This window comes from Pseudomonas sp. Root562, assembly GCF_001427125.1.
GTDB lineage: Bacteria > Pseudomonadota > Gammaproteobacteria > Pseudomonadales > Pseudomonadaceae > Aquipseudomonas.
In genome coordinates this window covers 1-115,343 of the sequence record NZ_LMGK01000026.1, presented here as the reverse complement: position 1 = coordinate 115,343, position 115,343 = coordinate 1, and the positions used below count along the sequence as shown (strand labels likewise).

The following is a 115,343-nucleotide window of genomic DNA, read 5'->3' as shown; positions in this document are numbered from 1 at the left end:
AACACTTCGATACTGGGTGACAAGGCATACCCTTCGACGGCTTCACGGTTACCCAACGCATCCCGCTCTCCCTGCACGATCAACGTCCGCGTTTTCAGCGCCGCCAAATGCTCGACCCGCGGTTTCTCCGGTTTACCCACCGCGTAGAACGGATAACCCAGGCATACCAGTGCATCGGCAGCCAACTCGTCAGCCAGCAAACTGGCCATACGCCCGCCCATCGACTTGCCACCAATGGCCAGAGTCCCGGTGACATGGCGTCGCACTTCGGCATAGACCTCGCGCCAGCATTCCAGCAATTTCGGCGCCGGGTTGGGTGGACGCTTACCGCCATCGATACGCCGCTGCGCCATGTACGGAAACTCGAAACGCAGCACATTGACGCCTTGCGCCGCGAGCCGTGCAGCCATGTCGGTCATCCAGTCGCTGTCCATCGGCGCACCGGCGCCGTGGGCGAGAATCAAGGTCGCCGAAGAGGTGCCTGAAGCGACATCCCACAGCCATCCATGATCGCGCACACATTGCGCCCATTGATCCCCGTCAATACCGGCCTTGTGCCCTTTGGTCATGCTTGCCTCGCTTTTAGTCTGCCTATAACTCCGGCCGAAGGGTGCGCTGCGCGCTCACTTCGGCTGAACCGTGGATGGGGAACCATGAACACTTCTATCAGTACCGCCTACAACTACAAGGTGGTCCGCCAATTCGCCATTATGACGGTGGTGTGGGGCATCGTCGGCATGGGGCTCGGGGTTTTTCTCGCCGCCCAATTGGTCTGGCCCGAACTCAACTTCGATTTACCCTGGACCAGTTTCGGCCGCCTGCGCCCGCTGCACACTAACGCAGTGATCTTCGCTTTCGGCGGCTGCGCCCTGTTCGCCAGTTCGTTCTATTCGGTGCAACGCACCTGCCAGACCCAGCTGTTTGCGCCGAAAATCGCCGCGTTCTGTTTCTGGGGCTGGCAACTGGTGATCCTGTTGGCAGCCATCAGCTTGCCGTTGGGTTACACCAGCTCCAAGGAATACGCCGAGCTGGAATGGCCGATCGACATCCTCATCACCATCGTCTGGGTCGCCTACGCAATTGTGTTCTTCGGCACCGTGATGAAGCGCAAGACCAAACATATCTACGTCGGCAACTGGTTCTTCGGCGGGTTCATCATCACCGTGGCGATTTTGCACATCGTCAACAACCTTGAGTTGCCGGTGAGCTTCACCAAGTCCTACTCGGTGTACGCCGGTGCTACCGACGCGATGGTGCAATGGTGGTACGGACACAACGCCGTAGGCTTTTTCCTCACCGCCGGGTTCCTCGGCATGATGTATTACTTCGTGCCCAAACAGGCCGAGCGCCCGGTGTATTCCTATCGCCTGTCGATCGTGCACTTCTGGGCGCTGATCACCCTGTACATCTGGGCCGGCCCGCATCACCTGCATTACACCGCGCTGCCGGACTGGGCGCAGTCGTTGGGCATGGTGATGTCGCTGGTGCTGCTGGCACCGAGCTGGGGCGGGATGATCAACGGCATGATGACGTTGTCGGGCGCCTGGCATAAGTTGCGCAGCGACCCGATCCTGCGTTTCCTCGTGGTGTCCCTGGCGTTCTACGGCATGTCGACCTTCGAAGGGCCGATGATGGCGATCAAGACCGTCAACGCCCTCTCCCACTACACCGACTGGACCATTGGCCACGTACACGCCGGCGCGCTCGGCTGGGTGGCGATGATTTCCATCGGCGCGCTGTACCACATGATCCCGAAAGTCTTCGGCCGCGAGCAAATGCACAGCATCGGCCTGATCAACGCGCACTTCTGGCTCGCCACTATCGGCACCGTTTTGTACATCGCCTCGATGTGGGTCAACGGCATCGCCCAAGGCCTGATGTGGCGCGCGGTCAACGAGGACGGCACGCTGACTTACTCCTTCGTCGAGACCCTGGCGGCCAGCCATCCAGGCTTTGTCGTACGACTGGTGGGTGGCGCGATTTTCCTCAGCGGCATGTTCCTGATGGCTTACAACACCTGGCGCACCGTACGGGCTTCGCAGCCTGCCGACGTCGCCGCTGCCGCGCAGATGGCTTGAGGAGTCCACCATGAAACACGAAACAATCGAGAAAAACGTCGGCCTGCTGATGCTGTTGATGGTGCTCGCCGTGAGCATCGGTGGCCTGACCCAGATCGTCCCGCTGTTCTTCCAGGACGTGACCAATAAACCGGTGGAAGGCATGAAGCCCTACACCGCGCTGCAACTGGAAGGTCGCGACATCTACATCCGCGAAGGCTGCGTCGGCTGCCACTCGCAAATGATCCGCCCGTTCCGCGCCGAAACCGAACGCTACGGCCACTATTCAGTGGCCGGTGAAAGCGTTTGGGACCACCCGTTCCTCTGGGGCTCGAAACGTACCGGTCCGGATCTGGCGCGGGTCGGCGCGCGTTACTCGGATGACTGGCACCGCGCGCACTTGTACAACCCGCGCAACGTGGTGCCGGAATCGAAAATGCCCGCCTACCCGTGGCTGGTGGCCAATCAACTCGACAGCAACCACACCGAAACCAAGCTCAAGACCATGCGCACCCTGGGTGTGCCGTACACCGACGAGGACATCAGCGGCGCCGTTGCCTCGCTCAAAGGCAAGAGTGAAATGGATGCGCTGGTCGCCTACCTGCAAGTGCTCGGCACTGCGATCAAGAGCAAGAGGTGAGCCATGGTCGTTGAATTGAGTACTGGAATGATCCGCGGACTGGGCACGGTCGTGGTCTTCGTAGCCTTCCTCGGCCTGACCCTTTGGGTATTCAGCAGCAAGCGCAAAACGGAATTCGCCGAGGCGCGCCTGCTGCCGTTCGCCGACGAACCGCAACCCGACATCACCGACGAAATCGAAACAAGGAGTACCCGGCCATGACCACTTTCTGGAGTACGTGGATCTGCGTACTGACCATCGGCAGCCTGATCGGCCTGACCTGGTTGCTGATCGGCACCCGCAAGGGCGAAACCAAAGGCAGCGTCGACCAGACCATGGGCCACAGCTTCGACGGCATCGAGGAGTACGACAATCCGTTGCCGCAATGGTGGTTCATGCTGTTCGCCGGCACGCTGGTGTTTGCCGTCGGCTACCTGATCCTTTATCCGGGTCTGGGCAACTGGAAAGGCATCCTGCCCGGTTACGAAAACGGCTGGACCGGCGTGCACGAATGGGAAAAGGAGATGGACAAGGCGGACGCGAAGTTCGCGCCGATCTTCGCCAAATTCGCCGCGATGCCAGTGGAAGAAGTGGCCAACGATCCGCAAGCGCTGAAAATGGGCGGACGCTTGTTTGCCTCCAATTGCTCGGTGTGCCATGGCTCGGATGCCAAGGGCGCGTTCGGCTTCCCCAATCTGGCGGACAGTGATTGGCGCTGGGGCGGCAACGCCGACACCATCAAGACCACCATCATGGGCGGTCGCATGGCGGCCATGCCGGCCTGGGGGGAAATATTGGGTGAGGATGGCGTGAAAAACGTCGCTGCGTACGTTCGTCATGAACTGGCCAGCCTGCCATTGCCCGCCGACACCAAGGCAGACCTGCAGGCCGGACAGCAGGCGTTCAACACCACGTGCGTAGCCTGTCACGGAGCAAACGGGCAAGGCACCGAAGCCATGGGAGCGCCGAACCTGACACACCCGACCGGTTTCATCTACGGCACCAGCCTGACCCAGCTTGAACAAACGATTCGGCATGGCCGCCAGGGCCACATGCCAGCGCAAAATGAACTGCTCGGCAACGATAAAGTGCAACTGCTCGCGGCTTACGTGTACAGCCTTTCCAGAGGTGACAAGCAGTTGAGCGGCAAGCTTCAAGCTACAGGCGGCAAGTGAAGGCATAAGCAAAAACCGCAGGCACGGGCTCTAACCTGGAGCTTGTAGCTTGCGGCTTGTAGCTGCTTCTTTTTGTCGCACCCCCCTCCAGTCTTCCTTTCGGATCCCCGGATTCGGGTCTAAGCTCTCCCGATGCGGACTGGCCGGTGCCAGCTCCAGGTCGACCCTTAAACGATGTGTTCTACGAATCGGCTGACTGACAGGCCGCAAAGGCTGGTAGTTACCGGCTGTCGCGCCAATTGCCTGCGATCACTCAACGCTGTGTTTGAACACACCTCGTAACATCCGACCTGCCCCCCTCGCCTCTCGAGTCCGCCGAGACATTTTGCCCATGGGCAATTTTGTCCTTACGCGGCGCATGGAAAGGCCGCAGAATCAGCATTTGAAAGCATTGACCCAGGTCATGGCGCGTTGCAATGACCCCCTGCTTTCTACATACTTGCGGCCGATTTTTAATCCTAATAAAACACCCAAACCGTGGAACCTTAGAATGAGCACAGCAATCAGTCCGACTGCTTATAACTATAAGGTAGTCCGCCAGTTCGCCATCATGACGGTGGTCTGGGGGATCCTTGGCATGGGGCTCGGTGTCTTCATCGCCTCGCAACTGGTTTGGCCGGAGTTGAACTTCGGTCTGGCCTGGACGAGCTTTGGACGCCTGCGCCCGTTGCACACCAACCTGGTGATTTTCGCCTTCGGTGGATGTGCACTGTTTGCCACTTCCTATTACGTCGTGCAGCGAACCTGCCAAACGCGACTGATTTCCGACAGCCTCGCAGCCTTCACCTTCTGGGGATGGCAAGCGGTGATTGTCGGCGCGATCATTACCTTGCCGATGGGTTTGACCACCACCAAGGAATACGCGGAACTGGAATGGCCCCTGGCTATTCTGCTGGCCATTGTCTGGGTCACCTACGGCCTGGTGTTCTTCGGCACCATCGTCAAGCGCAAGACCAAGCACATCTATGTGGGTAACTGGTTCTACGGCGCGTTCATCGTCGTGACCGCGATGCTGCACATCGTCAACCACATGTCGCTGCCGGTCAGCCTGTTCAAGTCGTACTCGGCCTACTCGGGTGCGACCGACGCGATGATCCAGTGGTGGTACGGCCACAACGCCGTGGGCTTCTTCCTGACCACCGGTTTCCTGGGGATGATGTACTACTTCGTGCCAAAACAGGCCGAACGTCCGATCTACTCCTATCGTTTGTCCATCGTGCACTTCTGGGCGCTGATCACCCTGTACATCTGGGCCGGTCCGCACCACCTGCACTACACCGCCCTGCCGGACTGGGCGCAGTCCCTGGGCATGGCGATGTCGATCATCCTGCTGGCTCCGAGCTGGGGCGGCATGATCAACGGCATGATGACCCTGTCGGGCGCCTGGCATAAGCTGCGCACCGATCCGATCCTGCGTTTCCTGGTCGTTTCCCTGGCGTTCTACGGCATGTCGACCTTCGAAGGTCCGATGATGGCGATCAAGACCGTGAACTCGCTGTCGCACTACACCGACTGGACCATCGGCCACGTACATGCCGGCGCTTTGGGTTGGGTTGCGATGATCTCGATCGGCGCGATCTACCACATGATCCCGAAACTGTTCGGTCGTGCGCAGATGCACAGCACCGGCCTGATCAACACGCACTTCTGGCTCGCCACCATCGGTACCGTTCTGTACATCGCTTCGATGTGGGTCAACGGCATCACCCAGGGCCTGATGTGGCGTGCAATCAACGATGACGGCACCCTCACCTATTCGTTCGTCGAAGCGCTGCAAGCCAGCCACCCTGGCTTCATCGTTCGCGCATTGGGCGGTGCGTTCTTCGCCACCGGCATGCTGTTCATGGCCTACAACGTATTCCGTACCGTACGCGCCTCGAATCCGGCTGAAGCTGAAGCCGCCGAACAGATTGCTGTAGTTGGAGCTCACTGATGAAGCATGAAGCAGTCGAGAAGAATATTGGCCTGCTGGCCTTCTTCATGGTTATCGCCGTCAGTGTCGGCGGCCTGACCCAGATCGTTCCGCTGTTTTTCCAGGATGTCACCAACAAGCCGGTCGAGGGCATGAAGCCCCGCACTGCCCTTGAACTGGAAGGCCGGGACGTTTACATCGCCAACGGTTGTGTCGGCTGCCACTCGCAGATGATCCGCCCGTTCCGTGCTGAAACCGAACGCTACGGCCACTACTCGGTCGCCGGTGAAAGCGTTTGGGACCACCCGTTCCTGTGGGGTTCCAAGCGTACCGGTCCGGACCTGGCCCGCGTCGGCGGCCGTTACTCCGATGACTGGCAGCGTGCGCACCTGTACAACCCGCGCAACGTGGTGCCGGAATCGAAAATGCCGGCCTACCCGTTCCTCGTGGAAAACAAGCTCGACGGCAAAGACACCGCCAAGAAAATGGAAGTCTTGCGCACGCTCGGCGTCCCTTACACCGACGAAGACATCGCCGGCGCCAAGGATGCTGTGAAGGGCAAAACCGAAATGGACGCGCTGGTGGCCTATCTGCAAGGCCTGGGCACCATCATCAAAAGCAAACGGTGATCTAAATGGATATCGGGATGATTCGTGGCCTGGGCACCGTCGTTGTGATGGTGGCCTTCATCGGTCTGGCGTTGTGGGTATTCAGCCCCAAGCGCAAGTCAGAGTTTGAAGACGCGACCTTGCTGCCTTTTGCGGATGATCCCGAAGCCATCAAGCACGTCGAGCAAGCTTCTAGGAGTAACAAAGAATGACTACATTCTGGAGTCTGTACGTCACAGTCCTCAGTCTCGGTACGATCTTTTCCCTGACCTGGCTGCTGCTGTCGACCCGCAAGGGCCAGCGCACCGAGTCCACCGAAGAGACGGTTGGGCACTCCTTCGACGGTATCGAGGAGTACGACAACCCGTTGCCGAAATGGTGGTTCATGCTGTTCGTGGCCACCATCATTTTCGCCCTCGGCTACCTGGTACTGTACCCGGGCCTGGGCAACTGGAAAGGCCTGCTGCCGGGTTACAACTACCTGGACAACGAGAAGCAGACCGCTTTCGCCAACGGCCAGACCGGCTGGACCGGCGTTCACGAGTGGGAAAAGGAAATGGCCAAGTCGGATGCCAAGTTTGGCCCGATCTTCGCCAAGTTCGCTTCCATGCCAATCGAAGAAGTGGCCAAGGACCCACAAGCCCTGAAGATGGGTGGCCGCCTGTTTGCCTCCAACTGCTCGGTTTGCCACGGTTCCGACGCCAAGGGCGCCTACGGCTTCCCGAACCTGACCGACGCCGACTGGCGCTGGGGCGGCGAGCCGGAAACGATCAAGACCACCATCATGGGTGGCCGTCACGCAGTCATGCCGGCGTGGGCTGAAGTGATTGGCGAGCAAGGCGTTGCCGATGTGGCGGCGTTTGTCCTGACCAACCTCGATGGCCGCAAGCTGCCGGAAGGCGCCAAGGCTGACCCGGTTGCCGGCCAGAAGCTGTTCGCCGCCAACTGCGTGGCGTGCCACGGCCCGCAAGGCAAAGGCACTCCGGCCATGGGCGCGCCTGACCTGACTCACCCGGGCGCGTTCATCTACGGCTCGAGCTTCGCTCAATTGCAGCAGACCATCCGTTACGGCCGTCAGGGCCAGATGCCTGCGCAAGACGCGATGCAAGGCAACGACAAGGTTCATCTGCTGGCCGCTTACGTGTATAGCCTCTCTCATGGAGAGAAGGCTCCAGCGGCGGACGCCCAATAAGGGAAACGCTTGATGCAACGAAAAGGCCCTGTCATCTGACAGGGCCTTTTTTTTGAGTCGCCAACGTGTTTCCCACATCAAGGTTGCGTGGCACTCAGCATAGTAGTAACGTTTCTACATTAGTTTATTCAGGAGGGTCATACATGATGGCCATCACCACCATTTCCAGCCGCGAATTCAACCAGGACACAAGTGGTGCCAAAAAAGCCACCCGCCAGGGGCCGGTTTTCATCACTGACAGAGGCAAACCGGCGCATGTGCTGCTAAGCATTGAGGACTACCAAAAACTCACTGGCATCAACGCCGACATCGTCGAACTCCTGGTCATGCCTGAAGCGGCAGATATCGAGTTCGAAACCGAGCGTGCCGTGATCACTCATCGCCCTGTGGATTTGTCTTGATGTACCTGCTCGACACCAACGTGATTTCCGAACTTCGCAAACCCCAGGCTGACGCAAATGTCGTCGCCTGGGCCAAAGGCATTATCGCTTCACGCATGTTCATTTCAGCCATTACCCTCAAGGAGCTGGAGACCGGAGTGCTCCGCATGGAGCGTCGCGATGCCGTTCAGGGAAAGATATTGCGCACCTGGCTCAAGCGTCATGTCTTACCGGCATTCGATGCCCGCATTCTGCCGATCGATGCTGCCGTGGCCCTTCGATGTGCCAGTTTGGACGTTCCGGATCGCGCAAACGAAGCAGACTCGTTGATTGCAGCGACTGCGCTGATTCATGGTTTGACCGTGGTTACCCGCAATGTCGGTGATTTTCAGTTCAGTGGCGTGCAGTTGATAAACCCATGGGCCGATTGAGCGCCAACGGCCGCAAATCCGTCCATAATTCACAAGTCAATTGATTCAAGTCATTACACCATCGATTAATTTCTCCCAACGTGACCAAAGGTCGCACCCTTGGGCTAGAGCGACAGGCGTATCATTGCGCCACTGCAACACCTCTTTTTGACCGCGGTCGGCACGTACTGACCGAGGCATTTGTCCACTGCCGTGGGATGCAATGATGAGCAACCAGATTCCGGTACACGACGTCACTCCACCCGCGAAGAACGCGAACAACAGCGTCGATCTCTACGCCTCTCGAGAAAAGATCTACACCCGCGCCTTCACCGGACTGTTCCGCAATCTGCGCATGGCCGGCGGTGCCGTTTTGTTCCTGTTGTATTTCGGTACGGTCTGGCTCAATTGGGGTGGCCATCAGGCTGTCTGGTGGAACCTGCCCGAACGCAAATTCTTCATTTTCGGCGCGACCTTCTGGCCTCAGGATTTCATCCTGCTGTCTGGCATGTTGATCATTGCCGCGTTCGGCCTGTTCTTTATCACGGTGTATGCCGGCCGGGTCTGGTGTGGTTATACCTGTCCGCAAAGTGTGTGGACGTGGATCTTCATGTGGTGTGAAAAGGTCACCGAGGGTGACCGTAACCAGCGCATCAAGCTCGACAAGGCGCCGATGGGCGCCAACAAATTCCTGCGCAAATTCAGCAAGCACACCCTGTGGCTGCTCATCGGCTTTGTCACTGGCATGACCTTCGTCGGCTACTTCTCGCCGATCCGCGAACTGGTGATCGATTTCTTCACCGGCGAGGCCGATGGCTGGTCGTATTTCTGGGTAGCCTTCTTCACCCTTGCCACCTACGGCAATGCCGGTTGGCTGCGTGAGCAAGTGTGCATTTACATGTGTCCGTACGCGCGTTTCCAGAGCGTGATGTTCGACAAGGACACGCTGATCGTTTCCTACGACCCGCGCCGTGGCGAAAGCCGTGGCCCGCGCAAGAAAGGGATCGATTACAAGGCTCAGGGCCTGGGTGATTGCATCGACTGCACCATGTGCGTTCAGGTCTGCCCGACCGGCATCGACATCCGCGACGGCCTGCAAATCGAATGCATCGGTTGTGCCGCCTGCATCGATGCCTGCGACGCCATCATGGACAAAATGGAATACCCGCGCGGCTTGATCAGCTACACCACCGAACACAACCTGTCCGGGCAGAAAACCCATAAACTGCGTCCGCGCCTGATCGGCTATGCCGTGGTGTTGCTGGCGATGATCAGCTTGCTGGTGACCGCGTTCTTCATGCGCTCGCTGGTGGGCTTCGACGTCAGCAAGGACCGGGTTCTGTACCGCGAGAACGCCGAGGGCCGGATCGAAAACGTCTACAGCCTGAAAATCATGAACAAGGATCAGCGCGACCACACGTATGTGCTTGAAGCCACCGGCCTGCCGGATCTCAAGCTGCAAGGCCGACGCGAGATCAAAGTTGCGGCCGGTGACATCATCAGCCAGCCGGCCGAGTTGTCCGTGGCGCCGGAACACCTGCCATCGAGCACCAATGAGGTGAAATTCATCCTCAAGGATGCCGATGACGCCAGCATCCACGTTGAAGCCAAGAGCCGATTCATCGGCCCACAAATTCGTTGAGAGAAGTGATCATGTCCGCAGCAAACGCCGCAAGTCCCTGGTACAAGCACCTCTGGCCATGGATCATCATCGGGATCCTGGCCTGCTCGGTGGCCTTGACCTTGTCCATGGTGACCATTGCGGTGAACAACCCGGACAACCTGGTCAACGACAACTATTACGAAGCCGGCAAAGGCATCAACCGCTCTCTGGATCGCGAATTATTGGCGCAAACCCTGTTGATGCGCGCCAGCGTGCATCTGGATGACGTGACCGGCGAAGTCGACCTGCGCCTGAGCGGCAACAGCCAGCCCAAGACCCTGGAGCTGAACCTGATCTCGCCGACCCAGCCGGAAAAAGACCGCAAAATCACCCTCACCCGCAGCGAAACCGAACAGGGCCGTTACATCGGCCAGTTGAGCGACAAGATCGATGGTCGCCGCTTTGTCGAATTGCTGGGCAGCCAAGACGACCATATCTGGCGCATGTTCGAAGAAGAACTGGTCAGCCATGACAAGGACCTGCTGCTCGGGGACGAGCCCCTGCAGGGCGCGGAAGACCTGAAGAAGTAATAACCTGCGAATGCGATCAAATGTGGCGAGGGAGCTTGCTCCCGCTGGGGCGCGAAGCGCGCCCAAAACCTGCAGACCGGTCCTTTCAGTCTCAGCGAGTTCGCCGATTTGCGACTGCTACGCAGCCGAGCGGGAGCAAGCTCCCTCGCCACAATGGTTTTCATGGCAACACACATGACCACTCCACTTCCCTGCTACCACTGCGCCCTGCCCGTCCCGCCCGGCAGCCGCTTCACCGCCATCGTGCTCGGGGAGCCACGCGAGTTCTGCTGCCCGGGTTGCCAGGCGGTGGCCGAAGCCATCGTCGCCGGCGGATTGGAAAGCTATTACCAGCATCGCAGCGAAGCCTCGGCCAACCCCGAAGCCTTGCCGGTGCAGTTGGTGGACGAACTGGCGTTGTATGACCGCGCCGATGTGCAGCAACCGTTCGTGCGCCACCAAGGCGAACTCGCCGAAACCACACTGCTGATGGAAGGCATCAGCTGCGCGGCCTGCGGCTGGCTGATCGAGAAACACCTGCGCACATTGCCCGGCGTGGATGAAGCCCGTTTGAATCTGTCGAACCATCGGCTGCACGTGCGCTGGGCCGACGCTCAACTGCCGCTGAGCAAAATACTCAGCCAACTGCGCTACATCGGTTACGTCGCCCACCCTTATCAGGCCGACCGCGCCAGCGAACAACTGGCCAGTGAAAATCGCCTGGCTTTGCGCCAACTTGGCGTCGCCGGGCTGCTGTGGTTCCAGGCGATGATGGCAACCATGGCCACCTGGCCTGAATTCAACATCGACCTCAGCCCCGAACTGCACACCATCCTGCGCTGGGTCGCGCTGTTCCTCACCACCCCCATCGTGTTCTACAGCTGCGCGCCATTCTTCAAGGGCGCCATGCGTGACCTGCGCACCCGTCACCTGACCATGGACGTTTCAGTGTCGCTGGCAATTGGCAGCGCCTACATCGCCGGGATCTGGACCTCGATCACCGGCGTCGGAGAGCTGTATTTCGATGCGGTCGGCATGTTCGCGCTGTTCCTGCTGGCCGGGCGCTATCTTGAACGACGCGCCCGCGAACGCACGGCCGCCGCCACTGCACAACTGGTCAATTTGCTGCCCGCTTCGTGTTTGCGGCTAAGCGCTGACGGCCAGAGCGAACGGATCCTGTTGAGTGAACTGCAAGTGGGCGATCAGGTGCTGGTGCATCCAGGCGCTGTGCTGCCCGCCGATGGCAGGATCCTCGACGGCCAGTCGAGTGTCGATGAGTCGCTGTTGACCGGAGAATACCTGCCGCAGGCCCGCACCCCGGGCGATGCAGTCACCGCTGGCACCCTTAACGTTGAAGGCGCACTGACCGTCGAAGTCCAGGCGCTCGGCCAGGACACCCGGCTCTCTGCCATCGTGCGTTTGCTTGATCGGGCGCAAGCGGAAAAACCGCGCCTGGCGGAAATTGCCGACCGCGCCGCGCAATGGTTCCTGTTGCTGTCGCTGATCGCGGCAGCGGCCATCGGCCTGCTGTGGTGGGAACTGGATTCGTCGCGGGCGTTCTGGATCGTGCTGGCGATGCTGGTCGCGACCTGCCCTTGCGCGTTGTCCCTGGCCACGCCGACCGCCCTTACCGCAGCGACCGGCACCTTGCACAAACTCGGCTTGCTGCTGACCCGTGGTCACGTTCTGGAAGGCTTGAACCAGATCGATACGGTGATATTCGACAAGACCGGCACCCTCACCGAAGGACGTCTGACTCTGCGTTCGATTCGCCCGCTCGGCGACCTCGACAGCGACCAGTGCCTGGCGCTCGCCGCCGCACTGGAAAACCGCTCTGAACACCCGATCGCCCGTGCGTTTGGCCGCGCACCGTTGGCCGCTGAAGAAGTCCACAGCACGCCGGGGCTTGGCCTGGAAGGCGTGGTCGGCGATCAACGATTGCGGATCGGCCACCCCGGTTTTGTCTGCGAACTCAGCGGCGTTGGCGTGCCAGTGATGCCCGACGAAGCCGGCCAATGGTTGTTGCTCGGTAACCGTCACGGGCCGTTGGCCTGGTTTGTCCTCGACGACCGGCTGCGCGCCGATGCCGCTGCCCTGCTGACGGCATGCAAGGCCCGTGGCTGGCGCACCTTGCTGTTGTCCGGCGACAGCTCGCCGATGGTTGCCAGCGTGGCTGCCGAACTCGGCATCGATGAAGCCCGAGGCGGCTTGCGTCCGGACGACAAACTGCAAGTCCTGCAACAATTGCACAGGGACGGCCGCAAAGTGCTGATGCTCGGCGATGGCGTCAACGATGTACCCGTGCTGGCGGCGGCGGACATCAGCGTCGCCATGGGTTCGGCCACTGACCTGGCAAAAACCAGCGCCGATGCGGTGCTGCTGTCCAATCGCCTCGATGCCTTGGTGCAAGCCTTCAGCCTGGCACGGCGCACCCGACGGGTAATCATCGAGAACCTGTTGTGGGCCGGGTTGTACAATGGCCTCATGTTGCCGTTCGCCGCCCTCGGCTGGATTACGCCAGTGTGGGCTGCCGTCGGCATGTCGATCAGTTCGTTGACCGTGGTGCTCAATGCGCTGCGCCTCACTCGCCTGCCGGGTGTACAAGGTGCCGACGCCACGCCAGAAACCCGCCCGCTGCCGGCCTGAGCCGCGCGGGCATGGAGTCCAGATGCCAGCTCTCTACGTGATGATCCCGGCCGCACTGCTGATCGTGGCCATCGCTGTGTACATTTTCTTCTGGGCGGTCGACAGCGGTCAGTACGACGACCTCGACGGCCCGGCCCACAGCATCCTGTTCGATGACCAGGACCCGAATCACACCGCTGCGGTCGACGAGGCCAGCGGCCATCCGGCCAAACCCGACGACAAGGCTCCGCCCCATGCTTGAATTGGCGCCACTGTTGGTGTCTGCTCTGATTCTCGGTCTGCTCGGTGGTGGCCATTGCCTGGGCATGTGCGGCGGCCTGATGGGCGCGCTGACCCTGGCGATTCCCAAGGAACAACGCAGTCGTCGCTTTCGCCTGCTGCTGGCCTACAACCTTGGACGAATCCTCAGCTACGCCACCGCAGGACTGTTGATCGGCCTGGCCGGCTGGGCCGTGGCCAACAGCCCGGCGGCAATGTTCCTGCGACTCCTTGCCGGGTTGTTGCTGATTGCGATGGGTTTGTACCTGGCGGGCTGGTGGAGCGGCCTGACGCGCATTGAAAGTCTCGGTCGTGGCCTCTGGCGGCATATCCAGCCGATTGCCAACACACTGCTGCCGGTGTCGAGCCTTCCCCGTGCGCTGCTGCTGGGCGCGCTCTGGGGCTGGCTGCCGTGCGGCCTGGTTTACAGCACCTTGCTGTGGTCGGCCAGTCAGGGCAATGCCCTGGACAGTGCCTTATTGATGCTGGCATTCGGGCTGGGAACGTGGCCGGTGCTGCTGGCCACCGGGCTGGCGGCTGAACGGGTGACCGCGTTGTTGCGCAAGCGCAGCATACGCATGGCCGGTGGGCTGCTGGTCATGCTGTTTGGTATCTGGACCTTGCCGGGACCGCACCAGCATTGGCTCATGGGGCACTGATTGTGGCGAGGGAGCTTGCTCCCGCTGGGGCGCGAAGCGGCCCAAAAAATGGGACCGCTGCGCAGTCCAGCGGGAGCAAGCTCCCTCGCCACAAAAACGATCGGAGCCCGGATATCCTTGATGCAAATCAAGATGCATCAACACCACCGCCCCTAGACTGGCCGGCACTGCCAGACTATCCGGGGGAATGCCCGCATGATGCTCGACGCCATTCGTTGGGACACCGATCTGATCCGCCGTTATGACCTGGCGGGACCGCGCTATACCTCCTATCCGACTGCCGTGCAATTCCACAGCAAGATCGGCACTTTCGACCTGTTCCACGCCCTGCGCGACAGCCGCAAGGCGCTGCGCCCGTTGTCGCTGTATGTGCACGTACCGTTCTGCGCGAACATTTGCTACTACTGCGCCTGCAACAAGGTCATCACCAAGGATCGTGGCCGGGCACTGCCCTACTTGCAGCGCCTGGAGCAGGAAATCCAACTGATCGCCTGCCACCTCGACCCGGCGCAAAAAGTCGAGCAACTGCACTTCGGTGGCGGCACGCCAACCTTTCTCAGCCATGACGAGCTGCGTCAATTGATGGCGCACCTGCGCAAACACTTCAATCTGCTCGACGATGATACCGGCGACTACGGCATCGAAATCGATCCCCGCGAGGCAGATTGGTCGACCATGGGGTTGTTGCGCGAGCTGGGCTTCAATCGGGTCAGCATCGGCCTGCAAGATCTCGACCCCGCCGTGCAGCGCGCCGTCAATCGCCTGCAAAGCCTGGAGGAAACCCGCGCGGTGATCGACGCCGCCCGGACCCTGCAGTTTCGCTCGATCAACATCGACCTGATCTATGGTTTGCCGAAGCAGACACCGGAAAACTTCGCCCGCACCGTCGAGGAAGTCATCAGCCTGCAACCGGACCGGCTCTCGGTATTCAACTACGCGCACCTGCCGGAACGGTTCATGCCGCAACGGCGAATCAACGGTAATGAACTGCCGACGCCAGCCAAGAAACTGGAAATGCTCCAGCGCACCATCGAGCAATTGACCGCCGCCGGTTACCGTTACATCGGCATGGACCACTTTGCACTGCCCGACGATGAACTGGCGATCGCCCAGGAAGAATCGACCCTGCAACGCAATTTCCAGGGCTACACCACCCACGGCCATTGCGATTTGATCGGTCTCGGCGTCTCAGCGATCAGCCAGATCGGCGACTTGTACTGCCAGAACAGTAGCGACCTGAATCAATACCAGAACGCCCTGGCCTCTTCGCAACTGGCCACCAGCCGCGGCCTGTTGTGCAACGCCGACGACCGCTTGCGCCGTGCAGTGATACAACAATTGATCTGTAACTTCAGCCTGGAGTTTGCCCAGATCGAACAGGCCTTCAATATCGATTTTCAGGGCTATTTCGGCGAACTGTGGCCGCAGTTGCAGCGCATGGCCCAAGACGGCCTGATCGCGTTCGACAGCGACGCAATTACCGTGTTGCCAGCCGGGCGCTTGCTGGTTCGCTCGGTGTGCATGGTGTTCGATGCCTACCTGGAACAACACAGCCGCCAACGGTTTTCCAGAGTGATCTAATCGCTGCGACATAACCGCCACGTACTGGCCTCAATGTCCTTGGGTGAGTTACCCTTACGTCTTATGTGTGTTTTCCCACAAGGATTGAAGAAATGTCCGAGCCAGTTAAGTTGCGCGCTCATACCCAGGCCCACTGCAAGGATTGCAGCCTGGCCCCGCTGTGTTTGCCGCTATCGCTGAATCTGGAAGATATGGACGCGTTGGACGAAATCGTCAAACGTGGACGCCCACTGAAAAAAGGCGAGTTTCTGTTCCGTCAGGGCGACACTTTCGACTCCGTTTACGCGGTCCGCTCCGGAGCCCTCAAGACCTTCAACCTCAGTGATGCCGGCGAAGAACAGCTCACCGGTTTCCACCTGCCGAGCGAACTGGTCGGCCTGTCGGGCATGGACACCGAAAAACACCCGGTATCGGCGCAGGCACTGGAAACCACATCGGTGTGTGAAATCCCCTTCGAGCGCCTCGACGAACTGGCCCTGCAACTGCCGCAATTGCGTCGTCAATTGATGCGTGTGATGAGCCGCGAGATTCGTGACGATCAACAGATGATGTTGCTGTTGTCGAAAAAAACCGCCGACGAACGCATTGCCACGTTCCTGGTCAACCTGTCAGCACGTTTCCGCGCCCGGGGCTTCTCGGCCAACCAGTTCCGCCTGAGCATGTCGCGCAACGAAATCGGCAACTATCTGGGTCTGGCGGTGGAAACCGTGTCACGGGTGTTCACGCGTTTCCAGCAGAACGAACTGATTGCCGCCGAGGGCAAGGAAATCCGCATCCTCGACCCGATCCAGCTGTGCGCCCTGGCCGGCGGTTCACTGGAAAGCTGAAACAAGCGGTTGCGGCTGAGCGGAACGGTTCAGCCGCCGTTATACTGCGTCGTTTGCAGCCTGCCAGGACACCCGACGATGGTCTTCGACTCCTTCGACATCAAATCCCTCATCCGCCCCGTGATCGACTTTCCCAAGCCGGGCGTGATCTTTCGTGACATCACCCCGCTGTTCCAGTCGCCCACGGCGCTGCGCCTGGTGATGGACAGCTTCGCCCATCGTTACGTCGAGGCCGATTTCACCCACATTGGCGCGATGGATGCCCGGGGTTTCCTGATCGGTTCGGTGCTGGCCTACCAGCTGAACAAGCCGCTGGTGCTGTTCCGCAAGCAAGGCAAGCTGCCTGCCGACGTATTGGCCGAGGGCTACGCGACCGAATACGGCGAAGCGTTTCTCGAAGTACACGCCGACAGCCTGTGCGAAGGCGATTCGGTGGTGATGTTCGATGACCTGATTGCCACTGGCGGCACCCTGATCGCCGCTGCGAACCTGATTCGACGCATGGGTGCGCGGGTGCATGAAGCGGCGGCGATCATTGATCTGCCAGAGCTGGGTGGCTCGCAGCGATTGCAGGACATGGGCATCCCGACCTTCTGCCTGACGCAGTTTGCGCTGACGGATAAATAACCGGCGGCTGTCAGACCGCTATCGCTGGCAAGCCAGCTCCCACAGGTTTCACCGTCATGCACAGGATGTCTGTACGGCATAAACCACTGTGGGAGCTGGCTTGCCAGCGATGGCGTCATCGGCCACACGACCGCCTATAACCCCATCTGCTTGCTGATGATCTCGTTCATCACTTCGCGCGTCCCGCCGCCAATCGACAGAATCCGGTTATCCCGATACAGCCGCTCCACCAGGCTTTCGCGCATGTAGCCCAACCCGCCCAGAATCTGCACGGCATCGCTGACGATCCGGTCCGCCGTATCCGTCGCAAAGTTTTTGGCCATGGAAATCTCCTTGATCACACTCTGCCCCACCGCCATTTTCGCTGCTTGCCGGTAGGTGAACTCGCGTGAAACCTCAAGCTGTGTGGCCATCTCGGCGAGGCGGTGCTTGATCACCTGGAACTTGCCGATCGGTTTGCCGAAAGCCTCACGCGCCCGCGCCCACTTCAGACTTTCCTCGAGCGCCAGTTGCGCGGTCATGTTGGCCATCAGGGCCAGTGCCAGGCGTTCACTCTGAAAGTTGCCCATGATGCAGGCGAAGCCCATGTTCTCGGCGCCGATCAGATTGCCTACAGGTACACGGCAATCATCGAAGAACAGTTCGGCCGTGTCTGACGCCCACCAGCCCATTTTCTTCAACTGCCGCCCCACAGTGAAACCGGGAGTGCCCTTCTCGATCAGCAACAGGCTGATACCGGCGAAACCCGGCGCGCCGGTACGCACGGCCACGGTGTAGTAATCGGCACGGACGCCGCTGGTAATGAAGGTTTTGCTGCCGCTGACCCGGTAAACATCACCCTCACGCACGGCGCGGGTTTGCAGATTGGCGACGTCGGAACCGCCGCCGGGTTCGGTGACAGCCAAGGCGCTGATCTTTTCCCCGGCCAGTACCTGCGGCACCACTCGGTCACGGATTTCAGGTGTGGCCCACTTGAGTATGGGCGGCAGGCCGATGTCCAGAGAACCGAGCCCCGCCACCAGGCCACCGGAGCCGCAACGCATCAGTTCCTCGCTGGCGGCGACCTTGGCGAACAGGTCGCCCTCGTGACTGCCACCGTAACGCTCAGGGTATCCAATGCCGAGAATCCCGGCCGTGCCAGCCTTCAGATAAAGCTCACGGGGAAAGCTTTCGGCTTCTTCCCACTGGTCGATGTCCGGAAGAATCTCGCGCTCGACGAAACGTCTGACGCTGTCGCGGACCAATTGGTGGCTGGGGTCGAAGTATTCCTCAAAGGCAGACATCGGCGAACTCCACTGAAGGGTTCAGCGAAGTTAACCGAGCGCTTGCTTGGTTTTCAACAGGATTGTGTATATCAGGGAGATCTGGGCGCGGCTTTCGCGGGCAAGCCTCGCTCCTACCGGTTTTGTCCTGGAGGATCACGGCTAGCCCGCGAAGACGTCGCTTGAGCCGCTAAAAGACAATGGGCTTACGCCCCGCAAACGAATGCGCCAGCGTCCCGCCATCCACCAATTCCAGCTCGCCACCCAGCGGTACGCCATGGGCGATACGCGAGGCGATCAGGCCTTTGCTGCTGAGCAACTGTGCGATGTAGTGGGCCGTGGCTTCGCCTTCTACCGTCGGATTGGTCGCGAGAATGACTTCGGTAAAGCTGCCAGCCTCTTCGATCCGCGCCATCAACTGCGGAATGCCGATGGCTTCCGGCCCCAGGCCATCAAGGGGCGACAGATGCCCCTTGAGTACAAAGTAGCGGCCGCGGAAACCGGTCTGTTCCACGGCGTAGACATCCATCGGCCCTTCCACGACGCACAGCAGCGTATCGTCGCGGCGGGCATCGGCGCATTGCGGACAGAGGTCATCCTCGGTCAGTGTGCGGCACAAACGGCAATGACCGACCCCTTCCATGGCCTGACTCAAGGCCAGCGCCAATCGCGATCCGCCACTGCGATCACGTTCGAGCAACTGCAACGCCATGCGCTGGGCGGTTTTCTGACCTACGCCTGGCAAAATTCGCAGGGCGTCGATCAGTTGGCGAATCAAAGGGCTGAAGCTCATGAGGAAAAAGTCCGACAAAACAACGAGACGCGGTTTATACCCGCGCCTCTGATTAGCGTCAAATCACGTTGTCAATTACGCGCTCTGTGCAACGCGCACCACCAGTTTGCCGAAGTTGCGTCCTTCCAGCAGACCGATGAACGCTTGCGGTGCGTTCTCCAGGCCGTCGACTACGTCTTCACGGAATTTCACCTTGCCATCACGCACCCACGGCGCCATCGCACTGATGAATTCCGGCTGCCGATCGCCATAGTCGTCGAACACGATAAAACCCTGAATGCGTACGCGCTTGGTCAGCAGCGTACGTTGCAACAGCGGCAGACGATCCGGCCCGCTCGGCGCTTCGCTGGCATTGTACGAGGCAATCAGGCCACACAGCGGAATCCGCGCCTTGGGATTGAGCAACGGCACCACAGCATCGAACACCTTGCCACCGACATTTTCGTAGTAGATATCGATGCCATCGGGACACGCCTGGGCCAGTTCATCGGCGAAACTCGCGCTCTTGTGGTCGATGCAGGCATCGAAGCCCAACTCCTCGACCACATAGCGGCATTTGTCCGCCCCGCCAGCCACGCCGACCACGCGCAGGCCTTTGATCTTCGCCACCTGGCCAACCACCGACCCCACCGCGCCGGAAGCCGCCGCAACCACCAGGGTTTCACCGGCCTTGGGCTGCCCGATATCCATCAAGCCCATGTAAGCAGTCATGCCGGGCATACCCAACACCCCCAGGGCCATGGATGGGCTCGGCAAGCCGTTCGGGACTGGAATGATGCCGCGACCGTCATTGATGCTGTGACTTTGCCAACCCGTGGCGCCAACCACCAGATCGCCTTCCTGAAACTTGGGATTGAGCGAGCGCTCGACCCGGCTGACAGCGCCACCGGTCATCACGTCGCCGATTTCCACGGGGGCGGCGTAGGACGGAGCGTCGCTCATGCGTCCGCGCATGTAAGGGTCCAGCGAAAGGTAAAGGGTCTTGAGCAGTACCTGACCGTCGGCAAGCTCGGGCAGCGCGACACGCTCCAGACGGAAGTTTTCCGGCGTCGGTGCGCCTACCGGGCGTGAGGCCAGGACGATACGTTGGTTGAGCGTCATGGGATCGGACATGTCAGCGTCTCCTTTGATCAATGAGTTGGGGGATATAGGGAGCAGACCTTTGTGCGGGTATGGCGTTCGATGTATCTCAGTTCTGCCGCGATGAAGTCCTGCCAGACACCTCATGAAAACAAGCCGAAAACAAAAATGCCAGGCGTGATGCCTGGCATTTTTTGTAGCTCATCTATCGCCCAAAGGCGAATCAGAACGGCAGCTTCATGCCCGGCGGCAGTTGCATGCCTGCGGTCATGCCGGACATCTTGTCCTGGCTGTTGGCTTCGATCTTGCGCACCGCATCGTTGACGGCTGCGGCGAACACCGCCTCCAGCATCTCGCGATCGTCTTCGCTCAGGCCTTCGACCATGCTTGGGTCAATGGTCACGCGCTTGACGTCATGACGACCGGTCATCACCACGGTGACCATATCGCCACCGGCTTTACCGGTGACTTCGGCGTTGGCCAGCTCTTCCTGCATCTTGGCCATTTTTTCCTGCATCTGCTGTGCCTGCTTCATCAGGCCGGCCATGCCACCTTTCATCATGGGAATCACCTCAAAAGTACTTGGATAAAAACAGCGCCCGGCCCTGACGGCCGAACGCCCTCAGTTATTAGCCCTGACTGACCAGAGCTTCGACAGGTTCAATAGTATCGTTACGGATCACTGCACCGAACTGCTGCATCATTTGCTGGATGAACGGATCACCGTGGATCGACTCCTCGGCCTCGCGCTGACGGTCGGCACGACGACGGGACGCCGCCTGGGCCGGGGTTTCCTGCTCGGGCTTGATCAGTTCCATGGTCAGGGTCAGGGTGCGCCCGTGATACTGGTTCAGGGCATCGTTGAGCCGGCGCTGTTGCGTGGCATTGAACAAGGCACTGTGAGCCGGGTCCAGGTGCAACAGCCAGTTGTCGCCATCCACGGCGATCAGCGTGCAGTTAGCAGCGATGCTGCCGGTCATGCCGGAGATCGCCAGCTTCGGGAACAGCTCCAGCCACTGCAGGGCAAGGCCTGTGGCCGGTGCCGCTGCGGGCTCAGGTTCGGGTTCCGGTGCGGGCTCGGCGGCATGCTCGCTGGCCAGTTCGTCGAGATAACTGTAAGCCGAATCCATGTCCGGCTCGATGTAGTCCTCATCGAGCGGCGGCTCGTCGTCGATGTCCATGCCAGGCGTCGCGGCATCGACCTCTGCCACAGATGGTTCCGGAATTGGCGTAGCGGCCCATTCAGGCGCATCCGGCACCACACTGTCAGGCGTCGGCAACGGCATCGGTGGCAACTCGGGCTGTTCGCTGGTGGTTTCCAGTACAGGCTCGACCGCTGGCTGCTGAGCCGGAGCAGGCTCGACCGGATCGTTCCACGGCAGATCGACCACATCTTCGACCACGGCCGCATCGACCGCAGGCTCAGGCTCGACAACCGATGCAACCGGCTCAAGTTCGGGCTCTGGTGCTGGTGCCGGAGCCACAACCGCAGCCGCAGCTGGTGCGATGGGCGCAACGGGTGTCGGTGCCACTGCAGCAGCGACTACCGGCGCAACAACCGGCGCGGCAGCCACTGAATCTGCGGAATCAACTGTGGCCTGGCTGATCCCCACTGGCTTTAGCGGTTGCCTCGGGGCATCCGCAGTGTCTGCCGGTCGGAACGCGAGCATCCGCAGCAGCACCATTTCAAACCCGCCGCGGGGATCCGGCGCCAGCGGCAAATCGCGGCGGCCGATCAGGCCCATCTGATAGTAGAACTGCACATCCTCAGCCGGCAGCGCCTGCGCCAAAGCCAGTACCCGGTCACGGTCGCCGTGACCATTGTCGACGCCTTCGGGCAGGGCCTGGGCGATGGCGACACGGTGCAGCACATTGAGAATTTCCGACAGCACGCCACTCCAGTCCGGGCCTTGTTCGGCCAAGTGGCGGACCGCTTCGAGCAAGGCCTTGGCGTCACCTTCGATCAACGCATGCAGGACGTCGTAGACCTGACCATGATCGAGAGTTCCAAGCATCGCCCGCACATCGGCGGCCATGACCTTGCCCTCGCCGAAGGCAATCGCCTGGTCGGTCAGGCTCATGGCGTCGCGCATCGAACCATCGGCGGCACGCCCCAGCAACCACAACGCGTCGTCTTCGAACGGCACGTTTTCGACACTGAGCACGTGGGTCAAATGCTCGACCACCCGTTCCGGGGTCATGTTCTTCAGGGAGAACTGCAGGCACCGCGAAAGAATCGTTGCAGGAAGTTTCTGCGGGTCGGTGGTGGCCAGGATGAACTTGACGTAGGGTGGCGGCTCTTCAAGGGTTTTGAGCAGCGCATTGAAGGAATGGCTGGAGAGCATGTGCACTTCGTCGATCAGGTAGACCTTGAAGCGCCCGCGGCTTGGGGCGTACTGCACGTTGTCGAGCAGTTCGCGTGTATCCTCGACCTTGGTCCGGCTCGCGGCGTCGATCTCGATCAGGTCCACAAACCGGCCCTCATCGATCTCCCGGCACACCGAACACTCGCCACACGGCGATGAAGTAATACCTGTTTCACAGTTCAGGCATTTGGCGATGATCCGCGCGATGGTGGTCTTGCCGACCCCGCGCGTACCGGTGAACAAGTAGGCGTGGTGCAGCCGCTGGCTGTCCAAGGCATTGATCAGAGCCTTGAGCACATGGGTCTGGCCGACCATTTCGCGGAACGAGCGCGGACGCCATTTACGTGCAAGAACCTGATAACTCATCGAAAACCGTCGCAGCGAAGGAAGCAGAAGCGGCTAATGCTAGCGGAGCAAGGGCAAAAATGCATCCGGTGCGCTCGTCTAATCTGGTTAAGCTGCAATTTGCGGTGATTGTTGGAGCGTTTATGCGGTTGGCCTTGGGGGCACTGCTGTTGATCAGCCTGGACAGTGCGGCTGCGGACGCGCCGTTGCGCTTTGTGGTGCCCGACAGCTGGGCGATGCCGATGGTGCAGCTTGAGCACGGCCGGCCCACACAAGGCATTCTTTATGACGTGATGCTCAGCCTTGCGACCCAGGTCGGCGTACCGGCCAGGTTTGTTGTATTGCCCCGGGGCCGGGTGCAAAACGCCATGGAACACGGCGAGGTCGATGTCCGCTGCTATGCCGCACAATCGTGGTTACCCAATCAATCCGGCGACTACATCTGGAGCATTCCACTCTGGTCGCAACCTGACCTGCTGATCAGCCGCCCCGCCCAACCCGATCCGGTCATCGCGGCGAGTCTGTCGCCACAATCGATCGGTACGGTTCTGGGCTATAGCTACCCGACTTTGCAACCGCTGTTCGACGCAAAGCGCCTGCACCGCGATGACGCGCGCAATCAGGAACAGGTGCTGGAGAAACTCCAGGCCGGACGCAACCGCTACGCGGTCAGCAACCAATGGACGCTGGACTGGTTCAACCAGCGCCTGCTGCCACAGCAACAATTACTGAGTGTGGCGGTATTGCAGGAGCAGCGTGTCGGCTGCTACGTACGCAACGACCCGGACGTGCCGGTGCAGCGAATTCTGCGCACGTTGGTGCGGATGAAAATGTCCGGGGAAATCGATGACATCATTCGGCTTTATATCGGAGGCTAGCCTTAGCCGGCAGGCGCCAGCGCCCGCCATTGCGACGGTGCGACGTAGCCTGCCACCCAGCCCGGCACGTCGGTGGCCGGCATGGGGCGCGCAATGAAATACCCCTGCGCCACCTCGCACCCCAGCCGCAGCAGTAACTCACCGTGTTCGACACTTTCCAGCCCCTCGGCAATCACCTGTCGGCCAAATGCCTTCGCCAGGCTGATTACTGCAGTGGTCAGAGCCAGATCGTCACCGTCATGCAGGATATCCCTGACAAACGATTTATCGATCTTGATCGTTTGTGTGTGCAACCGTTTGAGGTAGCTGAAGGATGAGAAACCGGTGCCGAAATCACCCAACGAAAACTGCACGCCCAGCGCCTGACAGGCCTGCAAGCAGGCGCTGACGTGCTGAATATTCTCGATGGCCACCGACTCGACGATTTCCAGATCCAGTCTCTGCGCAGGCACTCGCCCATGCCGGGCCAACGCGCTTTCAAGCCGGCCGACAAAATCCGCGCGCTGGAAATGCCGCGCCGCGATGTTCACGCTGACCGGCCAGTCATACCCCTGCAGCTGCCAGACCTCCAGCTGCAACAGCACCTGATCCATCACCCACTCACCAATGTCGACGATCAGATCCGTTTCCTCGACCAAAGGCAAAAACTCCCTGGCAGTCATCATGCCGTTTTGCGGGTGCTGCCAGCGCAGCAATGCCTCGAAGCCGACAACCTCGCCGCGTCGCATGTTGACCTTGGGCTGGAAGTGCAGACGTAATTCATGATTGATCAGTGCCTGGCGCACCCGCTCGACGGTCTGGTGAGTAGCCTTGACCTCCCGATCCCGGGACACATCGAACAAATGAAAACGCTTGCGCCCGCTTTGCTTGGCCACGTACATGGCTTGATCGGCATGACGCAACAGGGTTTCGGCATCGGCATTGTCATGGGGATAGAGCGTGACGCCGATACTGGCATACACATTGATTTCCTTACCGCGCAATGTGTATGGCGCCGAGATCGTGCCCAGGACCCGATTCAATGCCGCATTCAACTCCGGCAGATCGCGCACGTAACGCAACACCAGGACAAACTCGTCACCCGCCAGCCGCGCCACGACATCTTCGGCACGGACGATACCGCGCAATCGTTTGGCCACTTCGACCAGCAAAAGATCGCCGCTGGCATGCCCGTAACCATCGTTGACAGCCTTGAAACCGTCGAGGTCGAGCATGCACACCGCCAGCGGAGTGTTTTCCTGTCGCGAAAACTCCAGCGCCTGATCAAGCAGGTCCGACAGAAACGCGCGATTGGGCAGTCCCGTCAACACATCGTGCCCGACCCGCCATTGCAGGGTATGCAGCAGTTGGCGCTTCTCGCTGATATCGAAGCGGATCGACAAATAACGCTCGACCCGACCGGTGTCTTCATCGAGGACCGGCACCATCGTGCTTTCTACCCAATACAGGCTGCCATTTTTGGCGCGATTGCAGATTTCGCCTTTCCACACATTGCCCATGGCGATGGTGCGCCACATGCCGGCGAAAAACTCGGTCGAATGGGTGCCGGAATTGAGCAGCCGATGATTTTGCCCCAGCAGTTCTTCCCGGCTATACCCGGAAATGGCGCAAAATTGGTCGTTGACGTGGGTTATCCGGCCGGTCAGATCGGTCTCGGAAAAAATCGCGGCGGCATCCACGGCCCTGCGGTACTTCTCATCCATGAGTCAGACTCGCTGTTGCTTACATTGGCGGCGGTGGAGCAGCAAATTAGCGCGGATCATTCGCGCAATATCAGCGCTGCTAAAGGACTCACGCAACCCTGTGAGTAGACGCCATGTCGGCTTTGTTGTCTTGATCGATCTTCCGGGAACCGGTCACCAAGTGCCGGTTTCCGGCGGCGATTCTACGAGATGCATCGCATATTGCAAGGCAAGGTGATCGATCATGGCGCAGTATGATGCAAATCATCTGATGTTTTTACAGCGTCAGCCAAATCGAAAACGACAAAAAACCGCTATGGACAAAATCCATGGCAGCACAGTGAAAGTATTTGAACATGATAACGCGACAGAGGATTCGCGCTGCGTTATGGAGGCAACCCCACCAGCCACACCCCGGCACACAATGTTCCCGCTGTGGCTGCTTCCTTCCGGATCTGACCAGGTTCACGGGTAATCGTTGCGGGGGGACCGATGGGGTCACCATAACGACGCTCACCTGACGGCGAGCCGCGCCATTGTACCTATCTCAGACGAAGTTACAACCGTTGCGGCGGATTAAAAATATGAGGCCGGTCAAAGACATGCGCGAATGGTGAAAATCGGCTTATGCAGGCGCGAGCCTGCTCGCTCTACAGGTCCTGCACCACTTCGTCCGCCCTGCCGCCCTCGCCCTGGATGACCAGATGAATGAAGTGCAGCTTGGCGATCACCGTCGGCGGCAGCACGAAAGGGTAAAAATCCGGCTGGCCCATGCTGCGCGACAGTTCATTGAGCATGCCGGCCAGTTCGATCCAGGCATTGACGAAAGAGAGAAACGCCGCCCCACCGGGATGCTGCGGATCGTAAAGGGTATCGATCGGAAACGGCTGATAATCGAGGTCCATTTCCCGCGCACTCATGCCGAACCCCAGTGCCGTATCGACTGCATCCATCATGTGCAGGTAATGCGCCCAGGTTTCAGCCCAGTCCTCCCAAGGATGCATGGTGGCATAGGCACTGACGCAGGATTGCTGCCAATCAAGCGGTGCGCCCTGCTGATAATGTCGTTCAAGGGCGTCGGTGTAGCTGGCACGCTCATCACCGAACAAGCCGCGGAACGCTTGCAGCCAATCACTATTGGCGATCAGACGGTCCCAGTAGTAATGCCCGACTTCGTGACGAAAATGCCCGAGCAATGTGCGATAGGGTTCGTGTAGCTGTACCCGCATCTGCTCGCGATGAGCATCGTCAGCTTCTTCGATGTCGAGGGTGATCAGGCCATTGGCGTGACCGGTGGTGGGCGACTTGCCTTCGAGGTCGACGCCAATGAAATCGAAGGCCAGACCGGTTTCTTCATCGACCGTCTTGGGTATCACCTGCAACCCCAGGCTGACCAATTGCGCGACCAGCCGCCGCTTGGCGGTTTCCATCTTGCGCCAGCGCTCATGGTTTTCGGCTATCGATAAATCGGGAATGGTGCGATTCAGGCTACACGCGATGCACAACACATCGTGGTCATTGGCAGGCAGCAGCCAATTGCACGCTGCCGGGGAATCAAGGTTGGCGCAACGACGAAACAAACCGGCTGCGGGATCGGCATCAAGCCACCAGCTATCCGGCTGATCGCCGGGCTGCAACGATGACAGACGGCTCTCCTGCGGCTGATAGCCCAGCGCCGCCGAACAGGCCAGGCACTGGCTATTGCGAAAGAACAGCGACTGCCCGCATCGACACGGCCAGATCTTGCTGTTGCGCGAACTCTCCCCCATGAAGGGCGCCGCGATGCGTGAGCTGAGCTGTTCGAAGAAGCGGTACATGGCGATCTCTCCCTGGGGCTTGCCAAGACTAGATCATTGCGGACACTGGATCGTTCCCGCGCTCTGCGTGGGAACTCAGGCCAGGACGCTCCGCGCCCCCTTCAGCGCCCGAACGCGGAGCGTCCGTTGGGGCATTCCCACGCGGAGCGTGGGAACGATCACAGCGCGGCGGCGGGACGGCCCCTACAGTTTATATTGCTGCTCAGTCCACCTTGCCGAACCCGCGCAATGTTTCAACAAACGCCTCTTCATCCAGCACCTTCAAGCCCAGCTCATTGGCCTTGGTCAACTTCGAACCGGCGCCCGGCCCCGCCACTACGCAATGGGTCTTGGCGGACACGGAACCCGCCACCTTGGCACCAAGGCTTTCGAGTTTGTCCTTGGCCACATCGCGACTCATCAGCTCCAGCGAGCCGGTGAGCACCCAGGTTTGCCCAGCCAATGGCAGGCCTTCGACGATTTTCTTTTCGCTGCGCCAGTGCATGCCGAAATCGGCCAGCTGTTTTTCAGCCGCTTCGGCGAGTCGACGATTTTCCTCGATGGTAAAAAACTCCCGAACCGAATTGGCCTGCTTCTCCGGCAACGCCTGACGCATATCCAGCCAATCGGCACCGATGACCGCTTGCAGCGAGCCGAATTTCTCGGCCAGTTTCTGCGCCCCGCCCGGCCCCACCGAAGGAATGTGCAGCTTGTCGAGGAAACCGCCCAGGGTGGTGCTGGCGGCGAACTCGGCGCCGAGTTCGCCCTGATCCTGGATCTGCAGCCCGTGCTTGAGCAAAGCTGTGATCACTTGCCGGTTATGGGCATCCTCGAAGAAGCTGTGGATCTCGTGGGCCACTTCCAGCCCGACATCCGGTAAATACGTGAGCACTTGTGGCAATGCCTGCTGCACCCGCTCCAACGAACCGAGGGAACGCGCCAGGACCTTGGCCGTCTCTTCGCCGACATCGGGAATCCCGAGGGCATAGATGAACCGCGCCAGCCCCGGCGTCTTGCTGTCGGTGATGGCACTGAGCAGTTTGTTGCTCGACACCTCGGCAAAGCCTTCCAGATCGACGATGTCGTCGAACTTCAGGGCATACAGATCGGCCGGTGAACTGACCAACCCTTCGTCCACCAGTTGCTCGACACTCTTGTCGCCCAAACCCTCGATGTCCATCGCCCGTCGCGAGACGAAGTGGATGATCGCCTGCTTGAGTTGCGCGCCACAGGCCAGTCGACCGACGCAGCGGTACACCGCGCCTTCGCTGACCGTCTCGCGGCCCTTGCTGCGCTTGACCAGTTGCGTACGCTCGACGTGGGAACCACAGACCGGGCATTGCTCGGGAATCTGCACCGGCCGGGCGTTATCCGGACGGCGTTCGAGCACTACCTGCACCACTTGCGGAATCACATCACCCGCTCGGCGGATGATCACCGTATCACCGATCATCAACCCCAGGCGCGCCACTTCATCCATGTTGTGCAGCGTCGCGTTGGCGACGGTGACGCCGGCAACCTTGACCGGTTTCAGTCGCGCCACCGGCGTCACGGCGCCGGTACGACCGACCTGGAATTCCACGTCGAGCAACTCGGTGAGTTCTTCCATGGCCGGGAATTTATGGGCGATGGCCCAGCGCGGTTCGCGGGCGCGGAAACCCAGTTCCCGCTGTGAAGCGATGCTATTGACCTTGAACACCACACCGTCGATTTCATAAGGCAACGCATTGCGACGCTCACCGATATCGCGGTAATACGCCAGGCACTCATCGATCCCGTTCGCCCGCTTCAGCTCATGACTGATCGGCAAGCCCCAGACCTTGAGCTGTTGCAGATTGCCGATGTGTGTATCAGCAATGTCCGCCGACACCTGGCCAATGCCGTAGCAGCAGAACTCCAGTGGCCGGTTGGCGGTGATTTTCGAATCCAGCTGTCGCAGACTGCCCGCCGCCGCGTTGCGCGGGTTGGCGAACGTCTTGCCGCCCACCTCCAGTTGCGTGGCGTTAAGCCGCTCGAACCCGGCCTTGGACATGAACACTTCACCACGCACTTCCAGCGTCGCCGGCCACCCAGTGCCGTGCAACTTCAGCGGAATGTTGCGCACAGTGCGCACGTTGACACTGATGTCTTCGCCAGTGGTGCCATCGCCGCGCGTGGCGCCACGCACCAGTACGCCGTCCTGATACAGGAGACTGACCGCCAGGCCATCGAGTTTGGGTTCGCAGCTGTACTCCACCGCCGCGCCGCCACCGAACAGATCGCCAACCGGCAGATCCAGACCCTCGGTGACCCGTCGATCGAACTCGCGCATGTCGGTTTCTTCGAACGCGTTGCCAAGGCTGAGCATCGGCACTTCATGGCGCACCTGAGTGAATGCCGACAACGCCGCGCTGCCCACTCGCTGGGTTGGCGAGTCACTGGTCACCAGCTCTGGATGAGCGGCTTCCAGGTCCTTGAGCTCGTGAAACAACCGATCGTACTCGGCGTCCGGAATGCTCGGCTCGTCCAGCACGTGATAGCGATAGTTGTGCTGATCCAGCTCGGTACGCAGCTCTAGAATGCGGTTTTTGGCGGCAGTCATGGGTGTTCTCTCATAAAGCAAAAGAGCAGCCGAGGCTGCTCAATTTTCTAAATACAGTAGCTCAAGGCTATGGACATTGTGACGAGGGAGCTTGCTCCCTCGCCACAACAAGCTCCTGTGTCACAGAAGCCTGCCCCGTCCATTCAATATCAGCGCTTCTGGGTCAGGGCGCGGCGCTCGAACTCGACGATACGCTGACGATAATGCTCGATCGTCTGGGCGGTCAGCACGCTGCGCTGATCGTCTTTCAATTCGCCGTTCAGCTCTTGCGACAGTTTGCGCGCTGCAGCCACCATCACGTCAAAGGCTTGCTTGGGATGACGCGGGCCTGGCAATCCGAGGAAGAAGCTTACCGCCGGAGTGCTGAAGTGGTCGATGTCGTCCAGATCGAAAACACCTGGCTTGACCGCGTTGGCCATGGAGAACAGCACCTCGCCGTTGCCCGCCATGCTTTCGTGACGATGGAAGATGTCCATCTCGCCAAAACGCAGGCCGCTTTCGAGGATGTTCTGCAACAACGCCGGTCCTTTGAAACCTGCTGCGTCGCGGCAAATGACACTGATCACCAGCACTTCTTCAGCCTGGGGCTGCTCTTTCTCGCTGACCGATGGAGAGGGTTTGGTGTCATCCGGAAAATCGTCGTCACGACTGCTGAAGCTCGGTCCGCCGTCCAGATCCAGGCTGAGGTTCATGTCGCCCTGAGCCGGCTCGCCATGACTACGCTTGCCGCGTTTGGAGCCCGACTCACGTGGTTCACGTGCCGGCATGCTCACCGAAGGCAAGTCGTGTTCGTCCAGTTGCGGTTCCTTGTGGGAATCCAGCACACGGGGCGGACCCAACAACTCGGCGCTGGTGTCTTCGTCCGGAAGATTGGACAGACTTCGATCAAGACGGAATTTCAATTTTCCCTTGCCGCCGCGCATCCGGCGCCAGCCATCAAAAAGAATACCGGCAATGACAATAATGCCGATGACGATCAGCCACTCGCGCAGACCGATTTCCATGTAATCCCGTGCCTCTATAAAAAATGCTGAAAAATAAGGGGTTTACAAGCTGCAAACCGCTTTAAAACGTGGCGCCAACTCTATGTTCTGACAGGCGTTTTGCCCACGTATACGAAAAATTGACATTAAACTAGCACGACCAAAGGCAACTTTACACCGTCTGTCACTGTGGCTTGCGCGAATATGTCGATTAGCCAGCAAGTCAACGCAAGCAAAAAAGTCCGATAACCCTGTAGTACCTGTCTTACAGATACAACTCAGGCATCCACCATTGCCATCGCCTCCTCGACATCCACGGCCACCAGACGCGAACAACCGGGCTCATGCATCGTCACCCCCATCAGTTGTTCGGCCATTTCCATGGCGATCTTGTTGTGGGTGATATAGATGAATTGCACCGTTTGCGACATCTCCTTGACCAGCCTTGCATAGCGTCCAACGTTAGCGTCATCCAATGGCGCGTCAACTTCATCGAGCATGCAGAACGGCGCCGGGTTCAACTTGAAGATCGCAAAAACCAGAGCCAATGCGGTCAGGGCCTTTTCGCCACCGGAGAGCAAATGGATGGTGCTGTTCTTCTTTCCTGGCGGCTGCGCCATGATCGTTACCCCTGTATCGAGTAGATCTTCGCCCGTCAGTTCCAAATACGCGCGACCGCCACCGAAAACTTTTGGGAAAAGCGCCTGTAAACCGCCATTGATCTGATCAAAGGTATCCTTGAAACGGTTTCGGGTTTCCTTGTCGATCTTGCGAATCACGTTTTCCAGGGTCTCCAGTGCTTCCACCAGATCGGCGTCCTGGGCATCCAGATAACGTTTACGCTCCGATTGTTGCTGGTATTCGTCGATGGCCGCCAGGTTGATCGCACCGAGGCGCGCAATCCGCGCCGCAATGCGTTCGAGCTCTTCCTCGGCAGCTTTCTCGCTGGCTTCGGCTGTCAGCGTGGCGAGTACGCCGTGCAGATCGTAGCCGTCCTCCAGCAACTGATCCTGCAAAGCCTTGCGGCGCACGGTCAACGCCTGCCATTCCATGCGTTGCTGTTCGAGTTGACCGCGGATCAGCTGTGATTGCTGCTCAGCCTGGTTGCGGCGTTTTTCCGCATCACGCAGTTCACGATCGGCATCTTCCAAGGCGATCTGTGCGGTCTTGAGCTCTTCGTCGACGGTCATGCGTTTGTCGAGCAATTCCTCAAGTTTCAAACGCAGCTCTTCCAGCGGTGCTTCGCCCTCCTCCAGATTGAGGCTCAATTGCTCGCGCTTTTCGGTCAGGCGTTCAGACTGCATTTCCAGGCGTTCGAGCGCCTGTCGCGTCGAATCGTGCTGAGCCTTCAGCGAGCCCAACCGCACCGCCAGTTGATGGGCGTGATCCTTGTGCTGCCGCGCTTCCTGGCGCACCCGGTCAAGGCGTTCGCGCAGACTGTCGCGCTGGGCCAGCAGTAATTCGCGCTGCTCGGTGTCCAGCGCCATGCTGTCCAGAGCTTCCTGCAACTGCAGACGCGCTTCGCCGATGTTTTCGTGTTCCAACGCACGCTGTTCGTCCAGCTCAATGAGCTCTTCATCGAGGCGAGTGCGGCGCAGGCTCAACTGTTCGGCCTTGGCCTTACCGGCCGACAATTGGGCTTTCAATTCACCCTGCTGACGGGCTTCGTCTTGCAGCAAACGGCGCAAATGTTCACGGCCGTTTTCCTGCTGGCGCTGTTGCGCGCGCAGGTTTTGCAACTGGCTTTCGAGGTTTTCGACGGCGGCTTCGCGCTCTTCACGCTCAAGGCCAAGCGCTTGGATTTCCTGGCCACGGGCCAACACACCGCTTTCTGCTTCGCTGGCCCGGCGTACCCGCAGGAAATGCCGGCCAACCCAGAAACCGTCGCGACTGATCAGGCTTTGGCCCACGCCCAACTGCCCGCGCAAGGTCAGCGCCTGCTCAAGATTTTCAACCGGTTTGACCTGCCCCAACCAAGGCGACAGATCAATCTGTGCCTCGACCTTGTCGAGCAGGCTGCCCGGCACCCGCACGCCGTCGCCAGCGGGGCTGAGCAAGCGCAAATCGCCCTGGGCAAACCCGGCCAGATCAAAATCATTGAAGTCGTCTACCAGCACGGCCTGCAAGTCGGCGCCCAGGACGGTTTCCACCGCAAGCTCCCAACCTGCTTCGACCTTCAGGCCTTCGGCCAGACGCGGGCGATCCGCGAGGTGCTGCTCACGCAGCCATTCGGCGGTGCCGGTGCCGGGATCGAGCGCGGCTTGTTGCAAGGCTTCCAGCGACGCCAGACGCCCATTGAGCCGCTGCAGGTCGCCCTGGGCCTGTTGCTGCGCCGTCAGCGTTTGTTGCAAGTGCTGACGCAGTTGCTCGAGTTTTTCGACCTGGGCTTCTTCGCTGGTCTGCAAATCCTCGAGGGTCGCCTCGGATTCAGCGAGCTGTTCGCTGAGCGCCATGATCGCTGCGTCTTCCGGGTCTGCCGAGAGCAACGCGCGTTCTTCGCCAAGACGTTTCTGACGATCTGCCAAGCGCTCCAGACTGGTTTCCAGTTGCTGAATCCGCGACTGCTGCACTTCAGCCTGACGGCGCGGTTCGGCAGCGCTGAGATTGAACGTGTCCCACTGCTCCTGCCAGCCGTGCATGGTCGTTTCGGATTCTTCCAGTGCAGCGGCGGCCTCTTCGGCGGCGGCGCTGGTGACTTCCTGTTCCGGCGTGAGCATGTCGAGCTCTTCGCCGAGGGTCAACAGCAACGTGCGGTCGTGCCCCAGGTGAGATTCGGTTTCCAGCCGCGCGCGCTCGGCTTCTTTCAAGTCGTCCTGCAACTGACGCAGGCGCTGTTGTCCATGCTGAATGCTCTGCTCGACCCGAGCGATGTCGCCGCCGACCGAATAGAAGCGTCCTTGCACCAGATTGAAGCGTTCAGAGAGCTCGTGATGACCATCGCGCAAGCGCTCGATGCTGGCATCGGCGTTGCGCTGCTCGGCCACCAAGGCTTCGAAACTGATTTCCTGGGTACCGATGATCGCTTCGCGCTGACCGACCTGATCGTTCAAGTCCTGCCAGCGCAGTGCCGACAACTGCGCCTTGAGCTGACGCTCCTCGCTTTTGCATTCCTGATATTTCTTGGCCGCCTCGGCCTGGCGGTGCAAGCGTTCCAGCTGACGCGTCAGCTCTTCACGCAGGTCAGTCAGGCGTTCGAGGTTTTCGTGGGTGCGGCGGATGCGGTTTTCGGTCTCGCGCCGGCGCTCCTTGTACTTGGAAATGCCCGCGGCTTCTTCGATGAAGTTTCGCAGGTCTTCGGGCTTGGACTCGATCAGCTTGGAGATCATCCCCTGCTCGATGATCGAGTAGCTGCGCGGGCCGAGGCCGGTGCCGAGGAAGATGTCAGTGATGTCGCGGCGACGGCATTTGGTGCCGTTGAGGTAATAGGTGGTCTGGCTGTCGCGGGTCACTTTGCGACGAATGGAAATTTCCGCATAAGCGGCGTATTCGCCGAGCAATGTACCGTCGGAGTTATCGAACACCAGCTCGATGCTCGCCTGGCTCACCGGCTTGCGGCTGGTGGAGCCGTTGAAGATGACGTCGGTCATCGACTCGCCACGCAGGTTCTTGGCCGAACTCTCGCCCATGACCCAACGCACGGCGTCGATGATGTTCGACTTGCCGCAACCATTGGGTCCGACCACCGCCGCCATGTTGCTGGGGAAGTTCACCGTGGTCGGATCGACGAAGGATTTGAACCCCGCCAGCTTGATGCACTTGAGCCGCAAGATCAGGCGTCCGTCAGGGCGGAGATCACCAGATCGCAGCTGCGCTGGCCGTAGGCGATCAGCACTTCGCGGATCTGCGCGTAGTCCCGGGCAATCACTGCCGCGAGCAGACGCTCGAACAGCTCCAGATATTCGCTCATCGAGGCCTTGCGCTGATCCAGGGCAAGGAAATAGGCACGGCTCATGGCCGGCTGCAGATTCTCGACGGTTTCCTGCAAATACGGATTGTTGGCGAACGAATACGTGGCGCGCATCACATTGAAGCTTTCATCGACGAAGGTATGGATGTCCTGGCGTTCGTAGCTGGCGGTAAGCCGCTGCTGAATCTGCACGAACGGCGCCAGGTCGGCCTGGACTTTCCAGCCGGTGGCCACGGCATTGGCGAGCAGGATGTACATCTCGCCCATCAGCGTGCACAGGCTCCGTACCTTGTGCGCGGTGAGCTCGGTCACGTGGGCGCCACGTCGCGGCAGGATCGCAATCAGGTGGCGACGCTCAAGGATCAGCAAGGCCTCACGGACCGAGCCGCGGCTGACATTGAGTGCCAGCGTGACCTTCTGTTCCTGGATGCGCTCTCCGGGCTTCATTTCGCCGCGAATGATGCGTTCGGCGAGGTGGTGAGCGATTTGCTCGGCGAGGCTGTCCGGCGCCTTGAACGTCATGGTTGTCCTTCAAACTGTTCGATCTGCACAAGCGGCGCAGTGTAGCGCAATTGATACGTCATGGCGCACAGCCCTGGCGGGGGTTTTGGCACGATTCAAGCAAAAAGCAGGCTGGCCTGCGAGGGTCAATAATGAAGAAACAGTTGTGAGTCGACAAAATGCATTTTCCTGACCTTTAAGTCAGAAAATCATTGACCGAAAAGTCAGACCTGCTAAATTCGGTCACATCGGTTAACAACAATAATGAGTCTGCGAGGCCTTCCGTGATCCAGTTTTTACTAAACCAGGAACTCCGTAGCGAGCACGCCCTGGACCCGAACCTGACCGTGCTCAACTATTTGCGCGACCATGTGGGCAAGCCCGGCACCAAAGAAGGCTGCGCCAGCGGTGACTGCGGCGCGTGCACCGTGGTGGTCGGCGAATTGCAGACGGATGACACCGGTCGCGAACACATCCGTTATCGCAGCCTCAACTCATGCCTGACTTTCGTTTCGTCACTGCATGGCAAACAACTCATCAGCGTTGAAGACCTCAAGCACAAAGGTGAACTGCACAGCGTGCAGAAAGCCATGGTCGAGTGCCACGGCTCACAGTGCGGCTTCTGCACACCGGGCTTCGTGATGTCGTTGTTCGCCCTGCAAAAGAACAGCGAAGCGCCCGATTCCCACAAAGCCCACGAAGCCCTGGCCGGCAACCTCTGCCGTTGCACCGGCTATCGGCCGATTCTCGAAGCCGCCGAACAATCCTGCTGCGGTAAACAACCGGATCAGTTCGATGCGCGTGAAGCGGACACCATTGCCCGCTTGAAAGCCATCGCACCGACCGACATCGGCGAACTCAACAGCGGCGACAAACGCTGCCTGGTGCCGCTGACCGTGGCCGACCTGGCCGATCTCTACGACGCTTACCCGCAGGCCCGCTTGCTGGCCGGCGGTACGGACTTGGCGCTGGAAGTCACGCAGTTCCACCGCACCCTGCCGGTGATGATCTATGTCGGCAACGTCGCCGAAATGAAGCGCATCGAGCGTTTCGACGACCGCCTGGAAATCGGTGCCGCCACCGCCCTCTCCGATTGCTATGAAGCCTTGAAGGCTGAATACCCGGATTTCGGCGAACTGCTGCAGCGTTTCGCGTCCTTGCAGATCCGCAACCAGGGCACGCTGGGCGGCAACATCGGCAATGCCTCGCCCATCGGCGATTCGCCTCCGCTGTTGATCGCCCTCGGCGCGCAAATCGTTCTGTGCAAAGGCGAAACCCGCCGTACCCTGGCGCTGGAGGACTACTTCATCGATTACCGCGTGACCGCGCGCCAGGAAAGCGAGTTCATCGAGAAGATCATCGTGCCCCGCGCCAGCGTCGAGAATCTGTTCCGCGCCTACAAAGTCTCCAAGCGCCTGGACGACGACATCTCTGCCGTGTGCGCCGCCTTCAACATTCGCCTGGAAAACGGCATCGTCGCGCAAGCACGCGTCGCGTTCGGCGGCATGGCGGCCATTCCGAAACGTGCCGCAGCCTGTGAAGCGGCGCTGCTCGGCTCGCCGTTCAACCATGCCACCATCGAACGCGCCTGCACCGCACTGGCCGAAGATTTCACGCCGCTCTCGGATTTTCGCGCCAGCAAGGAATATCGCCTGCTCAGCGCGCAAAACCTGCTGCGCAAATACTTCATCGAACTGCAAACACCGCACATCGAGACTCGGGTGACCGCTTATGTCTAATCATCACGCCGTAGAGAAGACCCAGGCCGAACTGGCTGAACTGTTCGCCAAGGACCTGACCACCGGTGTCGGTCGCAGCGTCAAGCACGACAGCGCGGCCAAGCATGTGTCCGGTGAAGCGCAGTACATCGATGATCGCCTGGAGTTTCCCAACCAGTTGCACGTTTACGCGCGCCTGTCGGACCGCGCCCACGCGAAGATCATCAGCATCGACACCCAGCCTTGCTACGCCTTCGAGGGCGTGCGCATCGCCATCACCCACGAAGACGTACCAGGCCTGAAAGACATCGGCCCACTGTTGCCCGGTGATCCGCTCCTGGCCATTGATGACGTGCAGTTCGTCGGGCAGCCGGTGCTGGCCGTGGCCGCCAAGGATCTGGAAACCGCCCGCAAGGCAGCGATGGCCGCAATCATCGAATACGAAGACCTGGAACCCGTGCTTGACGTGGTCGAAGCCCTGCGCAAACGCCACTTCGTGCTCGACAGCCACACCCATCAGCGCGGCGATTCAGCCACGGCGCTGGCCACCGCCGAACATCGCATCCAGGGCACGCTGCACATCGGCGGCCAGGAGCATTTCTATCTGGAAACCCAGATCTCTTCGGTGATGCCAACCGAAGACGGCGGCATGATCGTCTACTGCTCCACGCAAAACCCCACCGAAGTGCAGAAGCTGGTGGCTGAAGTGCTGGACGTGTCGATGAACAAGATCGTCGTCGACATGCGCCGCATGGGCGGTGGTTTCGGCGGCAAGGAAACCCAGGCGGCGAGCCCGGCGTGCCTGTGCGCGGTGATCGCGCACCTGACCGGCCAGCCGACCAAGATGCGCCTGCCGCGCGTCGAAGACATGCTGATGACCGGCAAGCGTCACCCGTTCTATGTCGAGTACGACGTCGGCTTCGACAGCACCGGCCGCCTGCACGGCATCGCCCTGGAACTGGCCGGCAACTGCGGTTGCTCGCCAGATCTGTCGGCCTCGATCGTCGACCGCGCGATGTTCCACTCCGACAACTCGTATTACCTGGGCGATGCGACCATCAACGGTCACCGCTGCAAGACCAATACCGCGTCGAACACTGCTTACCGTGGTTTCGGCGGCCCGCAAGGCATGGTCGCCATCGAAGAAGTGATGGACGCCATCGCCCGGCATCTGGCCCTCGATCCGCTGGCCGTGCGCAAAGCCAACTACTACGGCAAGACCGAGCGCAACGTTACCCATTACTACCAGACCGTAGAGCACAACATGCTCGAGGAAATGACCGCCGAACTGGAAGAAAGCAGTCAGTACGCCGAGCGCCGCGAAGCGATCCGTCGCTACAACGCCAACAGTCCGATCCTGAAGAAAGGCCTGGCGCTGACTCCGGTGAAATTCGGCATTTCCTTCACCGCCAGCTTCCTCAACCAGGCCGGCGCCCTGGTGCACGTCTACACCGACGGAAGCATCCATTTGAACCACGGTGGCACCGAAATGGGCCAGGGCTTGAACACCAAGGTCGCGCAGGTCGTGGCCGAAGTGTTCCAGGTGGAAATGGACCGCGTGCAAATCACTGCGACCAACACTGACAAGGTACCGAACACCTCGCCGACCGCAGCGTCCAGTGGCGCCGACCTGAACGGCAAAGCCGCGCAGAACGCCGCCGAAACCATCAAGCAGCGCCTGGTGGAATTCGCCGCCCGCCAATACAAGGTCAGCGAAGAGGACGTCGAATTCCACAACGGCCACGTGCGGGTTCGCGACCACATCCTGACTTTCGAAGCGTTGATACAGCAGGCCTATTTCGCCCAGGTATCTCTATCGAGCACCGGCTTCTACAAGACGCCGAAAATCTACTATGACCGCAGCCAGGCCCGTGGCCGTCCGTTCTACTACTTCGCCTTCGGTGCGGCGTGCTGCGAAGTGCTGGTGGACACCCTCACCGGCGAATACAAGATGCTGCGCACCGACATCCTCCACGACGTCGGCGCGTCGTTGAACCCGGCCATCGACATTGGTCAGGTCGAGGGTGGTTTCATCCAGGGCATGGGTTGGCTGACCATGGAAGAGCTGGTGTGGAACAACAAGGGCAAGCTGATGACCAACGGCCCGGCCAGTTACAAGATCCCGGCCGTGGCGGACATGCCGCTGGACCTGCGGGTGAAGCTGGTGGAAAACCGCAAGAACCCGGAAGACACGGTGTTCCATTCCAAGGCCGTGGGTGAGCCGCCGTTCATGCTCGGCATCGCCGCGTGGTGTGCGATCAAAGACGCCGTGGCGAGCCTGGGTGACTACAAGCATCAACCGAAGATCGACGCTCCGGCGACGCCGGAACGGGTGTTGTGGGGTTGCGAGCAGATGCGCCAGTTGAAGGCGGCGAAGGCTGTTGAGGCTGAAACCGAACTGGCTTCGCTCTGATGATCGTTCCCACGCTCTGCGTGGGAATGCAGCCGGCGACGCTCCGCGTCGCATCCTGAACAGCGGACGCGGAGCGTCCAGTGATGCATTCCCACGCGGAGCGTGGGAACGATCTGACAGACAGATGTCGAGGTGAAACATGTACAACTGGATCGACGCCCTCGCCGACCTGCAAAACCAGGGTGAGCCCTGCGTGTTGGTGACGATCATCGAAGAGCTCGGCTCGACTCCGCGCAATGCCGGCTCGAAGATGGTCATCAGCGCCCGTCAGGCCTTCGACACCATCGGTGGCGGGCACCTGGAATACAAGGCCATGCAGATCGCTCGCGAGATGCTCGCCAGCGGCAAGCAGGATACGCATCTGGAGCGTTTCAGCCTCGGTGCCAGCCTTGGTCAGTGCTGCGGCGGTGCCACCGTTTTGCTGTTTGAACCGATGGGCCAGGTGCAAGCGCAAATCGCTGTGTTCGGCGCCGGCCACGTCGGCCGGGCGCTGGTGCCATTGCTCTCCAGCCTGCCCTGCCGCGTGCGCTGGATCGACTCACGCGACGATGAGTTTCCCGAGCAGATCCCCCACGGCGTTCGCAAGATCGTTGCCGAAGAACCGGTGGATGAAATCGACGACCTGCCCGCCGGCAGCTACTGCATCGTCATGACCCACAATCACCAGCTCGACCTCGAACTCACCGCCGCGATTCTCAAGCGCAACGATTTCGCCTACTTCGGCCTGATCGGTTCGAAGACCAAACGGGTCAAGTTCGAACATCGTCTGCGTGATCGCGGCTTCGACAGCAGCGTCGTGCAACGCATGCGCTGCCCGATGGGCATCGGCGAAGTCAAAGGCAAGTTGCCTGTGGAAATCGCCATCTCCATCGCCGGCGAGATCATCGCCACTTACAACGCGAACTTCGGCCAGCACACCGCCAGCGCCGGATCGATTGCCAAACTGCTGCCTGCGTCACGCCGCAGCCAAGCCTCCCATTGAGAACGCTCATGCCACTGACTCGCAAAGCCTACCGCGCCGCCATCCTGCACAGCATCGCCGACCCTGCCATCGTTGGCATCGAAGCCTCGTATGAATATTTCGAGGACGGCTTGCTGGTGGTTGATAACGGCAAAATCAGCGCACTTGGCCACGCCAGTGATTTGCTGCCGACGCTGCCGGCAGACATCGAAATCACCCATTATCAGGACGCGTTGATTACCCCCGGCTTTATCGACACCCACATCCACCTGCCACAAACCGGCATGGTCGGTGCCTACGGTGAACAATTGCTGGACTGGCTCAACACTTACACCTTCCCGTGCGAAAGCCAGTTCGCCGACAAGGCCCATGCCGACGAAGTCGCGGACATTTTCATCAAGGAATTGCTGCGCAACGGCACCACGACGGCACTGGTTTTCGGCAGCGTACATCCGCAATCGGTGAACTCGTTCTTTGAAGCGGCCGAGCAGCTCGACCTGCGGATGATCGCCGGCAAGGTGATGATGGACCGCAACGCCCCGGACTACCTGACCGATACCGCTGAATCGAGCTACCTCGAAAGCAAAGCGTTGATCGAGCGCTGGCACGGCAAGGGTCGCCTGCACTACGCCGTGACTCCACGCTTCGCCCCGACCAGCACCCCGGAACAACTGACCCTGGCCGGCCAGTTGCTGAGCGAATACCCGGATCTGTACATGCAGACCCACATCAGCGAAAACCTCAAGGAAATCGAGTGGGTCAAGGCGCTGTTCCCGGAGCGCAAGGGCTACCTGGACGTCTACGATCACTACCAATTGCTCGGTGAACGCTCGGTGTTCGCCCACGGCGTGCACCTGTGCGATGAAGAGTGCGCGCGCCTGGCGGAAACCGGTTCGGCCATCTCGTTCTGCCCGACTTCGAACTTCTTCCTCGGTAGCGGCCTGTTCAATCTGCCGATGGCCGAGAAGCACAAACTCAATGTCGGCATCGGCACCGATGTCGGCGGCGGCACCAGTTTCTCGCTGCTGCAAACCCTCAACGAGGCCTACAAGGTCATGCAACTGCAAGGTGCGCGCCTGAGCCCGTTCAAGTCGCTGTACCTGGCCACCCTCGGCGGTGCCCGCGCATTGCGCCTGGAAGACAAGATCGGCAATCTGCAACCGGGTACCGACGCCGACTTCCTGGTGCTCGACTACAACGCCACGCCGCTGCTGGGCTATCGCCTGAAGCAGGCCAATAACATCGCCGAAACGTTGTTTGTGTTGATGACGCTGGGGGATGACCGGACGGTGTTGCAGACCTATGCGGCGGGGAATCTGGTGCATCAGCGCTAAGGCATTGCGTGCATGATCGTTCCCACGCTCTGCGTGGGAACGCAGCCCGTGACGCTCCGCGTCACTGGACGCGGAGCGTCCCTAGAGGCATTCCCACGCAGAGCATGGGAACGATCCAATCCAACGATCCAATTCAGCTCGGTCCCTGTGGGAGCTGGCTTGCCAGCGATTTGATCGTTCCCACGCTCCGCGTGGGAATGCAGCCCGGGACGCTCCGCGTTCCTGCCGAAGCGGACGCGAAGCGTCCATTGAGGCATTCCCACGCAGAGCGTGGGAACGATCAGTATCAGGAAGTCAGAGCTTGGCAGTCGATCGCCCTGGCTTCTTGGTCTGCAACAAGTGCGAGAACACCGCATGCAGGTCATCCGAAGCACTTTCCTCATCGAGGTTGAGCTTGCTGTCGATGTGATCCATGTGATGCATCATCAGGTCTACCGCCAGTTCACCATTGCGCGCTTCGATGGCGTCGATCAACTGGGTGTGCTCGTCATAAGAGCAGTGGGAACGGTTGCCGCTTTCATACTGGGCAATGATCAGCGAGGTCTGCGACACGAGGCTGCGCTGGAAACTGATCAACGGCGCGTTTTTCGCCGCTTCGGCCAGTTTCAGGTGGAACTCACCCGACAGACGGATACCCGCACCACGATCGCCACGGGAAAAACTGTCGCGTTCGTCGTTGACCATTTGGCGCAACTCGGCGATCTGCTCGGCGGTGGCGTGCTGGACCGCCAATTCCGTAATCGCTCGCTCCACCAGACGGCGGGCCATGAACACCTGCCGAGCCTCTTCGACACTCGGGCTGGCGACCACGGCACCGCGGTTCGGACGCAACAGCACCACGCTTTCATGGGCCAGGCGCGACAAGGCGCGGCGAATGATGGTGCGGCTGACCCCGAAAATTTCCCCCAGCGCTTCTTCGCTCAACTTGGTGCCGGGCGCCAGGCGCTGTTCGAGGATGGCCTCGAAGATATGCGCGTAGACAATATCGTCCTGGGTACCGCTACGGCCGGCTTTGCCTGCTCGCGGTTGTTTCTTTAGGGGTTGCAACTGTTCGTTCATGGGCACTCGAGTCGGAAGAACTGCGGCGAATTGACCGTGACTGTAATACGGCACAGTGGGTCGCTGGCAAGTATCGCGTAAAAAACACTGCGATTGTACACAATGGATGGTGGCAACACGACTGTACGGCTGTTTGTCACATCCGCTGTATCGCAACGATCCATTACGTTTGAGTTTAGGCTTGATCACAGAATCCGCAGCCCGCACACGCCCCCGTAGGAGCAAAGCTTGCTCGCGATAGCGATTTCATTTTCGAAAACACTGTCGACTGACACGCCGTCATCGCGAGCAAGCTCGGCTCCTACAGGGACCGGGTGGCCTCGGACATAGTCCTCTGAACCAAGGAACACCATCGTCATGACCGACGCCACGCACACTCAGCTACGCCCCTTGGCCGATACGTCACCATCGGCCATCGTCGCCGGGTTCATCGCGATGATGACTGGCTATACCAGTTCACTGGTGCTGATGTTCCAGGCCGGGCAAGCGGCCGGCCTGACCAGCGGGCAGATTTCGTCGTGGATCTGGGCGATCTCGATTGGCATGGCAGTGTGCTCGATCGGCCTGTCCTTGCGCTATCGCACGCCCATCACGATTGCCTGGTCGACCCCGGGCGCCGCCCTGCTGATCACCAGCCTGGGCGGCGTGTCCTACGGCGAAGCCATCGGCGCCTATATAACCTGTGCCGTGCTGGTGACGATTTGCGGTCTCACCGGCAGCTTCGAACGCCTGGTCAAAAAGATTCCGGCTTCTTTGGCGGCCGCGCTGCTGGCGGGCATCCTGTTCAAGATCGGCAGCGAGATCTTCGTCGCCGCCCAGCATCGCACGGCGCTGGTCCTGGGCATGTTTGCCACTTATCTGCTGGTCAAGCGCCTGTCACCGCGTTACGCGGTACTGGCCGCGCTGTTGATCGGTACAGCGTTGTCCGGGTTCATGGGGCTGCTGGATTTCAGCGGTTTCCACCTGGAAGTGGCCACGCCGGTCTGGACCACCCCGCACTTCTCCCTGGCCGCAACGATCAGCATCGGCATTCCGCTGTTCGTGGTGGCGATGACCTCGCAAAACATGCCCGGTATCGCCGTACTACGCGCCGACGGCTACAACGTACCGGCCTCGCCGCTGATTACCACCACCGGTATCGCTTCGCTGCTGCTGGCGCCGTTCGGCTCCCACGGCATCAACCTGGCGGCGATCAGCGCGGCCATCTGCACCGGGCCGCATGCCCACGAGGATCGCACCAAGCGCTACACCGCCGCTGTCTGGTGCGGAATTTTCTACGGGATTGCCGGGGTATTCGGCGCGACACTGGCAGCGCTGTTTGCGGCGCTGCCAAAGGAACTGGTGTTGTCGATAGCCGCGCTGGCGTTGTTCGGCTCGATCATCAATGGCTTGAGCATTGCCATGAGCGAAGTGAAGGAACGTGAGGCGGCGCTGATTACCTTCATGGTCACGGCGTCGGGGCTGACGCTGTTTTCCATTGGTTCGGCATTCTGGGGGATTGTGGCGGGGGTCGTGACGCTGCTGATTCTGAACTGGCGCAAGGTTTGAGGGCGCTTTCGCGGGCAAGCCTCGCTCCTACAGCGAACGGTTCATCAAGCCATGTGCGCACAAAAAACAGGTATAAAAAAACGGCGACCCTCGGGTCGCCGTTTTCAGAACATCAAGCTACCGGATTGATCGGCTTTTCCGGATACCAGACGTCCAGCAGCGGGCTGACTTCAACGCTGGTCAGCTCGGTGCGGCCTTTGAGCCAGGCTTCAACGGCGGCGCGCTGTTCAGCGCTGACCGAGCCACGCTTCTGCAGGCAAACCAGACCGTAGTCGTCGCCGCCAACATAGCCCAGACCGTTGGCTTCCATGGCTTCTTTGAGGAACGCGTCGAGGAAAGCATCAATGGCTTCATCAGCCAAATCTTCTTTGAAATCCAGGTTCAGTTCGAAACCCAGCTCTTGAAATTCATCGACGCACAGTTTTTTGCGCAGACGCTGGGAACGGTTAGTCGCCATTGGAACAATCCTCTTAAGTAATAACGGCCGGCACTTTAGCAGTTTAAGCCGCCGATTGCCCGACTCAGTGGGCCGCAAGGGCTACCGCCGGTAAAAAAATAGCCGATTGGATGGTCAAGGCACGGCACAAGCCGTGACGCCTTGGGGCATAATGCCGACACTTTCATGACCACTGGGGGAATTTATCTTCATGCCCTCGTTTTTTTTCCCCTCGGCTGCAGGGTTCTATTTCACATGATCAAATCGTTACGTCCTTTATTGCTGGCCGGCCTGTTGCTTCCCCTGGCCCTTCCTGTTTGCGCTGACCCGATCAACACCTCTTTGTCTCCCAACGTCCAAAAAGCCCTCAAGGCCAGCAAGCTGCAGGACAACGCCCTGTCGCTGGTGATGATTCCGCTCAACGGCCCGGGCACTCCGACTATTTTCAACGCCGACGTATCGGTCAACCCGGCGTCGACCATGAAGCTGGTGACCACTTACGCGGCCCTGGAAATGCTCGGCCCGAACCATCAGTGGAAAACCGAGTTCTACACCGACGGCACCCTCAGTGGAGGTATCCTCAATGGCAATCTCTACCTCAAGGGTGGTGGTGATCCGAAGCTGAACATGGAAAAACTCTGGCTGTTGATGCGTGACTTGCGCGCCAACGGCGTGACCCAGGTCACCGGCGATCTGGTGCTGGACAAGAATTTCTTCGTGCAACCGCAATTGCCCGAATTCAATGACGACGGCAATGACGAGAACAAGCCGTTCCTGGTCAAACCCGATGCGTTGCTGGTCAACCTCAAGGCCTTGCGCTTTGTCGCGCGCAATGACTCGGGCAAGGTGCTGGTTTCGGTGGAACCACCCATTGCCAGCATTCGCATCGACAATCAGGTCAAGGCTCTCAACTCCAAGCAATGTACCGGCGGTGTGCGCTACAACCCGGTGCCCCAGGCCGATGGCAGCGTGACGGTGACCGTCGGCGGCCAGCTGGGCGAAGGTTGCAGTTCACAGACTTACTTGTCGCTGCTTGATCACGCGACTTACACGGCCGGTGCCGTGCGAGCGATCTGGAAAGAACTGGGCGGCAGCATCCAGGGCAAGGATGTGCTGGCGCCAACGCCGAAAGACGCCAAAGTGCTGGCGCGGGCATTTTCGCCGGATCTGGCGGAAATCATCCGCGATATCAACAAATACAGTAACAACACCATGGCCCAGCAGCTGTTCCTGAGCCTGGGGCAGAAATACCGTACCGATGCCGACGGTGACGATGCCAAGGCGGCACAGCGGGTCGTACGCCAGTGGCTGGCGAAGAAAGGCATTACCGCGCCGCACCTGGTGATGGAGAACGGTTCCGGACTGTCCCGTTTCGAACGCGTCAGCGCCCGGGAAATGGCTTCGATGCTGCAGGCCGCCTGGCGCAGCCCTTACGCCGCCGAGTACATCAGCTCGATGCCGATTGCCGGCACCGACGGCACCATGCGCAAGCGCCTGAAGACCACCGCGATGCGCGGCGAAGCCCACGTCAAGACCGGCACCCTGAACACCGTGCGCGCCATCGCCGGTTTCAGCCGAGACGTCAACGGCAACACCTGGGCCGTCGTGGCGATCCTCAACGACAAGGCGCCATTCGGTGCATCATCGGTGCTCGACCAAGTGCTGCTGGACTTGTACCGCCAGCCGAAACTGGCGCAGACCGCTTCGGCGCTCTAATCGGCTGCAGAGGCTGCAGAGATTCCCTGTAGGAGCAAAACCTGCTCGCGATAGCGGCAGCACATTCAACATGAATGTGACTGACAGACCGCCATCGCGAGCAAGCTTGGCTCCGACAGGGTATGCGTACAGCGCATATCAATTCGTCTCGCCCTGCACCCGGTCCCTGCCCGCCTGCTTCGCCGCATACACCCCCGAGTCCGCCCTTAACAGCAGCGCGTCCGCGCCCTCGCCGACTCGCCAACTGGCAATCCCGAAACTCGCAGTGACGACCCCGACCTCGTCGATCGGCGAACTGCGCAAGCCTTGCCACAGCTCCAGGGCCAGTACATGCGCGTGCTCACCGTTAATGCCCGGGCACAGCACCATGAACTCTTCGCCACCCAATCGACAAAATACATCCGTGCGGCGCAGCCGATTGCCAATGCGCTCGCAGACGATCTGCAACACCCGATCACCCACGGCATGCCCATGCTGGTCATTGATGCGCTTGAAGTGGTCAATGTCGAGCATGATCACCGACAGTTCGCCGCTACCACGCTCGACCCGGGCCATTTCGGTGGTCAGACGCTCCTGGAAATAGCGCCGGTTGTGAATACCGGTGAGGGAGTCGGTGATCGACAGCGCCCGCAGCTCTTCTTCCACCCGCTTCATGTCGGAAATATCCGAGATGTAGCCATGCCAGAGCACGCCGCCGCCGGGCAGCTCTTCCGGCGTCGCCTCGCCGCGTACCCAGCGCAAACCGCGCTGTGGCAGCTGCACGCGATACTCCTCGCGCCAAGGGCTGAGGGTGTCCGCCGAAGCGCGAATGGAGGCGCGCACACGGGTGGTGTCCTGGGGATGGATGCGCGTGAAGATCGCTTCGGCATTGAGTAGCAAAACGTCCGGTTCGAGCTCGTAGATTTCACGAATGCCATCGCTGGCATAGATGACGCTGAAGCGTCCGTCGAATTCCATCTTGAATTGATAGATGCCGCCGGGCACATGGGCACTGAGCTTCTTCAATAACAAGTCCCGCGCTGCGAGGGCTTCATGCACGCGTTTGCGTTCGGTGATATCGATGCACACCGCCAGATGGCCGACCCACAGGCCTTGCTCATCAAGCACCGGAGTCGCCAGCATGTTGACGATCAAATGGCTGCCGTCCCCCCGCACCAGCGTCCATTCCCGCGCCTCGTGCCCGGTGCCTTCGCCGCCCTCGACCAACATTGCATGGCAGGTCGGGACCGGTTTGCCGAAACGTGCGCTAAGTTCTGCCGAGCGTGCCGCCAGTTCCCGGGGCAAGTGCAGGTTTTCCAGGGTCATGTGCCCAACCACTTCGGCGGCGGTGTAGCCGAGCATCTGTTCGGCTCCGGCGTTAAAGGTGCTGATCACGCCCCGCAAATCCGTGGCGATGATCGCCACCTGGGTCGCCGCGTTCAGCACGCCGCGCAACTGGCCGTGGGTGCCACGCAGTTCCTGCTCCCGAGCGCGCAACTCTTCGGTCCTTTGCTCAACCATCTTCAGCGCTCGCTGCCGCTGGCTGACCAGTACGTATAGCAAGGCACTGAGCAGCATGCTGAGCGAACCACCGAGCACCACCAGCGTGGTCACCGATGAGTGGTTGGCCTTGAGAAACGCTTCGCTGGGCTGGATGTCGACCTGGTAATCATGATCGGCCATTCGCAACAGCCGGGTCGCCGACAACTCGCTGACGGCCGCTGTGTTTGGCGATTCATACAGCACTTCATGCTGATCATCGATGGACAGATCGAGGATGCGCACTGACAGATAGTCACGCCCCGCTTCCGGCAAGCCGTCCGCCAGCAATTGGCGCATGCTGATCACGGCCATGACATAACCGAATGGTTTGGTCGTCGTCGGACTGTTGCCCGACATGACCGGAGCGACCAGCAGCACGCCCCGCGCATACGCCGGCTCGATACTCACCAGATGCATCGGTTGCGAGACGGCCATCTGGCCACTCTGGTCCGCTCGCTGCAATGTGGCACGACGCAACGGCTGGGCCAGCAAATCGTAACCGAGCGGCGCACCGAGTTTGCTTTGCGTCTGGCTGAACAGCACCACCACGTACTCGTCCCGCTCGCCAGCCAGTTGCAACTGGCCGTCGGCGTTGAGCTCGCGAAAAGCAAAACTGCTCAAGCCTTCATCACGAACACGGCGTTCGAACGCCGCACGTTCGTCACGGCTCACCCGTTGCGCAAACGAATACGCCTGGGTCCGATGCAATAACGGAAGGGTATAGCCGTTGAACTCCTCTCGGGAGACCGAATCGGAGTTGGCGAAGAACCGGCGCAGGCCATCGAGGCGCTGCTCCTGATCTTGGAAGCGTTCTTCGATACGGCTATAACGCTCACTGGCCAGCAGTTGGAAGCGTTGCCGCAATTGCTGGTGAAACAGATTGAGGGTCGACCATGCCAGCAAGCCCGTGAGAATCCCGCCGACAAGCAAAACCAGAAGCGCGACCAGCCAGGCCGAGACATCTTCGCTGATAAAACCCAGGATTTTTGGGCGCACGGCGTGCAACGACATAAACGCAACTCAAAACGCCAGGTGCGGGAAAGCCCTTTGGCCCTGAGTTGAGTTATAGCTATTAGCCACTAATTTGACCAGTACAGAAAGAATCCACAGAGCCTTTTAAAATCAAGGCTCTGTGGATCCAACCCCTTCAGATATCAACGGGCCGTGATTTTCCAGGCGCGGTGAATCTTGGCGTTGCGGGAAAAATCCGGATCGATGGTCTGGGCGGTAATCTCTTCGACCGCGTAGCGCTCGCTGAGGTTGGGCTCCAGCTCGAACTTGCGGAAGTTGTTGGAGAAGTACAACACCCCGCCCGGCGCCAGCCGAGCCATCGCCAGATCGATCAACTGCACCTGATCGCGTTGCACGTCGAAAATCCCTTCCATGCGCTTGGAGTTGGAGAATGTCGGCGGGTCAATGAAGATCAGATCGTATTCGTCACGACAGGCGTCCAGCCAGGCCATTACATCGCCCTGCTCCAGACGGTTCTTGTCGGAAAAACCGTTCAGCGACAGATTGCGACGCGCCCAGTCAAGATAGGTTTTCGACAGGTCGACGCTGGTGGTGCTGCGTGCACCGCCCTTGGCCGCGTGCACGCTGGCCGTGGCGGTGTAGCAGAACAGATTGAGGAAGCGCTTGCCGGCCGCCTCTTTCTGAATGCGCATGCGCATAGGACGGTGGTCGAGGAACAGGCCGGTATCCAGGTAATCGGTGAGGTTGACCAACAGCTTCACGCCACCTTCGTTGACCTCGACGAACTTCCCCTGAGCCGCCTGGCGTTCATATTGCTTGGTGCCACTCTGACGCTCGCGGCGTTTGACCACCACGCGGCTCTTGTCGATGTTCAAAGCCTGCGGAATGGCGGCCAGGGCATCGAACATCCGCGCCGAGGCTTTTTCCGGATCGATGGATTTCGGCGCGGCGTATTCCTGGACGTGGACCCAATCGTGATACAGGTCGATGGCCATGGAATATTCCGGCATGTCGGCATCGTACACGCGATAGCAGTCGATGCCTTCGCGCTTGACCCACTTGCCCAAGGCCTTGAGGTTTTTTTGCAGGCGGTTGGCAAACATCTGCCCGCCTTCGCTCAGGCGCGGCTGCTCGACCACCGGGGCCGGCGCCGGCACGGGTTTGATCGGGTTGCCGTTTTTGTTGTACTTGCGCTCTTGCGGCTCGCTCGGCGCCTCGTCATAGGCCGCTTGCTCCCGTTCGGCCTGACGCTGTTCCGGGGTACGACGCTCGCCTGTGACGAACTGGTCGGGCAGCACCTTGATCAACAGCAGCTTGCACGGCAAGGCGCCGTTCCAGAACGAATACTGCTTGTGGCTGCGGATGCCCATGCGCTTGCCCAGATCCGGCGCGCCGGTAAAGACGGCGGCTTCCCAGTTCAGACAGGCCTGACGCAGACGCTCGCCGAGGTTCTGGTAAAGGTAGAGCAGGCTCGCCTCGTCGCCCAGTCGCTCGCCGTATGGAGGGTTGCAGATCACCAGGCCTTTCTGGTTTTGATCCGGACGCGGCTCGAAAGTCGCGACTTCGCCCTGATAGATCTTGATCCACTCGCTGAGGCCGGCACGCTCGACGTTGTTGCGGCCCGGCTGAATCAGACGCGGGTCGGCTTCGTAACCGCGAATCCACAACGGTGGCTTGGCCAGACCGGCAGCGGCGCGTTCGGACGCCTCTTCATGGAGCTTTTTCCACAGCGCCGGTACGTGACCCAGCCAGGCGGTGAATCCCCACTGCTCGCGACGCAGGTTCGGCGCGATGTCAGCAGCGATCATCGCCGCTTCCACCAGAAAGGTACCGACACCGCACATCGGGTCAGCCAGTGCGCCACCTTGCGCTGCGATACGTGGCCAGCCGGAACGGATCAGGATGGCGGCCGCGAGGTTTTCCTTCAGCGGCGCCGCGCCTTGCTGCAGGCGATAGCCGCGCTGGTGCAGGCTGTGGCCGGAGAGGTCGAGGGAAAGGATCGCTTCGCCGCGATCCAGGCGCAGGTGAATGCGCAGGTCCGGGTTGAGTTTGTCGATGGATGGACGGTCGCCCTGCGGGGTGCGCAGTTTGTCGACGATGGCATCCTTGACCTTCAAGGCACCGAAGTGGGTGTTGTCGATGCCCGAGCCGTGACCACTGAATTCGACAGCCAGGGTGCCGTCATTGAGCATGTGGTCTTGCCACTCGATGTCGAGCACGCCGTGGTAGAGGTCCTCGGCGTCTTTCATCGGGAAACGCTTGAGCACCAGCAATACCCGGTTGGCCAGGCGCGACCACAGGCACAGGCGATAAGCGGTTTCCATGGTGGCCATGCCGCGCACGGCAGAGGTGTGCTCACGTGCTTCCTCAAGGCCAAGCCCGACGGCTTCCTCGATGAGCAGGCCTTCAAGGCCTTTTGGGCAAGTGAGGAAGAGTTCGAAACGATCGGACATGAGAATTCGGAGCCTTTGGCTGAGTGGCCCGACAACGCATTGCCGGACCGGTTTTCAATCAGGCGCTTTTCTCGAAGAGCGCCCGCGTGGCACGAAGGTGTGCCGTTCCACCCCTGCTGCCCGGGTTAAATGAGCTTAGATGCAAGGACAGATAAAAAAGTTGATGCAACAAAATGACATAAGTCGACCCTTCGTCGAATAGTCCTTCCCGGCAACGGGAGGCATTCTCACCAAAGGATTAACCTGATCATGCTGTGCGGGGCCGATCATACCGGGGTTTACCTGAAAAATACCCAGCTAACATGCGGTTACTTATGGCCATAGCACATGAACAGTTACGTCCTTATGACAAAACGATCATTCCCTCGATGTGACGCATTGGTTAGAACTCAACTCAGGTTGGCACCGCAATGGCGCCAACACCTTGGCTCGTCACGCCGGCAACGAGCCCCCAACGGCAGAGTTTTTCTGCCAGACCTCAATTGAGGTCGACGCGATAAATACAGTCAACAAGTGAGGGCAACACCCTATGAGAAGACTTAAGCGTGATCCGTTGGAAAGAGCATTTTTGCGCGGATATCAATATGGCGTTGGTGGCAAATCCCGTGAGCTTTGCCCATTTACTCTACCGTCGGTACGTCAAGCCTGGATTAACGGCTGGCGAGAAGGACGCGGCGACAACTGGGACGGTATGACCGGCACTGCGGGAATCCACAGACTCAACGAACTTCACGCCGTCGGCTAATTACAGGGCACAACACTCCGACACGACAATCTGATTTTGTACTGAATTAACCACGCACGTCCCATCCGGACGGCGGGCTGCGGCCCAGGGGCTCCTTTGAAGGGGCCCTTTTTTATGCCTGCTCCAAAACAAGGACAACCTGTTTTTGTGGCGAGGGAGCTTGCTCCCGCCCGGTTGCGAAGCAATCGTAAACCCGGTGTTCTCAATCAATTTGACTTACCGAAGCGGGTGCTTTGGGCTGCTTCGCAGCGGGAGCAAGCTCCCTCGCCACAAAAGCTCCCTTGAGCCTTCAGCGCAGGGCAGCGATTGCGTCTACGGATTCACGAATCAGCGCCGGGCCTTTATAGATGAAGCCGGAGTAGATCTGCACCAGGCTCGCACCGGCAGTGATCTTCTCTGCCGCATGTTTGCCTTCAGTGATGCCACCGGCAGCAATGATCGGCAGGCGGCCCCCCAACTCCGCCGCCAACACCTTCACGGTGTGGGTGCTCTTGTCGCGAACCGGTGCACCGGACAGGCCGCCCGCCTCGTCACCATGCTCCATGCCCTCGACGCCGACACGGCTCAAGGTGGTATTGGTGGCGATGACCGCGTCCATTCCGGTTTCGATCAACGCTTGCGCAACCTGCGCAGTTTCTTCGTCAGTCATGTCCGGGGCGATCTTGATGGCCAGCGGCACGTGTTTGCCGTGACGCAGCGCCAGTTCAGCGCGACGCGTGGCAAGGTCGGCCAACAGTTGCTTGAGCGAATCGCCGAATTGCAGGCTGCGCAGGCCCGGTGTGTTCGGCGAGCTGACGTTGACCGTCACGTAGCTGGCGTGGGCATAGACCTTGTCCAGGCAAATCAGATAATCGTCAACCGCGCGCTCGACCGGGGTATCGAAGTTCTTGCCGATGTTGATGCCCAGCACGCCCTTGTACTTGGCGGCTGCCACACGGGCCAACAGGTGATCGACGCCAAGGTTGTTGAAGCCCATGCGGTTGATGATGGCCTCGGCTTCCGGCAATCGGAAAATCCGTGGTTTCGGATTACCCGGTTGCGGACGCGGGGTTATGGTGCCTATTTCGACAAAACCGAAACCCAATTGGGCGAAACCGTCAATGGCCGCGCCGTTTTTGTCCAGGCCGGCGGCCAGCCCCACCGGATTCGGAAAATCCAGGCCCATGACGTTGACCGGCATCTTCGCCGGTGCCTTGCACAGCAAGCCGTTAAGGCCCAAACGTCCGCCCGCGCCGATCAGGTCCAGGGACAGATCGTGGGAGGTTTCCGGGGAAAGTTTGAACAACAGCTGACGGGCCAGGGTGTACATGGGCGGATTTGACTCGATTGGCGGCGAAATGAGGCGGCGATTATAGCCGGGGTTGAGGTTGGCGGGCGATCTCTTTGCCGTGAATCCCGGGATGGCATATGCCTTGCACCCATCGAAGCATCAGCACGCAGGCCAACGGCGGAATGCGTGCAAGGACAACGACGTCGTCACGCGGCCTTACGGGTACCAGGTCTGGGACGACGTTTTTTTTGAAGGTGCGAAATCGATGAACGAACCATCAGCCGGCCCTCTGGCCTGGGTCAATGGCAGCGATGCCCCGGAAAAGACCGAAATCAACCTCGGCTTCATGGCCTTGAGCGACTGCGCCTCGGTGGTTGTCGCCGCGACTCAGGGCTTCGCCCAACCTTACGGCTTGACCCTGAACCTCAAGCGCCAGTCGTCGTGGGCCAACCTGCGGGACAAACTGGTGAGCGGTGAACTCGATGCCGCCCATAGCCTGTACGGTTTGATCTACGCCGTGCACCTGGGTATCGGCGGCGTGGCAGCGACCGACATGGCCGTGCTCATGGGCCTGAACCAGAACGGCCAGAGCATCAATCTCTCCCATGGCTTGCAGGGCCTTGGCGTGACCGGTCCTGAGGCACTTCACCGGCACGTGCACCAAACTCGCCCAAAATTGACGTTCGCCCAGACCTTTCCCACTGGCACCCATGCCATGTGGCTGTATTACTGGCTCGCCAGCCAGGGCATTCATCCGTTGCTGGAGGTCGACAGTGTGGTGGTACCACCGCCGCAAATGGTCGCGCACCTGCAGGCGGGACGCATCGACGGTTTCTGCGTCGGCGAGCCCTGGTCCGCCAGCGCCGTGCAACAGGACCTCGGTTTTACCCTGGCGACCACCCAGACGATCTGGCCCGATCATCCGGAAAAAGTCCTAGGCTGCACCCGCGCCTTCGTCGAGCAATACCCCAACACCGCCCGGGCACTGGTGATGGCCATCCTGGAAGCCAGTCGTTTTATCGAAGACAGTCTCGAAAACCGCCGCAGCACTGCGCAATTGCTCAGCGCGCCACAGTACCTCGACGCCCCACTGGCATGCATCGAACCGCGTCTGCTGGGCGACTACGACGACGGCCTGGGCAATCGTTGGCACGACCCGCACGCCATGCGCTTTCATGGTGACGGTGAAGTGAACTTGCCGTATCTGTCCGATGGCATGTGGTTCATGACCCAGTTCCGTCGCTGGGGGCTGTTGCGCGATGACCCGGATTACCTCGCGGTAGCCCGTCAGGTTCAGCAACTGGACTTGTACCGTGAGGCCGCCAGCGCCGTCGGTGTCGCATCGCTGGGCAAAGAGATGCGTAGCAGCCAGTTGATCGATGGCAAGGTCTGGAACGGTTCGGACCCCGCCGGCTATGCGCGCAGCTTCAAACTGCACGCCATGAGCGACAACTCGCCCCGACTCGCCAACTGCTGACAGGAGACTGCGAACATGTTGCGTATCCTGCTGATCAACGATACCGCGAAAAAAGTCGGACGCCTGAAAGCGGCCCTCACCGAAGCCGGCTTCGAGGTCATCGACGAGTCAGGCCTGACCATCGACCTGCCTGAACGCGTCGAAACGGTGCGTCCGGACGTGATTCTGATCGATACCGAGTCACCGAGCCGCGATGTCATGGAACAAGTGGTGCTCGTCAGCCGGGACCAGCCACGCCCCATCGTGATGTTTACCGACGAGCACGACCCCGGCGTGATGCGCCAGGCGATCAAGTCCGGGGTCAGCGCCTACATCGTCGAGGGCATCCATGCCCAACGCTTGCAGCCGATTCTGGATGTGGCCATGGCCCGCTTCGAAAGTGACCAGGCCCTGCGCGCCCAACTGCACGCCCGCGATCAGCAACTGGCCGAGCGCAAGCGCATCGAACTGGCCAAAGGGCTGCTGATGAAAATGAAGGACTGCAACGAGGAAGAGGCCTACACCCTGATGCGCCGCCAGGCCATGAGCCGCCAGCAGAAGCTGATTCAGGTGGCGGAGCAGATTATCGCGATGAGTGAACTGCTCGGCTGACACGATCACCGTGGCGAGGGAGCTTGCTCCCGCTGGGCTGCGTAGCGGCGGCCCCAAAACCTGCAACTTCAGTGAATCAGGCACAACTCGATCACAGGATTCAAGACGGCTTCAACGCCGAGCGGGAGCAAGCTCCCTCGCCACAAAAACGAACTGTTGGCACAGATCTCGCTAAGTAAATCCCACAGGTAACCAACGGCGGTTGCCCAATCTACGACAAAGACGTCGCTCACCGTATTTGCCTCCCGGCGAATCAGGTGGCGGCGTTTTTTTGTTTTGGCTCCCGTTCGAGACTCCTATCAGCTGAGGTGCGCGATGAATTCAAGCTTCTGGAAATCCGGCCATACCCCAACCCTGTTCGCGGCGTTCCTCTACTTCGACCTGAGCTTCATGGTCTGGTACCTGCTCGGCCCCCTGGCAGTGCAGATCGCCGGTGACTTGCACCTGACCACTCAACAGCGCGGGCTTGTCGTCGCTACGCCGATTCTGGCCGGTGCCGTACTGCGGTTTGTAATGGGCATGCTGGCTGATCGCCTGTCTCCCAAAACTGCCGGCCTGATCGGGCAAGTCATCGTCATCTGCGCCCTGTTCGGTGCCTGGAAACTCGGCATCCACAGTTACGAGCAAGCGCTGCTGCTGGGACTGTTCCTCGGCATGGCGGGCGCGTCCTTCGCCGTGGCCCTGCCTCTGGCGTCGCAATGGTACCCGCCGCAGCACCAGGGCAAAGCCATGGGCATCGCGGGTGCGGGCAACTCGGGCACCGTCCTTGCCGCGCTGATTGCGCCGGTGCTGGCAGCGGCGTTTGGCTGGAGCAACGTGTTCGGCTTCGCGCTGATCCCGTTGATCCTGACACTGATCGTGTTCGCCTGGCTGGCCAAGAATGCCCCTGAACGGCCCAAAGCCAAGTCAATGGCCGATTACTTCAAAGCCCTGGGCGACCGCGACAGCTGGTGGTTCATGTTCTTCTACAGCGTGACCTTCGGCGGTTTCATCGGCCTGGCCAGCGCACTGCCCGGCTACTTCAACGACCAATACGGCCTGAACCCGGTCACCGCGGGTTACTACACCGCCGCCTGCGTATTCGGTGGCAGTCTGATGCGTCCGCTGGGCGGTGCTCTGGCGGATCGCTTCGGCGGCATCCGCACCTTGCTGGGGATGTACACCGTGGCGGCGATCTGCATTGCGGCCGTCGGCTTCAACTTGCCAAGCTCCTATGCCGCCCTGGCGCTTTTCGTCTGCACCATGCTTGGCCTGGGTGCAGGCAACGGTGCGGTTTTCCAGTTGGTCCCTCAGCGTTTTCGCCGCGAAATCGGGGTTATGACCGGTCTGATCGGCATGGCTGGCGGCATCGGTGGTTTTGCCTTGGCAGCAGGCATGGGCGCAATCAAACAAAGCACCGGCAGTTACCAGCTGGCACTGTGGCTGTTCGCCAGTCTGGCGGTGCTCGCGTGGTTTGGCCTGCACGGCGTGAAACGTCGCTGGAGAACCACCTGGGGTTCGGCAGCCGTGACCGCTGCGCGGGTTTGAGGTCTTAAATGAGCCTGCAATTGAGCTTCGCTGAAGCCAGCGCCACCGGCCCTCGCGAAGAGAATCAGGACGCCTTGCGTCTGGTCACGCCCGCCCCGGCACTGGCGGCGAGCAAGGGCTACCTGTTCGCCATCGCCGACGGCGTCAGCCAGTGCGCCGATGGTGGCCTGGCCGCCCGATCGACATTGCAGGCGCTGGCGCTGGACTACTACGCCACCCCGGAAACCTGGGGCGTCGCACAAGCCCTTGATCGCCTGCTGCTGGCGCAAAACCGCTGGCTGCAGGCCAACGGTGGCGGACAACCGCTATTGACCACTGTGAGCGCCCTGGTGCTGCGTGGCAGGCGATTTACCCTGGCTCACGTCGGTGATTGCCGGGTGTATCGCTGGCACGCCGATCAATTGCAGCGCATCAGCGAGGATCACGTCTGGGATCAGCCGGGCATGCAGCATGTGCTCAAGCGGGCACTTGGACTGGATCAACACCTGGTGCTGGATTTCCTAGACGGTGAATTGCGCCTCGATGAGAGCTTCGTGCTGCTCAGCGATGGGATCTGGGCGGTCCTGGGCGACACCACCATTGCTGCGATCCTGCGTGATCAGCCGGACCTCGATAGCGCTGCGCAGACGCTGGTTCATGCAGCGCATCTGGCCGGCAGCCAAGACAACGCCAGTGCCCTGCTGGTGCGAGTCGATGGCCTCGGTGAAAGCAGTATCGGTGATGCCTTGATTCACCTGCAGCAATGGCCCCTGCCGCCACCGCTGAAGCCTGGACAGCAATTCGAAGGCTGGCAAGTGGAAGGGATACTTGGCCAGAGCCAGCAGTCGTTGCTTTATCGCGTGCGTGACAGCCAGCAACAACCGTGGCTGTTGAAAACCTTGCCCGGCCATCTGCACGACGATCACCAGGCCGGGCAAGCCTTGCTGTCGGAGGAATGGTTTCTCAAACGCGTGGCCGGTCGGCATTTTCCTGAGGTGCATGCCGCCAGCCAGCGTCAGCATTTGTACTACGTGATGCGCGAATACTCCGGGACGACCCTGGCGCAACTGCATTCGCAGACCGGACCGCTGCCGCTGGCTCAGTGGCAGGACCTGGCTGAACGCCTGCTCAAAGCGCTCGGAATGTTGCACCGACGGCAGATTTTCCACCGCGATATCAAACCGGAAAACCTGCTGCTCAGTGACGACGGCGAACTGCGCTTGCTGGACTTCGGCCTCGCCTTCTGTCCCGGCCTGTCTGAAGACCAGCCCGCTGCTCTTCCCGGAACGCCCAGTTTCATTGCGCCGGAAGCATTTCGCGGCGAACCGCCGACACCGCAACAGGACCTGTATGCGGTCGGCGTGACGTTGTTTTATCTGCTGACCGGGCATTTTCCCTATGGCGAAATCGAAGCGTTCCAACGACCACGGTTCGGCAGGCCAGTCAGCGCCAGCCGCTATCGCCCCGATCTGCCGGAATGGATGACACAAAGCCTGGAACGCGCGGTTGCCGCCGATCCTGGTCAACGTTTTGAAACGGCGGAGGAATGGCTGCTGCTGATCGAACAAGGCGAGCGGCACAGCTTGAATGTGCGCCCTCGCCCGCTGCTGGAACGCGAACCGCTGAAGGTGTGGCGGTCGTTGGCGCTGATGTCGCTGCTGGCGAATCTGGTGCTGTTGTTTGCGGTATTTCATGGCTGATTTCAACTGAGGAACACACGATGAGCGCAAAAGTCTGGCTGGTGGGCGCGGGCCCGGGTGATCCGGAACTGTTGACTCTCAAGGCTGCAAGGGCACTGAGGGAAGCGGATGTGGTGCTGATCGATGACCTGGTGAATGCCGCGGTCCTCGAACATTGCCAGCAGGCGCGAATCATTCCCGTGGGTAAACGCGGCGGATGCCGGTCCACGCCGCAAGCGTTCATTCATCGCTTGATGCTGCGTTACGCGCGTCAGGGTAAATGCGTGGTGCGACTCAAGGGGGGTGATCCGTGCATTTTCGGACGCGGCGGTGAAGAAGCGCAGTGGCTGCGTGAGCGCGGGGTTGAGGTGGAACTGGTCAACGGCATCACGGCCGGGCTCGCTGGCGCCACGCAATGCGATATCCCGTTGACGCTACGCGGTGTAGCGCGCGGGGTGACACTGGTCACCGCGCATACCCAGGACGGCAGCAGCCTGAACTGGCAGGCACTGGCCCAGGGCGGTACGACGCTGGTGATTTACATGGGTGTGGCCAAGCTCAGTGAAATTCGCCAGCAACTGCTGGCCGGAGGCATGGCGGTAAACACGCCAGTGGCAATGATTGAAAACGCGTCGTTGCCCCATCAGCGCGAATGCCGCAGTGATCTGGCGGCAATGGAGTCTGACGCCCGTCGTTTCGAACTGAAGAGCCCGGCGATCCTGGTGATCGGCAGCGTGGCGGCCCGTGCCGTGCAACACTGTGATTTCCCCGCGATCACAGCCGATGGACTGGCCTGAATCCCCCGACTTACTCCGCTCCGACCAAATCGCAGACAAAGAAAAGCCCGGCCTGAGCCGGGCTTTTCTCGCAGCTGCGGGCTAATTACTTAGCTTGAGCTTCAACCTGCGCTTCTACGCGACGGTTTACAGCGCGACCATCTTCAGTCTTGTTGTCAGCAACTGGGCGGGATTCGCCGTAGCCAACAGACTGAACGCGGGACGATTCAACACCGTACTGGTTGGTCAGAACTTGCTTAACGGCGTTTGCACGACGCTCGGACAGTTTCTGGTTGTAAGCGTCAGGACCGACGGAGTCAGTGTGACCTTCAACAGTAGTGGTGGTGGATGGGTACTGCTTCATGAAGTCAGCCAGGTTCTTGATGTCGCCGTAGCTGTTTGGCTTGACTACCGACTTGTCGAAGTCGAATTTCACGTCCAGCTCAACACGAACAACTTCAGCAACTGCTGGGCAGCCATCAGCGTCAACAGTTACGTTGGCTGGGGTGTCAGGGCACTTGTCAACGTTGTCGCAAACGCCATCGTTGTCGCTGTCGGAGCAAACTTCAGCTGGTGCTGGAACTGGAGCAGCAGCAGGCTTGGAGCCGCCACCGAAGTTCACACCGATACCGACGCTAGGAGCCCACTCGGTGTTGCCCTGGTCGATGTTGTACTGAGCTTCAACGCCGGCACGGGCGTAGAAGTTGTCGGTGAAGTACAGCTTGGCGCCGCCACCAACGTTGGCGAAGGTGGAACGGTCACGACCGTTCGAACCGTTCTGGTCGATGCTCTGGTCGGAGAAACCGGCCGAGACGTAAGGACGCAGCATGTCGCCTGGGTTGTTGAAGTGGTACAGAGCGTCCAGAGCGGTGTTGGCGCCCTTCACGTTCTTGCCGTCGTCGGCACGTACGTTATGCACTTCGTCGTAGGCCAGACGCAGTTCAACGTCGTCGGTCAGGAAGTAACCAACCGAACCACCGAACAGGTTGCCGTCGTTTTTGAAGTTGCGAGTGCTGTCAAAGTACTCTTTCTTTGCGAAGCCTTCGATTTCAACTGCGCCTTGGCCCTGTGCCAGAGCGCCGAACGAAGTGGCGGCAATAAGAGAACCAATGGCCAAGCCCAAGGTGTTTTTCAGTTTCATCCGTTAAATCCCCATCTGGTGATTGTGAAGCAGTCCCGCAAACCGGGGGACAACTCGGCGGCAAGTCTATCAGAACTTGCCTACACGTAAGAGATATTTGCGCCGAACTAAGTTTCAGCAATGCCTGCAAATTTCTCACGCAATTTATCTAGAGCGCGTTTGTACCGCATTTTTGTTGCACTCAAGCCCATATGCATGATGTCTGCGATCTCCTGAAACTCCAGCTCTGCGACAAATCGTAGCACCAGAATTTCACGGTCAATCGGATTCACATACACCAGCCAGCGATCAAGTCCACCCTTCTCCTCGGGTTTCGGCGCCTTTTCTTCAGACGCTTCTTCGAGGGGGTCCAGACTCAATGCGTCCATCAAGCGACGCTTTCGCCGTTCCTTCCGATACTGCGTAATGCACTCGTTGTACGTGATGCTATACAGCCATGTCTTGAACTTGGATTTGCCTTCGAAGTTCTTCAGGCCGTACAGCACCTTCAACATGACTTCCTGACAGACATCGTCTGCGTCGCGATCGTTCCCGAGATATCGTGCACAGACGTTAAATAATGTTCGTTGGTAACGCCGCATCAATTCTTCATAGGCGCGCGTTACGTGAAACAGCTCGGAATGCGAGCGCGCGACCAACTCCTCATCAGAGAGCTCGCGGGGGTCGTAGCGCATGGATAGCGATTGGGCTTTATTCAAAACAAGTCGGGCCGACAGTCAGGTCAATGTCCGCCGCAGCCAGCATCAGGCGGCATTTTGCGGCGGCATACATTAGCAGGGTTTGCCGGGTTAGCGGCTACTCACATGCTGCTCAAGCAGGATCCGATTGGAAAGAGAGACTAGCTCACCCTCATCGGTCAGCAATGTGGTTTTAACCGTGCCGATCTCTTCGATCTGCCCTTCGACCTCTCCAACTCGCACTTGTTGCCCAACCTCATACAACTCACGCACATAGATTCCCGCAAGAATCTGACCCGCAATTTCCCGACTTCCCAAACCCATGGCCAGCGCAACTGCCAGACCAACGGTAATCAAAACGATCACGATCACGTGATTGAGCAGGTCAGTCTTGACCTCCAACTGACTGATCGCCACCGAGATGCTGATGATGATCACCAGGCCCTGGGCAATTCGCCCCAACCCGGAAGCGTAGTCCAGTCCTACGCCTTCTGCCGCTCCACGCACCAGCCCATTGGCCAGTTGCGCCAGTAATACACCCACCAGCAACACCAGCGCGGCGCCGAATACCTTAGGCAAATACAGCGCTAGCATATCCAGCGTAGCTGAAACTCTCTCAAGTCCAAGGGATTCTGCGGCAGAAACCAGAAAAATCAGCAGAACGAACCAATAGACGATTTTTCCGATCAATGTGGAGATCGGTACTTGCAGCCCGGCGCGGGACAGCAGCTTGGTCAGACCGGTGCCGCCCATCAGGCGATCCAGGCCGAGCTTGGCGAGCAACTTCGAAAGCAGCGTGTCCAGCAACTTGGCCACGACAAAGCCCAACAGCAGCACAACCAGTGCGCCGAACAGGTTCGGAATGAAGTTGGCAATCTTGGTCCATAACGCAGTCATTGCAGTGACGAGGCTCTGTGTCCAGAGATCAAGTTCCATATTCAATCAGCCTTATCAGCAGTGCGAGCGGTAGGTTTACGAAGACGGGACACCGGCGCGATGTGGGCCGATCCGTTATTCAGGGCGATCATCAGCGCGGGCAACCAACGGCCCAGCAGGCTGAACAGATCACCGGCGCCGACCTGGCGGTTGGCGGTTTTCAGTACGCGCCCCAGGCATGCATCGTCGTCCCGGGTCGACGGCGAGGCCTTGAGCATGTCACGCAAAGACTGTTCAAACGGATCGTGCATACGCACCTCTCGTGATGTCTGTGAAAGACGCGGTGAAATTTGCTCGGGTCACATGGCTCTCCATCAGACCCAGCGCAAACGTCGGTATAACCACCACTGCCCCAACGCCACCGAAACCACCAACAGGCACGCGATCAGGAAACCATACGGGCTCGCGGAAAATGGAATGCCGCCGACGTTGATGCCCAAAAGCCCGGTCAAAAAACTCATCGGCAAAAAGATCCCGGTGATGACGCCGAAGCGATACATCGTGCGATTCATGCGCACGCTCAATCGCCGGTCTTCGGCCTCCAACACAAGCCCCACGCGCTCTCGGGTCAATTCGAGCTCTTCAAGATAGCGGGTCAGGCTGTTGTTCAATTCGTTCCAGTAATCGCCATCATCCTCGACAAACCAGGGCAACTTGAGCCGTGTCAGCTGAGCAAAAATATCCCTCTGCGGAGCGAGAAAGCGCTTCAACGCAGCGGCCCGGCGACGGATCTGCAAGATCGCTCCGTGCTCCGGTGTATACCGTTCGTCGGTATCGAGCTTTTCTTCTTCCTCATCGACCACTTCCGAGAGGCAACTGACCAGATCCTGCACCTTGTTGGTCAGGTACTGCGCCATGTAGAGAATCAGCTCGGAGGCGGTTTTCGGTCCCTTGCCCAGCTCCAGTTGCACCAGCAGTTCTTCGGTGGCGCGCAGCGGCCGCAAACGCAAGGAAATGACCCGCTTCGCAGAACCGAAGATCCGTACCGAGACCATGTCTTCAGGCTCAGCCCCCGGATTGAGGTTGACTCCACGCAAAAATAGCAGCAGTTCGCTGTCGGAAAGCTGTAGAAGGCGCGGACGAGTATTCTCTTCCAGCAGCAGATCACAGCTGAATTCACTCAAACCGCTGGATTTGCGCAACCATGTCTGGGTTTGCGGGTGACTGCGATCCCAATGCAGCCACAGGCTTTCATGAGCCTGCAGCTGCAATTCATCAAGTTCAGTCCGGGCTATCGAACGCGCGCCGCCTTTACCGTCCAGCACCAGGGCGTGGACCAGCCCCCATTGCGCGTTTTCTTCCTCGAACATCCGCACTCCTTCAGTCAATCGGGGATTTTACTCAGGCATTTTCAGCGGGCTGGGCGAGATGATCACGCCGTTGTTATCCGCATAGATGTAGTGGCCGGGATGGAAGGTCACGCCAGCGAAAGTCACGGCCACGTTGAGGTCGCCGAGACCGCGCTTGTCGGTCTTCATCGGGTGGCTGGCCAGGGCCTGCACCCCCAGATCGGTTTGGGCGATGACGTCGACGTCACGAATGCAACCGTAGATCACCAGGCCTTCCCAGCCATTTTTGGCGGCTTTCTCGGCGATCATGTCGCCCAGTAGCGCGCGACGCAGGGAACCGCCTCCATCGACCACCAGCACCTTGCCGTTGCCCTTGAGTTCGGCTTGCTCCTTGACCAGAGAGTTGTCTTCGAAGCACTTGATGGTCACGATTTCGCCGCCGAAGGAATCGCGGCCGCCGAAATTGCTGAACATCGGTTCCAGCACCTGCACCAGCTCCGGGTAGGCGTCGCACAGGTCAGGCGTGAGGTAATGGTTCATCGAGAAACTCCTGTAATAAGGGAGACAGCACGAACATCACTGATGAATCAGTCATCGAAAATGACCAGAACAGCTCAATCCGTCATATCTTAGCCGCAAGCCGATCAGAGCGAAATGCCCTTGATAGAGCGTCCAGCTTAGATTGCCGTGGCCAGAACCGCTTTTTCACCGAGCAGCGGCGTTTGCTGATCCGCCAGCCAGCGAGCCACCAATGGCCAGACTTCAACCTGTGCAGCTTTGCTGACCAGCATTTCGACGTGACCGAAATTGTCGCCGAAGCCCTGCTCGCGCCCCAGATTGATGAATTGCTTGTGTTCGCAACCCACTTGGTCGAACAGCTTGCGGCATGCCCAGGCCGGATCCTGATGATCCCCCGCCGCGCTTACCACAAGCACCGGCAGCTTCACCTCGGCGAGCCCGGCCCACCAGTCCTTGTCGGCGTCGCCGAAGCGCCCGAACAAGCCATACCAGCGCATGCTTTCCAGGGCCAGGCCAATTGGCTCGTCCTCCGGGCCGCGCTTGAGTCGTGAACCGGACAACTGAGCAAAGCGCTTGAGAATGAAGCGCCCGCCCCACTCCACGGGTGGAATCTTCAGCGGCCAGTAGGTACGGCTGACCTGGGTGCCAAAAAACGCAGCGGAGGCCACCACCGGCTCGCCGATGTATTCACCGCCCAACGCCGCCGCCAGGGTAATGCCCCCCAGCGAATGGCCGATCCAGTGCGGAACCTGACCGCTTTGCTCACGCACGAACGCGCCAATCGCGGGCAGATCGTAACGCGCATAGTCAGCGACGCGATTCTTGCGATAGTCCTGGTTGCGCCGGGACAGGCCGTGACCGCGCATTTCCGCGATCCACACATCGAAGCCCAGGCGCGCCAGATGAGCACCCAGCCCCAGGCCTTTGGGGGAGAACCAGAAGCGTCGATTGGAAAAACTGCCATGCAACAGGATGACCGGCACGCCGCGTACGGCAGGCTCATCGGCCATGCCCAAACGGGTGACAGCCAGCTCGACACTCGGGTCCGGGCTGTTGGCCGGCTTCAAGCGATACACGTCTTCGCTCAGATCGCCACGCCGTTCGGCGCTGATCAGGGCGACAGGAAATAGGTTGCTGCTGCTTTGCATAATCTCTTGCACAAAAAAGGGCGGCATCCATATGGAGCCCGCCCTACTTGAATCTCAAAAAGACCGCCCCTTGCAGGGGCACAGCTTGCTGACGATGGCGATTTTGAAGACGCCATCGCGGGCAAGCCCTGCTCCTACAGTGAGCGGTCCGTTTACACAGGATCAGGCCGAAGCTTGACCTTCCGCCAGGAAGAACCAGGTTTCCAGCACGGAGTCCGGGTTCAACGAAACGCTTTCAATACCCTGCTCCATCAGCCACTTGGCCAGGTCTGGATGGTCCGAAGGCCCCTGACCGCAGATGCCGATGTATTTGCCGGCCTTGTTGCACGCAGCAATGGCATTGGCCAGCAGCTTCTTGACCGCAGGGTTACGCTCGTCGAACAAGTGCGCGATGATCCCGGAGTCACGGTCCAGGCCCAGGGTCAGCTGGGTCAGGTCGTTGGAGCCGATGGAGAAACCGTCGAAGAATTCAAGGAATTCTTCAGCCAGGATGGCGTTGGACGGCAACTCGCACATCATGATCACGCGCAGACCGTTGTCGCCACGGGCCAAGCCGTTTTCCGCCAGCAGGTCAACCACCTGGCTCGCTTCGCCCAGGGTGCGGACGAACGGCACCATGATCTCGACGTTGGTCAGGCCCATCTCGTTGCGCACACGCTTGAGAGCGCGGCATTCGAGTTCGAAGCAGTCACGGAACGATTCGCTGATGTAACGCGAGGCGCCACGGAAGCCCAGCATCGGGTTCTCTTCTTCAGGCTCGTAGAGCTTGCCGCCGATCAGGTTGGCGTATTCGTTGGACTTGAAGTCCGAGAGACGCACGATGACTTTCTTTGGATAGAACGCAGCGGCCAGTGTGCTGATGCCTTCGACCAGTTTCTCGACGTAGAAGCCGACCGGATCGTTGTAGCCAGCGATACGCTTGTCGACGCTTTCCTTGATGTCTGCAGGCAGGCCGTCGTAATTCAGCAGTGCCTTGGGGTGCACGCCGATCATGCGGTTGATGATGAACTCCAGGCGGGCCAGGCCTACACCGGCGTTCGGCAGTTGTGCGAAGTCGAAGGCGCGGTCAGGGTTGCCGACGTTCATCATGATCTTGAACGGCAGCTCCGGCATGGCGTCCACGGAGTTTTTCTTGATGTCGAAGCCCAGTTCGCCTTCGAAGATGAAGCCGGTATCGCCTTCCGCGCAGGAAACGGTTACGCCCTGGCCGTCTTTCAACAGCTGGGTGGCGTTGCCGCAACCCACCACGGCCGGGATGCCCAGCTCACGGGCGATGATCGCCGCGTGGCAGGTACGGCCGCCACGGTTGGTGACGATGGCGCTGGCGCGCTTCATGACCGGTTCCCAGTCCGGGTCGGTCATGTCGGACACCAGTACGTCGCCTGGCTGGACCTTGTCCATCTCGGACACGTCCTTGATGATGCGGACCTTGCCGGCGCCGATGCGCTGACCGATGGCACGGCCCTCAACCAGCACGGTGCCGGTTTCTTTCAGCAGGTAACGCTCCATGACGTTGGCCTGGGTGCGGCTCTTCACGGTTTCCGGACGGGCCTGCACGATGTACAGCTTGCCGTCGTCACCATCCTTGGCCCATTCGATGTCCATCGGGCACTGGTAGTGCTTCTCGATGATCATCGCTTGCTTGGCCAGCTCGCTGACTTCAGCGTCGGTCAGGCAGAAACGTGCGCGGTCAGCCTTGTCGACATCGACGGTCTTGACCGAACGACCGGCCTTGGCCTCGTCGCCGTAGATCATCTTGATGGCCTTGCTGCCCAGGTTGCGGCGCAGGATCGCCGGACGACCGGCGGCCAGCGTGCCTTTGTGAACGTAGAACTCATCCGGGTTCACTGCGCCTTGCACCACGGTTTCACCCAGGCCGTAGGCGCCGGTGATGAAGACCACGTCACGGAAGCCTGACTCGGTATCGAGGGTGAACATCACGCCGGCGGTGCCGGTTTCCGAGCGGACCATGCGCTGCACGCCGGCCGACAGGGCGACCAGTTTGTGGTCGAAGCCCTGGTGTACGCGGTAGGAAATGGCACGGTCGTTGAACAGCGAAGCGAACACCTCTTTGGCGGCGCGAATGACGTTTTCGACACCACGGATGTTCAGGAAGGTTTCCTGCTGGCCGGCGAAGGACGCGTCCGGCAAGTCTTCGGCGGTAGCCGAAGAACGCACGGCCACGGCCATGTCAGGGTTGCCGGCGGACAGCGTGGCGAACGCGGTGCGGATTTCGGCGTTCAGCTTCTCAGGGAATTCGGCTTCCATGATCCATTGACGGATCTGGGCGCCGGTCTTGGCCAGGGCGTTCACGTCGTCGACGTCCAGGGCATCGAGCGCATCATGAATCTGCTGGTTCAGGCCGCTCAGTTCCAGGAAATCACGATATGCCTGAGCGGTCGTGGCGAAGCCACCGGGCACCGATACGCCGGCACCAGCAAGGTTGCTGATCATCTCGCCCAGGGATGCGTTCTTGCCCCCCACATGCTCTACATCATGGACGCCGAGCTTATCGAGGGAAACTACGTACTCTACCAAGGTGATCTCTCCACTAACTGTGTTGGAAAAGCTCAGAAACCGGCTGCTTAAGTGAGCATTTGCCGGCTATATGGCCTGGACCTGGAAAATAAGTGAGAATGCGGGCCAACGGTGGCCGGCAAATCGCGCCTATCATATCCAAGATTCGTCACTAGCTTAAGGCCCAAGGTGCAAATGAAACGATCTGCTTTCTTTATCTCCGATGGCACGGGCATTACCGCCGAAACCCTCGGCCAGAGCCTCCTGGCGCAGTTCGAAAACATTACCTTCAGCAAAGTCACGCGGCCGTACATCGACAACGTGGACAAAGCGCGGGCCATGGTACAACAAATCAACAAAGCCGCCGAAACCGACGGCTTTCGTCCGATTATCTTCGACACCATCGTCAATCAGGACATTCGTGAGATCCTCGCGACTTCCAATGGTTTCATGATCGACATTTTCTCGACGTTCCTGGCGCCGCTTGAACAGGAACTGACCGAGCATTCTTCCTACACCGTGGGCAAGTCCCACTCCATCGGCGCCAACACCAATTACATGGAGCGTATCGAGGCCGTTAACTTCGCCCTCGACAACGACGACGGCGCCCGCACGCACTATTACGACAAGGCCGACCTGATACTAGTGGGCGTGTCGCGATGTGGTAAGACGCCGACGTGCCTGTACATGGCGATGCAATTCGGCATCCGCGCGGCCAACTACCCGCTGACCGAAGACGACATGGAGCGCCTGCAACTGCCGTCCGCCCTGCGCGCCCACCAACACAAGCTGTTCGGCCTGACCATCGACCCGGACCGCCTCACCGCCATCCGCAACGAGCGCAAGCCCAACAGCCGTTATTCGAGCTACGCTCAGTGCGAGTTCGAAGTACGCGAAGTGGAAAACCTGTTTCGCCGCGAGAACATCCCGCACATCAATTCCACGCATTTTTCGGTGGAAGAAATCTCCGCGAAGATTCTCGTGGAGAAAGGCGTCGAGCGGCGGTTCAAGTAACTCTCGGTTGCCTGCTCCGGCCTCATCGCCAGCTGGCTGGCTCCCACATTGGTACTGCGGTGAACACAAAAACACTGTGGGAGCCAGCCTGCTGGCGATTGAACGATAACGCGGCCTCCTAGATCACAAACAAATCCACAAACCGATTGACGGGCGTCGCCTCAAGCCGCGCCTGTTCCTTGCACAACTGAAAAATCTCTTCACTGCGCTGCCCGCTGAACCGTGTCAGCAAGTTCGCCCTGAACTTGTCCTCCAGCAACGGAATGCCTTCGACCCGGCGCCGACGATGGCCGATCGGGTACTCCACCACGACGTTCTCCGTGCTTGAACCATCCTTGAAAAACACCTGGACCGCGTTGGCAATGGAGCGCTTGTCGGCCTCCAGGTATTCACGGGTGAAACGCGGTTCCTCAACGATCACCATCTTGTCGCGCAACACATCGATGATCGGATGTGCCTTGTGGAAATCGTCTTCGTAATACTCGGCCACCAGCTTGCCGAAGGCCAACGGCACAGCGGTCATGTACTGGATGCAATGATCGCGGTCAGCGGCGTTGGCCAGCGGGCCGACCTTGGAAATGATGCGAATCGCCGATTCCTGGGTGGTGATCACGATCCTGTCGATTTCGTGCAGGCGATTGCGCACCTGCGGATGCAAGGTGACGGCTGCTTCACACGCCGTTTGCGCATGGAACTCGGCGGGGAAACTGATCTTGAACAACACGTTTTCCATCACATAACTGCCGTACGCCCGCGAGAAACTGAAGGCCCGTTTTTCCTCAGGCTTGAGCGCCAGATCGCTATTGGTGTGGCTGAACAAAACGTCGTAAAAACCCCACTGCCTGGCACTCAGGACGCCTGGAATGCCCATCTCGCCGCGCATCGCCATGTCTGCCAGGCGTACGCCGCGACTCGACGCATCACCCGCCGCCCAGGATTTACGCGAACCGGCATTCGGCGCATGCCGGTAGGTACGCAGTGCCTGGCCGTCGGCAAAGGCGTGTGACAACGCCGACAACAACTGTTCGCGATTGGCCCCCATCAATTTGGCGGTGACCGCGGTGGAGGCGACTTTCACCAGAATGACGTGATCGAGACCGACACGGTTGAATGAGTTTTCCAGGGCGATTACGCCTTGAATCTCGTGGGCCAGGATCATCGATTCAAGCACAGTGCGTACGGTCAGCGGCGCTTCGCCATTGGCCAGGCGCTTTTGTGATAAATGGTCAGCCACCGCAAGAATCCCGCCGAGGTTGTCCGACGGATGCCCCCATTCCGCCGCAAGCCAGGTGTCGTTGTAATCGAGCCAGCGCACGATGCAGCCGATATCCCACGCCGCCTTCACCGGATCGAGCCGATAACTGGTGCCCGGCACACGGGCACCGAACGGCACGACGGTGCCTTCAACCACAGGCCCCAGATGCTTGGTGCACTCGGGAAAACGCAAGGCCAGCAGACCGCAACCCAAGGTGTCGATCAGGCAGTTGCGGGCGGTATCCAGCGCTTCTTCGGATTCGATCTTGTAGTCGAGAACGTAATCGGCAATGTCCTGCAGGACCTTGTCGTACTCAGGGCGGTTGTTCAGGTCGACGTTGGCACTCATGTTCGATTCACTCTAGCGGTGGTTCGTTGATGGGACGTCGGTTCAGGGCTGACTTTTCTTTTTGTCGAAACGTGAACCTCTGTAGGAGCCAAGCTTGCTCGCGATAGCGGTGCATCAGGCAACACTGATGTTGAATGTTATGGCCTCATCGCGAGCAAGCTCGGCTCCTACAGGGTATGTGTGAGTTAGAACGAATCGCCGGGAATACGGACAAACCCTTCCATCAACACCCGCGCACTGCGGCTCATGATCGCTTTGTTCACCGTCCATTCACCGTTGACCTGGCTGGCTTCGGCGCCGACACGCAAGGTGCCCGACGGATGACCGAAGCGCACCGCGTTGCGTTCGATACCGCCCGCCGCGAGGTTAACCAGGGTGCCGGTAATCGCTGCCGCCGTGCCAATGGCGACTGCCGCCGTGCCCATCATTGCGTGGTGCAGTTTGCCCATGGACAGCGCACGCACCAACAGATCGACATCGCCTGCCGCAATCGCTTTGCCGCTGGACGAAACATAGTCCGCCGGCTTGGCCACGAAGGCCACTTTCGGCGTGTGCTGCCGCTTGGCCGCTTCGTCGACGTTGGCGATCAGGCCCATGCGCAATGCGCCATAAGCGCGGATGGTTTCGAACATCAGCAAGGCTTTCGGATCACCGTTGATCGCGCCTTGCAGCTCGGTGCCCTTGTAGCCGATGTCTTCGGCGTTGACGAAAATCGTCGGGATGCCGGCGTTGATCATGGTCGCCTTGAACGTACCTACACCGGGTACTTCGAGGTCGTCCACCAGGTTGCCGGTAGGGAACATCGAACCGCCAGCGCCCTCTTCGTCCGCTGCCGGATCGAGGAATTCGATCTGCACTTCCGCCGCCGGAAAGGTCACGCCGTCGAGTTCGAAATCGCCGGTTTCCTGCACTTCACCATCGGTGATCGGCACATGAGCGATGATGGTCTTGCCGATGTTGGCCTGCCATACGCGAACCACGGCAACGCCGTTGTGCGGAATGCGGCTGGCATCGACCAGACCGTTGCTGACCGCGAACGAACCGACCGCTGCCGACAGGTTGCCGCAGTTGCCGCTCCAGTCCACGAATGGCTTGTCGATGGAGACTTGACCGAACAGGTAGTCGACATCGTGATCAGCCTTGGTGCTTTTCGACAGGATCACGGTTTTGCTGGTGCTGGAGGTGGCGCCGCCCATGCCGTCGATTTGCTTGTCGTACGGGTCGGGGCTGCCGATCACCCGCAGCAGCAACGCATCGCGGGCCGGGCCTGGAACCTGGGCCGCTTCAGGCAAATCCTTCAGGCTGAAAAACACGCCTTTGCTGGTGCCGCCGCGCATGTAGGTCGCGGGAATCTTGATTTGCGGTGCATGAGCCATGGTGTTGCTTACTCCTTAGCTTGAAAACGGACACGGGACTCAAAGTCCCGTGTCGGTACAGCCTGTGTTAGACGGCTACTGCCGACTCTTCGAGGAAGTCCTGGGCGAAGCGTTGCAACACGCCGCCCGCCTCGTAGATCGACACTTCTTCGGCGGTGTCCAGACGGCAAGTCACCGGCACATCGACGCGCTCGCCATTCTTGCGATGGATCACCAGCGTCAGCTCGGCGCGTGGCGTGCGATCGCCAATCACGTCATAGGTTTCGCTGCCGTCGATGGCCAGGGTGTGGCGGTTGGTGCCAGGCTTGAACTCCAGCGGCAACACGCCCATGCCCACCAGATTGGTGCGGTGGATGCGCTCGAAACCTTCGGCGGCAATCGCTTCGACACCGGCCAGGCGCACGCCCTTCGCCGCCCAGTCACGGGACGAACCCTGACCGTAGTCGGCACCGGCAATGATGATCAGCGGCTGCTTGCGATCCATGTAGGTTTCAATCGCTTCCCACATGCGCATCACCTTGCCTTCCGGCTCGACGCGGGCCAGCGACCCCTGCTTGACCTTGCCGTTTTCCACAACCATTTCGTTGAACAGTTTCGGGTTGGCGAACGTGGCCCGCTGCGCGGTCAGGTGGTCGCCACGGTGCGTTGCGTAAGAGTTGAAGTCCTCCTCCGGCAGGCCCATTTTTGCCAGGTATTCGCCGGCGGCGCTGTCGAGCATGATGGCGTTGGAAGGCGACAGGTGATCGGTGGTGATGTTGTCCGGCAGCACCGCCAGCGGACGCATGCCCTTGAGCGGACGCGCGCCGGCCAGTGCGCCTTCCCAGTACGGCGGACGACGGATGTAGGTGCTCATTTCGCGCCACTCGTACAACGGCGCGACTTTCGGGCCGGTGTCTTCGTGGATGGCGAACATCGGGATGTAGACCTGACGGAACTGTTCCGGCTTCACCGAGGCTTTCACCACGGCGTCGATTTCTTCGTCGCTCGGCCAGATATCCTTGAGGCGGATTTCCTTGCCGTCGACCACGCCCAGCACGTCCTTCTCGATGTCGAAACGGATGGTGCCGGCAATCGCATACGCAACCACCAACGGCGGCGAAGCGAGAAATGCCTGCTTGGCGTACGGGTGAATCCGACCGTCGAAGTTACGGTTGCCGGACAACACTGCCGTGGCGTACAGATCGCGATCGATGATCTCTTGCTGGATCACCGGGTCCAGTGCACCGGACATACCGTTGCAGGTGGTGCAAGCGAAGGCCACGACGCCAAACCCGAGTTGTTCCAGCTCCTCGGTCAGACCGGCTTCGTCGAGGTACAGGGCCACGGTTTTCGAACCCGGCGCCAGGGACGACTTGACCCACGGCTTGCGGGTCAAACCGAGCTTGTTGGCGTTGCGCGCCAGCAGGCCAGCGGCGATCACGTTGCGCGGGTTACTGGTGTTGGTGCAGCTGGTGATGGCGGCGATGATCACCGCGCCGTCCGGCATCTGGCCTGGCACATCCTCCCATTTACCGGAGATGCCTTTGGCGGCCAGGTCCGACACCGCCACCCGGGCGTGCGGGTTGCTCGGGCCGGCCATGTTGCGCACCACTGAGGACAGGTCGAAAGTCAGGCCGCGCTCATATTGCGCGCCTTTGAGGCTGTCGGCCCACAGGCCGGTGGTCTTGGCGTAGTTCTCGACCAACTGCACCTGCTCGTCTTCACGACCGGTGAGTTTGAGGTAGTCGATGGTCTGCTGGTCGATGTAGAACATCGCCGCCGTGGCGCCGTACTCCGGGGCCATGTTGGAGATGGTCGCGCGGTCGCCGAGGGTCAGCGCGGAAGCGCCTTCACCGAAGAACTCCAGCCAGGCACCGACCACTTTTTGCTTGCGCAGGAACTCGGTCAGCGCCAGCACCATATCGGTCGCGGTGATGCCCGGTTGCAGTTTGCCCGTGAGTTCGACGCCAACGCTTTCCGGCAGACGCATCCACGATGCGCGGCCGAGCATCACGCTCTCGGCTTCGAGGCCACCGACACCGATGGCGATCACGCCCAGCGCATCGACATGCGGGGTGTGGCTGTCAGTGCCGACGCAGGTATCAGGGAACGCAACGCCGTCACGCACCTGGATCACCGGAGACATTTTCTCCAGGTTGATCTGGTGCATGATGCCGTTGCCCGGCGGGATCACGTCGACGTTCTTGAACGCCTTCTTGGTCCAGTTGATGAAGTGGAAACGGTCTTCGTTGCGACGGTCTTCGATGGCGCGGTTCTTCTCGAACGCCTCTGGATCGAAGCCACCACGTTCGACGGCCAGGGAGTGGTCGACGATCAGTTGCGTCGGCACCACCGGATTGACTTGCGCCGGGTCGCCGCCTTGCAGGGCGATGGCGTCACGCAGGCCGGCGAGGTCGACCAGGGCGGTCTGGCCGAGGATGTCGTGGCACACCACACGGGCCGGGAACCACGGGAAATCGAGGTCGCGCTTGCGTTCGATGAATTGCTTGAGCGATTCGGTGAGCGTGGCCGGATCGCAGCGACGCACAAGGTTTTCCGCCAGCACTCGAGAGGTGTAAGGCAGGGTGTCGTAGGCGCCGGGAGCAATGGCCTCGACTGCCGCGCGGACGTCGAAGTAATCCAGTTTGCTGCCGGGCAGCGATTTGCGGAATTTCGTGTTCATCGTCAGGACTCGGTCACGGTAAATACAAAGGGTGGGGCTGGCGCCGGATTCGAAATCAACACAATCCACTGTGGGAGCGGGCTTGCCCGCGATTGCGGTGGGTCAGCCGACACATGTGTCGAATGTGACTCCGTCATCGCGGGCAAGCCCGCTCCCACAGGGATCTACGCTGTATCCAGATCCCTGCAACAGCCTCCACCATTCAGCGTTGTTCGATTGGCACGAACTTGCGCTGTTCGACGCCGGTGTACTCGGCGCTCGGGCGGATGATGCGGTTGTTGGCGCGTTGTTCGTACACGTGGGCCGCCCAGCCGGTCAGGCGCGAGCAGACGAAAATCGGAGTGAACAACTTGGTTGGAATGCCCATGAAGTGGTACGCCGAGGCATGGTAGAAGTCGGCGTTCGGGAACAGCTTCTTCTGTTCCCACATGGTGGCGTCGATGGCCTCGGACACCGGGAACAACACCTTGTCGCCCACTTCGTCGGCGAGTTTTTTCGACCAGCCCTTGATCACCTCGTTGCGCGGATCGTTGTCCTTATAGATCGCGTGACCGAAGCCCATGATCTTGTCCTTGCGCGCCAGCATGCCGAGGGTGCCCTCGACCGCCTCTTCCGGCGACGAGAAGCGCTCGATCATTTCCATCGCCGCTTCGTTGGCACCGCCGTGCAGCGGGCCGCGTAGCGAACCGATGGCCGCGGTAATGCACGAATACAGGTCCGACAAGGTGGAGGCGCAAACCCGTGCGGTGAAGGTCGAGGCGTTGAACTCGTGCTCGGCGTAGAGGATCAGCGAAACGTTCATCACCTTGACGTGCAGCTCGCTTGGCTTCTTGCCGTGCAGCAGGTGCAGGAAGTGGCCGCCGATGGACTGTTCGTCGCTCACGCAATCGATGCGCTTGCCTTCGTGGCTGAAGCGATACCAGTAGGTCATGATCGCCGGGAATGCCGCCAGCAGTCGGTCGGTCTTGTCGTGTTGCTCGGAGAAATTGTTCTCCGGCTCGAGGTTGCCCAGGAACGAGCAACCGGTACGCATCACGTCCATCGGGTGGGCGTCGGCGGGGATGCGCTCGAGCACTTCTTTCAGCGCTTGCGGCAGGTCGCGCAGCTTGCTCAGCTTGGCGATGTAGGCGCTCAGCTGCGCCTTATTCGGCAGTTCGCCGTACAGCAGCAGGTAAGCGACTTCTTCGAACTGTGCGTCAGCCGCCAGTTCACGAACGTCATAACCACGATAGGTCAGACCGGCACCCGACTGGCCCACGGTGGACAGTGCGGTTTGCCCGGCAACCTGGCCACGGAGCCCGGCGCCACTGAGTACTTTTGCTTCGGCCATTTCTGTCTCCAATATTCTTGAATTTGTCAGAGAAAACTTATCTCGCTTCCTGTAGGAGCGAGCCTGCTCGCGATGCGGGGTATCAGGCTTCCCGCGTCAACATTGGCGTCCATCGCGAGCAAGCTTCGCTCCTACAGGGCGTTCTTTACTTCTTCGCCGCAAACAACGCATCGAGCTTCTGCTCGAAGGTGTGGTAGTCGATGCGATCGTAAAGCTCCATGCGAGTCTGCATGGTGTCGATGACGTTCTGTTGCGTGCCGTCGCGGCGGATCGCGGTGTAGACGTTTTCTGCCGCCTTGTTCATGGCACGGAAAGCCGACAGCGGGTACAGCACCAGCGAAACGTCGGCAGCGGCCAGTTGTTCGGTGGTGTACAGCGGTGTCGCGCCGAATTCGGTGATGTTGGCCAGGATCGGTGCTTTCACGCGGTTGGCGAACAACTTGTACATCTCAAGTTCAGTGATGGCTTCCGGGAAGACCATGTCGGCACCGGCCTCGATGCACGCGGCGGCGCGATCCAGGGCAGACTCCAGGCCTTCCACCGCCAGGGCGTCGGTTCGGGCCATGATCACAAAGCTGTCATCGGTGCGGGCATCGACGGCGGCTTTGATACGGTCAACCATTTCCTGCTGGCTCACGATCTCTTTATTAGGACGGTGACCACAACGCTTGGCGCCGACCTGGTCTTCGATGTGAATCGCCGCCGCGCCGAACTTGATCATCGACTTCACGGTACGGGCGACGTTGAAGGCCGAGGAACCGAAACCGGTGTCCACGTCCACCAGCAGCGGCAAGTCGCAGACATCCGTGATGCGGCGCACGTCGGTCAGCACGTCATCCAGGCCGGTGATGCCCAGGTCCGGAACACCGAGGGAGCCAGCAGCCACCCCGCCACCGGAGAGGTAGATCGCCTTGAAACCGGCGCGCTTGGCCAGCAACGCGTGGTTGGCATTGATGGCGCCGACCACTTGCAATGGATGCTCGCTGGCGACCGCATCGCGGAAACGCTGGCCTGGAGTGCTCTTGTTGGAACTCATGACTCACCTCGTTTGGCTGTCGGGTTAACGCCGTCCTGGTAATGACGGGCGATGTTGCGTTTGGAGGCGCCGATGTGGCGGCGCATCAACAACTCGGCCAGCTCACCGTCACGGTCGGCGATGGCATCGAGAATTCGGTGGTGTTCGGCAAAGGCCTGGTGCGGGCGATTGGGCGTGGTGGAAAACTGGATGCGGTACATACGCACCAGTTGATACAGCTCGCCGCAAAGCATTTGCGTCAAGGTGCGGTTGCCGCTGCCCTGGATGATCCGGTAGTGGAAGTCGAAATCGCCTTCCTGCTGGTAGTAACCGCGGCCGGCCTGGAATGCCTCATCGCGCTCGTGGGTTTCGAGGACGCGACGCAGCTCGTCGATTTCTTCGACGCTCATGCGCTCGGCCGCCAGACGACAGGCCATGCCTTCGAGGGACTCGCGAATTTCGTAAAGCTCGATCAACTCGGCATGGTTGAGCGACACCACCCGTGCGCCGACGTGCGGCACGCGCACCAGCAGGCGCTGGCCTTCCAGGCGGTGGATAGCCTCGCGCAGCGGGCCTCGGCTGATGCCATAGGTACGGGCCAGCTCCGGCTCGGAGATTTTGCTGCCCGGAGCGATTTCGCCCTTGACGATGGCCGCCTGGATACGGCGGAAGACGTTCTCGGAAAGCGTCTCCGAATCGTCTTGGGTAGAAACCGGGGGATCGAGTTGATCCAACATATTGTCGACACCTTGAAAGCCAATGCCGCAAAAACTAACGAATACGCAGGGCTTAGTCAAAGGATAAATAGATATTGTCGACAATCGTCTAATAACCGCTTTGTTTTATGATCGTTCCTGCGCTCTGCGCAGGAATGCCGCCTGGAACGCTCCGAGTTCCCCAGCGACGCCGGGCTCGAGTCCTGACGCGGAGCGTCACTGGATGCGTTTCCACGCAGAGCGTCGGAACGATCAACAATGCGGCGCCCTCTGTTTATAGCCACCGGCCAGCGCTGGCGCCAACAAACCACCGTGCTAGAATGCCGCCCGCATTTGTTTGTCACATCTGCACGGTCTGTCATAAAACACTGATAGGCATACGAAGGAGCTTGCGCAGCAATGCCAGGGTCTTGAATCGAAGTACGGCCCGCTGCGCACCAGGATTTATGAGACTCAAACCCTTTTCCACCCTCCTTTTTATTCTTTGCCTGCCGGGTTTTGCCGCGGCGGGGGAAAAGACTGTGTACGGCCTCAATGAGTACGCTTCCCTGGGCGGTATCGACCTGGAAGTGGCCGCCAAACTCGACACCGGGGCGAAGACCGCCTCCCTGAGTGCCCGCGACATCAAGCGCTTCAAGCGCAACGGTGAATCCTGGGTGCGCTTCTACCTGGCCATCGATGCCGCCCATTCACACCCGATCGAACGACCGCTGGCCCGTGTCAGCAAGATCAAGCGCCGAGCCGGTGACTACGATCCTGAAGAAGGCAAGAAGTACACCGCCCGTCCGGTGATCGAGCTGGATATCTGCATGGGCTCGGCTTTACGCAGTATCGAAGTGAACCTAACGGACCGAAGTGCCTTCCAATACCCGCTCCTGATCGGCTCCGAAGCGCTCAAACGCTTCGATGCGCTGGTCGACCCCAGTCTTAAATACGCTGCCGGCAAACCCGCCTGCGCTACCGACGCTCATACCGCAGAGTAATTCCAATGCGCTCTCTTACCCTTCATCTGAAAATGCTGATCGCCATCCTGGTGGTGTTGGGCATTTCAGTTACGGCCTATCAGATCTTCGTGCTCGGCATTCCCGTCACCGAGGACGCCACCGACGACTTGTGGAACATCGACGCCAAGGTCGAGTTCGTCGCCAGTGCCAAGGACCCGGTCAAGATCCAGATGTTCGTGCCGCCGCTGAGCCGTGACTATGTCAGCCTCAACGAGAGCTTCATCTCCAACAACTACGGCGTGGCCGTGAACCGCGTTGACGGCAACCGCAAGGTGACCTGGTCGGCGCGCCGGGCCAAGGGCAACCAGACGCTGTATTACCGCTTGGTGCTGACCAAGCGCTACACCGCTGAAAAAGCCAAGATCAAAGGCCCGACCTTCCGCGACAGCATCGCCATCGAAGGCCCTGAAAAAATCGCTGCCGAAGCCTTGCTCGCGCCGATCCGCCAGCATTCGGCCGACGTCGAGACCTTCATCAGCGAAGCCATCAAGCGGGTCAACAACAGCAACGACGACAACGCCAAGATGCTCCTGGCCGGCGACCCGACCCCGGCGCACAAGGCGAAGATCGTCGAACTGCTGTTGTCCATCGCCCACGTCCCGGTGGAAAAGGTCCACACCGTCCGTCTGGTGGCCGACCAACCACAGACACCGGAACTCTGGTTGCGCAGCTTCAACGGCACCGACTGGCTGTATTTCAACCCGGAGACCGGCGAACAGGGTCTGCCGACCGACCGCCTGCTGTGGTGGACCGGCGATGAAAACCTGATCACTGTCGATGGCGGCAAGAAAGCCACTGTCACTTTCAGCATGAACAACAGCGAAATGAACGCCATTCGCCTGGCCAAGCTGACGGATGAAAACACCGACGCCAACTTCCTCGAATACTCGCTGTACGGCCTGCCGCTGCAAACCCAGCAGACGTTCATGATCATGGTGATGATCCCGATTGGCGTGCTGGTGATCCTGGTCCTGCGCAACCTGATCGGCATCCAGACACTGGGCACGTTCACGCCGGTGCTGATTGCCCTGGCCTTCCGCGAAACCCAGCTCGGCTTCGGCATCGTGCTGTTTACCATCATCACGGCGCTGGGGCTGTCGCTACGCTCCTACCTCGAACACCTCAAGCTGCAAATGCTGCCAAGGCTTTCGGTAGTGCTGACCTTTGTCGTGGTGTTGATCGCAGCCATCAGTTTGTTCAGCCACAAACTCGGTCTGGAACGCGGGCTTTCGGTTGCACTGTTCCCGATGGTGATTCTGACCATGACCATCGAACGCCTGTCGATCACCTGGGAAGAGCGCGGCGGTGGCCATGCCATGAAAGTGGCGATCGGCACCCTGTTCGCCGCCTCCCTGGCGCACCTGATCATGAGCGTGCCGGAACTGGTGTACTTCGTGTTCACCTTCCCGGCGGTCCTGCTGATTCTGGTGGGCTTCATGCTGGCGATGGGTCGCTATCGCGGGTATCGCCTGACCGAACTGGTGCGTTTCAAGGCTTTCCTGAAAAAGGCTGACGCTTGATGTTCGGCTTCTGGAAAACCTGGAAGGCCCTGGAAGCCCGGGGCATCATGGGCATCAATCGGCGTAACGCCGACTACGTGCTCAAGTACAACAAGCGCAGCCTGTACCCGATCGTCGATGACAAGATCATCACCAAGGAGCGCGCCATCGCCGCCGGCATCCATGTGCCGGAACTGTATGGCGTGATCTCCACGGAGAAGGAAATCGACAAGCTCGGCGAGATCATCGGTGGGCGCAACGACTTCGTGATCAAACCGGCCCAGGGTGCCGGCGGCGATGGCATCATCGTGGTAGCCGACCGTTTCGAGGGTCGCTATCGCACGGTGTCGGGCAAGATCGTTGCCCACGAAGAGCTTGAGCACCATATCTCCAGCATCCTCACCGGTCTGTATTCGCTGGGTGGCCACCGTGACCGGGCGCTGATCGAATACCGGGTGATCCCGGACCAGATTTTCAAGAGCATCAGCTACGAAGGCGTGCCGGATATCCGCATTATCGTGCTGATGGGTTACCCGGTGATGGCCATGCTGCGCCTGCCGACCCGTCAGTCCGGCGGCAAGGCCAACCTGCACCAGGGTGCCATCGGCGTCGGCGTCGACCTCGCCACCGGCTTGACCCTGCGCGGCACCTGGCTGAACAACATCATCGCCAAGCACCCGGACACCACCAACGCGGTGGATGGCGTGCAACTGCCCTACTGGGACGGTTTCATGAAGCTCGCCGCCGGTTGCTATGAATTGTGTGGGCTGGGTTACATCGGTGTCGACATGGTGCTGGACCAGGAAAAGGGCCCGCTGATTCTGGAGCTCAATGCCCGGCCGGGCCTGAACATTCAGATTGCCAACGATTGCGGGCTGACGTTGCGTACTCATGCCGTCGAGGCACGACTGGAAGAGTTGAAGGCCCGCGGCGCGACTGAAACCGTCGAAGAGCGGGTGGCGTACGTGCAGGAGATGTTTGGGCATATTCCGCCGGTCGAGGGCTGATCCTGATCTGATCGTTCCCACGCTCTGCGTGGGAATGCCTCAATGGACGCTCTGCGTCCGCTTTGGGACGCGGAGCGTCCCGGGCTGCATTCCCACGCAGAGCGTGGGAACGATCGACGAAAGCACTCAACCTGCCAATCCCCGACATCCCTCTAGGAGCAAATCCCCGAGGGGACTACAATCGCCACCCCGCCTCGATGGCTGATCCAACCCGCCCATGCTGACCTGCTCCGTACACCCGCTGCCCTATCGCGCCAACCCCGCCGAGTACTTCGCGGCCATTCGTCATGCCCCTGGCGCCGTGCTGCTCGACAGCGGCCGCCCCAACGCCGACCGTGGCCGCTTCGACTTGCTCAGCGCCTGGCCGCTGGAACAACTCACGGTTTCGCCTGACGAAAATGGCGGCGATTTCCTGCAACGCCTTCGCGACAATCTGACACGACTGGGTGAAGCACAGGTTCCCCATGAGCTGCCGTTCGCCGGTGGCCTGATCGGCTACCTCAGCTATGACTTCGGCCGCCATCTGGAGAATCTCCCCAGCCAGGCACGGGACGACCTGCAATTGCCGGACGCGCGTTTCGGTTTATACGACTGGGCGCTGATCAGCGATCACCAGCAGATGACCAGCCAGCTGGTGTTCCACCCGACATTGGCCGACAGCGAACGTCAGCGCCTGATCCAGCTGTTCAGCCACCCCGCCGGCGAAACAGTCCTGCCATTCAAATTGCAATCGCCGATGAATGCCGATCTGAGTGCCGATCAGTATCGCCAGGCCATCGAGCGTATTGAGCAATACATCCAGGCCGGCGACTGCTATCAAGTCAACTTCGCCCAGCGTTTTCGCGCGCCTTGCGCGGGTGATCCATGGGCGGCCTATAACGCATTGCGGCTGGCGTGCCCGACACCCTTTTCCGGGTTCCAGAGCCTGCCCGACGGTGGCGCCGTGCTCAGCCTGTCACCGGAGCGGTTCGTCAAAGTCAGCAAGGGCCATGTCGAAACCCGCCCCATCAAAGGCACACGCCCGCGCGGCCTGACGCCCGCCGAAGATGCGGCAAACGCTGCCGAACTGCTGGCCAGCCCCAAGGACCGCGCAGAGAACCTGATGATCGTCGATTTGCTGCGCAACGACCTGGGCCGCACCTGCCGCACCGGTTCGGTCTCGGTGCCGGAACTGTTCAGCCTGGAAAGCTACCCGAACGTGCATCACCTGGTGAGCAGCGTGACCGGAGAATTGGCGGATGATCGCGATGCGCTGGACCTGATCGCCGGCAGCTTCCCTGGTGGTTCGATTACCGGCGCGCCGAAAATCCGTGCGATGCAGATCATCGATGAGCTGGAGCCCACCCGGCGCGGGCTGTATTGCGGTTCTTTGCTGTACCTGGACGTGCGCGGTGAAATGGACAGTTCCATCGCCATTCGCAGCCTGTTGGTCAAGGATGGGCAGGTGTGTTGCTGGGGCGGTGGCGGAATCGTCGCGGACTCCGAGTGGCAGGCCGAGTATCAGGAATCGATCACCAAGGTGAAGGTCCTGCTCGATACCCTGCAGAACCTATAGCCTTTTGTGGCGAGGGAGCTTGCTCCCGCTGGGGTGCGAAGCACCCCCAAACCAGACACCGCCCACAGTCAGATAGAAGGCATGACCGGGTTGCGATTGCTGCGCAGCCGAGCGGGAGCAAGCTCCCTCGCCACAGGTGATGTTTACAAACTCAAGGTACGGTTGGAAGCCTTGATGAACTCCTGCTTCAGTTCCTCAAACGTATGCACCGCCGGGAACTGCGGGAACTCTGCAATGACGTTATCCGGCGCGTGGAACAGAATCCCCGCATCCGCTTCGCCCAGCATCGTGGTGTCGTTGTAGGAATCCCCCGCCGCAATCACTCGGTAGTAAAGGCTCTTGAACGCCAGGACTGACTGACGCTTGGGATCTTTCTGACGCAACTGATAGCTCGTCACCCGCCCACTGTCATCGGTGATCAGACGATGGCAGAGCAAGGTCGGAAAGCCCAACTGACGCATCAGCGGTTGGGAGAATTCGTAGAAGGTGTCCGACAGGATCACCACCTGAAAGCGTTCGCGCAGCCAATCGACGAACTCGATGGCGCCGTCCAGCGGCTTGAGGGTGGCGATCACTTCCTGAATATCCGAAAGCTTCAGGCCGTGCTCGTCGAGAATCCGCAGGCGCTGTTTCATCAGCACGTCATAGTCGGGAATGTCCCGAGTGGTGGCCCTGAGGGATTCGATCCCGGTTTTTTCGGCGAAGGCGATCCAGATTTCCGGAACCAGCACACCTTCAAGATCCAGACAGGCAATTTCCACAAGACACTCCCATTTGTATTGTTTATTGGTCGAGCGAGCTAAAAGACTGCCGAACTCTAGCGATTCCGCCCCCACCGCGCAACGCAGAGGACGCCCCGACCGACGCCGCTTTTTGTTACCATCGGCCCCATATAGAGCGCCCAGCGCCACCGACCTGTAGGAAGCCGCCCTGATGAGCCCAACGTTCGACGTCGTGGAACTCGCCACGACCTATGCCAACAAATCCGCCCAGGACATCCTGAAACTCGCGTTCGCCGAGTTCGGCGATGACTTGTGGATATCTTTCAGCGGTGCCGAGGATGTGGTGCTGGTGGACATGGCCTGGAAGCTGAACAAGAACGTCAAGGTGTTCAGCCTCGACACCGGCCGCCTGCATCCCGAGACGTACCGTTTCATCGATCAGGTGCGCGAGCACTACAAGATCGACATCGAACTGGTGTCACCGGACTACACCAGGCTCGAACCGTTCGTGAAAGAAAAAGGCCTGTTCAGTTTCTACAAGGACGGTCATGGCGAATGCTGTGGCATCCGCAAGATCGAGCCGCTGCGTCGTAAACTCTCCGGCGTGAAAGCCTGGGCCACCGGCCAGCGTCGCGACCAGAGCCCCGGTACCCGCAGCGCTGTTGCGGTGATGGAGATCGACACCGCGTTCTCCACCCCGGAACGCACCTTGTACAAATTCAACCCGCTGGCACAAATGTCCAGCGAAGAAATCTGGGGTTACATCCGCATGCTGGAATTGCCCTACAACAGCCTGCATGAACGCGGCTTCATCAGTATCGGCTGCGAGCCCTGCACTCGTCCGGTGCTGCCGAACCAGCACGAGCGCGAAGGCCGCTGGTGGTGGGAAGAAGCCACCCAGAAAGAATGCGGGCTGCATGCCGGCAACATCATCAGCAAATCCAACACATAAACCACTGTAGGAGCGAGCCTGCTCCGGGCGGCGTTCCGACGATGGTCGTCAACGATAACGCGGGGTGACTGATACCCCGATGCGTTCTCGGGTTCATCCCGAGCAGGCTCGCTCCTACAGGACGCATGACCCTCTCAACAAATGTGTACACACGAATGTCACCATCGGTGCCATTTATGTGTGCACTTTTCTTTTAAACGCCCCCTAAAGTTACATTTCTGCTGGTGCATGACGGCGTCAGCCCTGCGCAGAAATTCCCTTCCTGAAATAAATACCTGTTCAAACGGTCAATTTATATCGACGATTTTTCAGTGACTTGGCGAAAAGCCATAACAAAACGAAATGAACAACGGAGTTCATAGAACGTAAGGCTGGCATGGATCTCGCTTAAGTGCATGCATGTTTTGTATACAATACATTCAAAACATACACACACTTTAGATCCGCAAGCCTGAAGCGCCCTATCCCGTACAGGCTGCAGATGCCCCGTAACCAATGATATTCGCTACACCGCGACGAAGATTTGTCGAGCCATGCGCTCATGCACAGTCATCGCGGCGTCGAGCATCAGGAGCCTGCCGGAATGCCTACAAGTCTTTCAAACAACAAACTTGCGCTGGATCTGCCCTCCTCCCACACCCCACCAACCGCTGTCGATCAGTTCCTTGATTCCTCTGTGGTGCTCAGTCCTCGCCTGCACAACAAAGATCTCGCGCCGACCAAAGCCGAAGGCCGGCGCTGGGGTCGCTACAGCATCTTCGCGTTGTGGACCAACGACGTGCACAACATCGCCAACTACTCGTTTGCTATCGGTCTTTATGCGTTAGGCCTTGGCGCTTGGCAGATTCTCCTGTCCCTGGGGATCGGCGCAGCGCTGGTGTATTTCTTCATGAACCTGTCTGGCTACATGGGCCAGAAAACCGGTGTGCCGTTTCCGGTCATCAGCCGGATCAGCTTCGGCATACACGGGGCGCAAATTCCTGCGTTGATCCGCGCGGTCATCGCCATCGCCTGGTTCGGCATTCAGACGTACCTGGCCTCGGTGGTCTTTCGCGTCTTGCTGACGGCGATCCACCCCGGCTTCGCCGACTACGACCACGACTCGATTCTCGGCCTGTCGACCCTGGGCTGGGTCTGCTTCGTGGCGATCTGGTTCGTGCAGTTGGCGATCCTCGCCTACGGCATGGAAATGGTGCGGCGCTATGAGGCGTTTGCCGGACCGGTGATTCTGCTGACCGTCGCCGCCCTCGCCGGCTGGATGTACGTTCAGGCCGACGCAACCATCGCCTGGTCAATTCGCGAACCGCTGAGCGGTGGCGAGATGTGGCGCAACATCTTTGCCGGTGGTGCGCTGTGGCTGGCGATCTACGGCACGCTGATCCTGAACTTCTGCGACTTCGCCCGTTCGTCGCCGTGTCGCAAAACCATCAAGGTCGGAAATTTCTGGGGCCTGCCGGTCAATATTCTGGTGTTCGCCGCCATTACTGTCCTGCTGTGCGGCGCTCAATTTCAGATCAATGGCCACATCATTGAAAGTCCTACAGAGATTATCGCCTCGATCCCCAACACGTTCTTCCTGGTCCTCGGCTGCCTGGCATTCCTGATCGTCACCGTGGCGGTGAATATCATGGCCAACTTCGTTGCCCCGGCGTTCGTGCTCAGTAATCTGGCGCCGAAGTACCTGACGTTCCGTCGTGCCGGCCTCATCAGCGCGGCCATCGCCGTGCTGATCCTGCCGTGGAACCTCTATAACAGCCCGCTGGTGATCGTGTACTTCCTCTCTGGCCTCGGCGCCCTGCTGGGTCCGCTGTATGGCGTGATCATGGTCGACTACTGGCTGCTACGAAAAGGCCGGATCAACGTGCCGCAGTTGTACAGCGAGGACCCGAACGGCGCTTATTACTACAGCCGTGGGGTCAATTTGCGCGCCGTGGCGGCGTTCATTCCCGCGGCGTTGATCGCCATCGTCCTGGCGCTGGTACCGGGCTTTCATTTGGTGTCGCCATTCTCCTGGCTGATCGGCGCTGCGATTGCAGGGTTGCTTTACCTGATCATCGCCAAACGCCAACCGCACTACGCCGACATCAGCGGCGAAGCCATCGCGGTCGACAACGCCAGCCACTGACTCCATCGCGGCCTGCCAGCGTCGGGCCGCGAAACCACCCGCTATAAGGAGCTCCCATGCGAATTCTCGTGGTCAACGTCAACACCACCGAATCCATCACCCAGGCCATCGCCCGCTCTGCCCAGGCGGTGGCCGCGCCCGGCACGGAGATCGTTGGCCTGACGCCTTTCTTCGGTGCCGACTCCATCGAAGGCAATTTCGAAAGCTACCTGGCCGCCATCGCCGTCATGGACCGGGTGATGTCCTACGATCAGCCATTCGATGCGGTGATCCAGGCCGGATACGGCGAACACGGTCGCGAAGGCTTGCAGGAGCTGCTCAACGTCCCGGTGGTGGACATCACCGATGCCGCGGCGAGTACCGCGATGTTTCTCGGTCATGCGTACTCGGTGGTGACCACCCTCGATCGCACGGTGCCGCTGATCGAGGATCGCCTGAAACTCTCGGGTCTCGGGGATCGCTGCGCGTCGGTGCGGGCCAGTGGGTTGGCGGTGCTGGAACTGGAGCACGAGCCGCAACGCGCACTGGAGGCCATCGTGCATCAAGCGGAGTTGGCAGTGACTCAGGACAAAGCGGAAGTCATCTGCCTGGGCTGCGGCGGCATGGCCGGGCTCGACGAGCAGATTCGCCAGCGTACCGGGGTGCCGGTGGTGGATGGCGTAACGGCGGCGGTGACCATTGCCGAGTCGTTGGTGCGTTTGCGGTTGTCGACGTCAAAAGTGCGCACGTATGCGACGCCACGACCGAAGAACATCATTGGCTGGGCGCAGAAGTTCATGCGCTAGATCGCGTTATCGTTCATCGCCGACAAGCCCGGCTCCCACTGAATCTGTGGGAACATGGCTTGCCCGCGATGGCAGCACCTCGGTCTTGAGCCTGACTCAAACCGCACTGAACCACACTCCCCCCTGCGCACTGCCCTGACAGAATCCTCGTCAAAACGAAGCCATCGCACCCGGCCATTCCGTGACCTATCGGTACCAGGCATGAACGCTGAACCCTCGCGTGTCGATATCAGGCCAGGAGGCGACGCGGACAGGCAACTGAATCGTCGGACAAGCCGGGTAAGGTGACGCGTCTTTTCATCTCAAAAACCACATCACGATGATGGGTTTGATAAGAACAGCAGCGTTTGAACGGTGCCGCTTTAAATGGGCGCACAGCAGTCGACGAATGATGGTTCGTCACTGTTATCAACACGCTTAAATGTCGATCAGCAGAGAAAAATAAACCAATGATTAGCCCGAGCTCAAAGGATTCCAATGGCCAATTGGCGCAGGGCTTCAAGCCTCGTCACGTAACAATGCTATCCATCGCCGGGATTATCGGCGCCGGTTTATTCGTTGGCTCAGGACACGCTATTGCAGCGGCTGGCCCGGCAGTCCTGCTGGCCTATCTGTTCTCCGGTCTGCTCGTCGTTCTGGTCATGCGCATGCTCGGCGAAATGGCGGTAGCCAACCCGGACACAGGCTCGTTCTCCACTTATGCCGATCAAGCGATAGGTCGCTGGGCTGGCTTCACTATCGGTTGGCTGTATTGGTGGTTCTGGGTGCTGGTGATCCCTATCGAAGCGTTGGCCGCAGGCCACGTGTTGAACCAGTGGTTCCCTCAGATTGATTCCTGGTTGTTCGCTTTGGTGTCGATCATTGCTTTAGTGATTACCAATCTGTTCAGCGTTTCCAAATACGGCGAATTCGAATTCTGGTTTGCCATGGCCAAGGTGGTGGCGATCATTGGTTTCATCGGCGTGGGTTTTGCCGTGTTGATGGGTTGGGTTCCCGACCGAGAGGTCAGCGGCTTGAGCGGCCTGATGGCCGAACACGGCGGGTTTGCCCCTAACGGCCTGTCGGCGGTGGTAGGTGCCTTCATCACGATCATGTTCAGTTTCATTGGGACCGAGGCGGTCACCATCGCTGCCGCCGAATCCAATAATCCGGCGCAGAACATTGCCAAGGCCACGCGTTCGGTGATCTGGCGCATCGGGGTGTTTTACCTGCTATCGATTTTCGTCGTCATCTCCGTGGTGCCCTGGAACGATCCACAGCTCGCCCAAGTAGGTTCCTACCAGCGCGCACTGGAAATCATGAACATTCCCCACGCCAAGTTCATGGTGGACGTGGTGGTCCTGATCGCCGTGGCCAGTTGCATGAACTCCTCGATCTACATTGCTTCGCGCATGCTGTATTCGCTGGGCCGCCGTGGAGACGCGCCGAAAGCGCTGAAGGCAACCTCCTCGGAAGGCGTGCCGCGTGCAGCAGTCATTGCCAGCACCCTGCTGGGCGCATTGATCACTGTGTGGAGCTACTTCATGCCCGCCGGGCTGTTCAACTTTCTGCTCGCCAGCTCCGGTGCGATTGCCTTGCTGGTGTACCTGGCCATTGCGGTGTCGCAGCTGCGCATGCGCCGAATGTTGCGTCGGCAGAACATCGAGCTGACCTTTCGCATGTGGCTGTTTCCATGGCTGACCTGGCTGGTCATTGTGTTCATCTGCGCAGCGCTGGCCGTCATGATGATCACCCCGGAGCACCGCACCGAAGTCAGTTCAACCATCGGACTGGCGTTGGCGATTTCCCTTATCGGCCTGTTGACGTCGCGTCACCCCGCCCAGGCTGCGAGCGTGACCTCGGTGGGATAAACCACAAAGGTACACGCGTAAATGGTAATACCGCCCACGCCAAGCGTGGCGGTATTACTCGTTCCAGCCGCTCAGACCGCAACCGATCCCTGCCAGGAAATGCCCCCGATGTCATCGAAGCCCACCGTGCCCGACGGTACGACTCAATCCGTCGGTTTTCTGCTGCTGGATCAATTCACCCTGATTTCCTTGGCATCCGCGGTCGAGCCATTGCGCATGGCCAATCAGTTGTCGGGGCGAGAGCTGTATCGCTGGCATACATTCAGCTCCGATGGAGCGCCTGTCTGGGCCAGTGACGGTGTGTCGATCACGCCGGATGCTTCATGGAACAATCCCTGCGTCGCGGACACGGTCATCGTGTGCGGTGGTATCGGCATCCAAAGCGTGATTACCCGCGAACACGTTACCTGGCTGCAAGCCTTGGCACGTCAATCCAGACGATTAGGTGGCGTGTGCACCGGAAGCTGGGCACTCGCAAAAGCCGGGCTTCTCGACGGCTACGAGTGCAGCGTGCATTGGGAATTTCTGGCCGCCATGCAGGAGGCTTTTCCACGCGTGAGCATCAGTGCAAGTCTCTTCACCCTGGACCGAAACCGGCTCACTAGCTCCGGGGGAACAGCGCCACTCGACATGATGTTGCACCTGATCGGTCGCGATCATGGTCGTGAATTATCTGCTGCCATTTCCGAGATGTTTGTTTACGAGCGGATACGCGACGAACAAGACCACCAGCGCGTTCCGCTCAGGCATGTGCTGGGCACTCATCAACCCAAGCTGCAGGAGATCGTAGCGTTGATGGAAGCCAATCTCGAAGAGCCGATCGAGCTGGATAATCTTGCAGAATATGTGGCTTTATCACGTCGACAGCTGGAACGGCTATTTCAGAAATACCTGCACTGTACGCCGTCACGCTACTACCTGAGGTTACGTCTTGTTCGGGCGCGGCAACTGCTCAAGCAAACATCGATGTCGATCATTGAGTTGGCGTATGTCTGCGGTTTCGTCTCCACGCCGCACTTTTCCAAGTGCTATCGCGAGTACTTTGGTGTGCCCCCCAGTGAAGAGCGTACCGCTAGCGACATGAGCCGCAAACCGCCATCACGGGAGACGATGCAGCCGCCATCGTCCAAACCACTGACCGCATTCGACCAGGCACGAAACGAATCCACCTTTGCCAGTGTTCGAATGATTGATCGTTCTCAATTGTCGCAATCATGCTGACTGGCCGCCCCTGTCGCGCCTCGGTCGACCGCCATGCTCAAAGCGCACTGAACCGCCCCGCCAATCCCCGCTCTGCAAACTGCTCAATAATGAAATCGACAAACGCCCGGGTCTTGCCCGGCAACAGTTTGTGCTCGGCGTAATAGATCGAGATATTGCCGTCATCGACATACCAGTCCGGCAAAACCCGCTGCAAGGTTCCGGCCTCCAGATAGCCCACGGCGAATGGCATGCTCACCAGCGCAATGCCGAGGCCTTGGGTCGCCGTGGCACAGGCGGCTTCCGAATCACTCATGGTCATGCGCGCCTTGAGGGTCAGCGGACTGTGTTGCTGAGTGCGGCTGGTCAATTGCCAGGAACGCACGCGCCCCGTCTGCGGCGAACGAATCAGAATGCCGTCGTGTTGCCCGAGATCGTCGGGTTCGACAATGGCTGCACGCTTGGCCAGGTAATCGGTGCTCGCCACCAACACCCGATGGGCCGGCGTCAGTTTGCGCGCCACCACGCCTTGAGGCAGTTCGAATCCGCCACCAATCGCCGCATCGAAACCCTGACCGATCAGATCCACCTGGCGGTTATCGAAATGCCAGTCAGGATTGATCGCCGGATAACGCCGCAAAAATTCCCCCAGCAACGGCACGATGTACAAACGTCCGAACACCGTGCCCATGCTGACCTTCAGCGTTCCGGCCGGACGTCCCTCGGCGCTGGCGAGGTTGGCCACCGCATTCTGGATGGTGTGCAGACTGGCGCTCACCTCACTCAGAAACAAATGACCGGCCTCGGTCAGCGTCAGGCTGCGGGTACTGCGCTGAAACAACCGCACGCCCAGCCGTGCTTCCAGCTTGGCCACGCTCTTGCCCACCGCCGCAGGCGTCAGGCTCAGGCGGCGCGCGGCTTCGGCGAAGCTGCCGACTTCGGCGCTGCGCACAAAGCATTCGATACTGCTGAAGGTTTCCATAGGCGCCACTATAAACTTTTGGTTTACACAGACTATCTCAATTGCGGTCTACTCAGAGGGTAATCCTCAATCGATACTAGGCTCCATCAACCCGGCATCTCGCCTGGGGACTTTGGAGAACGAAATGACTACGCAGAACCTCAGCGGCAAAGTGGCTTTGATCCAGGGCGGTTCCCGCGGCATCGGTGCCGCCATCGTCAAACGCCTGGCCGCGCAAGGCGCGACGGTAGCCTTCACCTATGTCAGTTCCACCGCCAAGGCTGAAGAACTACAAAATGGCATCATCGCGGACGGCGGCAAAGCACTCGCCATCAAGGCCGACAGCGCCGACGCCGAAGCCATTCGTAACGCCGTGAATGTGACGGTGGAAACTTTTGGTCGCCTGGATATCCTGGTCAACAACGCCGGCGTGCTGGCCGTGGCTCCATTGGAAGATTTCAAACTTGAAGATTTCGACCAGACCCTGGCCATCAACGTGCGCAGCGTGTTCATCGCCACTCAGGCCGCTGCCAGACACATGAGCGAAGGTGGTCGGATCATCAACATCGGCAGCACCAACGCCGATCGCATGCCCTTCGCCGGTGGCGGCCCGTATGCCATGAGCAAGTCGGCGTTGGTTGGCCTGACCAAAGGCCTGGCCCGTGACCTCGGCCCGAAAGGCATCACCGTCAACAACGTGCAACCAGGCCCGGTCGACACCGACATGAACCCGGCCAGCGGCGACTTCGCCGATAGCCTGATCCCGCTGATGGCGGTCGGTCGTTACGGCACGGTTGAAGAGATTGCCAGTTTCGTTGCCTACCTGGTGGGTCCTGAGGCGGGTTACATCACCGGCGCGAGCCTGACCATCGACGGTGGCTTTGGCGCGTGATGGTTTGAACAAGATGCAGATCCGGGAGCGGACCTTTCCGCTCCCACAGGGTCAACCTTTCAGGTGGCGATAACTCTGTACCGCAGCGCCGAACACCACCGCACCCGCCGCAATCGCCAGCCAGAACCCGCTTCTGGCGCCGAATGCATCGACCATCCAGCCCGAACCCGCCGCACCGATCGCCACGCCGATACTCAGCCCGGTGACCAGCCAGGTCAGGCCTTCGGTGAGCTTGGCCGGCGGCACGATCTGCTCCACCAGCGCCATGGCGACAATCAAGGTCGGGGCAAAAAACAGCCCGGCAACGAACACCGCCAATGACAAGCCGAGAATGTTTACCGCCAGCAACAGCGGCAACGTCGTCACCGCCGTGGCAACCCCGCCGTAAAGAAACAAACGCGGCAACGGCACTTTCGAACGCAACGCACCGAAGGCCAAACCAGCCATGCAGGAACCAATGGCGTACACCGACAGCACAATGCTCGCCGCCGCCGGTTGCCCCTGCTGTTGCGCGAAAGCCACGCTGACCACGTCCACCACGCCGACAATGGTGCCCATGGCGACCATCAACACCATCAGCAACTGGATATCGGCGCTGCGGATGATCGACGCCGCATGATGTTTTTCATGGGGATGCACCGGCGGCTCAGTGCGGCGCTGCAATACAAATGCGGTGACGCCGATCGCCAGCATCAACAACGCGGCCAACGGCCCCGCCTCGGGAAACGCCACCACGCACAACCCCACCGACAACGGTGGCCCGACGATGAAGCAGACTTCGTCCAGCACCGACTCCAGGGCATAGGCGGTTTGCAGTTGCGGCTGACCGCGATACAACTCGGTCCAGCGCGCCCGCACCATCGCCGACATGCTCGGCATGCAGCCGGCTATCGCAGCGAACACAAACAAGGTCCAGTTCGGCGCCTGCAAGCGCGTACACAGCAACACCAGCAACAACGCCCCACCACCGATCAATGCCGACACCGGCAGAATCCGCCGCTGGCCAAAACGGTCCACCAGCCGCGATACCTGCGGCGCACAAAACGCCGTGGCCAACGCAAACGTCGCCGCCACCGCGCCGGCCAACCCGTAGCCACCCTGCAACTGCGAGAGCATGGTGATCAGGCCGATGCCCGTCATGGAAATCGGCATGCGCGCGATCATCCCGGCCAGCACGAAGGCCCGGGCGCCGGGGGCTTTGAACAATTCGCGATAGGGGTTGGTCATGGATGCAGCTCTCGTCAGTGGCCGTGCAAATTGCCATAAGGCGCAATGGCGCGAAAGCGTGGAATTGTTGGTTGAATGTGAAGCCCCTTTCACCAGCGCATTGGCCAGGATCGGGCCGCCCTTGCGGCACCCATCAAACTGAACTAGATTTTCCATCCACCACGCGTCACGTCTGAAGTTCACTAGCATTCTGGTCCGCAGTAACGTCCGGTAGCGAAGACACACAGGAGTCTTGCTATGGAAGAGTTACTGATTCTGGTCAGCCCAAAAGACCGCCAGACCGGCTTCGCCCCCAAGATGCAGGTCCATCAAAAAGGACTGCGTCACCGCGCCTTTTCCGTGTTTATTTTCGATCGCGACGCACGTCTGTTACTGCAACAGCGCGCACAGGGCAAATACCACTCGGCAGGCCTTTGGACCAACACCTGTTGTGGCCATCCGCGTCACGGTGAACGAACGCTTGCGGCAGCACAACGACGGTTGCATGAAGAAATGGGCCTGTCCTGCAAGCTGTTGAAGGTCTCGACGCTGCTCTATCACGAATCAGTCTCGAACCAGTTGATCGAGCACGAATACGACCATGTATTTGCTGGCATCTGCGATATCGATCCTGTTGCCAATCCTGAAGAAGCGCAGGATTGGCAATGGCTTGAGCTGTCGAAAATCCCCGATGCCCTCCACGCCACGCCGCAGATGTTTACCGCGTGGTTTCACCGGATATTTGAACGGTTTGGCCTCGACGGCGTGCGACATTGGCAAGAGAGTGCCGTGAGCTTCACACCGAGCCGCCGGCCAAAGCCGCGCTGGCAGGTACCGCCGCTGTATTGCCCGATGCCTGTCAGAATCGATGAGGCACTCGCCGCAGAAGTCGATGAACGGCTTATGAGCTGGATCGATAAAACCGGTATTTTCGCTGGCCAGCAGCACAAGATCCGTGCCTCAGGATTCGGCAGGTTCGCCATGTTGTGCCATACCGACACCGACGATCCGGATCGTCTGCTGCTATCGGCCCAATGCATCGCCGCATTATTTGCCGTCGATGACTATTACTGCGATGACGAAAGCACCGGGTCGGTACCGGCACTCGTTGGCTCGCGTTTATCCATTGCACTCGCTGCACTTGAACCTGCACACCTGACCGAAGGTTTTCGCACTGATCTGGAAAAGGCACTGGACAGCGATCCCGTGCTGGTAGGCCTGCGCGCATACATGGGGCGGGTCGGCGAATTCGCCACACCCGCGCAAATCGCCCGGGTCCGTCATGAAATCATCGCCATGTTCGTCACGATGACTGCCGAAGCCGCCTGGCGTATCAACGGCGTGACGCCTGCCCTCTGGGAATACCTGGCTCAGCGCCAGACCAACAGTTTTCTGCCCTGCATGTCGCTGATCGACATCATCGGTGGCTATGAGCTGCCGGCCAATGTTTATTGCGCTCCGGCCGTGCGGCGGGTCACGACGCTGGCCGCCAGCGCAACCATCATCGCCAACGATCTGTTTTCGGCGCCCAAGGAAAGCCTGGCTGAAGTAGGCGACTTCAATCTGCCGCGGCTGTTGATGGCGGAACAGGGCTGCTCAATCGAAAAAGCCATGCAGCTCAGTGCAACTATTCATGACGATGTGATGCGCCTGTATGAAAGCGCCGAACAAGCGCTGCTGACGGATCAAAACCCGCAACTGCAGCGTTATCTGGCAGGGGTGAAAAGTTGGGTGGCGGGCAGTCTGGAGTGGCATCGCCACAGTGGTCGATATCAGATCTGACGGGGACAGGCCTAGTGGCTTGGGTGAAGATGATTTCGGGCTCGGCATGAACTCTCACGGGTGCCCGCCAGTCAGCTGATTAAGTCCCAGGTTCCCGGAGTTTCGCGACAATGGCCGATCACCCCGAAAGCCAAAGCCCCATCGACGCCCACGGTATTATCGGCGACATGCGCAGTGCCGCATTGGTCAATGACAAGGGCAGCGTGGATTTTTTCTGCTGGCCGGAATTCGACAGCCCATCGATCTTCTGCGCACTGCTGGACAGCCCCGAGGCCGGGATATTCCAGCTGTCCCCGGACTTGCCCGATGCCCGTCGCGAGCAAATCTACCTGCCGGACACCAACGTATTGCAAACCCGCTGGCTCAGCGATCGCGCCGTGGTCGAAGTCACCGACCTGCTGCCCATCGGTGACAGCGAGGACGACCTGCCGCTGCTCATGCGCCGGGTACGGGTGGTCAGCGGCAAGGCAACTTTTCATATGTGCTGCGCCGTGCGACACGACTATGCCCGCGCCACGACCCGTGCCCGTCTCGATAAAAAAACGGTGATTTTCGAAGCCACCGATCAACCTTCCCTGCGCCTCGCTGCGGATCAGGCGTTACACATAGCGGCCCATGCGGCCGTCGCCGAATTCACCCTCGAACAGGACCAGACAGCCGAATTCCTGCTCGGCGCCGTCGACGATCCGCGCTTCAAGGAAGGCGCTACGCAACTTTGCCTGCAACGTACCTTGAAGTTCTGGCGCGACTGGATCGGCCAGTCCAACTACCGCGGTCGCTGGCGGGAAATGGTCAACCGTTCAGCCCTGGCGATGAAGCTGCTGACCTCGCGCAAACATGGCGCCATCCTCGCCGCTGCAACTTTCGGCCTACCGGAAACCACTGGCGGCGAACGCAACTGGGACTATCGCTACACCTGGATCCGTGATGCCTCCTTCACCGTGTATGCCTTCATGCGTTTGGGCTTCGTCGAAGAGGCCAATGCCTACATGCGCTGGTTGCGCGGACGGGTCAGTGACTGCCGCGGCCGGCCGATGAAACTCAATATTCTGTATGGCATCGATGGTCGTCAGGAACTGCCGGAAATCGAACTCACGCACCTGTCCGGTCATGGCGGGGCGACACCGGTGCGCATCGGCAACCTGGCCTACGCCCAGGTACAACTCGACATCTTCGGCGAGCTGATGGATGCGGTGTACCTCGTCAACAAGTACGGCGAAGCCATTTCCCACGAAGGCTGGAAGCACGCTGTGGAAGTGGTCGATCAGGTTTGCGAAACATGGAACCAGGAAGACGTCGGCATCTGGGAAATGCGCGGCGAGCAACATCACTTTCTGCATTCGCGCCTGATGTGCTGGGTGGCGCTGGACCGGGCGATCCGTCTCGCCTCGAAACGTTCGCTGCCGGCCCCGTTCGCCCGTTGGGACCAAACCCGCCAAGCCATTTACGCCGACATCTGGGACAACTTCTGGAGCGAAGAGCACGGGCATTTCGTCCAGCACATCGGCGGCACCGGCCTCGACGGATCAATGTTATTGATGCCCTTGGTGCGCTTTGTCAGTGCCAAGGACCCGCGCTGGCTGGCGACCCTCGATGCCATTGAAAAAAACCTGGTGCGCGACGGCATGGTTTACCGCTATCACAACGAACACACCCACATCGATGGCCTGCCGGGCACAGAAGGCGCGTTCGCTGCCTGTTCCTTTTGGTACGTTGAATGCCTGGCCCGCGCCGGACGCTTGGAAAAGGCCCATCTGGAGTTCGAGCAACTGCTGCGTTATGCCAACCCGTTGGGACTGTACGCCGAAGAGTTCGACAGCCACGGGCGGCACATGGGCAATACGCCGCAAGCGCTAACGCACCTGGCATTGATCAGCGCTGCGTGTTTTCTCGATCGAAAATTGAGTGGCGAGAAGAGTTTTTGGCAACCTTGAACGGGGTGTTGAACCGGCGGTCAATGGACGCTTCGCCTCAGGTTTGTCGAATGCCCATGCCCTACATTTTTTAAACGAAATCGCTGGAAATACCCTGTTGCCAGCCGCAACAACCCCACCTAACATTCCGAATCAGCGGGTACAGCGGAGCTGTCCAACATCCCCGAATTCAAGGAACCAGAATGTCCCAACGCATCCATCGCAGCATCGACCTGCCCCTTCGAACCGGCCTCAATCGCGACCAACTGTGGGACGCCTCCGACAAGGGCCTGATCAAATGCTGGGAAGTCGGCCGCCAGCGAGCCGCCCGCTTCCCCGACCTGGCCCAACAATGCCTCGCCGGCGAACTGCCGGTGCTGGGCTGGAAAGGTGGCGTCAGCCGCAGCCTGAAAAAACTCGAAAAATACGGTTCACTCAAATACCTCGCGCAGTGGCAGGGCTTGCGTGGGGAAGATCTGGATGTGGATTTGGGCGAAGAGCGGACGTTGACCTGCTCACGTACGAAAATGGTGGTGACGTTTACGCCGGATCGGGCGAAGTATTTCAATCAGGTGACGGAAGTGGAAACAGGCGACTAGACACTGACCGAGAACCGCTCACGATAAGCCTGCGGCGTAACCCCCATCGCCCGCAGAAAACTACGGCGCAAGGTTTCTTCGCTGCCGAACCCGCATTGTGCGGCGACCCGTTTGACCGGTACGCCGGTATCGCTGAGCAATCGGCGCGCGGTTTCGACCCGGATCAGTTCAATGGCCCGGGCCGGGGTCTGGCCGGTCTCGGCGCGGTAATGACGGACGAAGCTGCGCTCGCTCATGCCCGCCTGGAGTGCCAGGGTGGGAATGCCAAGATCTTTGCCGAGGTTTTCGCTGATCCAGGCATGAAGTTCGTCGAATCGGCTGTCTTCTTTCTGCAGGGACAGGGTCACGCTGAATTGCGATTGGCCACCGGGGCGCTTGAGAAAGACCACCAATTGCCGGGCAACTTCCAGGGCCATGTTACGGCCCAGGTCGGCTTCCACCATTGCCAATGCCAGATCGATGCCGGCGGTCACCCCGGCCGAGGTCCAGACCGGGCCGTCGTTGATGAAAATCGGATTGGGCTCGACCCGCAATTGCGGATGCTGCTGCGCCAGCTGTTCGCATCGGGTCCAGTGGGTGACCACGCGACGGCCATCCAGCCAACCACTGGCCGCCAGCAGGAATGCCCCGGTGCACACCGAGGCCACTCGTCGGCAGCCTGCTGAATGCTCGCGTACCCAGGTCACCAAGGGCTGATCCTGCGCCGCTGCGTACACCCCCCAACCACCCGCGATGATCAAGGTGTCACTGCCCTGTCCCGGTAACGGCTCGGCCAACAATGCCAGCCCCGCCGAAGACATCACCGCCCCGCCGCCGCTGGCAATCACCGTCGGCGCATACGGTGCTGGCAAGCCTTGCTGACGGGCGATGTCGTTGGCCGAGGCAAACACCTGCAACGGTCCGGTGACATCGAGCAACTGCACATTGGCGAACGCGAGTACGTGAATGGTTTTCGGCATTTTGGCGTAATTCGTGGGGGGATTGGCGTATGCGCCAAATCCTAGGCGCCTACAGTGAAGTCGTCCAGCCACTTCAGGAGAAAAACACCATGACTTTGCAGATCGGTTTTCTGTTGTTTCCACAGGTGCAACAACTCGACCTCACCGGCCCTTACGACGTGCTGGCCTCGTTGCCGGACGTTAAAGTGCATCTGATCTGGAAGGACTTGATGCCCATCACCGCCAGCACCGGCCTGCTGCTGAAACCGACCGTCACCTTCGACGAATGCCCGGCGCTGGATGTTATCTGTGTCCCCGGTGGCAGCGGCGTCGGTCCGCTGATGGAAGATGTGCAAACGCTCGCCTTCATCAAGGCGCAGGCCGCAAATGCGCGTTATGTGACGTCGGTCTGCACGGGCGCACTGGTGCTCGGCGCGGCCGGTTTACTCAAAGGCAAACGCGCCACCACGCACTGGGCCTATCACGAATTGTTGACGCCGCTGGGGGCGATTGCGGTGAAGGACCGGGTGGTGCGAGATGGCAACCTGCTGACCGGTGGCGGTATCACCGCCGGCATCGATTTTGCCTTGACCCTGGCGGCAGAGCTGTTCGATCAGGACACCGCCGAGCTGGTGCAATTGCAACTGGAATATGCCCCGGCCCCGCCATTCGCAGCTGGGAGCCCGGAAGCTGCGCCAGCCGGTGTGCTGGAAGAAGCCCGAAAACGCGCAGCGGCCTCGTTGAAACTGCGCAGGGAGATCACCGAACGCGCAGCGGCGAAGCTCAATCGGCAATAAACAATGGCTGCGGGACGAATCATCCCGCAGCCAGACTTTTCGATCGCCCATAAAAAAACCCGCCGAAGCGGGTTCTTCCAAGACCATTACGACTCCCTGTCGTGAGCAATCCTTGCAAATGGCCGATCATCCATGATCCTGAGCACTCCTTGTGCTTCAGTGGATGGGGCCAGAATACGCATCGGATCCAATCCGCAATAGACGACATAGTTGTTACGGCGTGTAAGACATTCGCCATAGCACCCCTTCCGAAAACCCTTGGGGCCCTAAGGCATCACGCTTCGCAGCCGTAAATATTCGGGTTGAACGCATGGCCGTCAGTCACCTTCTCGCTCACGGGCCTTGGCGTTCTCGGCCAGAAACTGTTCGAGTCTGCTCAACTGCTCCTCCCAGCCACGGCTATCCATGTAATACGCCTCCTTCTGGCGTACGTCGGGAATGTGCGCGAACCCCGACTCGGAAACCTTGAGCAGCGTGCCGTCCTCAAAGTCTTGCAATTCGAATTTCACCAGCGTGGTGGGTTCCTGCGAGTAGTCGATCTTCGGATTCACCGCATAAGGATGCCAGCGGAAGGAAAACAATTGCTGCGGCTCGACCCGCTCGACCAGTACATTCCACAGCACATGCTCGTAACCGGGATACGTCACCTGCCCCTGCGTCCACTCGCCGGCAATGAAGCGCCTGCCTTCAAGCGCCACGCCGAACCATTGCCCGAAGGCCTCGGCATCGACCAATGCGCGCCATACATGGGAGCGCGGCGATTTAAGCGTGATTTTGCGCTCAAAACTATTGGGTACTGGTTTCATACGTCACCTCCTGTACTGAACAACAGTAGGCTTCTAAGACCACATGTCCAGCCTGAAAGTTGTATGCAAGCAGATCAACTGTCGTAATCGTGCACCTGACAGCGACGCAGGCTTCGCTACACTGCCCCCTACTTTCATCGCCACCGCGAGATTTTTTCCATGTTCGTACGCTTTTTCCTGGCACTGACGTCCTTGATGTTCGCCACCCTGACCCATGCCGCCGTGAACTGCGACAACGCCACCGATCAGGCGACGATGAACCAGTGTGCGTCGCAGCAGCATGCGACGGCTGACAAGGAGTTGAATGCGCTTTACCAGCAAATCACTGGCCGCCTGAAAGGCGACCCCGACCGCAAGAAACTGCTGTTGGGCGCGCAACGTTCGTGGATTGCGTTCCGCGATGCCGAGTGCAAGTTTTCGGCGTCTGGTGTGGAAGGCGGGAGTGTTTATCCGCTGATCTACAGCAACTGCGTGACGGAGTTGACCAAGGCGCGGGTCGAGACATTCAAGACCTACCTGAAGTGTCAGGAGGGGGATTTGGGGTGTCCGGTGCCGGGGGTTTGATTCTCTGTTGTTCTTGAGGGCCTCATCGCTGGCAAGCCAGCTCCCACAGTGGTGTGGTCACAATCGTGTGAACACCGCTGAACCCTGTGGGAGCGGGCTTGCCTGCGATGACGCCAGATCAGGCAGCGCAATTACCGGACAAAAATCTGCGCCGTGGTAATCGCCATATCCCCACCCGGCAACTTGATGCTTCCCGTCTGTTTCAGGCTGTCGGCATCGAAGATCGCCACATCGTTGAAGGTCCCTGCCAGGTAAATCTTGCTGCCATCCTTGTTGAAGGAAATGCAGTAGTAGGAGTGATCGAGCGTCGCGGCCTGGAGCATTTTCTTCTCCTTGATGTCGTACTTGGCCAGGCGATTGAGCACGCCGAACATCAGGTTCGGGTCTTTCGGCGAGCGCATGCCGCTGAAGTAGATTTCGGTCAATGGCCCGAAGTCGGTGGTTTCGGTCTTGCCGGTTTTCAGGTCGACGCTGAACAGGCCATACAGGTATTCGGCGGTGGCCGGGTCCTGCTTCTTGTCCTTGAACTTTGCGGCGGTGTACAGCAGCGAAAAATCATGCCGGTAGGTCTGCTGGTTCCACACGTAGAGCACGTCCGGCGCGCTGTAGTTCGCGCGTTTCCAGTGACGACTCGGGATCAGCACGTCGAACTTGCCGGTTTGCACATTGACCTTGTAGACGTCCGCCCCCGCCACATACAGCGTGCCGTCATCACCGCTCTGCATGATGGTCAGCTGCCGCGGCGCCGGGAAACTGCGCACAGGCTTGGCGTCCATGCCGCCGTCGGTCTTGTACACATCGAGCCGAGGCTGCTGCACTTCGTAGCGGTCGTTCATCCTCAGCGTCGGGTTGGCAACGGTGTACAGCTCTTTCCCGTCGTGGCTGACCGTGAAAGCGAACATCGACTTGGCTTTCTCGCCCGGCTTCTGGGTGATGCTGGCGTGGAACACCTGTTTGCAGCTGTCCAGCTCAACGCCGTAGACATCCGCGTAATGATTGTTCAGCACGTAGGCGATCTTGCGATCCGGCGACAACTGCACGGTGCCGGGTCCGAAGGCGTCAGGCATCTTGCAGGTCTTGAACAGTGTGTCGGTAGCCAGGTCAATCACGTGCAGGTTGTTGGGGTAGTTGGTGGTCAACATATACTCGTGACCGTCTTGCAACGCGGTATTTTCCTCGGCCAGAACATTGACCGAAAGGCTGCTCATAACGGCGAACGCGGCCAGGCCGCAGGCTTTGATATTACGCATGCTGGAATCCTTCTGATGTCCGATCACTTGTCTTTCGGAAAGACAGTGCCGAGGTTGCGCCAGTTGTCGTTGGACGCTTGGGCATCCTTGTTCCAGTCCGGGTAAGTGCTCATCATGTCCGGCACCTGCGCCGGCCACCAGCATGGGTCGGAGCAGCCATAAAGGTCTGCCTCCATCGGCTGGCACAGCGACGACACACCGCCGAACGCATCGATTTCCCAACCTGGGTCAGTGGTCGAAGCGCAGCCCGCCACGGAGCTCATCGCCACCACTTCTTCGATGCGGTTTTCATCCGCGGCCTGATCCAGCTTCAACGCTTTGTTATTGATTGCCTTGAGATGTTTCATATCAGTGAGCCTTGCGCGGAGTGATGTAGCTGCTGATGAACGCAGGGTTGTGAGCCATGATCCGGGTGTAGACCTCGATGCCGAAGTCGACCCAGTCACGCATCAGTTCGCAATAGTGATAGGTCGGGTGAGTCGGATCGCCGTAACGGGCGTAGCTCTCGTGGTAGCAACCGCCGGAGCACAGATTGCGAATCTGGCAGTCTTCGCAGCCGGTGTTGGTACGGTCCAGGCGTTGCGACAGGAAGTCGTTCAACTCCACCTGCTTCACGCCGCTGTGGACGTTGCCGAAGGTCGGCAGGCTCGAACCGGTAAAGCGGTGGCACAGGTTCAGCTCACCCTTGTGATCGACCGCCAGCATCTTCAGGCCCGCGCCGCATGGCAGGGCTTTTTTGTGGCCTTCATGGATGTCGGTGATCAGTTGGTGCAGGTTGGAGAAGCCGATGTTGCGGTGCTCAAGCGCCGCTTCCAGATAACGCCGACCGAGCTTCTTCATGTTGGCGAAGACTTCGATCAGTTCATCGCTGGTCAGGTTGAACGTACTGATGTCGCCTGAGGTGACCGGGGCAAAACCAACCTCGGCAAAACCCAGTTCATTGAACAGGTGATCCCAGATGGTTTCGACGTCGGTGACGCCCGTGGTCAAGGTCACGCGCGCCCCCACCGGACGGCTGTTGTAGCGCGACAGCAGCATCTCGGCCTTGCGCCGCACCACATCATAAGTGCCCTGCCCGCCGACGGTAATGCGATTGCGGTCGTGCACGGTTTTCGGCCCGTCGATGCTGACCGACAGACCGAACCGGTGCGCATTCAGATAGTCGACGGTCTCTTCGGTGAGCAGCGTGGCGTTGGTGGTCATCACGAACTCGACGAACTTGCCGGCCTCGGCAAATCGTTTCTCACAATAATCGACCATGTACTCGATCAGCTTGCGATTGCTCAGCGGTTCGCCGCCGAAGAAGACTACGGTGAAACGCTCTTCGTCCGGCGATTCGCGCAGCAGCATTTCCACCGAGGCAATCGCGGTTTCGACGTCCATTTTCTTGCCGGCTGACGGCTTGTCGAGATCTTCCTTGTAGCAGTAGGTGCAACTCAGGTTGCAGCCGGTGTTGACGTTGAGCACCACGGTATTGATCGCCGTGCGCTCGACGCGTTTGGTGGCGATGTCCGGGGTCAGCGGTGAGCCGTCGCTGACCAGTTCCAGGGCCATCAGCTCGCGTAGGGTTTCGGTGATTTCTTCACCGTTGAAGCGCGCAGCCAGACGCTGGATCAGGTCGTCCGAAGAACACCCCGGTCCACGCAAAGTATCGATGATGGTGCCTGTCAGTTCATCGCTGGCGAACAGCGAACTGCTGGGAATATGAAACAGCATGCGGTCGGCATCGACGTGCACTTCGTGCAGATTACGCTCGACCAGATTCAAGATAGCGCCCATTGCAACCTCCTGTGCAGGCCCCGGGGTACGGGGCTTGCGGTCATTCCGAAAAGTGTCTGTAAACGCTTGCGTTCAGTCAGCTCAAGGAATGGGTGGATTGTTCCAGCGTTGCACGGTGACGATCATGTGGCCTTCGCCGGTCAGGGATTTCCCTGCGTCATCGACGGCGGCGATCACCTTGAGGTTGCCGGCATTGTTGGTGGACATTTTGCGCGCAGGGTTCGGCCCGGCGTCGCCCGGTGTGAATACGCCAGTGTCGGCCTGCATGGTGCCGGCGAACTTGACGTCTTCGTCTTCCTTGGCGCGATCGTCGAAGGCCTCGACCTTCCACTGCGCCGGGAACACGCCGATGCGATATGGCTTGCCGTCAGTGCCCTTGCCCCAGGCTTCGGCATCGAAACGGCCCTGGACTTTCGGCGTCGAACCACCGCCATCACCGATCCGCGCCACCGAGAATTCCGGTATGACCTTGACCTGATCGATCTTGCTGTAGACCGACAGGCTCGGGCCTTTCAATGTGCCGACGGTGACCACGCGCAGGCCCGGCTGGGCATTGGCGGCGGCCTTGAGCTTGACCTTGATCTGCTCCGGGCTCTGCGAGACGACTTCGACCACTTCCACGCCTTTGCCGAAGTTCGGTTTTCCGGAAAGACCGCTGCCGATCAGGGTCACTTCGGTTTCGCTGCCGGCCTTCACGTAGCCCGGTTGCACCGCCAGCAAACGCTGGGAACCCTGTTTCGCAGCGACGAAGTCCAGACCACGCTCATCGTGCTCGGCCTCGAACATCCGGCCCTGCATGGCATTGCCTTGGGCGGCGAATACCTGGCGCATGGTCACGCCGTCGATGCTGACATTGCCGCGCCATTCATAGCCGGTGTAGAGAATCGCACTGCCGTCGCCATTGAACGGCGTGCCGTCGGCGTACTGGCCTTTGACGCTGACCTTGAAGGTGTCGCTGCCGTCAGCAGTCACGCTCATGACACCGGCCAGCTCGCCTTTGCCCGGCAAGTGGCCGCTGAAGCTCCAGTCGCCTGCCAGCGCCTCGCTCTTCGGCGCGCTGCTCTGCCATTTTTTCCAGGCCGGGTTGTCCAGCGGATAACGCTTGGCCAACAACGGCACCATTTCTTTGCGGGCGAGATCGAACCAGTCGCGGTCGCGGGACAGCGCCTGATATTCCAGGGACGGCCATTGGCCAAGGTGGAAGTTCACCAATCGCTCCCATTCCTGGGCCGGACGCCGCTGCAGCGCGACCCGCGCACCGGAGTGGCAGCGGCCGCACATTTGGCTGGTCTGATCGTCGAACTGCTCGACGGTGTTGAGCCGGCGCTCCATGGCATAACGCACGCCGTCGGTTTCGCTCGGCGCCAGCCCCTGAGTGTCGGCAAGGTACTTGACCAGCGTGCGGCGATCTTCATCGCTGATCTGCAAACCGTGCATGGTCTGCATGCGGGCGATGCTCATCAGCCAGCCTTCCGGCGTCTTGCGCTGGTGGCTGATACGGCTCAGGGCGTTATTGGCTTCAGGGGTGTGACAGCCCTGACACGTTTCCTTGAGGATGGTCTGGGCGTCGCGGGCTGCCAGGCTGTAGGGCGAATGCAGGGCTATGCAAGCGGCCACGGCCAGCAGGCCGGCGCTCATGCCTGATCGGAGTCTTCTCTTCATCAACGTCTAACCTCGCACGGTGCTTTCTTATTTTTGTGGCTTATCGTTTTTTATGGTTTCTGCCGTCGGCGGCGAGCCGCTGACGGAGGCAAGAGAAACGTCTGCGATGAGCAATACACGGAGCGTGCCAGCTTATGAATAACTCTTTGAATCAATGACTTGCCATAATCTACCTGGATTTTCGACGGGCATATCAACGGCGGGCACGTTCTATTTCGCGACAGCTGTTGCAACCTGAGACAAGCATAGCTGCAGCCTTTGTAGGAGCGAGCCGGCTTGCGATGGACGTACGATAACGTTGGGTGTCTGGCTGCACTGGTTGCCTGGACGTTTTTCGCGAGCAGGCTCGCTCCTACAGAGGAGATGAGATTCTCAGTTCGTCGCAATTTGCGACGTTTATCGATCACGGGATGATCCGCAGAGAATCTGTGACGCCCCGACAAACAGGGCCTTCGGGCCAAAAAATCACAACTGGCACAGCCATTGCGAAAGACCTCGTCACAACGAACAAGACGAGGTTTCATCATGTCGCTTCCAAACCTGCTTCCAGCCACTTCGGCATTCATCCAGCGTGCCCCGCGCATGCTCATCGGCGGTGACTGGGTCGCAGCCGCCGACGGCCAGACCATGCCGTTGCACAACCCGGCCACCGGCGAGGTGCTGTGCGTGGTGCCGCGAGCCACCGCAGACGATGTCGACCGCGCCGTACTCACCGCCCGCCAGGCATTCGATGATTCCGCCTGGACCCGCACCCGCCCCCGTGAGCGACAGAACCTGCTATGGAAACTCGCCGACCTGATGCAGCGCGACGCCGAACTGCTGGCGCAGCTGGAATGCCTGAACAACGGCAAAAGCGCCGCCGTCGCCCAAGTGATGGACGTGCAACTGGCCATCGACTTCCTGCGCTACATGGCCGGTTGGGCGACCAAGATCGAAGGCTCGACAGTCGACGTGTCGGCACCGTTGATGCCCAACGACCAGTTTCACAGCTTCATCCGTCGTGAAGCGGTGGGCGTGGTCGGTGCCATCGTCGCCTGGAATTTCCCGCTGCTGCTGGCCTGCTGGAAACTCGGCCCGGCCCTGGCCACCGGTTGCACCGTGGTGCTCAAACCTGCGGATGAAACCCCACTGACCGCACTGAAACTCGCCGAACTGGTGTTGGAAGCGGGCTATCCGGAAGGCGTGTTCAACGTCGTCACCGGCACCGGCATCACCGCAGGTTCCGCCCTGACCCATAACCCGCTGGTGGACAAACTGACCTTCACCGGCTCGACCGCCGTGGGCAAGCAGATTGGCAAGATCGCCATGGACTCGATGACCCGGGTGACGCTGGAACTGGGCGGAAAATCACCGACCATCGTCATGGCCGACGCCGACCTGAAAACCGCCGCAGCCGGTGCTGCCAGCGCAATTTTCTTCAATCAGGGACAGGTCTGCTGCGCTGGCTCGCGCCTGTATGTGCAGCGCAAGCATTTCGACAATGTGGTGGCCGACATCGCCGGTATCGCCAATGCCATGAAGCTCGGCAATGGCCTGGACCCGAGCGTTGAGATGGGGCCGCTGATTTCGGCACGTCAACAGGAGCGCGTCTACGGCTATATCGAAAAAGGCCGGGAAAGCGGCGCCACCATCGCCTGCGGTGGTGAGCAATTCGGGCCGGGCTTTTTCGTCAAACCGACGGTGATTGTCGACGTCGATCAGAAGCACTCGTTGGTGCAGGAAGAAATCTTCGGCCCGGTACTGGTGGCGATTCCCTTCGACGACGAAGCCGATGCACTGCGCATGGCCAATGACAGCCCTTATGGACTGGGCGCAAGCATCTGGTCCAATGATCTGGCAGCGGTGCACCGGATGATTCCGCGGATCAAGTCCGGTTCAGTGTGGGTCAACTGCCACAGCGCCCTGGACCCGGCACTGCCGTTTGGTGGCTACAAAATGTCGGGGGTCGGGCGTGAGATGGGGTATGCGGCGATTGAGCATTACACCGAGCTGAAGTCGGTGTTGATCAAGTTGTAATTTGTGGCACCCGTGACCCACTGATCGTTCCCACGCTCTGCGTGAAAATGCATCCTGTGACACTCTGCGTCACCTTCTGAAGTGGAACGCGGAGCGTCCCTGACGGCGTTCACACGCAGAGCGTGGGAACGATCAAACTCAAGGTTTGTACCCTTGAGTCAACAGCCACCCCCGAACCACCCGCCCCTGCTCCACCGTCAACCCCGCCAACACTTGCTCTGCAGGTTCGCCTTGCTTCAATCGCCGCACCAACGGCGCCAGTTCAACGCCCTGCACATGCCAGATCCCCAACGGCTGATCCGCTGTAATCACCACCTCGGCTTCATCGACAAAGCCATCACACAACACCGGCGCCCGCTCAATCCTCAGCGCAGCGAAATCCGCCTCGGCATGGGCCACCTCGGCATCCGGCCATTGCTGCCGCGCCTGCCAGAATGGCTGATCGGACCAACGCTGCTCATCGGCATAGAAGTCCCGGCCAATCCGCGCAAAGCGCAAAAACAACTGTTCCACGCGCTGCTGGTGAAAACGCTTGGCCAGCGCCGCGCGCTCGGGTTTGTGCAGCAACGTGTTGATCACCGCCGGCGCCTGCAACGCTGACGACAGGGACTGGAAGATGCCGTTGCCCGACAGCGGGTCCACTGCCATCGCCGCATCCCCCACGCGAATCCAGTTTTCGCCACACACCTGCGGGCTGAGGATCGCGGTGCTGCTGCGGGCATGCAGCTGCAAATCGACTTCAACCTGATCGGCGAAAAATGCTCGAGCCACCGCCGATGCCCGGCGCCGCTGTCGGCAGTATTCGAGCAACATCGCTTTGCCTGGCAACTCGGCACTGGTGACGTCCACCGTCCATTGCCAATAACACTGACCGTCGGCCCGTCGCGCCATCCACGCCCAACCGTCCGCCAGGCTTTCCACGGCGCTGGCGGTCTTGCCGGGCGAGCCTTGCCAGCGATTGAGCAGGCTGACCGTCTCCGGCCCGCGCATCCCCTTGCCAAGGGCGGGCGCCTGACGCCCGCGGGCATCCACCAGAAAATCGGCGCTCAACGCCTCCTGTCCTTCGATCTGGATGCAATGCCTGGACGGTGACGTCTGGACGCCCATTACCCGGCCTTCGATCAGCGAAACACCGGCGGTACGCAAGTCTTCGCGCAGGCCGCGATCGAAGCTTGGACGATCCAGCAAAAACTCGATGTTCTGCGCGTGTTGCCGACCGTTCCAGTTCACTTGCCGTTGTGACGGCAACGCAGCATTCGCCAGCGCTTGATGCAACCCCGCGCCGCGCAAGGCGTCGAGAACCCGCACAGACACACCTTCGAGCGCCGCAAACCGACGCCACTCACTGACCAGCGTGACGGCATGACCCAGCCGCCGTAATCCCAGCGCCACCGCCGCACCCGCAGGCCCGGCACCCAAAACGACAATCATCGCCATGCTCAGAAGCGCCTTTCCGGTCCGCGATAACGAGCGTTCTGCCGCAGCCACTCGATGATTTGTGCATTGCTCGCCCCGGGCTGTTCCACCAGGAATCCGGCGATGTGTCCGCTCAATGCCGCGCAACCTAGACTGGCCCCCGACTGCCCCGGATAAGTGCCGTGGACACACGCGGCGAAATCCGCCTGGGCGCTGTTGAGCCACGACCATTCGAGTTCGGCGCAGCGGGCATCGCCGGTCACTCGCAGCACCTGTGGGTAATTCGCCGGATACACGCCTTCGCCCTGGGCCGGGCTGGATGCGCAAAGCAGCACGCCACGCGCTACCGCTGCGGCACAGGCCGCCCGCAACAGGCTGCGATCCTGACGCAAGCCGAGGCTCAGATTGATCAGGCGCACGTCCTGCGTCACCAGCCAGTCAATCGCCGAGGCGATCTGCAAGGCACTGGTGACGCCGCGCTGATCGAACACCTGCGCCACGCAGAACTGCGCCGACGGTGCGCGTCGCCCAATGGCTTCGATCACTGCGCTGCCGTGGCCCAAGGGATCTTCGCGCAAGTCGCTTTCGGCCAGGCCGTCCTCGACCAGTGAAAACCTGCGCCCGGCCACGACCTGCACCCGCTGCGCTGCCGAGTGTCCGCTGTCCACCACACCGATACGCAACTCAGTTTTCATAAGGCTCAGGCTTCATGCAGCACCGCTTTCGAAACCAGCACGCCGTCTTGCAATTCAAAGCGCAAATCGGCATCGGCCAGGGTTGAGGGACGATGGCTGATCAAGATGCGCGTGCGCCCGGCAAACAAGCGGTCGATGGCCTCGATCACTTCACGTTCGGTGGCTTCATCCACCGCGCAAGTGGCTTCATCGAGTACCAGGATCAGAGGGTCCTGCAACAGCGCGCGGGCAATCGCGATGCGTTGTTTCTGGCCCCCGGACAATTGCTGGCCGCGCTCACCCAGCGGACTGTCCAGACCTTCGGGCAAGGACGCGATCAGACTGTCGAGCTGCGCCAACCGAGCCACTTCGGCAATCGCTTCGCGACTGGCATCCGGCACCGCGTAAGCGAGGTTGTCGGCCAGGCTGCCACGAAACAGTACGATGTCCTGACTGACCACGGCGATGCGTCGCCGCAGTTGGAACAGGTCCAGTTCACGCAGATCGACTTCGCCCAACAGCACACGGCCCGACTGCGGATCATGGTGCCGCTGCAGCAGGTCGATCAGGGTCGATTTGCCGGCCCCGGAGCCACCACTCAGGGCAACTTTCAAACCGTAGGGAATATGCGCCTCGATTCCGCACAACGTAGTCTGCCGACCGGGATGGCTGAAGTGCACATCCTCGAAACGCAGCTCGCCAGAAGCAGGCATCGGCTTCGGTGCAGCCGGGGTGAACACGGTCGGCTCTTCACCTCGCAGTTCCATCACCCGACCAAGACTGACGGTCATCCGTTGAATCGCCACATACAGTCCCAGCAAACTTTGCACGGGCCCGACGGCCATGCCCAGATACGTCGAAAACGCGATCAGCGCACCGAGTTGCCAGGTGCCCTGCACCACCCAATAGCCGCCAATCAGAAACGCACAGGCGCGGGACAGCGAGGTCAACGTACCCGGCACGGCCTGGGTGAAAAACTCGGTGACTTGCAGGCGCAGCAACTGGCTCATGTAGCCCTGCCCCAGCGTCTCCAGACGTCTCGCTTCACGTTGCTGCTGACCGGCGGACTGGATGAATTTCATCACCGGCAACGTCTCGACCATGAACGACGACATATCCGCCGAGCGTTCGCGCAACTGCCGTACATCGCGCTCGACCTTGCGCCGCATCCAGCGTAGCCAGAGCACATCGAGGGGAATCAGCACCAACGCCAGCAACGAGAGTTTCCAGGACAAGGTCAGCAGCATCGCCACCGCCACCGCCAGCCCGATCACGCTGGACACCGCCGAGAACAGCGAGTCCACGGCAAAGCGCTGAATCTCCGCCACGTCACCATCAAGACGAGACATCAGATCGCCGATGCGTCGCTGGCCGTAGAAGCTCGGCGACAGGGTCTGCAAATGCCGATACAGGTCATCGCGCAGGGCAAACAGCATGCGCCCGGACAACCGCGTGTGCAGGTAGCGATTGATGCCCGACAGTGCCGTACCGAGCAATCCGGCGACGATCATCAACCCGGCGATGAGCACCAGCATCGGGAAGTCGCGTGCCAGCAAACCATCGTCGATCAGCAGCTTGGTCAACCAGGGCTGCACCAGTACCAGCGCCGAGGCGCACACCGACAAGCCCAGTAGCCCGGCAATCGCCAGTCGATGGGGACGCACGAAGCTGTAGAGCCAACGCAACGCCGCTTGCAGGGCCTCGGGGTTCTGGCTGTCGATCAGCCGAACGATCAGGCGCTGCATCACGAGCGCAACTGTTTGAGTTTGCGATAAAGGGTCGCGCGGCTGATACCCAAGGCGTCAGCGGCGGCCGAGACGTTGCCCTGATGGCTGTCCAGGGACTGGCGGATCATCTCCAGTTCGTTTTCCCGAATACTGCCGACTTGCGGACGTTCAGTCGCGGTCAATTCATCGAGCATGCTGTCGGGCAGGTGGTCGAGGGTCAGCACTGTTTCTCCCGGCTCGCGCATGGCCAGCGCGGTGCGCAGAACCATCTCCAGCTGACGGATGTTACCCGGCCAGTGGTATCCGGCGAGCACGCGGTCCAGATCGTCATGCAGGACGACGTCAGGCGCATCGAGTTTGCTCAACATGCGACTGACCAGCCCTGCGAAATCCTCGCGCTCGCGCAAAGCGGGGAGCATGACGCTGATGCCGTTGACCCGGTAAAACAAATCTTCGCGAAAGTGCTTTTCCTCTACCAGGCGCTTGAGGTCACGGTGAGTGGCGCAGATCAGCGCGATGTCGATGTCCTGTTCTTCGCCAGCGCCCAACGGCGCCACCTTGCGGTCTTGCAGTACCCGCAATAACCGAGCCTGCAAGGCCAGCGGCATGTCGCCGATTTCATCGAGAAACAACGTACCGCCATGGGCCTGTTGCAAGCGACCGACCATGCCGCCACGACGCGAGCCGGTAAACGCGCCTTCGCGATAGCCGAACAGTTCGGACTCGATCAGACCTTCGGGGATGGCCGCACAATTCACCGCGACGAAGGGTTTGTCGCAACGGGCACCGGCCATGTGCAGGGCGCGGGCGATGACTTCCTTACCCGTGCCGGTTTCGCCCAGCAGCAACACCGGCAGCTCGTTGGCCAGGCCTTGTCGGGCCATGCGCAAAGCGCGGGCGTAGCGGGCATTGCTGCCAGCCAAAGACTGGAGATCGGGTTGGGGTTGGGCTTTAGCGGTTTTGGCCACGCTACGCGGTGGAGTGCTGACATTGATCGTGCGTTGCGGCGCACGCAGGGTCTTGTAGAAAAATTCGCCTTTGGCGGTTTGCAGGCTGCCGGCGCCACCTTGATGCAGGCGTGCCAGCAATTGCAGGCCATCGACACCAAGAAACTCTTCGCAACGTCGGCCTACCAGTGCCGAACGCTCGGCATGCAACAACTGGCAGGCTTGCGCGCTGACCGCAAGGATCTGTCCGCCGAGGCTCACTGCCAACAGGCCCTGCCAAGGGGATTCGAGGTATTGCCGACGGCTGTGGAATGCCAGGACGATTTCGTCCGGATAACTGGCGTTGAACACCCGGCTCTCGATCTGGCTGACAGCCATGGCCAGCAACGCGGTGCTGTCGTGGGCGCGGCCGAGCGGGCCTTCGCGGGTCAGATCAAGGACGCCGAGGATGTCACCCTGCGGACAATGAATGGGCACCGAAGTGCAGGAAAAGTCACTGAGGCGATCCAGGTAATGTTCGCCGCAATCGATCAGGGTTGGCCGGGCTTCCACCAGCGCAGTGCCGAGGGCATTGGTGCCCCGGGCGGCTTCACTCCAGCAGGCACCGAGGGTAATGTCCTGCAGGCCGCTGCCCTTGAGGCGGTCGGCGCGCCCTTCGACAGCAAGAATGGTGGCATCGGAATTGGCCAGGATGATCAAGCCATCCTTGCCCTGACGCTCGGCCAGATAATCGATGGCCGGCAGTGCAGCGTCGATCAGCAAGCGATTGCTCGCCAGCAACACGTCCACGCTCGTGCTCGATTCCAGTGCCAGTTCATGCTTGGCATTGAAATGCACACCATGGCTGAGACTGCGCCGCCACGAAGCATCGATTTCCGCCCGCAGGACGCCGTCCGGCACTTCGCCTTCCAGATGCAGCTTTTCCCTGGCCAGCCGGGCTTCGCGATGCAGTTTGGGGGAGTTTGTTTTTATTAGCGTCATCAAGCGCTCCGGGTCATCCGCCCTGCGCCTTCAAACATCGGCGCCCTGGAGCAATCTTTACGTTAACGTCAGGGCAATGGCAAGTGCCGTAGGGCGCTTGTGTTCCGCCAGCTGGCACAACTTCACACGTGGGGATCGCCGGGAGCTTTACCGGGTGTAGCGTATTGCGGCTTGAGATGACCGTCCTGATCGAGCAGCCATGCGTCCATGATCTGCCGCACCACAGGTCCTGCAACCCGGCCACCGGCTTCACCGTTTTCGATCATGACCGAAATTACGATCTTCGGGTGTTCTGCCGGGGCGAACCCGACGAACAAGGCATTGTCGCGGTTGCGCTCACGGGTCTTCTCGCGGTTATAGCGCTCGCCCTGCTTGATCGCCACCACTTGCGCGGTGCCGCTTTTGCCGGCGATGCGATACTGCGCGCCTGCCGCTGCGGCGCGTGCAATTCCGCGCGAGTCGTGCATGACCATCTGCATACCGTGGTTTACCTGCTCCCAGTCACGGGGGTCCTTGAGCAGAATGTTTGGCATCGGGTGCTCGTCCACCGGTGCAACACCGTCCACGGTCATCGCCAGATGCGGTCGGTTCCACACCCCTTTGTTGGCGATCAGCGCCGTCGCCTGGGCCAACTGCAGCGGTGTGACCTGCATGTATCCCTGGCCGATACCGAGGATGACCGTCTCCCCCGGGAACCAAGGCTGACGGCGCGTGGCGCGCTTCCAGGCCTGGGATGGCATCAACCCTGACGACTCTTCGTACATATCCAGGGAAACTTTCTCACCCAGGCCAAACATTGCCATGTAGTCGTGCAAACGATCGATGCCCAGCTTGTGCGCCAGGTCATAGAAGTAGGTGTCGTTGGAACGCATGATCGCCGCGTCCATATCCACCCAACCGTCGCCGCTGTGGTTCCAGTTGCGGTACTTGTGATCGAAATCCGGGAGCTGGTAGTAACCCGGATCAAAGACTCGGGTCTGTGGCGTGACAACGCCGGCGTCGAGTCCGGCAATCGCGACTTCAGGCTTGATGGTCGAGCCCGGTGCGTAGAGGCCGCGCAGCACTCGGTTGAACAGCGGCCGGTCGATCGAGTCACGCAGCGTCGAGTATTCCTTGGCGCTGATACCGGTGACGAACAGGTTCGGATCGAAACTTGGATTACTGACCATGGCCAACACTTCGCCGGTCGAAGGATCCAGTGCGACGACTGAGCCGCGGCGATCACCCAAGGCTTGTTCCGCGGCTTCCTGGAGCTTGACGTCGAGACTCAGGACAATGTTTTCCCCGGGAACCGGATCGGTGTGCTTGAGCACGCGCAGGACACGACCCTGGGCATTGGTTTCGACTTCCTCGTAACCGACATGGCCGTGCAGCTGCGACTCGTAGAATTTTTCGATCCCGGTCTTGCCGATGGATTGGGTGCCGCGATACTCAACCGTATCCAGCGCCTTGGATTCTTTCTCGTTGATACGTCCTACGTAGCCAACCGAATGAGCGAAGTGCTCGCCGAGCGGGTAGTGTCGAACGAACTGCGGCTCGACATCCAGGCCCGGTAAGCGGAACTCGTTGACCGCGAGCACCGCGATCTGCTCCTCGCTCAACTCATAGAACAGCGTTACGGGCACGAACGGGTGGCGTGCTTGTTTCAACGCCTTGTCGAACAGCGTGCGGTCTTCAGCGGGCAAATGCAGAAGGTTGACCACCTCATCCAGCTCTTCATTGACGTCGGTAGCGCGTTCGCGGGTGATGGTCAGGTTGTAGCTGGGCCGATTGTCCGCGAGCACCACGCCATTGCGGTCATAGATCAAGCCACGGGTAGGCGTGATCGGCAGGACATGGACGCGATTGTTCTCCGAAATCGTGGAGTGATAGTCGAATTCGACGACCTGCAGCACGTACAAACGCACCACCAATGCACAGGTAATCGCGACGACGAAAAAAGCACAAGCCATCAGTCTTTTGTTGACCAGACGGGATTCTTTTTCGTGGTCTTTGATCGGGATGGGGCCGGGCATTTCTCAAGCAACTCTGTGAAAAAAGATACCGATCCCTAAGCTTGGAAACAGTCCGTAAAAAACGAGCTGCACCATACCAAAACTGCTAAGTCACTTTCGTGTAACTTTATTTAACTTGTAACGGACATGCATTTCCCCGGGTACTTTTCGCCAGGCAAAACAAAACCCCAACTGCTTTCGCAATTGGGGTTTCGGAATTTAGTCTTGACGATGACCTACTCTCACATGGGGAAACCCCACACTACCATCGGCGATGCATCGTTTCACTTCTGAGTTCGGGATGGGATCAGGTGGTTCCAATGCT

At 60.0% G+C, this 115,343-nt stretch carries 93 protein-coding genes, 1 rRNA gene and 1 other RNA gene (1 of these 95 running past the window's edge); 48 read left to right on the top strand and 47 right to left on the bottom strand.

The genetic code is table 11. From position 1 onward, the window contains the following. Positions 1-569, bottom strand: partial view of an alpha/beta fold hydrolase gene (locus tag ASD60_RS27355; RefSeq protein ID WP_056857004.1) — the 5' portion only. It extends 109 nt beyond the left edge of the window; only the first 569 of its 678 coding nucleotides appear in the window; the start codon lies at positions 567-569; the stop codon falls past the left edge of the window. Between the two features lie 84 nt (positions 570-653). Between ASD60_RS27355 and ccoN (ASD60_RS27350) the strand changes: the two genes are divergently transcribed. From ccoN (ASD60_RS27350) to ASD60_RS27265, 18 genes are all read left to right on the top strand, one after another. Beyond that, a complete protein-coding gene (ccoN, locus tag ASD60_RS27350) occupies positions 654-2,078 on the top strand; it encodes a cytochrome-c oxidase, cbb3-type subunit I (protein WP_056857003.1) in 1,425 nt (474 codons plus the stop codon). A gap of 10 nt (positions 2,079-2,088) precedes the next feature. Continuing rightward, complete coding sequence (gene ccoO, locus ASD60_RS27345) at positions 2,089-2,697, top strand: cytochrome-c oxidase, cbb3-type subunit II (RefSeq protein ID WP_056857002.1); 609 nt, start codon at positions 2,089-2,091, stop codon at positions 2,695-2,697. Positions 2,698-2,700: 3 nt separating this feature from the next. After that, positions 2,701-2,898, top strand: a complete 198-nt coding sequence (locus ASD60_RS27340; protein WP_056857001.1) for a cbb3-type cytochrome oxidase subunit 3 — start codon at positions 2,701-2,703, stop codon at positions 2,896-2,898. After that, entirely contained in the window at positions 2,895-3,851 is a 957-nt protein-coding gene (gene ccoP / locus ASD60_RS27335; RefSeq protein ID WP_056857000.1) for a cytochrome-c oxidase, cbb3-type subunit III, read from the top strand. The genes ASD60_RS27340 and ccoP (ASD60_RS27335) overlap by 4 nt, the downstream gene beginning before the upstream one ends. A gap of 490 nt (positions 3,852-4,341) precedes the next feature. Further along, positions 4,342-5,784: a cytochrome-c oxidase, cbb3-type subunit I gene (ccoN, locus tag ASD60_RS27330; RefSeq protein ID WP_056856999.1), complete on the top strand. Its 1,443-nt coding sequence runs from the start codon at positions 4,342-4,344 to the stop codon at positions 5,782-5,784. Beyond that, positions 5,784-6,392, top strand: coding sequence for a cytochrome-c oxidase, cbb3-type subunit II (gene ccoO, locus ASD60_RS27325; RefSeq protein ID WP_007905434.1), 609 nt, complete (start codon positions 5,784-5,786; stop codon positions 6,390-6,392). Before ccoN (ASD60_RS27330) ends, ccoO (ASD60_RS27325) begins: the two co-directional genes overlap by 1 nt. A gap of 5 nt (positions 6,393-6,397) precedes the next feature. Beyond that, positions 6,398-6,583, top strand: a complete 186-nt coding sequence (locus tag ASD60_RS27320) for a CcoQ/FixQ family Cbb3-type cytochrome c oxidase assembly chaperone (protein ID WP_003175465.1) — start codon at positions 6,398-6,400, stop codon at positions 6,581-6,583. Then, positions 6,580-7,563, top strand: a complete 984-nt coding sequence (gene ccoP / locus ASD60_RS27315) for a cytochrome-c oxidase, cbb3-type subunit III (RefSeq protein ID WP_056856998.1) — start codon at positions 6,580-6,582, stop codon at positions 7,561-7,563. The genes ASD60_RS27320 and ccoP (ASD60_RS27315) overlap by 4 nt, the downstream gene beginning before the upstream one ends. A 146-nt stretch (positions 7,564-7,709) precedes the next feature. Next, positions 7,710-7,964: a type II toxin-antitoxin system Phd/YefM family antitoxin gene (locus tag ASD60_RS27310; RefSeq protein WP_056857098.1), complete on the top strand. Its 255-nt coding sequence runs from the start codon at positions 7,710-7,712 to the stop codon at positions 7,962-7,964. Continuing rightward, a complete protein-coding gene (locus ASD60_RS27305) occupies positions 7,964-8,374 on the top strand; it encodes a type II toxin-antitoxin system VapC family toxin (RefSeq protein WP_056856997.1) in 411 nt (136 codons plus the stop codon). The genes ASD60_RS27310 and ASD60_RS27305 overlap by 1 nt, the downstream gene beginning before the upstream one ends. Before the next feature lie 205 nt (positions 8,375-8,579). Further along, entirely contained in the window at positions 8,580-9,995 is a 1,416-nt protein-coding gene (ccoG, locus tag ASD60_RS27300; RefSeq protein ID WP_056856996.1) for a cytochrome c oxidase accessory protein CcoG, read from the top strand. A gap of 11 nt (positions 9,996-10,006) precedes the next feature. Then, complete coding sequence (locus tag ASD60_RS27295) at positions 10,007-10,546, top strand: FixH family protein (protein WP_056856995.1); 540 nt, start codon at positions 10,007-10,009, stop codon at positions 10,544-10,546. 174 nt (positions 10,547-10,720) lie between these two features. Next, positions 10,721-13,171, top strand: a complete 2,451-nt coding sequence (locus tag ASD60_RS27290) for a heavy metal translocating P-type ATPase (RefSeq protein WP_056856994.1) — start codon at positions 10,721-10,723, stop codon at positions 13,169-13,171. 22 nt (positions 13,172-13,193) lie between these two features. Continuing rightward, the gene (gene ccoS, locus ASD60_RS27285; RefSeq protein WP_047531427.1) at positions 13,194-13,412 is read left to right on the top strand and encodes a cbb3-type cytochrome oxidase assembly protein CcoS; all 219 of its coding nucleotides are present in this window, start codon (positions 13,194-13,196) and stop codon (positions 13,410-13,412) included. After that, complete coding sequence (locus ASD60_RS27280) at positions 13,405-14,088, top strand: sulfite exporter TauE/SafE family protein (RefSeq protein ID WP_056856993.1); 684 nt, start codon at positions 13,405-13,407, stop codon at positions 14,086-14,088. Before ccoS ends, ASD60_RS27280 begins: the two co-directional genes overlap by 8 nt. 198 nt (positions 14,089-14,286) lie before the next feature. Beyond that, positions 14,287-15,669, top strand: coding sequence for an oxygen-independent coproporphyrinogen III oxidase (gene hemN / locus ASD60_RS27275; RefSeq protein ID WP_056857097.1), 1,383 nt, complete (start codon positions 14,287-14,289; stop codon positions 15,667-15,669). A gap of 92 nt (positions 15,670-15,761) precedes the next feature. Beyond that, positions 15,762-16,496: a fumarate/nitrate reduction transcriptional regulator Fnr gene (fnr, locus tag ASD60_RS27270; protein WP_056856992.1), complete on the top strand. Its 735-nt coding sequence runs from the start codon at positions 15,762-15,764 to the stop codon at positions 16,494-16,496. Between the two features lie 78 nt (positions 16,497-16,574). After that, positions 16,575-17,123 carry an adenine phosphoribosyltransferase gene (locus ASD60_RS27265; RefSeq protein WP_056856991.1) on the top strand — a complete coding sequence of 183 codons (549 nt, stop codon included), beginning with the start codon at positions 16,575-16,577 and terminating at the stop codon, positions 17,121-17,123. A 134-nt stretch (positions 17,124-17,257) separates the two neighbouring features. Here ASD60_RS27265 and ASD60_RS27260 read toward each other — a convergent pair whose 3' ends face one another. The 5 genes from ASD60_RS27260 to dnaX form a co-directional block, all read right to left on the bottom strand. Next, positions 17,258-18,406, bottom strand: a complete 1,149-nt coding sequence (locus ASD60_RS27260) for an acyl-CoA dehydrogenase family protein (protein WP_056856990.1) — start codon at positions 18,404-18,406, stop codon at positions 17,258-17,260. A 169-nt stretch (positions 18,407-18,575) separates the two neighbouring features. Beyond that, on the bottom strand, positions 18,576-19,178 hold the full coding sequence (gene recR, locus ASD60_RS27255; protein WP_056856989.1) for a recombination mediator RecR: 603 nt from the start codon (positions 19,176-19,178) through the stop codon (positions 18,576-18,578). A 75-nt stretch (positions 19,179-19,253) separates the two neighbouring features. Beyond that, positions 19,254-20,291, bottom strand: coding sequence for an NADP-dependent oxidoreductase (locus ASD60_RS27250; RefSeq protein ID WP_056856988.1), 1,038 nt, complete (start codon positions 20,289-20,291; stop codon positions 19,254-19,256). A 190-nt stretch (positions 20,292-20,481) separates the two neighbouring features. After that, on the bottom strand, positions 20,482-20,820 hold the full coding sequence (locus tag ASD60_RS27245; RefSeq protein WP_056856987.1) for a YbaB/EbfC family nucleoid-associated protein: 339 nt from the start codon (positions 20,818-20,820) through the stop codon (positions 20,482-20,484). A 67-nt stretch (positions 20,821-20,887) separates the two neighbouring features. Next, entirely contained in the window at positions 20,888-22,990 is a 2,103-nt protein-coding gene (gene dnaX, locus ASD60_RS27240) for a DNA polymerase III subunit gamma/tau (protein ID WP_056856986.1), read from the bottom strand. Positions 22,991-23,112: 122 nt separating this feature from the next. Here dnaX and ASD60_RS27235 point away from each other — a divergent pair, with 122 nt between their 5' ends. Beyond that, positions 23,113-23,847, top strand: coding sequence for a substrate-binding periplasmic protein (locus tag ASD60_RS27235; RefSeq protein WP_056856985.1), 735 nt, complete (start codon positions 23,113-23,115; stop codon positions 23,845-23,847). Between the two features lie 2 nt (positions 23,848-23,849). Here ASD60_RS27235 and ASD60_RS27230 read toward each other — a convergent pair whose 3' ends face one another. The 7 genes from ASD60_RS27230 to ASD60_RS27205 form a co-directional block, all read right to left on the bottom strand. Then, positions 23,850-25,550: a putative bifunctional diguanylate cyclase/phosphodiesterase gene (locus tag ASD60_RS27230; RefSeq protein ID WP_056856984.1), complete on the bottom strand. Its 1,701-nt coding sequence runs from the start codon at positions 25,548-25,550 to the stop codon at positions 23,850-23,852. Positions 25,551-25,927: 377 nt separating this feature from the next. After that, an RNA gene (ffs, locus tag ASD60_RS28670) (signal recognition particle sRNA small type) lies at positions 25,928-26,024 on the bottom strand. Positions 26,025-26,179: 155 nt separating this feature from the next. Then, the gene (locus tag ASD60_RS27225; protein WP_056856983.1) at positions 26,180-27,346 is read right to left on the bottom strand and encodes a zinc-binding metallopeptidase family protein; all 1,167 of its coding nucleotides are present in this window, start codon (positions 27,344-27,346) and stop codon (positions 26,180-26,182) included. Positions 27,347-27,548: 202 nt separating this feature from the next. Further along, positions 27,549-29,906 (bottom strand): NAD-dependent DNA ligase LigA, encoded by a 2,358-nt coding sequence (gene ligA, locus ASD60_RS27220; RefSeq protein ID WP_056856982.1) that lies wholly within the window; start codon positions 29,904-29,906, stop codon positions 27,549-27,551. A 149-nt stretch (positions 29,907-30,055) separates the two neighbouring features. After that, positions 30,056-30,910, bottom strand: a complete 855-nt coding sequence (zipA, locus tag ASD60_RS27215; RefSeq protein WP_056856981.1) for a cell division protein ZipA — start codon at positions 30,908-30,910, stop codon at positions 30,056-30,058. Between the two features lie 257 nt (positions 30,911-31,167). Next, complete coding sequence (gene smc / locus ASD60_RS27210; protein WP_056856980.1) at positions 31,168-34,656, bottom strand: chromosome segregation protein SMC; 3,489 nt, start codon at positions 34,654-34,656, stop codon at positions 31,168-31,170. 2 nt (positions 34,657-34,658) lie between these two features. Next, a complete protein-coding gene (locus tag ASD60_RS27205; protein ID WP_056856979.1) occupies positions 34,659-35,318 on the bottom strand; it encodes a GntR family transcriptional regulator in 660 nt (219 codons plus the stop codon). Between the two features lie 263 nt (positions 35,319-35,581). Between ASD60_RS27205 and xdhA the strand changes: the two genes are divergently transcribed. From xdhA to guaD, 4 genes are all read left to right on the top strand, one after another. After that, positions 35,582-37,036: a xanthine dehydrogenase small subunit gene (gene xdhA, locus ASD60_RS27200; RefSeq protein WP_056856978.1), complete on the top strand. Its 1,455-nt coding sequence runs from the start codon at positions 35,582-35,584 to the stop codon at positions 37,034-37,036. After that, positions 37,029-39,428, top strand: coding sequence for a xanthine dehydrogenase molybdopterin binding subunit (gene xdhB / locus ASD60_RS27195; RefSeq protein WP_056856977.1), 2,400 nt, complete (start codon positions 37,029-37,031; stop codon positions 39,426-39,428). The genes xdhA and xdhB overlap by 8 nt, the downstream gene beginning before the upstream one ends. A 139-nt stretch (positions 39,429-39,567) precedes the next feature. Beyond that, positions 39,568-40,410 (top strand): xanthine dehydrogenase accessory protein XdhC, encoded by an 843-nt coding sequence (gene xdhC, locus ASD60_RS27190; protein WP_056856976.1) that lies wholly within the window; start codon positions 39,568-39,570, stop codon positions 40,408-40,410. Positions 40,411-40,418: 8 nt separating this feature from the next. Beyond that, on the top strand, positions 40,419-41,723 hold the full coding sequence (guaD, locus tag ASD60_RS27185; protein WP_056856975.1) for a guanine deaminase: 1,305 nt from the start codon (positions 40,419-40,421) through the stop codon (positions 41,721-41,723). A gap of 294 nt (positions 41,724-42,017) precedes the next feature. On the opposite strand, the gene ASD60_RS27180 is transcribed toward guaD, so the two are convergent. Beyond that, positions 42,018-42,782 (bottom strand): GntR family transcriptional regulator, encoded by a 765-nt coding sequence (locus ASD60_RS27180; RefSeq protein WP_056856974.1) that lies wholly within the window; start codon positions 42,780-42,782, stop codon positions 42,018-42,020. A 357-nt stretch (positions 42,783-43,139) separates the two neighbouring features. Here ASD60_RS27180 and ASD60_RS27175 point away from each other — a divergent pair, with 357 nt between their 5' ends. Next, a complete protein-coding gene (locus tag ASD60_RS27175; protein ID WP_056856973.1) occupies positions 43,140-44,330 on the top strand; it encodes a benzoate/H(+) symporter BenE family transporter in 1,191 nt (396 codons plus the stop codon). Positions 44,331-44,442: 112 nt separating this feature from the next. Here ASD60_RS27175 and ASD60_RS27170 read toward each other — a convergent pair whose 3' ends face one another. Further along, on the bottom strand, positions 44,443-44,787 hold the full coding sequence (locus tag ASD60_RS27170) for a YggL family protein (protein WP_007971486.1): 345 nt from the start codon (positions 44,785-44,787) through the stop codon (positions 44,443-44,445). 234 nt (positions 44,788-45,021) lie between these two features. On the opposite strand from ASD60_RS27170, the gene dacB reads away from it, so the two are divergent. Next, positions 45,022-46,482: a D-alanyl-D-alanine carboxypeptidase/D-alanyl-D-alanine endopeptidase gene (gene dacB / locus ASD60_RS27165; RefSeq protein ID WP_056856972.1), complete on the top strand. Its 1,461-nt coding sequence runs from the start codon at positions 45,022-45,024 to the stop codon at positions 46,480-46,482. A gap of 138 nt (positions 46,483-46,620) precedes the next feature. Here dacB and ASD60_RS27160 read toward each other — a convergent pair whose 3' ends face one another. Together ASD60_RS27160 and rlmKL are read right to left on the bottom strand one after the other, a co-directional pair. Next, positions 46,621-49,014 carry a sensor domain-containing diguanylate cyclase gene (locus ASD60_RS27160; protein ID WP_056856971.1) on the bottom strand — a complete coding sequence of 798 codons (2,394 nt, stop codon included), beginning with the start codon at positions 49,012-49,014 and terminating at the stop codon, positions 46,621-46,623. Between the two features lie 143 nt (positions 49,015-49,157). Then, positions 49,158-51,428 (bottom strand): bifunctional 23S rRNA (guanine(2069)-N(7))-methyltransferase RlmK/23S rRNA (guanine(2445)-N(2))-methyltransferase RlmL, encoded by a 2,271-nt coding sequence (rlmKL, locus tag ASD60_RS27155; RefSeq protein ID WP_056856970.1) that lies wholly within the window; start codon positions 51,426-51,428, stop codon positions 49,158-49,160. Positions 51,429-51,957: 529 nt separating this feature from the next. On the opposite strand from rlmKL, the gene rmf reads away from it, so the two are divergent. Continuing rightward, positions 51,958-52,173, top strand: a complete 216-nt coding sequence (rmf, locus tag ASD60_RS28655) for a ribosome modulation factor (RefSeq protein ID WP_003223300.1) — start codon at positions 51,958-51,960, stop codon at positions 52,171-52,173. A 289-nt stretch (positions 52,174-52,462) separates the two neighbouring features. Here rmf and ASD60_RS27150 read toward each other — a convergent pair whose 3' ends face one another. Next, entirely contained in the window at positions 52,463-53,482 is a 1,020-nt protein-coding gene (locus tag ASD60_RS27150) for a quinone-dependent dihydroorotate dehydrogenase (RefSeq protein ID WP_056856969.1), read from the bottom strand. 226 nt (positions 53,483-53,708) lie between these two features. Here ASD60_RS27150 and ASD60_RS27145 point away from each other — a divergent pair, with 226 nt between their 5' ends. From ASD60_RS27145 to cobA, 5 genes are all read left to right on the top strand, one after another. Next, complete coding sequence (locus tag ASD60_RS27145) at positions 53,709-54,920, top strand: CmpA/NrtA family ABC transporter substrate-binding protein (RefSeq protein ID WP_056857096.1); 1,212 nt, start codon at positions 53,709-53,711, stop codon at positions 54,918-54,920. 15 nt (positions 54,921-54,935) lie between these two features. Next, entirely contained in the window at positions 54,936-55,511 is a 576-nt protein-coding gene (locus tag ASD60_RS27140; protein ID WP_056856968.1) for an ANTAR domain-containing response regulator, read from the top strand. Positions 55,512-55,826: 315 nt separating this feature from the next. Then, positions 55,827-57,038, top strand: a complete 1,212-nt coding sequence (locus ASD60_RS27135; RefSeq protein ID WP_056856967.1) for a nitrate/nitrite transporter — start codon at positions 55,827-55,829, stop codon at positions 57,036-57,038. An 8-nt stretch (positions 57,039-57,046) separates the two neighbouring features. Then, the gene (locus tag ASD60_RS27130; RefSeq protein WP_056856966.1) at positions 57,047-58,717 is read left to right on the top strand and encodes a bifunctional protein-serine/threonine kinase/phosphatase; all 1,671 of its coding nucleotides are present in this window, start codon (positions 57,047-57,049) and stop codon (positions 58,715-58,717) included. 20 nt (positions 58,718-58,737) lie between these two features. Next, positions 58,738-59,493, top strand: coding sequence for a uroporphyrinogen-III C-methyltransferase (gene cobA, locus ASD60_RS27125; protein ID WP_056856965.1), 756 nt, complete (start codon positions 58,738-58,740; stop codon positions 59,491-59,493). Positions 59,494-59,578: 85 nt separating this feature from the next. Here cobA and ASD60_RS27120 read toward each other — a convergent pair whose 3' ends face one another. The 8 genes from ASD60_RS27120 to ppsA all read right to left on the bottom strand — a co-directional run bounded on the left by ASD60_RS27120 (position 59,579) and on the right by ppsA (position 67,720). Continuing rightward, complete coding sequence (locus ASD60_RS27120; protein ID WP_056856964.1) at positions 59,579-60,613, bottom strand: OmpA family protein; 1,035 nt, start codon at positions 60,611-60,613, stop codon at positions 59,579-59,581. Between the two features lie 107 nt (positions 60,614-60,720). Beyond that, entirely contained in the window at positions 60,721-61,311 is a 591-nt protein-coding gene (gene sigX / locus ASD60_RS27115) for an RNA polymerase sigma factor SigX (RefSeq protein WP_082557687.1), read from the bottom strand. Positions 61,312-61,401: 90 nt separating this feature from the next. Then, complete coding sequence (locus ASD60_RS27110) at positions 61,402-62,226, bottom strand: mechanosensitive ion channel family protein (protein WP_028621382.1); 825 nt, start codon at positions 62,224-62,226, stop codon at positions 61,402-61,404. A gap of 2 nt (positions 62,227-62,228) precedes the next feature. Beyond that, positions 62,229-62,477 carry a hypothetical protein gene (locus tag ASD60_RS27105; protein ID WP_056856962.1) on the bottom strand — a complete coding sequence of 83 codons (249 nt, stop codon included), beginning with the start codon at positions 62,475-62,477 and terminating at the stop codon, positions 62,229-62,231. A gap of 63 nt (positions 62,478-62,540) precedes the next feature. Next, positions 62,541-63,536 carry a zinc transporter ZntB gene (locus ASD60_RS27100; RefSeq protein ID WP_056856961.1) on the bottom strand — a complete coding sequence of 332 codons (996 nt, stop codon included), beginning with the start codon at positions 63,534-63,536 and terminating at the stop codon, positions 62,541-62,543. A 27-nt stretch (positions 63,537-63,563) separates the two neighbouring features. After that, a complete protein-coding gene (gene rraA / locus ASD60_RS27095; protein ID WP_046816185.1) occupies positions 63,564-64,055 on the bottom strand; it encodes a ribonuclease E activity regulator RraA in 492 nt (163 codons plus the stop codon). 137 nt (positions 64,056-64,192) lie between these two features. After that, positions 64,193-65,182: an alpha/beta fold hydrolase gene (locus ASD60_RS27090; protein ID WP_056856960.1), complete on the bottom strand. Its 990-nt coding sequence runs from the start codon at positions 65,180-65,182 to the stop codon at positions 64,193-64,195. A gap of 162 nt (positions 65,183-65,344) precedes the next feature. Next, complete coding sequence (ppsA, locus tag ASD60_RS27085; RefSeq protein ID WP_056856959.1) at positions 65,345-67,720, bottom strand: phosphoenolpyruvate synthase; 2,376 nt, start codon at positions 67,718-67,720, stop codon at positions 65,345-65,347. A gap of 174 nt (positions 67,721-67,894) precedes the next feature. On the opposite strand from ppsA, the gene ppsR reads away from it, so the two are divergent. Beyond that, positions 67,895-68,713 carry a posphoenolpyruvate synthetase regulatory kinase/phosphorylase PpsR gene (gene ppsR, locus ASD60_RS27075; protein WP_056856958.1) on the top strand — a complete coding sequence of 273 codons (819 nt, stop codon included), beginning with the start codon at positions 67,895-67,897 and terminating at the stop codon, positions 68,711-68,713. A 118-nt stretch (positions 68,714-68,831) separates the two neighbouring features. Here ppsR and prpD read toward each other — a convergent pair whose 3' ends face one another. The 6 genes from prpD to ASD60_RS27045 all read right to left on the bottom strand — a co-directional run bounded on the left by prpD (position 68,832) and on the right by ASD60_RS27045 (position 77,436). Further along, positions 68,832-70,316, bottom strand: a complete 1,485-nt coding sequence (prpD, locus tag ASD60_RS27070) for a 2-methylcitrate dehydratase (protein WP_056856957.1) — start codon at positions 70,314-70,316, stop codon at positions 68,832-68,834. A 185-nt stretch (positions 70,317-70,501) separates the two neighbouring features. Next, positions 70,502-71,692: a 2-methylaconitate cis-trans isomerase PrpF gene (gene prpF / locus ASD60_RS27065; RefSeq protein ID WP_056856956.1), complete on the bottom strand. Its 1,191-nt coding sequence runs from the start codon at positions 71,690-71,692 to the stop codon at positions 70,502-70,504. A gap of 67 nt (positions 71,693-71,759) precedes the next feature. Further along, positions 71,760-74,354 carry a Fe/S-dependent 2-methylisocitrate dehydratase AcnD gene (acnD, locus tag ASD60_RS27060; protein WP_056856955.1) on the bottom strand — a complete coding sequence of 865 codons (2,595 nt, stop codon included), beginning with the start codon at positions 74,352-74,354 and terminating at the stop codon, positions 71,760-71,762. Positions 74,355-74,556: 202 nt separating this feature from the next. After that, the gene (gene prpC / locus ASD60_RS27055) at positions 74,557-75,684 is read right to left on the bottom strand and encodes a bifunctional 2-methylcitrate synthase/citrate synthase (protein WP_056856954.1); all 1,128 of its coding nucleotides are present in this window, start codon (positions 75,682-75,684) and stop codon (positions 74,557-74,559) included. Between the two features lie 145 nt (positions 75,685-75,829). Further along, positions 75,830-76,720 carry a methylisocitrate lyase gene (gene prpB, locus ASD60_RS27050; protein WP_056856953.1) on the bottom strand — a complete coding sequence of 297 codons (891 nt, stop codon included), beginning with the start codon at positions 76,718-76,720 and terminating at the stop codon, positions 75,830-75,832. Beyond that, positions 76,717-77,436: a GntR family transcriptional regulator gene (locus ASD60_RS27045; RefSeq protein ID WP_056856952.1), complete on the bottom strand. Its 720-nt coding sequence runs from the start codon at positions 77,434-77,436 to the stop codon at positions 76,717-76,719. The genes prpB and ASD60_RS27045 overlap by 4 nt, the downstream gene beginning before the upstream one ends. Before the next feature lie 425 nt (positions 77,437-77,861). Here ASD60_RS27045 and rloA point away from each other — a divergent pair, with 425 nt between their 5' ends. The 4 genes from rloA to pabB all read left to right on the top strand — a co-directional run bounded on the left by rloA (position 77,862) and on the right by pabB (position 82,480). Further along, positions 77,862-78,398, top strand: coding sequence for a retropepsin-like aspartic peptidase RloA (gene rloA / locus ASD60_RS27040; RefSeq protein ID WP_056856951.1), 537 nt, complete (start codon positions 77,862-77,864; stop codon positions 78,396-78,398). A gap of 5 nt (positions 78,399-78,403) precedes the next feature. Then, positions 78,404-79,939: an osmotic stress tolerance membrane protein RloB gene (gene rloB, locus ASD60_RS27035; RefSeq protein ID WP_056856950.1), complete on the top strand. Its 1,536-nt coding sequence runs from the start codon at positions 78,404-78,406 to the stop codon at positions 79,937-79,939. Continuing rightward, entirely contained in the window at positions 79,939-80,925 is a 987-nt protein-coding gene (locus tag ASD60_RS27030) for an alpha-L-glutamate ligase-like protein (RefSeq protein ID WP_056856949.1), read from the top strand. The genes rloB and ASD60_RS27030 overlap by 1 nt, the downstream gene beginning before the upstream one ends. A 217-nt stretch (positions 80,926-81,142) precedes the next feature. Continuing rightward, complete coding sequence (gene pabB, locus ASD60_RS27025; protein WP_056856948.1) at positions 81,143-82,480, top strand: aminodeoxychorismate synthase component I; 1,338 nt, start codon at positions 81,143-81,145, stop codon at positions 82,478-82,480. A gap of 143 nt (positions 82,481-82,623) precedes the next feature. Here the strand turns inward: pabB and thrH are convergent, their stop codons facing one another. Beyond that, positions 82,624-83,241 carry a bifunctional phosphoserine phosphatase/homoserine phosphotransferase ThrH gene (gene thrH, locus ASD60_RS27020; RefSeq protein ID WP_056856947.1) on the bottom strand — a complete coding sequence of 206 codons (618 nt, stop codon included), beginning with the start codon at positions 83,239-83,241 and terminating at the stop codon, positions 82,624-82,626. 172 nt (positions 83,242-83,413) lie between these two features. On the opposite strand from thrH, the gene ASD60_RS27015 reads away from it, so the two are divergent. The 5 genes from ASD60_RS27015 to ASD60_RS26995 all read left to right on the top strand — a co-directional run bounded on the left by ASD60_RS27015 (position 83,414) and on the right by ASD60_RS26995 (position 90,135). Further along, entirely contained in the window at positions 83,414-84,154 is a 741-nt protein-coding gene (locus ASD60_RS27015; RefSeq protein ID WP_056856946.1) for a phosphoadenylyl-sulfate reductase, read from the top strand. A gap of 583 nt (positions 84,155-84,737) precedes the next feature. Then, complete coding sequence (locus tag ASD60_RS27010; RefSeq protein ID WP_056856945.1) at positions 84,738-86,279, top strand: NCS1 family nucleobase:cation symporter-1; 1,542 nt, start codon at positions 84,738-84,740, stop codon at positions 86,277-86,279. Positions 86,280-86,335: 56 nt separating this feature from the next. Further along, positions 86,336-87,064 (top strand): aspartate/glutamate racemase family protein, encoded by a 729-nt coding sequence (locus ASD60_RS27005; protein ID WP_056856944.1) that lies wholly within the window; start codon positions 86,336-86,338, stop codon positions 87,062-87,064. Positions 87,065-87,513: 449 nt separating this feature from the next. Further along, positions 87,514-88,914, top strand: coding sequence for a GABA permease (gene gabP / locus ASD60_RS27000; protein WP_056856943.1), 1,401 nt, complete (start codon positions 87,514-87,516; stop codon positions 88,912-88,914). A 108-nt stretch (positions 88,915-89,022) separates the two neighbouring features. Further along, positions 89,023-90,135, top strand: a complete 1,113-nt coding sequence (locus tag ASD60_RS26995) for a GlxA family transcriptional regulator (protein WP_056856942.1) — start codon at positions 89,023-89,025, stop codon at positions 90,133-90,135. A 37-nt stretch (positions 90,136-90,172) separates the two neighbouring features. Here ASD60_RS26995 and ASD60_RS26990 read toward each other — a convergent pair whose 3' ends face one another. Next, entirely contained in the window at positions 90,173-91,096 is a 924-nt protein-coding gene (locus ASD60_RS26990; RefSeq protein WP_056856941.1) for a LysR family transcriptional regulator, read from the bottom strand. 124 nt (positions 91,097-91,220) lie between these two features. On the opposite strand from ASD60_RS26990, the gene ASD60_RS26985 reads away from it, so the two are divergent. Further along, positions 91,221-91,967 (top strand): 3-oxoacyl-ACP reductase family protein, encoded by a 747-nt coding sequence (locus tag ASD60_RS26985; protein ID WP_056856940.1) that lies wholly within the window; start codon positions 91,221-91,223, stop codon positions 91,965-91,967. Positions 91,968-92,018: 51 nt separating this feature from the next. On the opposite strand, the gene ASD60_RS26980 is transcribed toward ASD60_RS26985, so the two are convergent. Next, on the bottom strand, positions 92,019-93,194 hold the full coding sequence (locus ASD60_RS26980; protein ID WP_056856939.1) for an MFS transporter: 1,176 nt from the start codon (positions 93,192-93,194) through the stop codon (positions 92,019-92,021). A gap of 237 nt (positions 93,195-93,431) precedes the next feature. Here ASD60_RS26980 and ASD60_RS26975 point away from each other — a divergent pair, with 237 nt between their 5' ends. The 3 genes from ASD60_RS26975 (at position 93,432) to ASD60_RS26965 (ending at position 97,467) form a co-directional block, all read left to right on the top strand. After that, complete coding sequence (locus tag ASD60_RS26975; RefSeq protein ID WP_056856938.1) at positions 93,432-94,955, top strand: family 2 encapsulin nanocompartment cargo protein terpene cyclase; 1,524 nt, start codon at positions 93,432-93,434, stop codon at positions 94,953-94,955. A 110-nt stretch (positions 94,956-95,065) separates the two neighbouring features. After that, on the top strand, positions 95,066-96,889 hold the full coding sequence (locus tag ASD60_RS26970; RefSeq protein WP_056856937.1) for a glycoside hydrolase family 15 protein: 1,824 nt from the start codon (positions 95,066-95,068) through the stop codon (positions 96,887-96,889). Between the two features lie 182 nt (positions 96,890-97,071). Continuing rightward, entirely contained in the window at positions 97,072-97,467 is a 396-nt protein-coding gene (locus ASD60_RS26965) for a hypothetical protein (protein WP_056856936.1), read from the top strand. Here ASD60_RS26965 and ASD60_RS26960 read toward each other — a convergent pair. Continuing rightward, on the bottom strand, positions 97,464-98,426 hold the full coding sequence (locus ASD60_RS26960; RefSeq protein ID WP_056856935.1) for a GlxA family transcriptional regulator: 963 nt from the start codon (positions 98,424-98,426) through the stop codon (positions 97,464-97,466). The two genes, ASD60_RS26965 and ASD60_RS26960, sit on opposite strands and share 4 nt — an antisense overlap. An 89-nt stretch (positions 98,427-98,515) precedes the next feature. On the opposite strand from ASD60_RS26960, the gene inhA reads away from it, so the two are divergent. Further along, complete coding sequence (gene inhA, locus ASD60_RS26955) at positions 98,516-99,202, top strand: isonitrile hydratase (RefSeq protein ID WP_056856934.1); 687 nt, start codon at positions 98,516-98,518, stop codon at positions 99,200-99,202. Positions 99,203-99,519: 317 nt separating this feature from the next. Here inhA and ASD60_RS26950 read toward each other — a convergent pair whose 3' ends face one another. Then, positions 99,520-100,008: an SRPBCC family protein gene (locus ASD60_RS26950; RefSeq protein ID WP_056856933.1), complete on the bottom strand. Its 489-nt coding sequence runs from the start codon at positions 100,006-100,008 to the stop codon at positions 99,520-99,522. A 159-nt stretch (positions 100,009-100,167) separates the two neighbouring features. On the opposite strand from ASD60_RS26950, the gene ASD60_RS26945 reads away from it, so the two are divergent. Next, a complete protein-coding gene (locus ASD60_RS26945; RefSeq protein ID WP_056856932.1) occupies positions 100,168-100,572 on the top strand; it encodes a lysozyme inhibitor LprI family protein in 405 nt (134 codons plus the stop codon). Between the two features lie 131 nt (positions 100,573-100,703). Here the strand turns inward: ASD60_RS26945 and peaD are convergent, their stop codons facing one another. The 4 genes from peaD to peaA form a co-directional block, all read right to left on the bottom strand. Beyond that, positions 100,704-101,822 carry a quinohemoprotein amine dehydrogenase subunit beta gene (peaD, locus tag ASD60_RS26940; RefSeq protein ID WP_056856931.1) on the bottom strand — a complete coding sequence of 373 codons (1,119 nt, stop codon included), beginning with the start codon at positions 101,820-101,822 and terminating at the stop codon, positions 100,704-100,706. A gap of 23 nt (positions 101,823-101,845) precedes the next feature. Continuing rightward, positions 101,846-102,169, bottom strand: a complete 324-nt coding sequence (gene qhpC / locus ASD60_RS26935) for a quinohemoprotein amine dehydrogenase subunit gamma (protein WP_008016081.1) — start codon at positions 102,167-102,169, stop codon at positions 101,846-101,848. A 1-nt stretch (position 102,170) separates the two neighbouring features. Further along, positions 102,171-103,601 carry a quinohemoprotein amine dehydrogenase maturation protein gene (gene peaB / locus ASD60_RS26930; RefSeq protein ID WP_056856930.1) on the bottom strand — a complete coding sequence of 477 codons (1,431 nt, stop codon included), beginning with the start codon at positions 103,599-103,601 and terminating at the stop codon, positions 102,171-102,173. Positions 103,602-103,682: 81 nt separating this feature from the next. Further along, the gene (peaA, locus tag ASD60_RS26925; protein ID WP_056856929.1) at positions 103,683-105,263 is read right to left on the bottom strand and encodes a quinohemoprotein amine dehydrogenase subunit alpha; all 1,581 of its coding nucleotides are present in this window, start codon (positions 105,261-105,263) and stop codon (positions 103,683-103,685) included. A gap of 525 nt (positions 105,264-105,788) precedes the next feature. Here peaA and ASD60_RS26920 point away from each other — a divergent pair. Continuing rightward, a complete protein-coding gene (locus ASD60_RS26920) occupies positions 105,789-107,279 on the top strand; it encodes an aldehyde dehydrogenase family protein (RefSeq protein ID WP_056856928.1) in 1,491 nt (496 codons plus the stop codon). Between the two features lie 138 nt (positions 107,280-107,417). Here the strand turns inward: ASD60_RS26920 and qhpG are convergent, their stop codons facing one another. The 6 genes from qhpG to rrf form a co-directional block, all read right to left on the bottom strand. Beyond that, on the bottom strand, positions 107,418-108,716 hold the full coding sequence (gene qhpG / locus ASD60_RS26915; protein WP_056856927.1) for a flavin-dependent monooxygenase QhpG: 1,299 nt from the start codon (positions 108,714-108,716) through the stop codon (positions 107,418-107,420). A 2-nt stretch (positions 108,717-108,718) separates the two neighbouring features. Then, positions 108,719-109,390: a subtilisin-like serine protease QhpE gene (qhpE, locus tag ASD60_RS26910; protein ID WP_056856926.1), complete on the bottom strand. Its 672-nt coding sequence runs from the start codon at positions 109,388-109,390 to the stop codon at positions 108,719-108,721. A 5-nt stretch (positions 109,391-109,395) separates the two neighbouring features. Next, complete coding sequence (locus ASD60_RS26905; protein WP_056856925.1) at positions 109,396-111,114, bottom strand: ABC transporter ATP-binding protein; 1,719 nt, start codon at positions 111,112-111,114, stop codon at positions 109,396-109,398. Beyond that, positions 111,114-113,024, bottom strand: a complete 1,911-nt coding sequence (locus ASD60_RS26900) for a sigma-54-dependent Fis family transcriptional regulator (RefSeq protein ID WP_056856924.1) — start codon at positions 113,022-113,024, stop codon at positions 111,114-111,116. Before ASD60_RS26900 ends, ASD60_RS26905 begins: the two co-directional genes overlap by 1 nt. Positions 113,025-113,146: 122 nt before the next feature. Continuing rightward, the gene (gene mrdA / locus ASD60_RS26895; protein WP_056856923.1) at positions 113,147-115,039 is read right to left on the bottom strand and encodes a penicillin-binding protein 2; all 1,893 of its coding nucleotides are present in this window, start codon (positions 115,037-115,039) and stop codon (positions 113,147-113,149) included. 202 nt (positions 115,040-115,241) lie between these two features. Continuing rightward, positions 115,242-115,343 (bottom strand): 5S ribosomal RNA (gene rrf, locus ASD60_RS26890); the annotation flags it as partial.

What these genes read in the sequence shown, in the direction of transcription:
- ASD60_RS27140 (WP_056856968.1), top strand. Translation starts at nt 54,936, where the DNA reads ATGTTGCGTATCCTGCTGATCAACGATACCGCGAAAAAAGTCGGACGC.
- rloA (WP_056856951.1), top strand. Translation starts at nt 77,862, where the DNA reads ATGAGACTCAAACCCTTTTCCACCCTCCTTTTTATTCTTTGCCTGCCG.
- ccoN (WP_056857003.1), top strand. Translation starts at nt 654, where the DNA reads ATGAACACTTCTATCAGTACCGCCTACAACTACAAGGTGGTCCGCCAA.
- ccoS (WP_047531427.1), top strand. Translation starts at nt 13,194, where the DNA reads ATGCCAGCTCTCTACGTGATGATCCCGGCCGCACTGCTGATCGTGGCC.
- ASD60_RS26900 (WP_056856924.1), bottom strand. Translation starts at nt 113,024, where the DNA reads ATGACGCTAATAAAAACAAACTCCCCCAAACTGCATCGCGAAGCCCGG.
- ASD60_RS26975 (WP_056856938.1), top strand. Translation starts at nt 93,432, where the DNA reads ATGGAAGAGTTACTGATTCTGGTCAGCCCAAAAGACCGCCAGACCGGC.
- qhpE (WP_056856926.1), bottom strand. Translation starts at nt 109,390, where the DNA reads ATGAAAACTGAGTTGCGTATCGGTGTGGTGGACAGCGGACACTCGGCA.
- ASD60_RS27245 (WP_056856987.1), bottom strand. Translation starts at nt 20,820, where the DNA reads ATGATGAAAGGTGGCATGGCCGGCCTGATGAAGCAGGCACAGCAGATG.
- ASD60_RS27090 (WP_056856960.1), bottom strand. Translation starts at nt 65,182, where the DNA reads ATGCAAAGCAGCAGCAACCTATTTCCTGTCGCCCTGATCAGCGCCGAA.
- ASD60_RS27010 (WP_056856945.1), top strand. Translation starts at nt 84,738, where the DNA reads ATGCCTACAAGTCTTTCAAACAACAAACTTGCGCTGGATCTGCCCTCC.
- ASD60_RS27205 (WP_056856979.1), bottom strand. Translation starts at nt 35,318, where the DNA reads ATGACGTTCAAGGCGCCGGACAGCCTCGCCGAGCAAATCGCTCACCAC.
- qhpC (WP_008016081.1), bottom strand. Translation starts at nt 102,169, where the DNA reads ATGAAACATCTCAAGGCAATCAATAACAAAGCGTTGAAGCTGGATCAG.
- ASD60_RS27110 (WP_028621382.1), bottom strand. Translation starts at nt 62,226, where the DNA reads ATGGAACTTGATCTCTGGACACAGAGCCTCGTCACTGCAATGACTGCG.
- recR (WP_056856989.1), bottom strand. Translation starts at nt 19,178, where the DNA reads ATGAGCTTCAGCCCTTTGATTCGCCAACTGATCGACGCCCTGCGAATT.
- ASD60_RS27160 (WP_056856971.1), bottom strand. Translation starts at nt 49,014, where the DNA reads ATGTCGTTGCACGCCGTGCGCCCAAAAATCCTGGGTTTTATCAGCGAA.
- ASD60_RS27030 (WP_056856949.1), top strand. Translation starts at nt 79,939, where the DNA reads ATGTTCGGCTTCTGGAAAACCTGGAAGGCCCTGGAAGCCCGGGGCATC.
- peaB (WP_056856930.1), bottom strand. Translation starts at nt 103,601, where the DNA reads ATGGGCGCTATCTTGAATCTGGTCGAGCGTAATCTGCACGAAGTGCAC.
- ASD60_RS26950 (WP_056856933.1), bottom strand. Translation starts at nt 100,008, where the DNA reads ATGAAACCAGTACCCAATAGTTTTGAGCGCAAAATCACGCTTAAATCG.
- xdhC (WP_056856976.1), top strand. Translation starts at nt 39,568, where the DNA reads ATGTACAACTGGATCGACGCCCTCGCCGACCTGCAAAACCAGGGTGAG.
- prpD (WP_056856957.1), bottom strand. Translation starts at nt 70,316, where the DNA reads ATGAGTGCCAACGTCGACCTGAACAACCGCCCTGAGTACGACAAGGTC.
- ASD60_RS27135 (WP_056856967.1), top strand. Translation starts at nt 55,827, where the DNA reads ATGAATTCAAGCTTCTGGAAATCCGGCCATACCCCAACCCTGTTCGCG.
- ccoP (WP_056856998.1), top strand. Translation starts at nt 6,580, where the DNA reads ATGACTACATTCTGGAGTCTGTACGTCACAGTCCTCAGTCTCGGTACG.
- ASD60_RS27265 (WP_056856991.1), top strand. Translation starts at nt 16,575, where the DNA reads ATGGTCTTCGACTCCTTCGACATCAAATCCCTCATCCGCCCCGTGATC.
- ccoO (WP_056857002.1), top strand. Translation starts at nt 2,089, where the DNA reads ATGAAACACGAAACAATCGAGAAAAACGTCGGCCTGCTGATGCTGTTG.
- ASD60_RS26965 (WP_056856936.1), top strand. Translation starts at nt 97,072, where the DNA reads ATGTCCCAACGCATCCATCGCAGCATCGACCTGCCCCTTCGAACCGGC.
- prpB (WP_056856953.1), bottom strand. Translation starts at nt 76,720, where the DNA reads ATGAGTTCCAACAAGAGCACTCCAGGCCAGCGTTTCCGCGATGCGGTC.
- ASD60_RS27005 (WP_056856944.1), top strand. Translation starts at nt 86,336, where the DNA reads ATGCGAATTCTCGTGGTCAACGTCAACACCACCGAATCCATCACCCAG.
- ASD60_RS27250 (WP_056856988.1), bottom strand. Translation starts at nt 20,291, where the DNA reads ATGTCCGATCCCATGACGCTCAACCAACGTATCGTCCTGGCCTCACGC.
- ASD60_RS27170 (WP_007971486.1), bottom strand. Translation starts at nt 44,787, where the DNA reads ATGGCGACTAACCGTTCCCAGCGTCTGCGCAAAAAACTGTGCGTCGAT.
- pabB (WP_056856948.1), top strand. Translation starts at nt 81,143, where the DNA reads ATGCTGACCTGCTCCGTACACCCGCTGCCCTATCGCGCCAACCCCGCC.
- ASD60_RS26990 (WP_056856941.1), bottom strand. Translation starts at nt 91,096, where the DNA reads ATGGAAACCTTCAGCAGTATCGAATGCTTTGTGCGCAGCGCCGAAGTC.
- gabP (WP_056856943.1), top strand. Translation starts at nt 87,514, where the DNA reads ATGATTAGCCCGAGCTCAAAGGATTCCAATGGCCAATTGGCGCAGGGC.
- ASD60_RS26980 (WP_056856939.1), bottom strand. Translation starts at nt 93,194, where the DNA reads ATGACCAACCCCTATCGCGAATTGTTCAAAGCCCCCGGCGCCCGGGCC.
- ASD60_RS27120 (WP_056856964.1), bottom strand. Translation starts at nt 60,613, where the DNA reads ATGAAACTGAAAAACACCTTGGGCTTGGCCATTGGTTCTCTTATTGCC.
- ASD60_RS27235 (WP_056856985.1), top strand. Translation starts at nt 23,113, where the DNA reads ATGCGGTTGGCCTTGGGGGCACTGCTGTTGATCAGCCTGGACAGTGCG.
- rmf (WP_003223300.1), top strand. Translation starts at nt 51,958, where the DNA reads ATGAGAAGACTTAAGCGTGATCCGTTGGAAAGAGCATTTTTGCGCGGA.
- guaD (WP_056856975.1), top strand. Translation starts at nt 40,419, where the DNA reads ATGCCACTGACTCGCAAAGCCTACCGCGCCGCCATCCTGCACAGCATC.
- zipA (WP_056856981.1), bottom strand. Translation starts at nt 30,910, where the DNA reads ATGGAAATCGGTCTGCGCGAGTGGCTGATCGTCATCGGCATTATTGTC.
- ASD60_RS27145 (WP_056857096.1), top strand. Translation starts at nt 53,709, where the DNA reads ATGAACGAACCATCAGCCGGCCCTCTGGCCTGGGTCAATGGCAGCGAT.
- ASD60_RS26945 (WP_056856932.1), top strand. Translation starts at nt 100,168, where the DNA reads ATGTTCGTACGCTTTTTCCTGGCACTGACGTCCTTGATGTTCGCCACC.
- ASD60_RS27130 (WP_056856966.1), top strand. Translation starts at nt 57,047, where the DNA reads ATGAGCCTGCAATTGAGCTTCGCTGAAGCCAGCGCCACCGGCCCTCGC.
- ligA (WP_056856982.1), bottom strand. Translation starts at nt 29,906, where the DNA reads ATGACTGCCGCCAAAAACCGCATTCTAGAGCTGCGTACCGAGCTGGAT.
- prpC (WP_056856954.1), bottom strand. Translation starts at nt 75,684, where the DNA reads ATGGCCGAAGCAAAAGTACTCAGTGGCGCCGGGCTCCGTGGCCAGGTT.
- ASD60_RS26920 (WP_056856928.1), top strand. Translation starts at nt 105,789, where the DNA reads ATGTCGCTTCCAAACCTGCTTCCAGCCACTTCGGCATTCATCCAGCGT.
- ASD60_RS27290 (WP_056856994.1), top strand. Translation starts at nt 10,721, where the DNA reads ATGACCACTCCACTTCCCTGCTACCACTGCGCCCTGCCCGTCCCGCCC.
- ASD60_RS26985 (WP_056856940.1), top strand. Translation starts at nt 91,221, where the DNA reads ATGACTACGCAGAACCTCAGCGGCAAAGTGGCTTTGATCCAGGGCGGT.
- ASD60_RS26960 (WP_056856935.1), bottom strand. Translation starts at nt 98,426, where the DNA reads ATGCCGAAAACCATTCACGTACTCGCGTTCGCCAATGTGCAGTTGCTC.
- ASD60_RS27230 (WP_056856984.1), bottom strand. Translation starts at nt 25,550, where the DNA reads ATGGATGAGAAGTACCGCAGGGCCGTGGATGCCGCCGCGATTTTTTCC.
- xdhB (WP_056856977.1), top strand. Translation starts at nt 37,029, where the DNA reads ATGTCTAATCATCACGCCGTAGAGAAGACCCAGGCCGAACTGGCTGAA.
- ASD60_RS27015 (WP_056856946.1), top strand. Translation starts at nt 83,414, where the DNA reads ATGAGCCCAACGTTCGACGTCGTGGAACTCGCCACGACCTATGCCAAC.
- rloB (WP_056856950.1), top strand. Translation starts at nt 78,404, where the DNA reads ATGCGCTCTCTTACCCTTCATCTGAAAATGCTGATCGCCATCCTGGTG.
- peaD (WP_056856931.1), bottom strand. Translation starts at nt 101,822, where the DNA reads ATGCGTAATATCAAAGCCTGCGGCCTGGCCGCGTTCGCCGTTATGAGC.
- dacB (WP_056856972.1), top strand. Translation starts at nt 45,022, where the DNA reads ATGATCAAATCGTTACGTCCTTTATTGCTGGCCGGCCTGTTGCTTCCC.
- ASD60_RS27150 (WP_056856969.1), bottom strand. Translation starts at nt 53,482, where the DNA reads ATGTACACCCTGGCCCGTCAGCTGTTGTTCAAACTTTCCCCGGAAACC.
- ASD60_RS27310 (WP_056857098.1), top strand. Translation starts at nt 7,710, where the DNA reads ATGGCCATCACCACCATTTCCAGCCGCGAATTCAACCAGGACACAAGT.
- ccoP (WP_056857000.1), top strand. Translation starts at nt 2,895, where the DNA reads ATGACCACTTTCTGGAGTACGTGGATCTGCGTACTGACCATCGGCAGC.
- ASD60_RS27180 (WP_056856974.1), bottom strand. Translation starts at nt 42,782, where the DNA reads ATGAACGAACAGTTGCAACCCCTAAAGAAACAACCGCGAGCAGGCAAA.
- ASD60_RS27175 (WP_056856973.1), top strand. Translation starts at nt 43,140, where the DNA reads ATGACCGACGCCACGCACACTCAGCTACGCCCCTTGGCCGATACGTCA.
- ASD60_RS27320 (WP_003175465.1), top strand. Translation starts at nt 6,398, where the DNA reads ATGGATATCGGGATGATTCGTGGCCTGGGCACCGTCGTTGTGATGGTG.
- ASD60_RS26905 (WP_056856925.1), bottom strand. Translation starts at nt 111,114, where the DNA reads ATGCAGCGCCTGATCGTTCGGCTGATCGACAGCCAGAACCCCGAGGCC.
- ccoO (WP_007905434.1), top strand. Translation starts at nt 5,784, where the DNA reads ATGAAGCATGAAGCAGTCGAGAAGAATATTGGCCTGCTGGCCTTCTTC.
- ppsR (WP_056856958.1), top strand. Translation starts at nt 67,895, where the DNA reads ATGAAACGATCTGCTTTCTTTATCTCCGATGGCACGGGCATTACCGCC.
- ASD60_RS27305 (WP_056856997.1), top strand. Translation starts at nt 7,964, where the DNA reads ATGTACCTGCTCGACACCAACGTGATTTCCGAACTTCGCAAACCCCAG.
- cobA (WP_056856965.1), top strand. Translation starts at nt 58,738, where the DNA reads ATGAGCGCAAAAGTCTGGCTGGTGGGCGCGGGCCCGGGTGATCCGGAA.
- hemN (WP_056857097.1), top strand. Translation starts at nt 14,287, where the DNA reads ATGCTCGACGCCATTCGTTGGGACACCGATCTGATCCGCCGTTATGAC.
- dnaX (WP_056856986.1), bottom strand. Translation starts at nt 22,990, where the DNA reads ATGAGTTATCAGGTTCTTGCACGTAAATGGCGTCCGCGCTCGTTCCGC.
- ccoG (WP_056856996.1), top strand. Translation starts at nt 8,580, where the DNA reads ATGAGCAACCAGATTCCGGTACACGACGTCACTCCACCCGCGAAGAAC.
- rlmKL (WP_056856970.1), bottom strand. Translation starts at nt 51,428, where the DNA reads ATGTCCGATCGTTTCGAACTCTTCCTCACTTGCCCAAAAGGCCTTGAA.
- prpF (WP_056856956.1), bottom strand. Translation starts at nt 71,692, where the DNA reads ATGGCTCATGCACCGCAAATCAAGATTCCCGCGACCTACATGCGCGGC.
- ASD60_RS27260 (WP_056856990.1), bottom strand. Translation starts at nt 18,406, where the DNA reads ATGTCTGCCTTTGAGGAATACTTCGACCCCAGCCACCAATTGGTCCGC.
- ASD60_RS27340 (WP_056857001.1), top strand. Translation starts at nt 2,701, where the DNA reads ATGGTCGTTGAATTGAGTACTGGAATGATCCGCGGACTGGGCACGGTC.
- ccoN (WP_056856999.1), top strand. Translation starts at nt 4,342, where the DNA reads ATGAGCACAGCAATCAGTCCGACTGCTTATAACTATAAGGTAGTCCGC.
- ASD60_RS26995 (WP_056856942.1), top strand. Translation starts at nt 89,023, where the DNA reads ATGTCATCGAAGCCCACCGTGCCCGACGGTACGACTCAATCCGTCGGT.
- ASD60_RS26970 (WP_056856937.1), top strand. Translation starts at nt 95,066, where the DNA reads ATGGCCGATCACCCCGAAAGCCAAAGCCCCATCGACGCCCACGGTATT.
- ASD60_RS27280 (WP_056856993.1), top strand. Translation starts at nt 13,405, where the DNA reads ATGCTTGAATTGGCGCCACTGTTGGTGTCTGCTCTGATTCTCGGTCTG.
- ASD60_RS27105 (WP_056856962.1), bottom strand. Translation starts at nt 62,477, where the DNA reads ATGCACGATCCGTTTGAACAGTCTTTGCGTGACATGCTCAAGGCCTCG.
- ASD60_RS27045 (WP_056856952.1), bottom strand. Translation starts at nt 77,436, where the DNA reads ATGTTGGATCAACTCGATCCCCCGGTTTCTACCCAAGACGATTCGGAG.
- inhA (WP_056856934.1), top strand. Translation starts at nt 98,516, where the DNA reads ATGACTTTGCAGATCGGTTTTCTGTTGTTTCCACAGGTGCAACAACTC.
- fnr (WP_056856992.1), top strand. Translation starts at nt 15,762, where the DNA reads ATGTCCGAGCCAGTTAAGTTGCGCGCTCATACCCAGGCCCACTGCAAG.
- peaA (WP_056856929.1), bottom strand. Translation starts at nt 105,263, where the DNA reads ATGAAGAGAAGACTCCGATCAGGCATGAGCGCCGGCCTGCTGGCCGTG.
- acnD (WP_056856955.1), bottom strand. Translation starts at nt 74,354, where the DNA reads ATGAACACGAAATTCCGCAAATCGCTGCCCGGCAGCAAACTGGATTAC.
- ASD60_RS27225 (WP_056856983.1), bottom strand. Translation starts at nt 27,346, where the DNA reads ATGTACCGCTTCTTCGAACAGCTCAGCTCACGCATCGCGGCGCCCTTC.
- rraA (WP_046816185.1), bottom strand. Translation starts at nt 64,055, where the DNA reads ATGAACCATTACCTCACGCCTGACCTGTGCGACGCCTACCCGGAGCTG.
- ASD60_RS27100 (WP_056856961.1), bottom strand. Translation starts at nt 63,536, where the DNA reads ATGTTCGAGGAAGAAAACGCGCAATGGGGGCTGGTCCACGCCCTGGTG.
- ASD60_RS27295 (WP_056856995.1), top strand. Translation starts at nt 10,007, where the DNA reads ATGTCCGCAGCAAACGCCGCAAGTCCCTGGTACAAGCACCTCTGGCCA.
- qhpG (WP_056856927.1), bottom strand. Translation starts at nt 108,716, where the DNA reads ATGGCGATGATTGTCGTTTTGGGTGCCGGGCCTGCGGGTGCGGCGGTG.
- mrdA (WP_056856923.1), bottom strand. Translation starts at nt 115,039, where the DNA reads ATGCCCGGCCCCATCCCGATCAAAGACCACGAAAAAGAATCCCGTCTG.